The sequence below is a fragment of the Nitrosomonas oligotropha genome (genome assembly GCF_009833085.1).
Classification (GTDB): domain Bacteria; phylum Pseudomonadota; class Gammaproteobacteria; order Burkholderiales; family Nitrosomonadaceae; genus Nitrosomonas; species Nitrosomonas oligotropha.
In genome coordinates, this window is sequence record NZ_QRBZ01000021.1 from 1 (window position 1) to 115343 (window position 115343).

Sequence of the window (115343 nt, forward strand, 5' to 3'; positions counted from 1 at the left end):
CCTTGTCTGTACCGGTAATATCTTGATAAGCTCCTTTAGTAGCAAAACCATAGGGCGCTCCGAGTGATATACCCGCACCAAAGTTAGATTTAAAAAGCAGACCGGCCGCATGGGTGACGGGAACAGTCGCCAATGCAAGCATCAAGAGCACTACACCAGCACTCAACTTGGTCTTGCAACTCGTTCCAGTTTTTTTCATTAATTCCGCTGCGTCATCCGTTGCCAGCTGATTGACAGTTTGTCGTTTTTGATGATTGAAATTCATATTAGGGTTCCTCCTTAACGTTAAAAGGACGGAACTGCGTGGATATGCTTATATCGAAGTTATTTCGTTCGAACTTGTCAAAATCACATATATGATCAAGACGATAGCGTTATCTGGCAGTCCTGCTATCCTGGGGCATTGGCCCGTTAGATCAGTGACTTTGCGTCCCCTGCTTTCACAGGGTTTGCCTTTTTCATACTACGAACCATCTATAAGCAGGAACTGTGCCAGTCAAGAATTTGCCGGTCGACAATTAAAGAAAATACAATTAACAAATAAATTAAACGTATTCTCATCATGGATAAGCAGAAACCAAACAAAGAATAAGTGACGTTTCTTGTCAGCTGGCTACAAGAACTGTCAGCACCGCATCGTAAAAACACAAAAAAGTAGAACGGCCCCGGTTTGCCGTCCAATATTTTGTTGGTGCTGACATAGTCCGGGCGGTTATACTTTCCAGTCATCAAATTGCAAACTATTCAGCGTATAAGCAGGCTGAATTTATTCCCAACGAGAAAGCTGCCTCACCAGCGCAAACCTGTTATGACAGAAACGGACAACGACAACGATCAGGACAATTCACCGACGCCGCTGCAGCAGGTCACGTTTCTGTTACGCAAATACAAGCTGGTGGAAGGACTGGTGAATTTGCAGGATGCGCCGGAAGAATCGCTGGCTGGATCCACGGTGCAGAAACAAAATCTGTCCGAACTGCAAAACTTCCTGGACCAGCTCCATCCCGCTGACATCGCGCTGATTCTCGAAGCATTGCCGCTGGAAGACCGGCTGCTGATCTGGAGCATGGTCAAATCGGACCGGGACGGGGAAGTCCTGCTGGAAACATCCGACGCCGTCCGCGCCACACTGATTACCGACATGCACAATCAGGAATTGGTCGCGGCGACGGAGTATCTCGATGCCGACGAGATCGCCGACCTTGCGCCCGATTTACCGCAGGAAGTCATGGACGATGTTTTTCGCTCGCTCCCCGTGGAAGAGCGCGAGCAACTGCGCGCCGCCATGTCGTACCCGGAGGATTCGGTCGGCGCCTTGATGGATTTCGACGTCATCACGATTCGCGAAGATGTCCGCATGGAGGTCGTGTTGCGCTATTTGCGCATGCTGGATGAAATGCCGGATCACACCGACCAGCTCTTCGTGGTTGACCGGAATGAGCAGTTGAAAGGCGTATTACTGATCAACCGTCTGCTTGTCAGCGATCCTGATACGCTGGTTGCCGATGTCATGACCAACGAAATAATCAAATTGCACCCGGACGATGTCGCGCAACAGGCGGCCAATGCGTTCGAGCGTTACGACCTGGTTTCCGCTTCCGTGGTGGATGAAAACGACAAACTGTTGGGCCGCGTCACCGTCAACACCGTGATCGATTTCATCCGCGACAAAGCCGAGAACGAAGCGCTGAACCTGGCCGGTTTGAGCGAAGAAGAGGATCTTTTCGCACCGGTGTTAAAAAGCGTGCAAAACCGCTGGGTGTGGCTGGCCGTCAATCTGGTCACCGCGTTCATCGCCTCCCGCGTCATCGGCCTATTTGAAGACTCCATCGAAAAATTAGTCGCGCTCGCCGCCTTGATGCCGATTATTGCCGGCATCGGCGGCAACTCCGGCAACCAAACCATCACCATGATCGTGCGCGCGCTGGCGCTTGATCAAATCAACACCAGCAGCGCCTGGAAATTGATCACCAAGGAAGTCGGCGTCAGTATCGTCAACGGCCTGCTGTGGGGAACCATCGTCGGCTTGTTTACCTTCGCCATTTACCAGAACGCCGAACTCGGTCTGGTCATGACCTTGGCGCTGGTGCTGAATCTGCTGCTGGCCGCGCTGCTCGGTGTCCTGATCCCGCTGACCCTGCGCAAATTCGGCCGCGATCCGGCCATCGGTTCCAGCGTGATGATTACGGCTGTTACCGATAGCGGCGGTTTCTTTATTTTTCTGGGACTGGCGACGATTTTTTTGTTGTAAAAGAGAATGGCACATTGGCTGACAGAATTTATGCGATTGCAATAACTCTTAATAAGTTTTAACAACAAGATATCTATTCCTAACTATGATTAAACAACACCTCCTGAGTATTACTGGACAAATCATGTCATATATATCAAGTCGAGCGTATTAATCCGACTCCCACACTTTCTGCGACAACTTCCTATGCATGACTACATGAGGCAGCCACAAATCACTAGTGACATTATATTGACACTAGTGATTTATAGTAATACACTAGTGCTTCATTCTACATAGGAGATCCATATGCCACAGTTTACCGTCGATGAAGATATTGCTGCATTAGTGGAACGGCTTGCAAAGCCGAAGCCCTTTGAGAATCTCTCGTTTAACGCCGCGCTAAGGCGTGTTCTACAAGAGCATATTAAAATAAAGAAAGTAGACGACGAGCTGGATCAGCTGTTGTCGGAATCATTGGCCACAGTAAGGAAAGAACCAAAGAAGACTCCCTCCCCTAGCCCTCAACAGTGGGCGGCAAGCGTGCCTGAGCTTAAAGGAAGAAAAGATTTAAATACATGGAAGGAGGTTTGTGTTCTGCTAAAAATCGATACTGCTGGCGATTCAGCGAGAAGGAAGTTAAAAAACTGGGTTAAGGCAAATCGCCCCAACTGGCCTTCAGTCCCTGAAATCAGCGGTGAATGAATTTGCCCAACCCGGCAACAATCAAGAGGGACTGTACAAAAGCACGCAGCCCCTCACTTTTACCTTATACCAATTTTTCATAGAATACAGATGAAACTCCTAATCTTCCTCGGCACAGTCCGAGGCAGTTCACCCCCTAGCCCTCCACGGCTCGGTTTGAGAGTCGCAAACGCTTGTGTGATGCAGCTTCACCAAGGCGATATTTCAGTGGATCTGATCGATCCGCTGGATTTTGATCTTGGACTCATATTCAAACCACACTTTGCTTATGCACAGGGCAAAGCGCCCGCTCAGCTTCAATCCTTGGCGGAAAAGATTGCAGCCGCGGACGGCTATGTCATGGTGAGTCCGGAATACAATCATTCGCTGAGCCCTGCTTTGACGCATTTGCTCAATCACTTCGGCAGCTCGCTGTTTTCGTACAAACCCAGCGCGATCGTCACTTATTCGGCGGGACAATGGGGCGGTGTCAGGGCGGCGGTGGGAATGCGGTCTTTTCTGTCGGAATTGGGTTGCTTGCCGGTTTCGGCGATGATTCATATCCCGAAGGCGCATGAAGTGCTCGCCGAGGATGGAAGCTTTCTCGCGTCCGTCGACGCGGAGAGATGGACGAACTATTTTGCCCGATCCTTCGCGCAGCTCACTTGGTGGGCATCCGCCGCCAAAAATCAGCGAGATGTTATCGATCCGCTTAAACTGGCGCCTGCTTTTAAAAAAGATCCCTCACAAAGAAATGCTCCCTAAGCTTATGAGTTGCTAAACTGCTCAACCCAAGTCGCATGCTGGATATGGAAAATGTTCAGTAGGGTTCAAATGTTTCATTCCCGGGCAGATGCAGCCCGTATAATACAGCCCAATTAAGATTACCCCTGTCACCATGCCCGCCCCTGAAAGCAACAAGCACCCGCAAACCAAAAACCCCTTGCAAGGCGTTACCCTGGAAGCGCTGCTGACCGAGCTGCATGCGCAGGTTGGCTGGGAGGGGCTGGCTAAAAGGATCGATATCAATTGCTTCAAGCAAGATCCCAGCATCAAGTCCAGTTTGAAATTTCTGCGTAAGACGCCGTGGGCCAGAGAGAAAGTCGAGGCCCTCTACATCCAATTGAAACAAGGTAACCATGAGTGAATTCAGTCTTAAAGGGCACGACACGATTGCATTGAACGATCTGTTGAAAATCACTGGTCTGTGTGGGAGCGGTGGCGAAGCCAAGACCGTGATCGCCAAGGGTAAGGTCAAAGTGGATGGCCAGATCGAGCTGCGCAAAACCTGCAAGATCCGCAGCGGCCAAGTGGTGGAATATGCCCGGGAGCAAATCACCGTAACACGCTGAGCCATCCGGTTCAAAAAAGCCAGCGCGCTGGCAGCACATTCGAGTATCCTACGCGGTTATTCAGCCCAGACCGTAAACCATGACGCAATACCAACTCTTCGCCACCACGCCGAAAGCGATGGAAGGCATACTCGCCAATGAAATCCAAGCGCTCGGCGGGCAAAATGTACAGCAGAAACTCGCCGGAGTGGCTTTTCAAGGCGACCTGGCGATGGCGTACCGCGCCTGCTTATGGCTGCGCACCGCCAGCCGCGTGCTGTTGCTGCTCAGCAGCTTCGAGGTGAAATCGCAGCAGGATCTCTACGATGGCGTGCAACGCATCGACTGGTCAGCGCATCTGAACGCCGACGACAGTCTGGCGGTATCGTTTAACAGCAAGAATAATCCGGCGATCAACAACACGCATTTCGGCGCGCTCAAAGTGAAAGACGCCATCGTCGATCAGCTGCGCGCCAAGTTCGGCAGCCGCCCCAATATTGATACCGAGTACCCGAGCATCCGCGTCAATGTTTATTTGCACAACGACACCGCACAGTTGAGCCTGGATTTATCCGGCGAAAGTTCGCATAAACGCGGTTACCGCGAAGTCAGCATCGCCGCGCCAATCAAGGAAAACCTGGCGGCGGCCATTTTGCTGCGCGCCGGTTGGCCGGACATTGCCGCACAAGGCGGCTCATTGATTGATCCGATGTGCGGCTCCGGCACGCTGCTGGTGGAAGGCGCGCTGATCGCCGGGGATATCGCACCGGGGTTGCAGCGCGATTATTTCGGTTTTCTCGGCTGGAAACAGCACGACACTGCACTTTGGCAAAACGTCTGGGACGATGCGCAGCAGCGCCGTGAGATAGGCTTGGGCAAATTGCCGGTGATTGCCGGTTTCGACCAGGATCGCCGCACCGTCGCCGCCGCATTGCAGCATGTCGAAAACGCCGGACTGGCGGGAAAAATCCACATCGAAAAACGCGACATCGCCGACGCCTCCGCAGCAGAAAGCTGGACGAAAGGGCTGATCGTCTGCAACCCGCCGTATGGCGAACGGCTCGGCGATGAAGAACAAGCCGCCTTGCTCTACCGCCAGTTTGGCGAGGTATTAAAGCAGCGCTTCACCGGTTGGCAAGCGGCGATGATCATCGGTAACCCGGAATTGGGCTTCCGCTTGGGCATCCGCTCGCACAAGCCGATCACATTGTTCAATGGCGCGCTGGAATGCAAGTTATTGCGCTTCACCATCGAGGAAAAAGCTTTCTTCGAACCGAAAGCCAAATCGCAGCAGGAGCGCATCGAACACATCAGCCGCCGCGCGCAATCCGGTCAAGCCGACAGCCAAGCGGAAATGTTCGCCAATCGCCTACGCAAGAACCTGAAAAAACTGACCAAGTGGGCCAAACAAAATCAGATCCATTGCTACCGGCTATACGACGCCGACCTGCCCGAATACGCGGTGGCCGTGGATGTGTACCAAGGCGAGCAGACCTGGGTCAACGTGCAGGAATACGAATCGCCGAAAACAGTCGATCCCGCAAAAGCCAATCTGCGGCTGGCCGGTGTGATGGCGGAGATTCCCAAAGTGCTGGAAATTCCTGCCGATCAGGTGTTTCTAAAAATTCGCCGCAAACAGAAAAGCACCGATCAATACGAGAAACTGAGCGACTCGCGTCACTTTCATGTGGTGGAAGAAAGCGGCTGCAAGTTTTGGGTAAATTTCGAGGACTATCTCGACACCGGCCTGTTTCTCGATCACCGGCCCATGCGTCTGCTGATCCAGCAACAAACCAAGGGCAAGCGCTTCCTGAATTTATTCGCCTACACCGGCAGCGCCACGGTACATGCGGCGATTGGCGGCGCGGTATCGAGTGTTACGGTGGATATGTCGAACACGTATCTGGATTGGGCCAGACGGAATTTCGTCCTCAACGGCATTGACGGCGATCACCGGCTGGTGCGCGCCGATTGCTCGCAATGGCTGGCCGAGCAAGCCGCTGCCAGACAAAAACCGCAATTCGACCTGATTTTTCTCGACCCGCCTACTTTCTCGAACTCCAAGAAAATGGACGAAGCTTTCGACATCCAGAAAGACCACGTGGCGCTGATCCGCAACGCCGCCGCCCTGCTGGCGCCGGGCGGAACCTTGTATTTCTCGACCAACTTCCGCCGTTTCAAAATGGACACGGACGCGCTCAGCGATTGGATCATCGAAGACATCAGTGCAAAGATGATCCCCGAAGATTTCGCCCGCGATGCCAAGATTCATTACTGCTGGAAGATTTCCCGCTGAACGTCCTGTAGTAATACGACACGCATCCTATCCGCACTGGACAACGATCATACTTCTTCGTATGATCATATTGTCTTCACATACGTGTGCGTTAAATTATGACACATCGAACCACCATCACGCTGGATGATGAAATTTTTGCATTTCTAGATCAAGTTGCCGGTGAAAACCGTAGCGCGTACATCAACGCGTTGCTGAAACAAGAACGCTCTAATTTCCTCAGACAGGCGTTAATCAAAGCCAATCAGGAAGAAGCCGCAGATACCGATTATCAGGAAGAATTACAGTCATGGGAAAGCACCTTGTCCGATGGTCTGATCAATGACTGAATTCAAGCAACTGGATATTCACTGGATTGATCTTGAACCGGCAAAGGGCGCGGAAACCAAGAAACTGAGACCGTGCGTGATTCTTCAAGGCGACCTTGTCAATATACAATCCAGAACGTTGATTGTTGCCCCTCTGCTACCGAATCACAAACCCTGGCCTTTCGCAGTGAACCTGGAACCAACCCAAGAAAACGGTTTGGATAAAAACCGCCACATCAACCTCAAGCAATTACGTGCTGTTGATGTTTCCAGGATTGGCAGAAAACAAGGAAAACTGGAAAGTCAGTATATCGATGCTGTTAAAGCGGCCCTAACTATCGTGTTTGATTTGTAGGCCTACCGGGCAAGAACTAGACCACGCACCATCCGATTGTTGCAGTTCTAGAAGATCAATCCAGAGGAATACCCTGGATTGATCTGGATTTTTATTACCTTTTGACTGTAATTTGCGCCGTAATACGTTCTCGAGTTCAGGCTTGCTTGCAGTTATGGCGGCGGTGACGTGCAGTGAACCCCAGCAGCCCTAGTCCAGCCAGCAACATGGCATACGTTTCGGGTTCAGGAACGGCCGTCACAACGATATTATCAAAGTATACGTTGCCTGCAATTGCGTCAGACCCGACAAAATCTTCCAGCATGAGATGCAGCGGCATACCATTCATGGGAGTACCGCCATAAACAAATAGAGCGGTATTGGCATCAATCGTGATCGAATAATTTGTCCACGCCCCGTTATGGGTCAATACCACGCTGAGTCCCGGATAACCGGCCTGAGTACCCGCGATCCAAGTGTGTGATCCTGGTTTGCTATCACTGATACCCACGAATCCGCCTAGATCGGTAGTGGCAGAACCTGGCGTCTCGACACTCAAATAATCGAAACTAACGGTATAAATTTGCGACGGCGCGAAGAAGGAACCGGCGGTAAAAATATCCCCGCCAGAGCCAAGCCCGGTAAATGAAAGCACATCGTTGCCACTCAACGGATTCGCTGGATCGGCAACGACAACACCGGTTCCAATGGGATTCCATTGTCCCAAGCCGGATTCAAAATCTTCACTAAAAAGCGCGGTGCTCGCTTGCACGGAAAAAGACGCAAACACCGCAATCAATGCACCAAAATAACCCGAGTATTTCATAATGGCCTCCATTGTTAAAAAATCTTGATCCTAAAAACCGCAAGCAGCAAGGCATTCACTACACTCGTCCAATCATCGCGCAAAAACGGCGCAGCCGATATCAGTAGAAATACAAGTATAAATCCGGCAGGATATGATATCAGTACACCTGCCGGATTGAGCTCAATAAACCAGAATCAAAACTTCAATTGGCCGTTGCATTCCGCCGATGCACCAGCTGATACAACACCGGCACTACCAGCAACGACAGTAACGACTGCGACAATGTGCTGCCGATCATCACAGTCGCCAGGGTGCGTTGCACTTCGGCGCCGGTAGTGGTGCTCAGCGCCATCGGCAGGAAGCCCAATGATTCCACCCAGGTCGTGATCAAAACCGGGCGCAGCCGCAATAGCGCGCCGGTTCGGATGGCTTCGTCGAGTTTCAGCCCCTGCGCGCGCAAATCGCGAATGAACGACAGCAGCACTAGACCATCCAGCACCGCCACGCCGGACATGGCGATGAATCCCACGCCAGCGGAAATCGAGAGCGGAATATCGCGCAACCACAGCGCGACGATGCCGCCGGTAATCGCCAACGGCACCGCGCTGAACACCAGCAAGCTATCGCGAACACTGCCGAGCATGGTGTACAACAGGAAAAATACCAATCCAAGCGCCAGCGGAATGACAATCTGCAAGCGTTGCGCCGCCATGATCAATTGCTCGAATTGCCCGCCCCAGGATAACCAATATCCCGGTGGAATCTTAACCTGCTTCGCAATATGCTCTTCCGCTTCCAGAACGAAGGAACCGATGTCGCGGCCACGCACGTTGGCGGTGATCACCACGCGGCGTTTACCGTTTTCCCGGCTGATCTGGTTGGGGCCCTTGGCAATGTGCAGATCGGCCACCTCGCCCAGCGCGACATAGGCCAGCAAAGGAGCGGCTGGCGCATTTGGGGTATTTGGCGCGTTCGGCGCACCCGCCGGATTGGGAACAGGAAGCTTGATCGGCAGGCGCTTGAGTGTTTCGATATCGCCGCGGATTTGCTCCGGCAGCCGCACTTGCAGATCGAAACGGCGGTCGCCTTCAAAAATCAAACCGGTCGTTCTGCCGCCGATGGCGATATTGATCGCGTCTTGCACATCGCTGCCATTGAGGCCGTAACGCGCCATCTTGGTGCGGTCCATCTGAATCGACAGCAGCGGTAAGCCGGTAATTTGTTCCACCCGCACATCCGCCGCGCCGGGCACCGCTTTGATGATTTTTTCAATCCGTTCGGCAAGATTGAGCATGACATCGAGATCGTCGCCGAACACTTTCACCGCAACATCCGCACGCACCCCGGATAGCAGTTCGTTGAAGCGCATCTGGATCGGTTGCGTGAATTCGTAATTGTTACCCGGCACTTTGAGCACCGCCGCTTCCATCGCTGCGATCAATTCCTGCTTGGTGCGATACTTACCGGACCATTCGGATTGCGGTTTGATGATGATGAAAATATCCGCAACGCTGGGCGGCATGGGATCGGTAGCAATTTCCGCGGTACCGATTTTGGAGAACACCCGGCTGACTTCGGGAAACTTCTTGATCGTTTCCTCCAGCTCATTTTGCATCTCGATGGCTGTACTGAGGCTGGTGCCTGGAATGCGAATGGCGTGCAGCGCAATATCCTCTTCGTCCAGGCTGGGGATAAACTCACTGCCCATGCGCGTGGTCAGCAGCAGCGACAAAATCACGATGACAGCGGCGATGGTGACCGTCAATCCCTTGTTATCCATCGCGGCATCCAGCGCCGGCGCATAGATTTTCTTCGCCCACAGCACCGCAGCGCCTTCTTTTTCCATCATTTTGCCGGACAAAAACATGGCGACCGCCGCCGGCACAAATGTCACCGACAGAAATACCGCGCCCAGCAGCGCCAGCAACACCGTGTATGCCATCGGATGAAACATCTTGCCTTCCACTCCGGACAACGCAAATACCGGCAGATAAACCACCATGATGATGATCTGCCCGAACAGCAGGGCTTCCCTGACTTCCTTGGACGCATCGAAAACAATCTCGAAACGTTCGTCGGGCGTCAACTCCCGCCCCACTCGCGCTTGTTCCAGCGAAAGTCGGCGTATGCAGTTCTCCACAATGATGACAGCGCCGTCGACAATGATGCCGAAATCAAGCGCGCCCAGACTCAGCAGATTGGCGCTGACATTACTGGCCACCATGCCGCTGATGGTGAACAACATCGACAGCGGAATAATCAGCGCGGTGATCAGCGCGGCGCGCAGGTTACCGAGCGATATGAACAACACCACGATGACCAGCGTAGCGCCTTCCATTAAGTTGTTTGACACCGTGCTGATGGTTTTGTCGACCAGCGTAGTGCGGTTATAAACCGGCGTTGCACTGATACCGTCAGGCAAACCGCGGTTGATCTCGGTCAGTTTTTCCGCCGCCGCCTGCGAAACGGTGCGGCTATTCTCCCCGATCAGCATAAACGCCGTACCCAGCACCACTTCGTGGCCGTTCTGCGTCGCTGCGCCGGTGCGTAATTCCTTGCCGATCAACACATCGGCGACGTTCTTGACGCGTATCGGCACGCCCTGATTACTGCCCAGAATAATCTCGCCGATTTCGACCAGATCGGCCACCTGCCCCGGGACCCTGACCAGATACTGTTCGCCGCTTTTCTCGATGTAACCCGCGCCGATATTGAGATTGTTACGCTCCAGCGCCAGCACCAGATCTTGCAGCGTCAGGCCGAACGAAATCAGTTTCTCCGGATAGGGCGTGACATGGAATTGCTTGACGTAACCCCCGACCGAATTGACCTCCGTCACCCCTTTCACCATACGCATGCGGGGTTTGATGATCCAATCCTGCAATTCGCGCAAATCCATCGAGGTATACGGCGTGCCATCCGGTTTGCGCGCTTCGGGGTCGGCGTCGACAGTCCACATGAAAATTTCGCCCAGACCTGTCGAAATCGGCCCTATGGTCGGAACAATCGCGGCTGGCAACCGGCTTCTGACTTCCTGAATGCGCTGACTGACCAGTTGCCGCACCAGGTAGACATCGGTGCCATCCTTAAAAATCACCGTGACTTGCGATAAGCCGTAACGCGACAGAGAACGGGTATATTCGAGACCGGGCAAACCGGCCATCGCCATCTCGATCGGAAAGGTAATGCGCTGTTCGGCTTCCAGGGGTGAATAACCGGGTGCCGTGGTATTGATTTGCACTTGCACATTGGTGATGTCCGGCACCGCGTCGATCGGCAGCTTCAGGTAGTTGTACATGCCGAATGCGGCCATTGCCAGCACTGCCAATAAAACAAGCCCGCGCTGATATATCGATATTTTCAGAATGCGTTCAAACATGATTTTTCCTTGGGTAGCTTGTTTTAGGGTTGGCTAATGGTCATGCGATGCACCGGCTTTATCGATATCAGCCTTGATGGCGAAGCTGTTGCCCGAAGCATAGCGCTCCCCGGCAGCGAATCCTTTCAATACCTCGACCATTTTGCCGTCGCTGCGGCCCAATTCCAACGGACGAGCTTCGAGATAACCGCCATAGCGGCCGAACACCACCGTCCAGTCGCGGAATGTTTGTATCGCTTGCGCCGAAACTGCAACCGGCACTTCTATTTCATCCGATACCAGCTCGATGTTGACGAACATGCCGGGATGCCAGCGGCCGTCCTTGTTATCCAGAATGACCCGCGCCGTGGCCGTGCGCGTCTGCCCGCCGATCAGCGTGGTGATATACGTGACAGCGCCTTCGCCTTCGACATCGAAGGCGGTGGCTTTGACCAAGGCTTTCTGCCCGACTCTGACGATACTCAGATCTTTCGGGTACACCGTCACAGCCGTCCACACCGTCGACATATCGGCCACGGTAAAGATGGTGATGTCCTCTTTCAATGCCGCGCCCAGAGCCACCGTCCGGGTAATGATGAGCCCGGAAATCGGCGCGCGCACTTCATAACGGGTCAGTTCTTTTGCCGGCAATCCCGATTCAGGCCGCACACCCAGCGCTTTCAGTTTTTCCGCAGCCAGATCAGCAGCGATCTGGGCTTCGTTCAATACCAGTTCCGCCGCCAGATAATCCTGCTTGGCGGATATTTTTTCTTCCCACAATTGTTTTTCCCGCTGATAAACGGTCCGCGCCAGTGACAGCCGTTTCTGAGCGGCCATGAACTGGCTATGAAAATCCGCCAGCATTTGGCTTTCGATAACCGCCAGCACATCGCCTTTTTTCACCATCTGTCCCGGCTCGAAGTTCACCTCGGCTACCACGCCGGGCAAACGCGGCACGACTTGCACGATCCTATCGGGATTAAACACAATTTCGCCCGGCAGCTTGAGTGTTGACTTGATCATGGCCGGACCGGCCGTTTGTATCTCGACACCGATCGTTTTGAGCATCTCATCCGTCATTTCCAAGCGCGCTTCGACTTGACTGGAACCCCAGCGGAATGTCTGGCCGTTGCGCTCGGCGGCAATCGCCAGATCAAATGAATGCGGTTCTTCCACCACCTGATCGCCGAGCAGATAATCGGCTTCCGGTGCAAATTTAATCAGCTGCACCGGCGCCCCAAGCCGTGTCAATGCAATAGACACCTTGGCGGCGGCCGGTGGAAGCGGCTTGCCGTTTTCGTACAGATAAACCCGGAACTGCGGCGGCACGCCTTTTTCAAAGATCGTCAATTCCAGCCCGAAACCATCACCGGCAAACAATTTACCGCCTCTTGGCCCGATATCCGGCTGAGTCTCGCCCGCTATCCGGTTGGCATCGCCAGCCGCTGTCTCCGCTGTGACCGCCGACGGTTTATCCAGCAACAAAATCAATCCCGCCAGTACAACGCCTATGGCAATGACGATCAGAATTGGCATCAATCGCGTTTTATTCATCATGTATCCTTTTTACTTTTTCCGCTGTTAAGGCAAACGTCCGCTGATCTCATGCTTTGGCTTGACACTATCGATAGGCGCCGCGATCAGGCGTTCTATGTCGTTCATCAGGCGCTGATAGTTTGCCAGCGCACGCACATAGAGCAGTTGATTCTGAAACAGCACGCGCTGTGCATCGAGCAGCTCCAGCAAACCGAATTTTCCCAGTTCGTAACCTCTGCGCATTACATTGAAGGCGCTCCGTGCACCGGGCAAAATTTCATCGCGCAGAATATTGATTTCATTCCACACCGCCGACATCATTTCATACGACTGCGCCAGCTCGGTTCTCAGCCGTATGTCGGTCGCCACTTGTTCATCGACGGCTTTATCCACGCGCTGATAAGCTTCCTTGAGATTGCCTTGATTGCGATCGAAGAGCGGCAGTGGAATCATGACGCCCGCGACTGCTGTGGTGCCGCCCAATTGCGCATGATGCACAGCACCGGCACTAAGGGTCAGATTAGGAATACGGCGGGTTTGCTCGACTTCGAGCAACGCTTTGCGATGTTCGATGTTTTTCACGGCGCGCAGCGCCATCGGATTTTCCAGCACACGATCTTGCAGCATTTGAAAATCGGGCGGCGCAATCGATGTTTCCAAAATCCCCAAGGCTTTAGCAAACTGCGGCGTGGCGCTATCCCACAGCAGGGCAAGCCGCTTCCGGGCGGAAATCAAATCCCGTTGCGCCTGCTCGAATTCGATGCGCGCCGTGGACAGTCCAACTTTAGCCCTGGTTTCCTCAATGGGTGGCACCTTGCCAGCCTGCACCCGCAGAACCACGGTATCCACCACATTTTGCGCCAGCTGCCTGGTTTCCTCCGCGAGCTTGAGCCGTTCCTGGCCGGCCAGCACTTCGGTAAACACATTAGCCACCCGGGCTATGATTTCCACACGCCTGGATTCATAGTCCCGCGCAGCCAGTTCCTCATTCAACCGCGCGGCGCCAACCCGGGCGGCGCGTTTGCCGCCCAATTCAATCAATTGCCCAAGGCGGATAGTGGTCAGCTGCTGCACCACTTCCTGCGATACCGAATCCTGTGAATTAATGTCGCCACTCAGCTTTTGTATATTCCCGGGGTTCTCGACATTCACCGACAATTCCGGGTTTCTAAACAGCCCCGCTTGCAGGGTCGCCCCCTCCAGCGCGCGCATTTCCTTGGCAAACGAGGCCAATTCGGGATTACGCAGCAAGGCCAGATTGACCGCGTCACGCAACGTGAGATCGCCCGTTTCCTGCACGGACAACTCTGCTGCTTGACCTTTGGTGCCATTTGGCGCAACACCGAAAGCATCGGCGCCAGCATTGGTCTGGAATGAGAAACCCAGCAAAAAGATGAACCCCGGCAAGATACGCCGCAATCCGGATACCGCCCAATAGCACGGCGCGATCGATAAGCCGCTCAATGTCATAAATCCTCCGCATACACCTCGGCTATGCAAATGTAAAACGGATCATCGAAAAATCAGAATGGATCTGTTTCTTGCATAGCTATGGATTATTACCATCCACAAACAATACTTTTTTAAATCTGGTTTAGAGCAAACGAAGGGCGCGCGGAGGACGCAGGGGTAAATCCGGAATTGTTTCGGGAATCAAGGAAGAAATGAATACCGCCATAACTTCTGTCACAATCACACCGGGAATCGAGGGGAAAGAATGAAAGAAAAACGGTTGGTATTGTCCTGCCGAATGCAGGCACAAATGCGTTGCTGCATCGAGATCAACACCTTCCCACGACACATTATTGCGATGCAGCTCCAAATGCGTTGCAGGATCGGCGGACAAGGATTGACGGACATGATCCAGTTCGTGGGCAAATACTTCGCCTCTGAACGACAAGCTCAATCCATTCGTCAGTATGCTGACAATAAGCATAAAGATGATTGGATAAGCCGAATATTTCCGCATAAAGAATTAATCTATAAAAAATGAAAATTTCATTTAAGTATAATCATTTCACAGAATGATGCTATTTGCAATTTAGAAATCTCTAAAAAAATCAGACTTTAGAAGATCCCAACGTCTTCAGCCATCAGCATATCCACCAGCGCGATCAGCGGCAATCCGACCAGACCATTCGGATCATCCCCGGTCATGCGTTCAATGAGCGCAATCCCCAGTCCCTCCGATTTTGCACTACCGGCGCAGTGATACGGCTGCTCCTTGCATAAATAATTTTCAATTTGCCGGTCGCTCAGCGGCCGGAATTTCACGTGATAGGGAATGACACGCGATTGCAAGCGATCCGCTGCGCTATTCAGCAGGCATAAAGCGGTATAAAAAACAACTTCTTGACCTTGAACCAATTGCAATTGTTTTATCGCATTCTGATGACTCAATGGCTTGCCGAGCGGAGTATTTCCCAATGCCGCGACTTGATCGGAACCGATAATTAAGGCATGCGGATACGTCTTCGCGACAGCGCGCGCTTTTGCCTCGGCCAAACGCACGGCCGTTTCTTCGGGAGATTCACCGGGCAGCGGCGCTTCATCAATATCCGGATGTTCCGTTTCAAACGGGATCTGCAACCGTTGCAATAATTCCTTACGATAAATCGAGCTGGATCCCAGTATAATTTGCGGGGTAATGTTTTGTGTTTTCAAAATTTCCTTCTGTAATTTTTGACACTTAGGTTTAAAAAATATAACATGCGCGCCTTATGTCTGATAGGTTAGTCATAGACTCTCTGGATTTTGCGCATAATGCGGGCAGTCGTCATGGTAAAATCCCGTTGGTTGAGCTTGTGCGCTTACATGATCGCTTATTTGATCAGGAAGGGGAGCTAATCTATCAAATCAGGGGCCAATTCGACAAGAATGAAAGACCGGGGTTATACATTGAAATAACCGGAAAAATCCATCTTCATTGTCAGCGTTGTCTTGATAAATTAGTGCATCATATTGATTTGCGGACATTCCTGATACTGGCGAAAAACGAAACAGAGCTGGATCTGGCCGATGATGACGATACGATTGATGCAATTTTAGCAACCCCTGATTTGGATGTTTTTAATTTAATCGAAGATGAAGTGATTCTCAGCTTATCAATCTCATTGTGTCACGCAGATGACGAATGCAACATATTTAAACTGAAATCAACTGATAACGGCTTAGCCGATAAAACACAACCGGCACACCCTTTTGCAGCATTGGCAGCATTAAAAAAGACAAATTGAGTTCAAGGAGTTATTCACATGGCAGTCCAGCAAAATAAAAAATCCCCATCAAAACGCGGCATGCACCGCTCGCATGATTTCTTGACCAGTCCGCCATTAGCGGTTGAATCAAGCACGGGAGAAATTCATTTGCGCCATCATATTAGCCCTAACGGCTACTATCGCGGCAAAAAAGTGGTTAAAACCAAAAACGATTAAAAACATAATTCCTATTGCTACAGATCGCATCAACTATAGTTTCCTCCAGCCGCAAGAGCACTGAAATTGGATATCACTGTAGCAATAGACTGTATGGGGGGCGATCATGGCCCCCACGTTACCGTTCCATCCGCACTCGAATATTTGCGCCAGGACCCTGAAGCCAATATTATTTTGGTTGGTATCCCTGATGCCATCGAAGCTGAATTACGCGCCGCAAAATCCGATTTTGGTCCCAGAATCCGGCTCCATCCGGCGAGTGAAGTCGTCGGCATGGATGAATCGCCGGCTACAGCCTTGCGTGGTAAAAAAGATTCTTCCATGCGCGTTTCCATCAATCTCGTCAAAACCGGTGAGGCCCAGGCTTGTATCAGCGCCGGCAACACCGGCGCATTGCTGGCCACTTCCCGCTTTGTCTTAAAAACGATCCCAGGCGTTGACCGCCCGGCGCTGGCGGTAATACTGCCGACCAGCACCGGCCACACTTATGTGCTGGACTTGGGCGCTAACGTCGATTGCACGGCGGAACACTTGTTCCAATTTGGCATCATGGGCGCATCCCTGGTATCCTCGGTAGAGAATAAAGCCTTTCCAAGCGTGGGATTGCTCAATATCGGCGAGGAAGAAATCAAAGGCAATGAAATAGTCAAACAGGCGGCCGAGCTACTGCGTAATAGCGGTCTCAATTTTTATGGCAACGTGGAAGGCAACGATATATACAAAGGAACCACGGATGTCGTGGTATGCGATGGCTTTGTCGGCAACATCACACTAAAAACTTCCGAAGGCTTGGCACAAATGCTGGCAGCTTACTTGCGTGAGGAATTCAAACGCAATCTGCTGACGAAACTCGCCGGTGTAATCGCGATGCCGGTCATCAACTCCTTTAAGCGCCGCGTTGACCATCGGCGTTATAACGGCGCCAGTTTCCTGGGTTTACGCGGCATCGTGATTAAAAGCCACGGTTCGGCGGACAAATATGCTTTCGGTTTTGCCATCAAGCGCGCCGCCGACGAAGTGCGCGGCGGCATGCTGCGGCGCATCAGTGAACGGGTAGCCGAGTTCTCCCGTCATTCTCAAACTTCCTCTAAAGAAATAATACGATAATGTATTCAAGAATCACTGGAACAGGCAGTTATTTACCGGAGAAAATTCTCACCAATCTTGATCTGGAACGCATGGTGGATACCAGTGATGAGTGGATCCGCACGCGCACCGGCATCACGCAGCGGCATATTGCCGCAGAAGATCAAGTGGCCAGCGATCTGGCGCTGTATGCATGTCAGAATGCCATGCAAGCTGCCGGTGTGACCGGTCAGGACATCGATCTCATTATCGTCGCCACCACCACACCGGACATGATTTTCCCGAGCACCGCCTGTATTTTGCAAAACAAGCTGGGCATCGAAAACTGCCCGGCTTTTGATGTGCAAGCGGTCTGTAGCGGTTTTGTTTATGCGCTCGCCACCGCCGATATGTTTGTCAGTTCCGGCAAGTGCCGCAATGCACTCGTGGTCGGCAGCGAAATCTATTCCAAAATAATGGATTGGAATGACCGCAACACCTGTGTTTTATTCGGTGACGGCGCGGGCGCTGTGGTGCTTTCGCAAAGCGATCAGCCCGGCATACTATCGACGCATCTGCACGCCAGCGGCAGTCACAGCAACATTCTTTCCGCACCGGGAAGTATCAGCGGCGGTAAAGTACAGGGCACGCCGTACATCAATATGGAAGGCAATGCTGTTTTTAAATTCGCGGTCAAAGTGCTGGAAGAAGTCGTGCAGGAAGCAGTTGCAAAAAACAATCTGCAATCCACCGATATCGACTGGCTGATTCCGCATCAGGCAAATATCCGGATTATTCAATCCACCGCCAAAAAACTTGGATTACCGATGGACAAAGTGGTCGTGGCCGTGGATAAACACGGCAACACCTCCGCCGCTTCCATTCCGCTCGCGCTCGATATGGCTGTGCGTGACGGGCGTATTCAGCGCGATCAATTGGTTTTACTGGAAGGTGTCGGCGGTGGTTTTACATGGGGAGCAGTCTTACTGCGTTGGTGATTTATGAAATGTGCATTTGTATTTCCGGGCCAGGGATCGCAATCCGTCGGCATGATGAATGGATACACCGATTTACCTGTCATTCAGGAAACCTTTCAGGAAGCATCCGATATCCTTAAACAGGATTTTTGGTCTATGGCCGTTAACGGACCGGCGGATGATCTCAATCTGACGATCAATACCCAGCCGCTCATGCTGACCGCAGGTATCGCAGTATATCGCGCCTGGACAAGCCTGGGTGGCGAACAACCGGCATTGATGGCTGGGCATAGCCTGGGTGAATATACCGCGCTGGTCGCCTCCGAAGTGTTGAGTTTTGCCGATGCCTTGACATTGGTGCGTTTTCGCGCGCAAGCCATGCAGCAAGCCGTGCCGGAAGGTGTTGGCGGCATGGCGGCGATTTTGGGATTGGACGATGAAATCATCGAAACCATCTGCCGTGACATTACCCGTCAAAACAGTGAAGAATCCCTGGAACCGGCCAACTTCAATTCACCGGGACAAATTGTCATCGCCGGACATAAGAATGCTATTTTGCAGGGAATCGAACTGGCCAAGTCGAAGGGAGCGAAACGCGCCATCATGCTGCCCATGAGCATCCCGTCGCACTGTTCACTGATGAAACCGGCGGCTGACAGCATGCGGCAGCAGCTAGCCCATGTAACCCTGCAACCGCCGCGCATCCCGGTTCTGCATAATGCCGATGTAAAAACGCATAGCGATGCCGCGGATATCAAAGAAATTCTGATCCGCCAGCTCACCAGCCCGGTACGCTGGGTGGATACCGTCAAAGCATTTGCCGCTAACGGTGTTACCCATATTGTCGAATGCGGCCCGGGAAAAGTATTGGCCGGACTCAACAAACGCATTGATCCAAACCTGCAACAGCTGTCGCTGGCGGATGGTGAAGCCGTCAAACAAGCGATTAACCATTTAAGGACATAGCATTACAATGAACATTCGCAACACATTATCATGGCTCGATTTAAGGAGGTATGGTTTTGGAAAATAAGATAACTTTGATCACGGGCGCCAGCCGGGGCATCGGGCAAGCAATCGCAATCAAACTGGGGCAATCGGGCGCTGTTGTGATTGGAACGGCAACTACGGAAAACGGTGTCAGCACGATTAATCAATATTTGGAAAAATCCGGTATCAAAGGAATGGGGATTGCTTTAAACGTCAACGATGCCGAGCAAATCAATCACGCCCTCCAAACCATACGGGAAAAATTCGGTGAAGTGGAAATACTGGTCAATAACGCCGGTATCACGCGGGACAATTTATTGGTGCGCATGAAAGACGAGGAATGGGACGATATATTGGAAACCGATTTAAAATCAGTATTCCGGTTAAGCCGTGCAGTTCTCCGCGCCATGATGAAAGCCCGTTACGGCCGCATTATCAACATTTCCTCCGTTGTCGGCGCGATGGGCAACTTGGGGCAAGCCAATTATGCCGCCGCAAAAGCGGGGATGTTCGGATTCAGTAAATCATTGGCGCGTGAAGTGGGCAGCCGCAACATTACTGTCAACTGCGTTGCTCCCGGTTTCATCGATACCGACATGACCCGCGCGCTGGCTGATGAATTCCAGCAGAGCTTAATTCAACACGTTCCACTGGGGCGATTAGGCCGTCCGGAAGAAGTCGCTTCAGCGGTCGCTTTTCTGGCATCGTCCGCCGCAGGCTATATCACAGGCACGACACTGCATGTAAATGGCGGCATGTATATGGATTAATATTGATTCCGCTGGATTGCAGCAACCGGTTAATCACAAAACAATCACAAAACATTTCTTATAATACGTACCTAATTAGAAACTTAAAGAGAAAGTTATTTATCCGCAGTTATGTTTTGGTTTTGCTGGCATTCAAAATTTGTTAGAATGGCACGCATTTTTCTTACCTGAAAAGGAAATACCTAGATGGAAAATATTGAGCAGCGTATTAAAAAAATTGTAGCTGAACAACTTGGTGTTAATGAAGCAGAAGTTAAAAACGAATCGTCTTTCGTCAACGACCTGGGAGCGGATTCGCTCGATACGGTTGAGCTGGTCATGGCATTGGAAGAAGAATTCGAATGTGAAATCCCAGATGAGCAAGCTGAAAAAATAAATACCGTCCAGGAAGCGATTGATTACGTCACCGCAAACACCAGCGCAAGTTAGTCGTTTGTTTTTCAAGAACAAGTAAGCGGAGTTATTTTGTCCAAACGCAAGGTAGTCGTTACCGGATTGGGTATTGTGTCGCCGGTAGGCAGCACAGTATCCAGCGCATGGGAGAACATCATCTCAGGAAAATCCGGCATTACCCGGATCACCCGTTTTGATGCATCGAGTTTTGCTTCACAAATTGCAGGTGAAGTAAAAGATTTCGATATCAACCAATATCTTTCTGTAAAAGAAGCCCGCCGCATGGATATTTTTATCCATTACGGCATGGCGGCGGCGATTCAAGCCGTCAAAGACGCGGGTATCGATGATATCTCACATCTTGATGCGGAAAAAATCGGCGTCAATATCGGTTCCGGCATCGGCGGCTTGCCGATGATCGAAAATACCGATACGGCGTACCATGCAGGCGGACCGCGTAAAATTTCCCCGTTCTTTATTCCCAGCACCATTATCAATATGATCGCGGGTAATTTATCCATCATGTATGGCTATAAAGGCCCCAACATCGCGATTGTGACGGCTTGTACCACAGCCACACACAGTATCGGCAACTCGGCCCGTATGATCGAGTATGGCGATGCCGATGTCATGGTGTGCGGCGGCGCGGAATCCTGTGTAACGCCGCTTGCCATCGGTGGATTTGCCGCAGCCAAAGCATTATCCGGAAACAATGACAACCCGGAAACCGCCAGCCGTCCTTGGGATATCGACCGCGATGGTTTTGTTCTGGGCGAAGGCGCCGGTGTTCTGGTACTGGAAGAATTGGAGCACGCCAAGCGGCGCGGCGCAAAAATTTATGCGGAATTGGCCGGTTTTGGCATGAGCGCCGATGCATTCCACATGACCGCTCCTTGCGACGATGGTGAGGGCGCTGCACGCTGTATGACCAATGCCCTCAAGAATGCGGGCATTAATACCACGGAGGTCGATTACATCAATGCGCACGGCACATCCACACCATTGGGTGATATTGCCGAAACCATCGCAGTCAAACGCTGCTTCGGCGAACATAGCAAGAAACTGGCGGTTAGCTCAACGAAATCAATGACCGGGCACTTGCTCGGCGCAGCCGGTGGCGTGGAAGCGGTTTTCTCCGTACTTGCAATCCATCAGCACATTGCACCGCCGACCATCAACCTGGTTAATCAGGATCCGCAGTGCGATCTGGATTTCATCCCCAATACCGCACGGGACATGAATATCAAAGTCGCGCTATCCAATTCCTTCGGGTTTGGAGGAACTAACGGAACGCTCGTTTTCCGTAGCATATAAAATCATCGTCTGTGGCGCATGCACACGCTGAAACGCCTTTTGTTCTATGCGTTTTTCGCAACCATCCTGCTCATCGGATGGTTTTATCTTCATGTGCATTCCAGTATCACCCTGCCGGTTAAGCCGTATGAATTTTCTATCCGGCATGGCAGCAACCTGAAACAAACCGCCCAGCAACTGGCCGATGCCGGTGTCATCCACACCAAATGGTCATTAATCCTGCTGGCGCGTTACCTGAACCTGGAATCCGCGATCAAAGCCGGAGACTATCTGCTGACCGAGAATATCACCCAGATTGCGCTGTTAGACTATCTGACCAAGGGCGACGCCAAGCAGCATGAGATCAGAATCCTTGAAGGCTCAACGTTTGCGCAGCTGCGAAAAACATTGAATGAACATCCGGCTATACAAAATCATACGGCCGGACTCAGTGACCCGGAAATTTTACGCTTGATCGGCGCAACTGAAAGCGCAGCCGAAGGGTTGTTCTTTCCCGATACCTATTTTTTCGTGCGCGACAGCAGCGATATCGAAATCTTGCAGCGCGCTTATCGCACCATGCAAAATCACCTGCAATCCAGCTGGGAGTCGCGCGCCGGATCGTTGCCGCTAGCCTCGCCTTACGAAGCGCTCATTCTGGCTTCCATTATTGAAAAAGAAACCGGCCTGGAGAGTGATCGCGCTGAAATAGCAGGCGTATTCACCAACCGGCTGCGCAAAGGGATGCGGTTACAAACCGATCCGACGATCATCTACGGCATGGGCGAACAGTTTAACGGTAATTTGCGCAAACAGGATCTGCTTGCGGATCAGGAATACAACACATATACTCGCGCAGGTTTGCCGCCCACTCCGATCGCCCTGCCCAGTCTGGCTTCCATTCGTGCGGCAGTGAATCCGGCTAAAACCGATGCGCTGTATTTTGTGGCTAAAGGTAATGGGGAATCACACTTCTCCACCAATCTGGCAGACCATAATAAAGCGGTAAATAAATACCAGAAGCTACAAAAATAAAATCATGCCGCCAATCACAACGTCTCAACGTTAATCTGTGGAACTACATGACTCAATTTTCGATTGTAGTACCCACATTGAATGAAGCCGGGAATATTGATTTACTGTTAACTCGTTTATCCGCACTTAACTTTGCTCCGGATAGTTTTGAAGTTATTTTCGTCGACGACGGCTCTACCGATGGCACACCGGACAAAGTGCGCGCGTGGAGAAATCAGTCCAACGTTCATCTCATTGAGCGGCGCGAGAAACCCGATCTGACTACTGCGATTCTCACCGGCATAGCCACAGCCAAAAGCGATGTCATCGTCGTCATGGATGCCGATCTGAGCCACCCGCCGGAGCACTTACCGGCAATCGTTACACCGGTGCTGAACGGAGATTGCGATGTCGTTATCGGCAGCCGCTACGTAGCAGGCGGCAGTACGGAAAATTGGCCGTTGTACCGGCGGTTATTGTCTCGTGCTGGCGGCTGGATAGCCCGCCCGCTATGCGATGTGAACGACGCCACCTCGGGTTTCTTTGCCTTCCGCCGTGAATTGGCTGCCAGCATTTCCAATCATGCGCGCGGTTACAAAATCCTGCTCGAGTTGCTCATGGCCAACCAGGGGAAACTGCGCGTCTCGGAAGTGCCGATTTGTTTCCGCGACCGCGCGCAGGGCGCTTCCAAATTATCATTGTCGCACCAGCAAGCGTATGTGCAACGCTTGATCACTTTGGCCGGCGGCACAGCCACACTGAATACCGCCGGACGTTTCGCCGCGGTCGGATTATTCGGCGCATTGATCGATGCCGTTGTTTTCCAATGGATGATCAGCCGTGACGCCGGACTTGCACTGGCCCACTTCATCAGTTTCTTCGTCGCCGCAGTCACCAACTACACGTTCAATTCAAAGTGGTCATTCCGCGAACATCACGCGGGTTATCTCAAATGGCATCAATTCGGCCGTTTTCTGACCGTCGGCGCGCTGGCATTATTATTGCGCGGCGGTGTCCTGGCCCTGCTGGTTTATGTGTGGCATATACCGCCCTTACTGGCGATATTTCCGGCCATCGTGGCCACTGCGGCGGTCAATTATCTGGGTTCGGCCTTTTATGTATTCCCCAGCGAAAAAGATCTGCCCTCGTGGGATATACGCTGGCGCACCGCGGCAATCGGCATTGTGCTGTTTGCCATATTGTTACGCCTGGTTTATTTTGGCCTGGCGCAGCTCATACCGGATGAAACGTATTACTGGCAGTATGCGCAACACATGGACCTGAGCTTCTATGATCACCCGCCCATGGTGGCGTGGTTAATCTGGTTCGGCACCGCTGCCGTTGGTAATAATGAATTTGGCGTACGCATCGGCGCGCTGCTGTGCGGCTCGATCACCTTGGGTTATTTGTACGCGCTGGCGCAGAATTTGTACGACAAATCCACTGCGATGCGCACTTTGTTATTGCTGGCCATTCTGCCGCTGGGATTTGGTTCCGGTCTGCTCATGACGCCTGACGCGCCGTTGGTCGCGGCTTGGGCTGCCACGCTGTATTACATGGAACGCGCACTGGTTGCCGGTCAACGCACGGCTTGGCTGGGCATGGGAATCGCTTTCGGCGCCGGATTATTATCCAAATATACAATCGGATTACTCGGTATGGCGGCGCTGGTATTTGTGATCCTAGACCCGGCAGCGCGGCGCTGGATGCAACGTGTCCATCCCTATCTGGCCGCACTGCTGGCGTTATTACTTTTTTCACCGGTCATTATCTGGAACTATGAGAATGACTGGGCATCGTTTGCCTTTCAATCGAACCAGCTGCTGACGGATCGCCATGAATTCGCCGTGCATTTTTTAATTTTTCACATTTTGGTGTTACTAACCCCGATCGGCTTTGCTGCGGCGCTGCTCGCCTTGTTCTCGAATAAACCCTCCGAGGATCGGCCATTCGAGCGCAGGCGTCAGTTATTTGTACAGATCTTCACCGGCGTTCCGCTTTGTATTTTTTTCGCCATCAGCACTTTTGAAACGCCGCGTTTTCATTGGACCGGCCCGATCTGGCTCGCGGTTTTACCCGCCATCGCTTGGATGATCGGCCAAACGGATCAAGTCGGCGCCTTCGCCAGACGGATTCAAGCCAGCTGGCGGTTGACCATCATCAGCTGCATTTTTGTCTATGCTTTCGTGTTGCACTACGTGGTATTGGGAATTCCGGGTGTGCCTTACCATATGTTCACGGAACATTATTTCTGGCGGGAGACAGCCGGTGAAATCAAGCAGATTGCCGCGGAAGTGAAGCATCAGACCGGCCAGGAACCGATCATTGTCGGCATGAGCAAATGGTCCGTTGCCAGCGCGTTATATTTTTATACGCACGGCGACGATCCATTGGATATCCGCTCACGCAACATGTTTGGCGACAGCGGCGCCATGTACGAATATTGGCTGCCGTCGCAGGAAGCGACCGATCGTCCCATCATCCAGGTGGGCATGAAACGCCGCCATTTGGAAAAAACCCGCACGAAAAATGATATTAACCACATGCTGGAACACCCCGGCCCTATCGAATACCGGGTCATCGAACGCTATGGCACGCCGGTGCGGCGTGTTTATTACCGGATTTCCCAGGGATTCAAGGGAGTCAGCTGATCCGGGATACAGCGAAACCGAAAAATCCTTTATTTGCTCTCATAATCGGCAATCTGCCAGGTGTCATCTTTTGCTTTTGCCAGCGTGATGGTCTCCAATGCCAGACCTTTCTCTCCGAAAGTGGTGTAAAACTGCAACACAATATACTCTCCGTCGGGAAATCCCGATAACGACTTGGTCGCACCCGCAGTTGCGATATAGCGCGCGTTCATCGCGCCACGCGGCGCTCTGATCGCAGTGATCGATTTAATCCATGCGCCTTCGGACGTTTTCCCCTTGAACAGCGGCGATGCATTCTCCCAGCTATCTTTATAATCGCCACTGTCCACCAGCTTTAACCATGCTCGCGCGCTGCTTTCAACTTTCTCGAGAATATTATCCTCTTGCGCATACCCGGTGCCGGTACAAAAAAGCAGCAATAACACCATAATGAATCGTTTCATTGTTGAATACCTCGTCAGTAAAGTCTCTTTGCGCATAGCGTCAGTCATGCGGGAAAAACCCGCCCATGATCCAGATCGAAGCGATGCCCAGTAAAATCAATGTCACCTGTTGAATGGTCGCATGAATCTCCGGGCGTTTATGCAAACCGGGAATCAGATCCGACATCGCCACATAAATCATGCTCGCCGAAGCGATCGCCAGTAACGGCTGCACCAGGAAATTCATGTTATGCAACATGAAATAAGCCAGCACACCGCCCACGAGCGTGGCAAAACTGGATAACAGATTCATCAAGAATGCCATGCGGCGGGTATAGCCGGAATTCAGCAGAATAATAAAATCGCCTGCTTCCTGCGGGATTTCATGGGCGATAATCGCAATCGATGTCACGATCCCCAATTGCACATCCACCATGAAGGCAGCCGCAATCAAAATGCCATCGACAAAATTATGGAAAGTATCCCCGACAATCACCATCATACCGCTGCGTCCGTGATCGTGATCGTGGTGACCGGCAGCGGATGAAACCGCAGCTACCGGGGCGTGTGACAGGTCATGCGCCTCGCAATCCTCCAGATGGCAATGACGCCACAGCACCAGCTTCTCCAGGATAAAAAATACCAGAATGCCAAGCAATACGATGAGCGTTATTTGCTTTGGATCGTCCGAAAGTTCAAGCGCTTCGGGTAACGTATTGAGGAAAGCGGCCCCCAGTAAGGCGCCGATGGCATACGATACCAGCATGGAAAGCCACGATACCCGTGCATTGAGCGCCAGTATTGCGGCACACAGTAAACTCAATATCCCGCCCAGCAAGCTGGCGGTAATGATCCAGGTCAGCGTCGACATAAAACCAATGACAAAAGAAAGGCCGGATTATACGCTGTTACAATCTAATAAATTAACAAGTTAAAGAATTTTTACGCCAGCCAGATCAAGGCCGCCATACGCCCCGTCTCACCATCGCGGCGATAGGAAAAAAAACGTGCGGGATCGCTATAAGTGCAAACGCCACCGCCGTAAATTTCCGTAACACCGGCGCTGGCCAGCCGCTGCCGCGCCAGCAGAAAAATATCCGCCAGCCATTTTTTTTCATGCTGACTGTTTCTGGGCGCGAAGGCTTGCGCCGCGTGCGCGTCATGCCGCACGAAAGTGTCATAAACATCCTCGCCGACCTCAAAATGATCCGGGCCGATCGCCGGGCCCAGCCAGGCCATCAGCTTACGCTGATCGACCTGCATCGCAGCAATGGATTGCTCGATGATTCCACCTGCCAGACCACGCCATCCGGCATGCACAATACCCACCGCGGTTCCTGCCGTGTCACAGAGAAACACCGGCAAGCAATCCGCCACCATGACCGCGCACACGGTGCCTGATTTGCAGCTGAGCACGGCATCGCCTTCCGGCGTCGCCGCTTCGGCATGATCGATCCAGATCGGTGAGGTGCCGTGCACTTGTTTCAACCATTTCGGTTCATTCGGCAAATGGCGGCGCAGTAAAGCGCGATTGCGCGTCACATGCGCGATATCATCATTGACATGCGCCCCCAAATTCAGCGAAGCGTAAACGTCATTCTCACCACGGCTGACACCGCCATTGCGGGTTGTAAACAACGCTTTCACATGGGCTGGCGCGGGCCAGTCCGGGATTATCCAATCGTTCATAGAGAGCTACCAGTCATTAACTACCGCACGTGAATTCATACTATCTTTCACCGATAAAAATAAAGCTTATCTCAACCAGCCGATTAGAACGAAGAAAAGACATTTCTGGGTTAAAATACCGGCCATGAAAATCAACGATCCAGCATCAGTGCAAAAAGCATTGATCAGTTTATCCCGAAATTAAATCCTGAAATCGATCACTACAATACAAGCCCGATATAGGTGTTACAGATGAATTATATAAAAAACTTAGTAAATTTTACGCGCGCATTCATTATTTTCCCGGTCATAGCAGCGATATTAACCGTTTCCGCCGCCCAGGCCTCTTCCGACGATGAAGCCGAATTTATCAAGGCGGCATTCTCCGGACAACCGGAAAACCTCAAACAGATACTGGATAAGGGCGTCAACGTCAATTACCAGAATGAAAAGGGATTCAGCGCACTGATCGTAGCCTCGCAATACGGCCACGCCGATAACGTCAACTTGCTGCTGGAAAGGAATGCTGACGTCAATCTGAAAAACGCCGGTGGCGCTACAGCGCTGATCATCGCCGCCAAAAACGGCCATGCCCAAGTCGTCAACACATTACTCGCCAAAGGCGCGCAAGTAAATGTGCAAACCACCGATGGCATCACCGCTTTGATGCTGGCGATCCAGAAAGGCCATGACGCCATTGCCGATACGCTGCTGGAAAAAGGCGCGGATATGCATTTACAAACGCAGGACAAGCTCACCGCTTTGATCATTGCCGCCATGGACGGCAGAGCCGGCATGGTCGACACCTTGCTGGCAAAAGGCGCGAAAATCGATGCGCAAGCCGCCGATAATACCACCGCGCTTTATATGGCGGCCAGAAACGGCCACACCGCGATTGTCAAAACACTGCTGGCGAAGAATGCGCCGGTCGATGTCGTAGCAATCAACGATACCACGCCACTCTACATCGCCGCACAGAACGGACATGGTGAAATTGTCGATGCGCTGCTGGCAAAAGGCGCTAAAACCGATGTGCAGGATAAAAACGGCGCAACACCGCTTACGCTGGCTGCGTTGATCGGTCACGCCGATGTGGTCAAAGCCTTGATCAAGCATGGCGCCAAAGTCGATCATCGAGCCACCAACGGATTCACGCCGCTGATCCTGGCGGCGCAAAACGGCCATACGCCGGTCATTGAGATATTGCTGGAAAATGGCGCGAAAATAGATCTGCAAAACGACGATGGCATAACCGCCTTGATGTGGGCTGCATTACACGACCATGCGGATACCGTGAAAGTGCTGCTGGCCAAAGGCGCTGACCCGAAAATCAAAAGCAAGACCGAAAAAACCGCCGCTGAAATAGCCAAAGATCCTGCCATCGCTGAGCTGCTGCAAGCTGCTGTGAAGTAACTGGTCCACTCCACGCATCGACGCGATGTCAGAACAAAACAACCAGCCGTGCAAAAAATCCCTGGTGTTCGCGCATCGCGGCGCTAACCGGGAAGCGCTGGAAAACACCCGAAGCGCTTTTGATAAAGCGTTAGGGTATGCCATCGACGGCATCGAAACCGACGTGCAGTTGAGCCGGGATAAAGTTGCTGTGCTATGGCACGACCGCTTTCTGAACAAAATTGGCTTGGACGGTAAACGCATCGACGATTTCGATTACCGCGAGCTCAAGGCATTGATCCACCCGGAATCGGATGGCGAAGGCATCGTGACCTTGCAGGATTTTCTGGCCGATTACCGCAGCCGCTGCCGGTTGCTCATTGAAATCAAGAATCGCGACTGGGAAGCGATTTCCCGTCATCAACTGAAAATCCGCCAAACACTCGATCTGATCGGGCAAAACCCGGATCAGCGCATTGTCGTTTCCTCGTTCAATCTGCCCAGTCTGGCGTACGCGCATCAATACAACCCGGCATTTCCGCTGGTATACAATTTTGAAGACGACCAAACCGTCGCCGATGCGCGTGCGCTTTTAAGCACGCATGCATTCCTTCACGGGCTTTGTGTGCCGATTCAAAGTCTGGATCATGAAATGGTCGATCTGTTACGCGAACAGAGTAAATGTGTCGCGGTTTACACCTGTAACAGCGATGCGGAGATCACAACAGCCCTGCAATTGGGCGTGGATATTCTGATCAGCGATGTGCCGCAACAAGCGCTGATGCTGCGCGATCGATGAAACGGGATTTTGCCGCGCTACATCATCAACCCTTCGATCTTTTGGTGTGCGGCGGCGGTATTTACGGTGCATGGACTGCGTATGACGCCGCATTGCGCGGGCTGAAAGTCGCTCTTGTCGAGCAAAACGACTGGGCCAGCGCCACGTCGTCCGCATCGAGTAAATTGATTCACGGCGGTCTGCGCTATCTGGAAACGTACGACTTCAAACTGGTCAGTAAATCGCTGAAAGAGCGCACCCTGCTGCTGCATAACGCACCACACCGCATTTGGCCGCTGCGCTTTGGCGTGCCCGTATACGCGCAGCAGCGTCTAAACCGCCTACAACTAAAATTGGGGTTAACGCTGTACGATTTTCTGGCACATGACCCGGAGCCGTGCATGCAGCACCGCTATTTCAATCCGGAACAATTCACTGCACATTTTCCGGCGCTCACCGATGTTGCACTGAAAGGCGGTTTCACTTACGCCGATGCGCAAACCGACGATGCACGCTTGGTGCTGGAACTCATCGCCGGTGCGCTGGCAGCTGGCGCGCACTGCGTCAATTACTGCCAGCTGATGCGATTATTGGAAACCGATGGTAAAGCGGACGGCGCGATCATCCAAGATCAGCTCACGCAAACTCAGCAAGAAATCCGCGCCAAGCAGATCGTTTTCACCACCGGCCAGTGGCTAGCGCAAGAACCGCCCAGCAGCGACTGGTGCCGTCTGGCCAAAGGTGTGCATCTGCTCATGCCCGCGGTGCTGAACGATGAAGCTTTATTGCTGACAGCGCAGTCCGATGGCCGGGTGTTCTTCATGATTCCCTGGTATGGTTTAACGCTGGTCGGCACCACCGATACCGATTTCACAGGCGATGTGAAAACAGTCCGTGCCGACGACAGCGATATCGATTATCTGCTCGCCGCCGCCAACGGTTATTTGAAAACACCGTGGACTAAAGCCGATATCATCGGCCGTTTTGCCGGTGTGCGGGTTTTCAAGCAACCTGCAAAAACTGCTTCCGCCAGTTCACCCTCTGCGGTCAGCCGCGACTGGGAGCTAAAAACCGACGCTAACGGTGCGCACTATGCCATCGGCGGAAAAATTACCTCATCGCGCCAGGATGCCGCCCGCATCGTCGACACAGTGTGTGCACAACTGCGCATCGCACAACCTTGCGCCACGCAAAGCAACCGTTTCCCTTGGGCGCCGCAAGAGGCTTTTCCGGCATGGTTTAACATGATGCAAAACCGCGCGATACAGTTAGGCATCGATGCGCAAAGCGCCAAATGGCTGCTGCGCCGTCACGGCACGCACACCGCTGCAATCTTTCGCAGCATCGAGGAAGATGCCGGCCTGGCACAACGCATCGTTCCGGCGCTACCGTTCATTGTTGCCGACCTGATGCATTGCGCAACGAACGAAATGATCGTCCATCTCGACGATCTGTTACGCCGCCGCCTGCCGTTACTGATCCTCACCAAACTGACGCAGGATCAGTTACAGCAGATCGCCTCACGCGTGGCGGCACCCTTGCAATGGGATGATGCGCGCCTGCATCAGGAAATTGGGCGCTGCGCACCATGGATCGCACACTGATTTCAGCCGCCGCCGTTGCGCTCGATTTGGGTTCAACCTCGATCAAAGCCGCTTTATTGGACCGGCAGGGAAACCTCCAGCATATCGTCACCCAGCCCGCACCTGTAATCGATAGCCGTGATGGGCGATACGAAAGCAGCGCATCGGATTATGCCCGGATCGCCGCGCAAGTGCTGCAAGACTGCATCGCACAAGCAAACAACAAACCGCCGCTGGGATTGTGCAGCCAGCGTTCATCCTTTCTGCTTTGGGATAAAGCCAGCGGTGAACCGGTGACGCCTTTGATTTCGTGGCAGGATGACCGGGGGAAAAGCTGTTGCGAGCACTTGCATGCATCGGAGGAAACCTTGCACTCGCTGACCGGCTTGCGCTTGACACCCTATTACTTCGCCCCCAAGCTCAGTGTGCTATTGCAGGAAAATCCGCCATGGCGTGAGAAGCTGGTCCAAGGCGAATGGCTGGCAGGCACCTTGGATACTTTCCTGATCTGGCGCTGGACCAACGGTGCGCATTTTGTCACCGACGCTTCGATGGCTGCGCGCACGCTATTGATGGATATCCACCGGCAACAATGGTCTGACACTTTGTGCCATCTGTTTGATATTCCCCGTTCGATTTTGCCGCACCTCAAGCCTTCCACCGGTTTGAACTTGCCGTTGAATACCGGTGTAACTTTGCAAGCCAGCGTTGGCGATCAATCCGCCGCGCTCATCGCCAGCCTGACCGATCGCTCTTCCGAGGCTTTGGTGAATCTCGGCACCGGCGGTTTCGTGATCCGTTCCCTTGCCGCGGAGACATCAGCGTTTGGCGGTTACCTGCACACCTTGGTCTATCAGGATAACCAGCGGGAAACACAGTTTGCCGTGGAAGGCACGCTCAACTCCATCGCCGCCGCGCTCGCGCCTTATCCGGTCAAGGATTGCAACGTCGAAGATCTAGCGCAAAGCGATATTTTCTGTCTGGCGGAGCCGAGCGGTTTAGGCGCGCCGTATTTCCGCAACGACTGGGGTATTCATTTCTCGCAATCCGTATCCGGTCTGACCGCACGGCAAATCGGCGCATTGTTGCTCGAAGCGATTATTTTCCGGGTGGCACGCATTGTGGAAGATTTTCACCGGCACTCGCCATTGACCAGAATCTATCTGTCGGGCGGATTATCCGAATTGCTTTGTCTGCGGCACAGCATCGCGCAGTGTGCTCCCTGCCCGGTTTCGCATTTGCAGCAAAAGGAAGCGAGTCTGCTGGGCGCGGCATTACTCGCGAGCGAACATAAAATCAAACGCCACCGGAACGCTGAAGACATCGCAGTTCTCAATGGCAACAACGCGTTAGTCCAAAAATACCGGCACTGGAAAGTCTGGTTCGATGCGTTATTAAAAACACCTAATCATTAATCTTAAAAAGGTTACCCGCACAAATTATCAATCCTGTAGAATCCGCGTTGCAAATATTCAACCGGTTTATTTTTCTCTATCAGCTAACAAGAATTCATTGCATAACCGCATGATATACAATGCATAACTAACGACATTCGCTGTTAGTTATGGTGATTAACCTCGTAAACATTTAAAAAGGAAATTTTATGGCAACAAATATACCTGGCTATACCTACGGTACCGCTGCTGTTGGAAAATCTCCCGTATCCCTGGATGATTTCGCCAAATTGAAACAAGCATCGCTGTTCGGCGATGACGATGTGCGTTATCTGAAAATGTCGCACGACATATTGAAAGATCAAGTCGAGCAAATTCTCGACGTCTGGTACGGTTTTGTCGGCTCAACCCCTTTCCTGCTGCACTACTTCACCAATGCATCCGACGGTCAGCCTAACATGGACTACCTCGGCGGCGTGCGCAAACGTTTTGGCCAATGGATTCTGGATACCGCCAACGCGGAATACAATCAAGACTGGTTGAACTATCAACACGAAATCGGTCTGCGTCACCATACCACCAAGAAAAACACCACGGACAACGTCAAAGCGGTGCCGATCATTCATGTGCATTACATTTTTGCACTGCTGATCCCGATTACCACCACCCTGCGTCCGTTCCTGGAAAAAGGCGGTCATTCCCGCGATGATGTGGATCGCATGCAAGACGCATGGCGCAAATCCGTGCTGATGCAAGTGATTCTGTGGTCACAACCTTACATCAAAACTGGCGAATTCTAATTTCGCACTGGAGAGCGGTCTCCCGCTCTCCATCCTGAATCCACATATTCACCTACAATCCCAAGCTGGCCATGCATCTGTCGATCGTCATTCCCGCTTTTAACGAAGAACAGCTGATTCTGGACTGTTTGGACTCCATCACAGTATCGGTCAGCGCCAACGCAAAACCCGGTTTTACCCATGAAGTCATTGTCGTGGACAACAATTCCAGCGACAAAACCGCGGAATTGGCCACGCAAGCAGGCGCAAAAGTGGTATTCGAGCCGGTCAATCAAATCGGCCGCGCGCGTAACACCGGTGCTGCGGCAGCTACGGGTGACTGGCTGCTGTTTGTCGATGCCGACAGCTTATTGAATCCCGGCATGGTCACCGATATTCTGCACATGATTGAAAGCGGAAAGTATGTCGGTTGCGGCAGTGTCATGCATATGCCCGGTTTGCCGTGGTGGGGTAATGCCGCGATGCGGCTGTGGACTATGTGCTCGGTCACCTTCCATTGGGCATCGGGCGCGCTGGTCGTTTGCCGTACCGATGCGTTTCGCGACGTGGGCGGCTTTAACCAGGAATTGTTCGCCGCCGATGAAATCGATCTCAGCCAACTGCTCAAGCAATGGGGCCGCAAACGCGGCTTGAAATTCACCATCTTGACCCGCCACCCGCTGGTGACTTCACCGCGCAAGGTAAAACTTTATACCGGCCGGGAAATCGCCGGGCAAATATTCAGCGTCATGTTCAGTCCACGTAAGACGCTGCAGGATAAAAAGAAACTGCCGATTTGGTACGACGGACGGCGCTAATGTAAATTGTAAGACCTGACTTCTCAAGCAGCTCCGTTTTCCATCCCGATACCTCCAAACACGACTCACCTGCCTGCTCTTAAGCTTGCGCTAATTTGCGGCGGCACCGGGCGCCCGAACATATTGGCAGCATCGAGAGCGCTCTCTGGCATCAATGAACGAATTACCTGCCTTATTTGGACCTGAACAACCCATCCTTACATCAAAGCTTGAAATGAAGTCGATCGGTTGATAAACAGCAAGAGCATTTGCATAGCTCCTTCTACGTCAATTGCGCTGGCGCCTAATCACCCGGCTTTTCCTGATCAATACCCATCTTCGTGTGTTGCAAAACCCGGTAGCAACTCAATCAACCGGGATCTCGCATTTAACTCTGGGATTGTGATTTTTCTCACAGCGCAAGACTGCTAGGTTATTTAGACTATAACCACTAGTTCAACAAGACTATAGCCAGTCTTTATTTATTCAACTAGACTACGCCCCAATTTTCAGCACTTGGCTGAAACTTTGTTGCGCTAAATTTTGAGAAAGATTTAGCCATTTTATCCACAGATAGGAGAAAGTAAGTGAAGAACAAGAACAACATTAAGCTGCAGGCAATATCAGCATTACTTATCATGCTGGCAGCGCCCGCATTTGCCAAAGACAGCCATGATCGCGATGACGATCATGATCATCACTCAAACCGCCTGCCTAATATGTTCAGCGCGGAAAATAACCATGGGAGAGATGCGACCTATAGCACAGCAGGTTTTATCGATCTGAATAACCCATTTTTCAAAAGTATCGGAACCAATGGCCGCAGCTGCGTTTCCTGCCATGCACCGAATCAAGGATGGACCATCACTCCGCAAGAAGTGAAGAAACTTTTCAACAAAACAAAAGGCTTGGATCCGCTTTTCCGTCTGGTGGATGGCGCTAACTCTCCCCTCGCGGACGTGACCACGGTTACAAAACGCCGCGCGGCTTACAGCATGCTGCTTGAAAAAGCCAATATCCGTGTGGGAATCGGTATTCCCAGCGGCGCGGAATTTGAATTGATCGAAGCCGACGATCCTTATGGCTTCGCCAGCGAAACCGAATTGTCTTTATTCCGTCGTCCGATGCCAACCACCAACCTGAAGTTTCTTAGCACCGTCATGTGGGATGGCCGCGAAACCACGCTGAAGCCAGGCTCCAGTGATTGTATTTTCGGCACATCGACTTGCTTCTCTCCGGTATCGTTTGACTTGAGCACACAAGCCAATCACGCCACACGCGGCCATGCCGAAGCGCTGCGGGATCTGACCGACGAAGAGCGCGACGCGATCGTAGCATTTGAATCCGGACTATTCACTGCGCAAATCGAAGATAATGACGCCGGTAAACTTACCGAAGAAGATGCACTCGGCGGACCTAGAGCGCTGAAAAAACAAAAGTATCACTTTGGTATTAACGATACATTAGCGGGCGACTACAAAACACGCGAACCATTTAATCCCAATGCGATGTCGCTCTATGACAGCTGGAACCGCTTCAAAACAACCAAATCCACTCATGGCACCAAAAGCGCACGCGCTGCCATTGCACGCGGACAAGCGCTATTCAACAGCAAACCGATCTTGATCAAAGGGGTAAAAGGCATTAATGATGATTTGGCTGTGAGCGTACTGCCAGGCACATGCACAACATGCCATAACACCCCGAATTCGGGCAATCACTCCACACCAATGCCGCTGGATATCGGTATTGCCGACGAATCGCGCCGTACACCGGATATGCCGCTGTACACCCTGAAAAACAAAACGACCGGTGAAATCGTCAAAACGACCGATCCAGGCCGTGCGCTGTTGACCGGCAAATGGAAGGATATTGGCCGCTTCAAAGGACCTATTCTGCGTTCGGTTGCTTCACGCCCACCTTACTTCCACGATGGCTCTGCACCGGATCTGCAATCCGTGGTTGAGTTTTACAACACCCGCTTCAGCATCGGCCTGACCGAAAGAGAAAAAGCCGATCTCGTGGCTTTCCTCGCAGCGCTGTAATGTTGAAAACCACATCCGCCGGTTAGGGGATGGAAACGGGCCAATTTATGCTTGACTGGATAAATTGGCCCTTCATCAATCTTTAATTCCCTTGCGCCGCAACCAGTATTTTTCAAATTCAATCGCTACAAACAAAATCAAACTCACTGCGGCAATACGTCCCCAAGCCGCTGCATCCAGTGCAACGGTGCCGAATAGCTGTTGCATGACGGGTAAATAAGTAAGCAGCAACTGCAATATCAATAACAAGCCCGCCGCCAACACCACATAGCGATTACCCAGCATGCCCTGGCGCGAGCACACGGAAGCGATCAAATAGCGGCAATTGAATAAGTAGACGATTTCACATAGCACCAGCACATTCACCACCACGGTGCGGCCAAGCTCAACACTCGAACCTTGCGCCAGCTCCCAGAAATACAAGGCAAAGCTGCCGCCAATCATCAAGAGCGTGACAAAAACGATACGCCACACCAGGAAGCCCGACAAAACCGGCGCATGCGGATCATGCGGCGGACGTGACATCACGTTCGTTTCGGGCCGCTCAAACGACAGAGAAATCGCCAACGTCACCGTCGTGACCATGTTGATCCATAAAATTTGCAGCGGCGTAATCGGCAACGCCATTCCAAACATGATGGCCAGCAGCACCAATCCGGCCTCACCGCCATTGGTCGGCAACACATACACCATTGTCTTACGGATGTTATCGTAGACTGTGCGGCCTTCTTCCACGGCATGCGCAATCGACGCGAAGTTATCGTCCGTCAACACCATTTCTGCCGCTTCCTTGGCCACTTCAGTACCTTTTTGTCCCATGGCCACACCGATATCGGCGCGCTTTAAGGCTGGCGCATCGTTCACACCATCGCCGGTCATGGCGACAATTTCACCGTTATTCTGTAAAGCATTCACCAGACGCAGCTTGTGCCCCGGATCGGCGCGGGCAAAAATATCCACATCCGCAGCCACCCGCCGCAATTGCGCATCGTCCATTCCGTCCAGCTCAATTCCCGTCACGCTCCGCTGACCATCACCAATGCCCAGGCTTGCGCCAATCGCAGCGGCGGTGATGCGGTGATCGCCGGTAATCATTTTGACGCGTATGCCGGCGGCATGACATTGCTGCACAGCGGCAATCGCTTCCTCGCGTGGCGGATCCATAATGCCAACCAATCCGAGCAAAGTGAATCCGGTTTTCACATCGGACATCGCCAGTGTGTGTTGCTTTACCGGCAGCACACGGCTGGCAATGGCGAGGATACGCTGCCCGTTCTCGCTTGCCTCGCGAATTCTGGCCTGCCAGAATTCGGGTTGAAGCGGGCGGTCTTCCTCTTGGCTGCGCTCCTGACTGCACATCGCCAGCACTCTTTCCGGCGCGCCTTTGACATACACCAGGCTTTGCCCGGTGTGGTCATGATGCAGTGTCGCCATAAAACGGTGCTCCGGCTCAAACGGAATCACGTCAATACGCGGCAGCTGCTCATGTTCCTGCGCAGAATCCAGCCCAGCCTTCATCGCCACGGTAATCAATGCGCCTTCGGTCGGGTCGCCGTGAATTTCCCAAGTATCATCGCCCTGCCGCAGCAGCGCGTCATTACACACCAAACCGGCGCGGCACAGTTCACGCAGACCGGCATGACCGGCGCTGGAAATTTCCGCGCCATCCCGGCTAAAACCGCCCTTTGGCGCATAGCCCGCGCCACTGACTTGCAATTCATCTCTGGCAGTGATTACGCGTTGCACGGTCATTTCATTGCGCGTCAGCGTTCCGGTTTTGTCGGTGCAGATGACTGTCACGGCGCCCAGCGTTTCGACCGCCGGGAGTCTGCGCACAATGGCGTTGCGCCGCGCCATATTCTGTACTCCCAATGCCAGCGTGATTGTCATGATGGCGGGTAATTCTTCCGGAACGGCTGCGATCGCCATGCTGACTGCCGCCATAAAAATTTCGCTGAGCGGATAGTCTTGCCATAACAATCCATACACAAACATACCGGCCGCCAGCAATAACACCACCAGCGTCAGCCAGCGAGCAAAAACCGCCATTTGCCGCAGGAGCGGCGAGGTCAGTTTATCGACTTGCGCGATCATCTGACTGATACGGCCGATTTCGGTCTGCTGGCCGGTGGCGACCACCACGCCCAATCCCTGTCCATAGACCACCAGCGTACCGGAGTAGGCCATGCAGAAGCGATCGCCGATAGCCGTCACGGCTTCAACCGCATTGATGGATTTTTCCACCGCCTGTGATTCTCCGGTCAATGCGGCTTCCTCGATACGCAGGTTTTTACAGTGGAGCAAGCGCAAATCGGCCGGCACCTTGTCGCCCGATTGCAGCAGGACAATATCACCGGGCGCCAGCTGCTCTGCCGGAATCTGTTCCCGTTGACCCGCGCGCATCACAATCGCAGAAAGCGACAGCATGCGCCGGATTGCATTGAGCGCTTTTTCCGCTTTGCCTTCTTGCACGAAACCGATGATGGCATTAATGACCACCACACCCAGAATGACACCGCTATCCACCCAGTGCCCAAGAACGGCAGTCAACACCGATGCAATCAGCAAGATATAAATCAACACATTATGAAACTGCAGTAGAAACCGCACTATGGCGCTCTTTGACTGTGGCGGCTTCAAACGGTTTGCGCCATAGCGCTCAAGCCGCCGCTGTGCTTCCGCTTGCGATAGTCCGTCACTTCCGGCATTCAGCGCATCCAGCGCTTGCTGCGGGGAGTAGGTATGCCATGCGGATGTTCCGCTGGCCTGCGATACGTGTTCATGCGGCATAAGCGTGTACCTTTGATGAAATTTATCCGGTTGCATTGCGTCCATCCCATAGCGCGGAAGCGGCAGGAATAATTTGTATTTCATTATTCAGTCCGGCTACAATGAAAACAATCTTTTTTCACTTAACACAGCAAATGGGGCTTTCTATGAAATACTCTATCATTCTGATAGCACTGACGGGTGTGTTGTTTACCGGCTTGACACAAGCTGCGGGAGGCCGGGTGCCGTTCGCACACCAAGTAATTCCCGTTCAAAATTACAGCCGCGCCACGGAACAAGTCGCCATATCAGGAATGATCAGCGATGGCGGCGTACAAGCACTGTCAGCTACCGGCTTCAAAACGGTTATTGATTTACGCACCAAGAACGAAGGAACTGCCGAAGAAAAAGGATTGGTCGACTCGGTTGGCATCGCCTATTTCAACATTCCAACGACAGTGGCCGGCATCACTAAGGAGCAAGTGGCGCAATTCACCAAAGTGTTTGAATCGGCGCAAACACCGGTACTGATTCATTGCGGATCGGGTAACCGGGCAAGCGCTATGTGGGCCAGCTACCGCATCACCAAAGGCGTCGATCCTGAAGTAGCGATTGAGGAGGCTCGTAAAAGCGGCTTGCGTCCTCCATTGGAAGAAAAACTGCGTGAAATCATGTTGAACTGAGCTTTAATCTGTCAACCGGATCAGCGCAACTTAAAAACATTCACAACGAAACACTCGCAGGAACTACAGCAGGCACTACTGTAGTTCCTGCTTTGTTGCCGGCAATCCGCAGATCGACGGATATATTCCTTGTAACATGCGGATAAAATAAGATAATTCACGGGCATTGCTGAAACCGGTATCAGCATGACCACGCGCTTCTTTTAATCGGTATGTTTCTTACAATACAAACTGAATAACGTTTCCATAATTTTGACGGCATCCTGGCTTGCCAAACTATAGTAAATGTATTTTCCGCGACGCTCCGTCGCAACCAAATTCTCTTCACGCAATACCGTCAACTGCTGCGACAAGGTGGGTTGGTGAATACCCAGCAATTCTTCCAGCTCGCCCACATTCCGGGTTCCCTTGGTCAATTCGCATAATATGAGCAGCCGGTCTTCGTTAGCCAATATTTTCAGTAAAGCGCAAGCCTCCGATGCGGATGTATGCAGCGCTGCGATATCGTTTAAGGCTGAATCTGTTTTCATGATTTATTAATTCTTTACGTTAACTTATGTTAATAAGATTAGGATAATAAAATAATATTTTATTGAGTAATTAAGATTCTAATTCATTTGCATCAAATCAGCCACGATCTTGCGTCATTTGGTAAATCCCCATCCCCAATAGCATCGCAACTAAAAACACCAGAGCATCGCTGTTGCCTGTTCCCATTAATACCAAGGCCGGTCCGGGACAAATGCCTGCAATGCCCCAGCCAATTCCGAACAAAAGGCTTCCTGAAAGCAAGCGGCTATCTATTTTAGCCACGCCAGGTATCTTCATCGGCAAGCCGAGATAGGATTGCTTACGCTTTTTAGCCAGCATGAAAGCGATAGTACCAACGGTCACTGCACCCCCCATCACCCATAACAACGTAGCATCCCAATCGCCAGCCACATCAAGAAATGCCAAAACCAGTGCCGGATTAACCATGCCTGAGGCAATGATCCCAAGACCGAAAATAATTCCAGCAATTAACGCGATAAAACTAACCATTTTGATTCTCCGATAATCAAGTTATCCAGACTAAACCGTTAAAACATGCCGCAGCAAATAAACCGCCGCGAAGCCAGTCAGCATGAACACCACCGTCGCTGCAATGGAACGCGGCGAACGGCGCGATAAGCCGCACACTCCATGACCGCTGGTACATCCGGAACCCAGACGGGTACCATAACCCACTAACAGGCCCGCAAGTGCGAGCATCACATGACTGGTTTCTATTTGTATTGGCGGCATGTCAAAAAAAAGCTTCCAGATGAGCGCCGACACGACAAGTCCAAAAATAAACGCAACACGCCAGCTGATGTCGCCTTTTTTTACCCGGTATAATCCACCCACAATTCCGGATATGCCAGCAATGCGGCCATCAAAAAATAGTAGCAAGGTCACCGCAATTCCTATGACAAAACCACCGGTCAGCGCATGCCATGGTATTAAATCAAAAGTGATAGACATGGTTGATTTCCTCCCGCTCCTGTATTTCGACCACAATACATAAATTAATGACAATATGTAATATTGTATAATTATAGATAAATGCAATATAATATGTAAGATTTTTCCTAATAATATAACAGGAGAACGTAATGAAGCCTACTATTCAAGCATTCTACGATCCGGCAACTTGGACCGTCAGTTATGTTGTTTTTGACGAATCGGGTGGAAATTGCGCCATTATTGATCCAGTTCTGGATTACGACCCCAAATCGGGCAGAACCGGCACGCATTCTGCGGACAAGTTGATTGCATTCATCCGTGAACGGCGGTTATCGGTTGAGTGGATACTGGAGACGCATGCGCATGCAGACCATTTGTCATCCGCTGATTACCTCAAACATCAAGTAGGGGGCAAAACCGGCATTGGCGATCATATTCCCGCCGTACAAAAAACATTCAAAAAAATTTTCAATCTTGGCGATGAGTTTGTTCCCGATGGCCATCATTTCGATCACCTGTTTGCTGATGGCGAGTTATTCTCGGTTGGGAATTTAACGGGTAAAGCCATCTCCGTATCCGGCCACACCCCCGCTGATTTGGCTTATCAATTCGACGATGCCGTGTTTGTCGGCGATACGCTTTTCATGCCGGACATCGGCACGGCGCGTGCGGATTTCCCGGGAGGGGATGCGCATCAGCTGTTTCATTCCATCCGGAAAATACTGGCTCTACCATCAACAACGCGGCTCTTTATGTGCCATGACTACCCTCCCGCTACGCGCACGGCTGTATGGGAGAGCACTGTGGCACAGCAACGCGCGCGCAATATTCATGTTCATGACAATATTGATGAAAATGCCTTTGTCAGCATGCGCAACCGGCGCGACGCAACCCTGGAAATGCCGAATTTACTGCTGCCTTCGATACAGGTGAATATCAGAGCGGGAAAATTGCCGCCGGTCGAGACAAATGGTGTTGCCTACTTTAAGATACCGGTCAACTTGATTTGATGTGATTTACTGTGAGTGATTAAACTCGGCAACTTTATCATCGTTTTATACCTGCACCGTGACAAAATTCCCATAGCGCTGATCAAATTTGATGGCAATAAAACGAGTTCCAACCGAAAGCCCTTTTTTCTCATGACGCTTATGCGTTACTTCAGCCACCGCCTGAAAACTGGGCGCATCAATTTTAATGACGTCATTGGAATCGAGCATCTCAGTCGTCATGAAGCGTATTCCCATTGGTGAAAGATCCTGACATGTGCCCAAGTATGATTGTCCCGGCCAGAATAGATAAAACTTAAATCTTCCACTAATATCGATCCGCCGCATGGCGCGCTGCGATGATTCCGGATTCTCATGCTGCAATAAAAGCAATGGACTCCCGCATTCGAGACAACTTTCACTTTGATATACACCGGGTTGCGGCACATTGGGGGTTTTGCAAAACGAGCAATAACGCGTGATAACTGGCCGGTACTGCTCGACAGCAAATGGTGGTGCGTTGTTTTCCCGGATAGTTAATCCGGGCAGATTACTATTGTGTTGCGCGGTTTTTCTCGCTGCACGAAACAATCCGCCCGCGAATATATCATCATATTGCTGACGCATCCTGGGGTCGGACAAAATTCGATAGGCTTCATCAAGTAGCGCGGTATCTCCGGCAGTACTCTTTTTTAATGCCTGATAGCTAGCTTTGATTGTGGCAATCGGCGCATCGGGCTGGATTTGCAGTATCCGGTAATAATTGCGTTGATTCAATCCGGATGGTTGTTCACTTCTTGCGCTGACCACTTCAATTTCCGCTGTAGAACCCAGCGCACCCTGGCTCAGGACTCGGATATGATAACGTTTCAGCAACTCACGGTCATAGGCAGCGCGCTTAACGGGATCCCGCAAGGTGTTATAAGCAATATTGAGTAAGCTGGCGTTCCAATCCGGACTATTCAGATCAGCCCGAATATTCAGCTTTTGCATCAACACCCGATAGCTCTCTGTTATCACCGCCATCGGCGCATCGGGCTGAACATGAAGAATTCGATAGAAATTACGCCGTTCGATCATTATTGTAGAATCAAAGCGCCCTACTCATCATGATGAGCAGTTCAATTATTTACAAAAACTTTAACTATAAATCTCAATAGCTTGCCGCATATTTGCAGTATACACTTATCTAGTGACGGCACCAATAAAACCACCTCAAATTTTGATGGCTCTCCGGATCCATCTACTTTTCGACATTCCAGTATCAAAAAACTACTCAAATAAAATTTCCAGCGAGGTCTTGCATTTCATCATGAATTACATATAATGAGAATCATTCTCATTATATGTAATTCTAATTAACTATGAACACCACCAACCCATCTCAAACGATCATAAGAAATTCACCCAAACCGGATTTATTAAATTTAAACACATTGATCAACAGCGATGTGCTATTCAAGAATGGCGATGTTGTACTGATACTGCATAAAGGCGAGCAATATTCGCTGCGCCGCACGCGGAATGGCAAGTTAATTCTGAACAAATAGTGGATAAAAGGCACATATCATGTATATTAATGCGTGTAATCTATTGGCACTCTTGCTAGCCGTGAATCATCATGAACCGTAAGGCTGAGTGGATGCATAATCTGGGGTAATGCCGGGGTTTCCTCTGCAAAAATGCTGGATCCAGCAAGTAATCAATACCATACAGAGCGATATCTTCTCACCCCCCGGACACATCAAGAGATACTCATCTTAGGAGCTAAAAATGAAAGGTAACGCAGATATTATTCGCTGGTTGAATCAGCAATTGCAACATGAACTAACTGCCATTAACCAATATTTTCTTCATGCACGCATGTACAAAAACTGGGGATTCAACAGTTTGGGAAAACATGAGTTTGAAGAATCGTGCGAAGAGATGAAACATGCCGATGCACTTATTGAGCGGATCTTGTTACTGGAAGGATTACCCAATTTACAGGATCTCGGTAAGTTAATGATCGGCGAGACCGCTGAAGAGTGCGTCGCATGCGATTTAAAACTTGAGTTAGCTTCGCGAAACACATTGCTCGCCGCGATAGCGGCTTGCGAATCAGTGCAAGATTATGTATCGCGCGAAGTTTTTGAACGGATTTTGGAAGATACCGAAGAACACATTGACTGGTTAGAAACTCAGCTCAATGTCATGCAAAAAATCGGTATCCATAACTGGCTGCAAAGTCAGATGTAGTTTTTCTGCCGCTGAAGTTTACCTCTTCCTTCTTCAGCGGCACATTCAGCCAGCCAGCCTGTCTCCAGGTCAGCCAGCCAATTTTTTATTCGCTGATGATTCTCAGGAGATATCACAATGAAATTTCTAAAGAAACTGGCATTGGCCAATACTTCCGGCACGATTCCTCATGACCATTTCACGACTTCAGAATCCACGGATACTTTCGTATCCTGCTGCCTGCGCAGTTTCACAAAATTGGCGCGTGCGTGGCAGCAAAGACTCGATCACGCCAATCCAAAGATTACCAGTCCCCGCAGGATATCGAATAAGAGCATCCCTGTCGTTGATTGGGCGCCGCTGGTCAAAGCAGCGTATTTGACCGAGACCAATAGAAAGTACATCCAAACGGATCATCAATATAATTCCGACTGCCAATTAGCCGGACGATCTGTTTTATGTGTTGGGGGCCGGATTAAGCTTTATCCGGAATACAACCAATTGGTAAAAAGCTGCGACGGTTGTTTTATGGGGTTCCATGGCGACTCGCACGATCATTTGGAAGATCTGCCAAAACTCCTGAGACAAGCGGATATGATCATTTGTCCGGTTGATTGTGTGAATCATGAAGCTTTCTTCACTGTAAAACATTACTGCAAGTATTCCGGTAAACCATGCATACTGCTTGCGCGCTCCGAAGTTAATACTTTTAAAGCGGGAATCGGAGTTCTGGTTGCAATGGCTGTATCAGGATAGTCACCTTTTTGCTCAGGAAATACTACCAGCAAGGTTGTGTATTCCATTGAATGAGGAATCCATTAGAATGGATATCCCACGACGTACAATCCCACTTCGATAAGGAACCATAACCAATATCCACTAAAGTTTATTTTTTTTAGGTCGTTGAAACAGCTTCATCGCTGTTAATTTATTGACTAAGCCATTAATAAATAAAACTTACCTGGAAAAAAGTTATGAAAATTCTTGTTCATTTCAAGTCTGGATTCAAGCAAACGTTCATTGTTCCCAAATGCATGCTGGCGCTCGAATTCAGAAATATGGCCAAAGATATTGGCGGCAGTATCGAAAGCATTGAATTTTCATTACCCCCCCGCCGACAATCAAATATCTCTATCGCAGAGCGCCGGCTGGGAATAGTCCGCTTACCTGAAAAACGTTAGCACACTTGCATTCTGGCGGGTCAGAATGGAATATCATCATCCATATCATCAAATCCACTCGGCGCCTTGCCTGACGAAGAAGACCGGTTAGAACTTGAGTTATCCTCTTCATGGTCAGGCGCCGGCTCAAAACTACCGCTTCCCGACCGGCTTCCCAGCATTTTCATATCACTGGCAATAATATCCGTGGTATACCGCTCCACGCCGTTCTTGTCCGTCCATTTACGGGTTTCGAGCCTGCCTTCGACATAAACCGGGCGACCTTTCTTTAAATATTCTCCGGCAATCTCAGCAAGTTTCCGGTAAAAAGTGACCCGATGCCACTCCGTTTTCTCTTGCTTTTCGCCATTTTTATCTTTCCAAGTATCCGTCGTTGCCAATGTAATATTGGTCACCGCATCACCATTTGACATGTAACGCGTTTCCGGATCTTTACCCAAATTACCGATGAGTATGACTTTATTGAGCGACGCCATTTATGTTTCCTCCCCAAGCAATTTAATCACTTTCTCTTCATCGAAGCCCTTCATATCAACTTTCAGATACGCCACTCTCTCATTGACCAGCACCAAGGCTTCATATACACCGGGTATCGCCGCGAGCTGACGTGAAAGCGCTTCCGATTGAACAATATCCATCTCGTTCACATGATACATTTTTGAGCGCACTGCCGCCGGCGCCTGCATTGTTGCAGCCAGTATCAACCATACCAGCAACAACGCCCCGCAGAACGCGTACAACGCATCGCTTCCATAGGTGCCAACCAAGTGACCGCCTACCGCAGCCCCGGCAAACGCCCCCAGAAACTGGGTACTGCTGTAAATGCCGATTGCCGTTCCTTTCGCTCCGACTGGTGCGATTTTTGAAATCAACGATGGCAAACTGGCCTCCAGCAAATTGAATGCCGTGAAAAAAACCAATAATGCAGCAGCCGTTCCCCAGATTGAATCCAAAGTAATCGCCAGTAACAGCTGCCCCATCAACAATGTCGCAACAGCCGCGATAAATACCGGTTTTAATTTGGCCTTTTTCTCGGCATAAATAATGGCTGGAACGATCAGAATGATCGACAAAATCAGAACCGGCAAGTATATCTGCCAATGATCATCCGCCGCCATACCTGCCTGGCGTAAGGTCAGCGGCACCACCAGCCACAGCGCCATCAACGCGGCATGTAACGCAAAAATGCCGTAATTCAAACGCAGCAGCTGCGTATTGCGCAATACGCTGGCAAAACTCGCCGGGGATGCTTCCGTGTCGGAATGAAAACGGCTAATCACCGGATCAGGAATGACTTTCTTCACTACAATCATGGCCAGCAGCGCCAATATGCCGGTCATGGCGAAAATCCCCGGCACACCGATCCATTGATTCAGAACCGGCGCGGCAATCAAGGAAATGGCGAACACTGTGCCGATCGTCATACCGATGGTCGCCATCGCTTTAGTACGATGCTCTTCGCGCGTAAGATCCGCCGCCAGCGCCATCACAGCCGCGGAGATGGCGCCGGCGCCTTGAATAATCCGCCCCGCTATTACCCAATAAATATCGGTGGCCATCGCTGCGATCAAGCTACCCACAGCAAACAGAATCAATCCCAGGTAGATGACGGGCTTGCGTCCGATGCGGTCGGAGAGCCAACCGAAAGGGATTTGCAGCACAGCCTGCGTGAGACCATATGCCCCTAGTGCGATGCCGACTAAGGTGTAGTTGTCTCCACCCGGCAAATCCTCAGCGTAAAAAGCAAACACCGGCAAAATGATAAACAAGCCCAGCATGCGCAAGCCATACACACCGGCTAAACCGATGGTCGCACGCAACTCCGCCGGGGACATTTTTTCAGTTGAAGAGGAAGCAGACATGAATCAGGTTGTGATATTCCTAAAAAGTTGGGTATATTAGCAGGTTGACTCTTACATAGATAGTTCATGGAATCCATAAAAATACGGGGTGCGCGTACGCACAATCTGAAAAACATTCATCTCGATCTGCCACGTAACAAACTCGTGGTCATTACCGGTTTATCGGGATCGGGCAAATCTTCGCTCGCATTCGATACGCTCTACGCAGAAGGCCAGCGCCGTTATGTGGAATCGCTTTCGGCGTACGCCAGACAATTTTTACAGCTGATGGAAAAACCCGATGTCGACTTGATCGAAGGACTTTCTCCGGCCATCGCCATCGAGCAAAAAGCGACCTCGCACAATCCGCGTTCGACGGTGGGCACGGTCACGGAAATTCATGATTATCTGCGTTTGCTGTTCGCCCGCGTCGGCGATCCTTACTGTCCCGAGCACAATATCACGCTGACCGCGCAAAGCGTTGCGCAAATGGTCGATCATGTGTTGCAGCTGCCGCCCGATACCCGCCTGATGATCCTTTCTCCGTTGATCGTGGAACGCAAAGGCGAGCAATCCGATTTATTCGATGAGTTACGCGCACAAGGTTTTGTGCGCTTACGGATCGACGGCGAGGTGCATGAAATCGACGCGTTGCCCAAGCTGCAAAAAACCAAGAAACACACGATTGAAGTCGTGATTGATCGCCTGAAAGTTTCTGCGGATGCCAAACAACGGCTCGCGGAATCATTTGAAGTGGCATTACGTCATTCCGAAGGACGCGCGCTGGCGGTTGAGATGGATAGCGGCCATGAACATTTGTTTTCCGCCAAATTCAGTTGCCCGGTATGCAGCTATTCGCTATCCGAATTAGAACCGAGATTGTTTTCATTCAACAACCCGCTGGGCGCTTGCACCAAGTGCGATGGTCTGGGGCAGATCACATTCTTTGATCCGGCGCGGGTGGTTGCTTTTCCGCATCTGTCACTGGCCACCGGAGCGGTCAAAAACTGGGACCGGCGCAATCAATTTTACTTTCAGCTGTTGACCAGTCTGGCGGAACATTATCAATTCGATCTGGAAACGCCCTTTGAGAATCTGGACGAGTCGATTCGCAACATTATCCTGCATGGTTCCGGCAAGGAAAAAATCCATTTCTCCTATTTAACCGACAACGGGCGTAAGCAGCAGGAAACACACCCTTTTGAAGGGATCATTCCGAATCTGACACGGCGCTATAAGGAAACCGAATCACAAACCGTGCGCGAAGAATTGGCGAAATATCTCAATGCACAAGTCTGTCCGGAATGTCAGGGCACGCGCTTATGCCAGGCCGCGCGGCATGTGCATGTTGCCGGACAGGCAATTTATGAAATTAGCGCTTTCCCGCTCAAAAAAGCCAAGCAATTCTTTGATCAAATTGCATTAACGGGTCACAAACAATCGATCGCTGAACGCATCGTCAAGGAAATTTCCAGCCGTCTGCAATTCCTCAATAATGTCGGCTTGGATTACCTGTCGCTGGATCGCTCAGCCGACACGTTATCCGGCGGTGAATCGCAGCGCATTCGTCTGGCCAGCCAGATCGGCTCCGGCTTGACCGGTGTCATGTACGTGCTGGACGAGCCTTCCATCGGATTGCATCAGCGCGATAATGGCCGCCTGCTGGATACACTGAAGAACCTGCGCGACCTCGGCAATAGCGTGATCGTCGTCGAACATGATCAGGATGCCATTCAAATCGCGGATTATGTCGTCGACATGGGACCCGGCGCCGGTGAGCACGGCGGTTTCGTAGTAGCTCAAGGCAGCCCCCAAGCCATTCAGGAGGACAATAACTCTCTGACCGGCAAATACTTATCCGGAAAATTATCGATCCACATCCCGGAAAAACGCCACGTACCGGATCCCGACCGGATACTGCGGATTGAAGGCGCTTCCGGGAATAATCTGAAAAACGTGATGCTGAACCTGCCGGTTGGGCTCTTTATCTGTGTCACCGGTGTTTCAGGATCGGGAAAATCCACGCTGATCAATGAAACGCTGCATCGCGCCGTCGCCCGGCACCTTTACGCCAGCAACGCCGAGCCCGCACCTTATCAGCAGATTGACGGACTGGCTTTTTTCGACAAAGTAATCAACATGGATCAAAGCCCGATCGGGCGCACCCCACGTTCCAATCCGGCCACGTATACCGGTTTATTCACGCCGATCCGGGAATTGTTCGCCGGTGTGCCGCAAGCGCGCGAACGCGGTTATGCGCCCGGACGCTTTTCATTCAATGTCAAAGGCGGACGCTGCGAATCTTGCCAGGGCGATGGCGTCATCAAGGTGGAAATGCATTTTCTGCCGGATATTTATGTCACCTGCGATGTTTGCCATGGCCGCCGCTATAACCGCGAAACGCTGGAGATTCAATACAAAGGCAAAAATATTAACGAAGTGCTGCAAATGACGGTGGAAAACGCGCATGAATTCTTCGCGCCGGTACCGGTGGTTGCCCGCAAACTGCAAACGCTGCTGGAGGTCGGTCTCGGCTATATTACCTTGGGACAATCCGCCACCACGCTATCCGGCGGAGAGGCGCAGCGGGTGAAATTATCGCTCGAACTATCCAAGCGCGATACCGGACGCACGTTGTATATTTTGGACGAACCTACCACCGGTCTGCATTTTCAGGATATTGATCTGCTGCTGAAAGTGTTACACCGGTTGCGCGATCATGGCAATACCGTGGTGGTGATTGAGCACAACCTGGATGTCATCAAAACCGCCGACTGGATTATTGATCTGGGTCCCGAGGGCGGTGACGGCGGCGGATGCATTATCGCGGAAGGCACACCGGAAGACATTGCCGCCAACACAAACAGTTTTACCGGGCATTATCTGCAACCGATGCTGGCAAAATGAATCCGCGCGGTTATCTGCTGGAAAGTTTCGCAGTGGCTGTGAAAGCTGCTGATCCAGCGCATATCGTGCCGCAGCATCTCCCTAGCCCTCCCGCAGGCCGCACACTCGTTGTCGGCGCCGGGAAAGCGGCGGCGGCCATGACGCAGGCGGTTGAAAATGCCTGGCCCGCGGATGCTCAGCTCGACGGTCTGGTAGTCACGCGCTACGGACACACGCTACCCACGCATAAAATTAGAATCATTGAAGCCGGGCACCCCATCCCTGATGATCATGGCGCGCAAGCGGCACAAGAAATCCTCTCGATGGTTCAAGCATTAAGCGCTGATGATTTGTTATTATGCTTGCTCAGTGGTGGCGGTTCCAGCCTGCTTTCCCTGCCCATAGAAGGCATTTCATTGCCAGATCTGAGAGAAATTACGCGGCAATTATTACGTTGCGGCGCGAGCATTCAAGAAATCAACACGGTGCGCAAGCATTTATCGGCTATTCAAGGCGGCAGGCTCGCAACTGTTTGCAAAGCACCTGTATTGGCTTTGATTATTTCGGATGTCACTGGCGATGCCGCAACGCATATTGCTTCCGGTCCCTGCGCACCCGACCCGACTACCTTCACCGATGCGCTTGCGGTACTGGAGCGTTACGATCTCAATGCGCCGCCAGCAGTTAAAGAAGTATTACTGACAGGGAAGGCCGGCGCTGCGAATGAAACGCCTAAGCCCGGTTCCGTTATTTTTGCCCGCGTGGAAAACCGGATCATCGCCAATGCGCATCAGTCACTGGCCGCAGCGGCTGAGTATTTTAAAAATCTCGGTATCACGCCTTTGATTCTGGGTGACACCGTGAGCGGTGAATCTCGTGAAATCGCCAAAAGCTACGCTGCTTTCGCCAAAGAGATCCGTCACTACCCGCAAGGGTTAAAAGCGCCTGTCGTTCTGTTATCGGGCGGCGAAACCACCGTTACAGTCAAAGGCAAAGGCCGCGGCGGACGCAATGCCGAGTTTCTGCTATCGCTATTGATAGAGCTCGCAAGCACAGAAGCAATCTACGCCCTTGCCTGCGATACGGACGGATTGGATGGCAGCGAAAACAATGCCGGTGCATTCATTGCACCGGATTCGCTCCATCGTGCGGAAAGACTCGGTTTGGATGCTGGAGTGTATCTGGCCAATAACGATGCCTATACGTTTTTTCAGCAATTAAACGATTTAGTGATCACAGGCCCAACTTTCACCAATGTAAATGACTACCGCGCCATTCTCATTCTTTGATTGAGCATGTGTAATTCAGAGAACTCTTGTTTCGATTGCGATCCACTTGTATTGATGACAATACCAATCCTTGCTGAAACCATCTTGTGATGACATATTCATAAAATTTCCGGTTTCCCGGCGCCTTATAATTCAGCGCTAATTTCTTACCGCGCTCGGTCAGCAGCACATGCCCCAAGTCCAGGTAATTACCGGCATCCCGCTGGAATCCTATTTTTGTTGGCTTACCGTCATAAAACAACCGCGTATGTTTGCCGTAGCCTTTCTTAATAAAACCATTGTTCTCAAACACAATCAAACCGATCTCTTCAAGTCGCTTAAGTGTTGATCGGGTAATTCCTTGCTTCGTATAAATCTCATTTTCCACATCAAAAATGAGCGGCAGCAAATCACCTTGAATCCATATGAATTGACAAAGCGCTTTAAAAATCAAGCCATCTTCCGCGCTTAAATCCGATGGTTCAGATAAATCATCTTGCAAATGACTTTTTTCTGGATGCACTACTTTGGAAACAACAAATCGAACAAATGTTGTCCATAAATTGCCCATTTTCATATCGGAGTTGGCACTCTGATTTCGCTTTCTTTATTTTTTATCAGCAACCTGGGATTCCGTTGCAGATGGCTCCTGCTTGTCGCCCTCTGTGATTTCTTTTATTTGCTCATCCACTTTATTGGTGGATTTCGAGGGATCTTTCAATTTTCGCGCTTTAATCTCTTTGTTGATTTCGGCCAGAAATCCAATATTGTCTTTAAGTTGCTTGTCACTTCTGTACCAGGAAAAACATGTCACTGCACCCATAATGATCAATATCACGCTCATCACATCGATACCATCAAGGAAGATAAATGCGACCCCGGTCGAAATGGCAAATGCACCCAAAAGCGCTGTCAACAACCACATTTTTGAGCCCGCGCCCGAACTCTTCCTTCGTTTATCCCATGCATCCAGATTGTTGCGCGTAGTAATCAGTTCTTCGTCAGTCCATTTCTTCATACTCATAACTGCAAACTCTCCTTTAAAAATCCTTCAATATTTCCTGGATTACAAATTCGTAACCAGAAAAAGACTAATAAGGATTTATTATATTTCTTTCTGACAATAAAAAAGGCACCAATCGGTGCCTTTTTTATGAGACTAAAACTTTCTTAGAAGTTGTGACGCATACCTATGCTGTAGGTGTTGCTATCTTTGAATACAGCGTTTCTATCATCAACCATTGCACGTTGATAACCGCCGAAGAGGCTAGAACGTTTGCTGAGATGATGTATAGCACCCACGGTAAAGCTGCTCACTTCACGGCGTGATGCACCACCTGCTAAACCATGCGCATTTGTCATACCGCCTTGAGCGATAAAGCTGGTATTGCCCCAGTCATATTGACCGCCTGCAAACCAGATGTTACCGTCACCGCCCCAGTTCATCGCTGAGTTGCATTGTCCACGTGAATCTGGTGAACCTGTTGCTGGGTTACCTAACATACCAGCATTGGTACAAGTCGCTGCACCTACGGCATTGTTAATATTTTCATACTGGCCATTCAACTTAAAGTTTTGGAAGCTCCATGATGCACCACCACGCCAGATATGCTCATTGTTAACCAAAGCGGGATAACCTGCGTTACCTGTTCTTTGACGGGTGCTGAGATTATCACGAGAGTAACCACCAAATACTGCTAAATTATGACCTTGGAATTGAGCTTCGTATTTACCTGCAACTTGGAAGTCCCATTCACCATCTTCACCACCCGAATTTGACTGACTTCCAGCAAAGCTGCCCGATGGAGCGATAACATTTGCAGGATCTAATCTGTTAGAGTCACCTGGCATTAATATACCTGAGAAGCTAAAACCTTCGACTTTTGGTGAATCATAGCGAGCTGCGCTGTTTACGAAACCATTGGCTCCTGAACCCAGACCATTTGCTGATGCTGACATAGTACCGCCGCTACCTGATGCTTGCAGGGTTGTATATGCAAATGGATCAATGGTCATACCACCAGCGAAATCTTTAAATGGTGATTGAACACGACCGAATTTTACTTCACCCCAATTGTCATTGGCCAATCCAACCCAACGCTCACGCGCAATACCCAAAGCGCCGCTGCCTGTACTGAAACCATACTCAACATGAGCTTTTGCTTTTAAGCCGGCGCCCAAATTTTCAGTAACATGCATACCCCATCTGGAACGACCTGTATCGTCACCGATATGAGCCTGGCTACTTTGACCGTCTTTGTTCACTGTTGCGTATTCAGCTTGCACACTACCAAACAGTGTTACGTTTGTTCCTTGTGCTGATGCAACCATCGGAGCTGCAAGTGCACCGGCTACTGCCAACGAAATAAGTTTCTTCTTCATACCGAAGTTCTCCTTTAATGTTAAAACGACTGGGGCCGTCTTATTTTGTCTTACTACATTCCGGTGGAATGCACCCCGCTTGTTCGGACCTCCCCCAATCGGGAGGTTTGATCTGATTGTGCCCCAATACAGAAACATACTGCAAGAAAAACAAACAAATCTTGTACATTAAGCAGCAAATATGTTGTTCTCATACAACATATTTGTTGTTTTTCTGATGATAGATTTTATTTTACATCGCTGAGAAATTCATTCAGAATTTCTTAAACTTACTGATATTGCAGCAATATAAATTAATTGCAGCTTCATTCAATGAGGCATATTTATACTGTTTTTCATGTTTTAAATCAGGGAATTTCAGCTATCATCCGCTACATTCATTACCTCATAACTTAAGTAGGGCACCACCTTTGTAAGGTACGACTTATGCGCAAATCCTCTTTGTTTTTCTTTGCAATACTGAATCTAATCGCCGCTTTTCCAATTAAAGCTGAAACGTGGGTACTCCCGCCCTCCGATATTGATGTTTTTGGCCAAATACGAACCACACAGGCAAGTAGCGCGGAAACACTACTCGATATCGCACGCCAATACGATATTGGTCAAATTGAGATTTTACTGGCCAATCCCAATGTAGATCGATGGTTACCCCAAGATGGCGCGGAGGTTATTCTGCCTAGCCGCTATATTATTCCTCATGGCGACCGCAAGGGATTACTACTTAACTTGCCTGAAATGAGAATTTACTATTTTCCGGAGCCTAAAAAAGGTGAAAAGCCGATGATCATTACACACCCGGTTGGTATCGGCAGAATGGATTGGATAACTCCCTTGGGAACAACAAAAATAGTTGATAAAAAGAAAGACCCCACCTGGATACCGCCAAAATCTCTCCAAATGGACAGAATTGCCAATGGGGAGCAGCCCTATCCCAGCATTGTTCCACCAGGCCCTACGAATCCCCTAGGCCGTCATGCCATGCGTCTGGGCATTAGCAGCGGCAGTTATTTGATACACGGCACGATCAAACCATTCGGTGTCGGCATGCGCGTTTCCGCAGGATGTGTTCGCATGTATCCGGAAGACATTGAAGCGCTCTTTGATAAAGTCCCGGTCGGTACAACAGTACAAATAGTGAATCAACCCATTAAACTTGGCTGGTTACTGGACTCACTGTTCATTGAACTTCACCCGCCACTAGAAGAAGACGAAGGAAAATACACCAACTACAAACACATGGTAGTTACCGCGATCAATGATTTTCTCGCATCAAAAAGCAGTAAAAGAACCATACCCGCAGATTTTGAAATTGATCAAGAAGCATTAAAGCAAGCGATCATGGAAAAAAGCGGGATGCCTGTGTTGATCTCTCGCACTACCACGCAAGCCCAGTTACACACGCAAAACAACCATTAGTCCCATTGATATGGAAGTTGCGTAACGTAAGCGATACACATAAAAAAACCCCTCATTTGAGGGGTTTTTTTATGAATGCAAATCCAAATTTTACTTTGGTATTACTTATGCATTGCTTTCTTGAACATGCGATCTATTTTGGATTCTGTATCTATTGAACGTCTGTTTGCTTCGTCCGCAATACGCAGCGCATCATTTGCTTTGGCGTTAGCTGCATCTGCTGATGCTTTTGCTGCAGCTGCATCTGCTTTAACAGCCGCAATATCAGCATTCACTTTATTTTGCAGTTCTTCTAATTGACCTGTCGTCGCACATCCTGTCAACCCAATAAAAGCGCCTGCAATTGCTGCCAGTGTTAACATGCGAACTGGATGCTGGATTTTTCCTTTCATTCCGATCTCCTCAGTTATTTATTCTATTCAATACGCACAAACATCCACTATTTCTACTATAATGATATTTTAATATCATTAACGCACCGGAATCTTATCCGATTTTTACCGCAAAATAAATGCATTTCATGACAAATTTACCACTCGCCGGATCGATAAAGCCACAAATAGAATCATAAGTAATTAATATAAATGACTATTTTTCCATATTCCGCGATTCAATTAATTAGCAACAAAGCACAAAGACCTGCATAAATAGTCACTCTAACTCTAACGCTAACGAATATTCACCCATACACCCGGTCTGATCCATTTGCCGAGCTGATCGATTTGCTCATTCGTCAGTGCAATGCAACCGTTCGTCCAATTATATTGATAGTGAATCTCTTGATCACCCCTGCCAATCCCATGTATGCCGATATGGCCGCCCAACGGGGTATTCTGAGGCGGTGTCTTACCCATACTTTTTGCTTCCAAGATTGACAACCAAGTATCTTCATCAATCCTGTTTTCCTCCAATGCGCGTTTTGCAGTATCAAGATTCGGATAGTTAAGACCAAAAAAACGATAATAACGGCTCTTTTCATTGACCCAGCCAATCTTGAATCTACCCAGCGGCGTCTTATCGTCTTTTGTCATTTTTGACCACGTAGTGCCGAAACGTCCAATTGCTACATTTTTAAATACCGCTTGAACAGCATCTCCGCGCATCACAGACAAAGTGTGCTCAGTGGTATCCACATCGATCCACACGCCATTATCCGCACGCGCAGAATTGTGCATAACGCACAAGCCAGCTAATCCAATCAACAAAATTATCGAATAATGAATAAAAAAATTTCGCTTGATCACTTTTTGACTATCAATAATGAGGATGATTAATTATGTCATAATTTCATCCTCCGGAAATTCCCATTAAGCGCCCATGTGCCTTGCTATTCCTGCTTGTGTCGAACAATTGACTGCGCAAAATCATGCCATCGTAAATCTCAGCGGCGTGCGCAAAGAAATTTCACTGGCATTGGTTGAAGATATTGCTCCCGGAGATTACGTCATCGTACATGTTGGTTTTGCGCTACAAAAGCTCGATCCGCTGGAAGCGGAGCGCACATTGGCGATGTTCGCCGAAATATCGATGCTCGATAACAATCTTTCATGATGAAGTATATCGATGAATTCCGTGCAGGCGATCTGGCACGGCAGATCGCTGCAAAAATCGCATCGGAAGCCGCCACCGGGCGCGATTACCATTTCATGGAATTTTGCGGCGGTCATACCCATGCCATTTCGCGATTCGGCATCATCGATCTGCTGCCCGGCAATGTGCATATGATTCATGGCCCGGGTTGCCCGGTATGCGTTTTACCTATCGGCCGCGTGGAAAATGCGATTCAATTGGCACAGATACCGGGATTGATACTCTGCAGTTACGGGGATATGCTGCGCATACCCACCGCCAATGGCATGAGTCTGTTGAAAGCGAAGGCACAGGGCGCGGATATCCGCATGGTTTACAGCAGTGCGGATGCCATAAAAATCGCCCAGGAAAATCCGCAACGGCAGGTGGTTTTCTTTGCCATCGGCTTTGAAACCACGACACCGCCCACGGCTATTGCAATTCAGCAAGCGCAGGCATTGGGTTTGAATAACTTCACGGTATTCTGCAATCACGTCCTGACACCTTCCGCCATCTCACATATTTTGCAATCGCCGGAAGTCCGTGAGTTTGGGCTGGTTCCGTTGGACGGCTTCATCGGCCCGGCGCATGTTTCCGTCGTCATCGGCAGCCAGCCGTACGAATATTTTGCCGAGGAATTTCAAAAACCGGTCGTGATAGCCGGTTTTGAACCGCTCGATGTCATGCAGGCCATCTTGATGCTGATACACCAAATCAATGCGGGTTGCGCCAAGGTAGAAAATGAATTCACCCGCGCGGTTTCTCCGGAAGGCAACCGCAAAGCGCAATCGCTTGTCGCCGAAGTGTTTGAGCTACGCCGGACATTCGAGTGGCGCGGTTTGGGGTGGGTGCCTTACAGCGCGCTGAAAATCAAGTCATGCTATGCAAACTTTGACGCGGAACAGCGTTTCCGCATTTCGACAGCATCCATTGCCGATAACAAAGCCTGCGAGTGCGGCGCTATCTTGCGCGGCGTTAAACGGCCGCAGGATTGCAAAATTTTTGGCACCGTCTGCACGCCCGAAAACCCGGTCGGCTCCTGCATGGTATCGTCAGAAGGCGCTTGTGCCGCTCATTACAGCTATGGCCGTTTTCGTGAAAGCAATCGTATTACAGCGCAGGAAAATTAATGTCCGCAGGTAAAGTTAAACCAGGGTATATCCGCGCACTCGACCTGAAGCATGGCTGCATCGAAATGAGTCATGGCAGCGGCGGACGAGCGATGGCGCAATTGATCCAGCAACTGTTCATTACCGCATTTGACAATGAATTCTTGCGGCAAATGAATGATCAGGCTTGCTTCCCGAGTGTCAATGGCCGTATGGTGATGTCTACCGACAGCCATGTCGTTACCCCCTTATTTTTTCCTGGCGGGGATATCGGCAGTTTGGCCGTGCACGGCACCATCAACGACATTGCCATGTCCGGCGCCAAGCCTTGCTACCTGGCTGCCAGTTTTATTCTGGAAGAAGGTTTCCCGTTATCCGACCTGAAACGCATTGTGGATTCCATGGCCAAGGCAGCGCAAGCTGCGCAAGTACCGATTGTCACCGGTGACACCAAAGTAGTGGAAAAAGGCAGCGGCGATGGTGTATTCATCACCACGACAGGCATTGGCATGGTGCCGGAAGGCATTCACATTTCCGGTGACAATGCCCGCCCTGGCGATAAGATATTGGTATCCGGCACACTCGGAGATCATGGCATCGCCATCATGGCGCTGCGTGAAAACCTGTCCTTCCAAACCAGTATCGAATCGGACAGCGCAGCCTTGCATGATCTGGTCGCCGCCATGATCGCAGCCACCCCCGGTATCCATGTATTGCGTGACCCTACGCGCGGCGGCTTAGCCACTGCTTTGAACGAAATAGCACAACAATCGTCGGCCGGGATAATGATCTATGAGAACGAGCTGCCGATCCAGGAGCAAGTCCAAGCCGCTTGTGAGTTCATCGGCCTGGACCCGCTGTACATTGCCAACGAAGGCAAGCTGATTGCGATCTGCGCCGCGCAAGATGCCGAGAAATTATTGCATGCAATGCATGCCCACCCATTGGGCAGGCATGCCCGCATTATTGGCGAAGTCATCGAAGACGCGCATTGCTTCGTGCAAATGCAAACCCGGTTTGGCGGCAAACGCATCGTTGACTGGTTAAGCGGCGAGCAACTGCCCCGCATCTGTTAATCCTCATCAATTGAAAATTCTGTTTCTCACGCACAGCTTCAATTGCCTGACGCAACGTCTGTTTGTCGAGTTAACGCAGTGCGGACATGATATATCCATCGAATTTGATATCAACGACGCAACGAGCTGCGAAGCCGTCGCCCTGTTCCGGCCGGATCTGATTATCGCGCCCTATCTAAAACGCGCCATCCCGGAAACCATCTGGCGCAAACATACCTGTTTTATCGTGCACCCTGGAATCATCGGAGACCGCGGCCCTGCCGCGCTCGATTGGGCGATCATGCTGGATCGGCAGGAATGGGGCGTCACCGTATTGCAAGCCAATGCGGAAATGGATGCGGGCGATATCTGGGCTGCGGAAGTTTTTCCGATGCGGCTGACCCGGAAAAGCAGCCTGTACCGCCACGAGGTTGTTGAAGCGGCAACCCGTGCTGTGCTCACAGCGGTAGCGCGTTTTCAATCCGGTGCTTATCAACCGGTTCCGCTGGATTATTCGCGCGCTGATGTCTATGGCCGCTTGCATTCACCCATCCGGCAAGCTGACCGCCGCATTGATTGGCAACGAGACAACACGCGCACTATTGTGAGAAAAATCCATGCCGCCGATGGATTCCCCGGTGTTCTGGATACGCTGTTGGGTGAATCTTATTATTTGTACGATGCCTGCTGCGAAGAGGATCTGACCGGCATTCCGGGAGCAATCATCGCCAAACGTCACAACGCCATCTGCCGGGCTACCGTGGATGGTGCAGTTTGGATCGGTCATTTGAAACATAAAAAAGACGCTGAGCCCACTTTCAAACTGGCCGCCACGATTGCTTTAAAAGACTATCTTGATGCCGTGCCGGAAATATCTTTCGATCCTTTCACTGCGAGATCTGGCTACACTTACCGCGATATCTGGTTTGAGCAGAAAAATGATGTCGGTTACCTGCATTTTGATTTTTATAACGGCGCCATGGATACCGGACAGTGTGAGCGTTTGCGTAAAGCCTACTTGCAGGCCACGGCAAGCGATATCCGTGTGATTGTATTGATGGGTGGACCCGATTTCTGGAGCAATGGCATCCATCTCAATCACATCGAAAATGCCGACAGCCCCGCCGACGAATCCTGGCGCAACATTAATGCCATGAATGATCTGGTGCAGGCAATTATCACCACAGATCGGCAACTCACGATCGCAGCGTTGCAAGGTAATGCCGGTGCCGGCGGGGTTTTTCTATCGCTGGCTGCCGATTATATTTTTGCGCGCGCCAGTGTCATGCTCAATCCACATTATAAAAGCATGGGAAATCTTTACGGCTCGGAATATTGGACTTATTTGCTGCCGCGCCGGGTCGGCGCATCGTGTGTACACGCATTGACACAGAATCGCTTGCCGGTCAGTGCGCAGAACGCCCGGAATATCGGATTGATCGATGATTGCTTTGCTTTAAACCCGAGAGATTTCAAGAAGGAAGTGGTTCGTATTGCCGAGACGCTTGCTGCAAATCCGGATTTCACTTCATTTTTGCAACACAAAACGCGGCAGCGCCAATTGGATGAAGAGCTAAAACCGCTACAAAACTACCGCACCGAAGAGCTCCGGCGCATGCAACTGAATTTTTACGGCTTTGACCCCAGTTATCATGTGGCACGTTATCATTTCGTGCACAAAATCCCGCATGGCTGGACGCCACGTTATCTTGCGCGGCATCGCCGCCTCTCAGTGCAATCCAGCTCAAAAACCAAAATATGATTTCTTAACGTTGACTCGTCATTGTGTCCGGCTTGTGTGAATCGACCAGATTGGGATCAAATTCCGGCGGCTTTTCCGCAGGTGGAATCACACCGGGACACTGTTTGATGACTGCCCATTGCTGTATCGCATCATATTCACTTTTTAGCTGCGCATATTCGGCTTCTTGTTCTTTAGTGCCGCCAAGTGCAAATAACGCTGCCCAGGAAAGCGATAAATCGGCGCCCAGTATCCATTTATCCTTGGCCGGTGTTTTATCATCCGACTTACCCGTCAATTGACTGACTCTGGTTTGAATTCGCTCAATCTCCGCCAATAATTCGTTGCAATTGTAAGTTTGAAATTGCGCTGGCGAGATATAGGGCGCTTGGTGATTCCCCGATGACGCCACGCAGCCGGATAGTGTAATCGCAACAATAAAAAAAACAGCAGCAATTAATCTCTTCATAACAACCACTTCCCTCGCAAGTTATTACATTGAATCTCACTTGTACACATCCATTTCCATGAATTGTACACCGATATTTGTTCTCGTAAGCTTGCATTATGGAATTGAGTACGGCAACACATGTGTTATCGATTTATGGACAAGATGGACAAAACCAAGAAATCGAGATGGATGAAGAATAATCTGTTTCTTTGATAAATCGAGAGCCAGAAATTTCACAAACTCAGATTACCGGAAGCGTGCTTGGCAATCATTGATCTGATTTATTTGCGCCCATTGCGGGTAACACATACATTGAGCTACTTTAAATGCGAAAAACAAAAAAGCCACAGAGAAAATCTTATCTCTGTGGCTTCTAAAATTTGTTTCTAATTACACTGCGCTACGGCGGCGTGCTGAAAAACCGATCAAACCAAGACCAGCCAGTAACATTGCATAGGTTTCTGGTTCTGGAACGGCCATGATGTATTCATAGCCGAACGATGCTGATTGACCATTAGCAATCTCACCCAGGTTATATGCCAGGTTAATGGAACTGTCTGAGAAACCATAGTTACCAACCGCTTGAGCTGCAGCTAACATTGCAGCAGGATCAACCGGGCTGCAGCAGCTGAATGGATCGACATACGAAGCGATGTTAAATGCCGATGCACTGGTTGTATTAGCCAGGGTTAATGACCATCCATCCAAGCTGGTAGCTCTTACAGCAGCTGCATTTCCCAGTCCCAGAATTTCGTTTGTTGTGCCAAATCCGAAACCGGCTGGAACACCTTGGTCAGGATCGATACCAACACCCCATTGCACGCCGGTTGCATTAGCGCCGGTGTTGTTGGTCAATTGAATTTGAACAGCTACGTGTCCGCTCGTTGGAATACTGACTGTCTCAACCAGACTCCAGCCACCGCCACCGCCACCAAGATTGGTAACAACGGAAATGCTGCCACCCGCGCCAAAAGCGGTCGTTGCTAACGGATTGTTACCAGCTACTTCATCGGCAACAGCTACAGATGCGCCATTGGCATTGAGCGACCAGTTTGATGCGAATGTACCCAGATTAACAAATTCTCTGCCGTTGAAGCTTAAGCCGAGTGCGCCGGCAGGTGAGAAATAACCTGCATCGTCAATCGTTGCGGCAGTGGTGCCGAAACCGCTGATTACGGTTGGCGCAGCTTGTGCTGCTGAAACAAACGAGCCGCATAAAGCGATTGCTACAACTTGTGCCAGGCAATTTTTTCTCAATTCGAATTTCATAATTAACTCCTTAAATTTATCGGTGCAACATAAAATAGTTGTTAGAATCTTCGCTCTTCACAACCAACTAAATCTCAAACTACCCATTAATCAATTAAACTTTGTATTGTTTCAATGCAAAATTTATTTAACGATTACAGCGTGTTCCATTATAGGTTTGAATTTTTTTAAGTACATAGAACATCTTTCCCTTTTTGTTAGTACATGTGTACTGCAATTGTCACAGCGAAATATTCACTATTACGCGCTGTTTTGAATTTGTGCAGAACTCAATTTTGTTTTAGTTAACGCCGTGATAATCTTCGTTATGCAAAGCGACAACCATCCACTTTCGATGATTTATAACTATCACTGCCAATGACCACACTAGAAGAACAAACTACCGCGTCAACCGCTAAAAGTGACACGCAAAACGAACCGATCAAGATTATCAAAACCGGCAACGGCAGCATTACATTACTGGGCACCGCACATGTTTCAAAAGCCAGTGCGGATAAGGTTCAAGAGCTGATCGCCACCGGACAATACGACGCAGTGGCGGTTGAGCTATGCCCAAGCCGGCATAAAGCCATCGTGAATCCGGACGCGATGGCTAAAATGGATTTATTCCAGGTCATCAAAAACGGTCAAGCGAGCATGGTCGCGGCCAGTCTCGCATTAGGCGCTTTTCAGCAGCGCATGGCGGAGCAATTCGGAATAGAACCGGGGGCGGAGATGCGTGTCGCCATCAAGGATGCTCAAGCGGCGCAATTACCGGTGTTGCTCATTGACCGCGAAATCGGCACGACTATGAAACGGATCTATCACAGCGTGCCTTGGTGGAAACGCATCAATATTTTTGCCGGTTTGATCGCCAGCGTTATCAGCCAGGAAAAATTCAGCGCAGCGGAAATCGAAAAATTGAAGGAAGGCGATGTACTAGAAAGTTCTTTCTCGCAATTCGCGGAAGATGAAAAAGATTTATTCCGCCCGCTCATCAGCGAACGGGATGAATACATGGCCGCGCGGCTCATCAAAGAATGCCGGGAAAACAATTACCGGCACATTTTAGCCGTGGTCGGCGCCGGTCATTTGAATGGCATGGCGCAGCAGTTTGCAGAACACCCCATGGACAATCCGGACGAGCGCATTGCGCAACTGGATAACATTCCGCCACCATCGCCGTGGCTCAAGCTCATCCCCTGGCTGATTGTGGTATTCGTTTTGGCCGGTTTCGTTTTCGGCTTTATGCAAAGCCCGGATATCGGCATCAGCATGGTCATGGACTGGGTGCTGATAACCGGTGGATTGTCCGCGGTGGGGACGGCCATTGCTTTTGCGCATCCGCTGTCCATCCTCAGCGCTTTCCTGGCGGCTCCGTTCACTACATTGCATCCTGCCATTGGAGCCGGGATGGTCGTGGCTGCCGTCGAGGCTTATTTGCGCAAGCCCAAGGTCAGCGATTTTAACCGGCTCAGAACCGACACAACCAGCTTAAAAGGCTGGTGGAATAATCAAGTCACACGAATTTTATTGATTTTCATTTTTTCCTCATTGGGCGCCGCGATAGGCACTTATGTCGCCGGATTCCGGATTTTCGAGCAACTGAGCGGCAGTTAAATTAAGAGTATCGCAACCATGTTCGGCTTCTTCGAGCGTTTGATCGACCCGTACCCGCCGGAGCACCCCGCCGAACCGCCGCAGGGCCTATATCAATTCTGCCGCCACTACATTCGCGGCATCGAGCGTTATCTGCTATTACTGGCGCTGCTGACGACGCTTTTAGCCGTCAGCGAAGCAATGCTTTACAGCTTGGTCGGGCAAATGGTCGATTGGCTGGCGGAAAAGAAAACCGGGCATTTCCTCGAAAGCGAATGGCCAACGCTGCTGAGCATGTCGATCTTCATTCTGGTCTGGATTCCATTATTGGTGCTGTCGCACGCTTTAGTAATCAACCAATTGCTGATGGGTAATTTCCCGATGCGGGTGCGCTGGTTATCGCATCGTTACTTGCTCAACCAGAGCTACGCATTCTTTCAGCACGAATTCAGCGGACGGATCGCCGCCAAAGTCATGCAGACCGCCCTGTCGGTGCGCGAAACGGTGCTAAAACTGCTAGATGTCATTTTGTTCGTCATCATTTATCTGGCCACGACCTTACTGTTAGTGATCAACGCCGATCCTTATCTGTGCTTGCCGATAGTCGCTTGGTTGATTTTATACATCGGCATACTGATGTATTTTGTGCCGCGCTTAAAACGCGTTTCCACCTTGCAAGCCGATGCACGCGCATTGATGACCGGGCGCATCGCCGACAGTTACACCAATATTCTGACCCTTAAATTGTTTTCCCAGAGCCAGCGGGAATCGGCCTACGCAAAAGCCGGAATGGAAGAATTCATGGCTACGGTTTATCCGCAAATGCGTTTGGCGACCGGTCTTAACTTCAGCGTCTGGACCATCAATATGCTGATGGTATTCGCCACCGGCGGGCTGGGGCTGGCAATCTGGCTGCAAGGCGGTATCGGTCCCGGTGCGATCGCGATTGTCATGAGCTTGGCGATCCGGATGACCGGGATGTCGCATTGGATCATGTGGGAAGTCAATGCGTTATTTGAAAATATGGGCACCGTGCAAGACGGCATCAACACCATTTCCAAACCGCAGCGTGTTACGGATGCGCCGGATGCCAAGGAACTCAGCGTAACGCAAGGCGCGATTGATTTTAACCGTGTGGTTTTTTCGTATCACCCGGAACAATCCGAATCGCTGCGTATTTTCTCCGGTCTCAGTGTGCATATCGCCGCGGGCGAGAAAGTCGGCATCGTCGGCCGTTCGGGCGCGGGCAAATCGACATTCGTCAATCTGTTACTGCGTTTTTATGATACCCAGCAAGGCAACATCACCATCGACGGGCAGGATATCCGCACCGTCACGCAAGACAGCCTGCGCATCAATATCGCCATGGTGACGCAGGATACTTCGCTGCTGCATCGCTCGGTGCGCGACAATATTCTATTCGGCAAGCCGGACGCCAGCGATGCGCAAATGATCGCAGCCGCCAAACAAGCGCAAGCGCATGAATTCATCCTGGGATTGCGCGACATCAAAGGCCGCACCGGCTACGATGCGCACGTCGGCGAACGCGGCGTGACGCTCTCCGGCGGGCAACGGCAACGCATCGCCATCGCCCGCGTGCTGCTCAAGAACGCGCCCATCCTGGTACTGGACGAAGCCACATCGGCACTGGATTCAGAAGTGGAAGCCGGTATCCAGCAAAGCCTGTATCAATTGATGGAAGGTAAAACCGTCATCGCAATCGCACACCGCCTGTCGACCATCGCGGCAATGGACCGGCTCATCGTTTTCGACAAGGGTCAGATTGTCGAACAAGGCAGTCACGCCAAACTCATCGCCAACAATCAACTCTACGCGCAATTATGGAATCATCAATCGGGAGGATTCCTGGGGTTGCTGGAAAACGAACGCGCATAATACCGGCACAACCGCTTTATAGCGCCAAACTAACGCACGTTTTCCCATTTATTCCAAGTTGTTAGGAAGAAATTTCAGGATTACAATCCTGAATCCCATGATTTTGCGCGCAAAAATTTCTTATCAAACACCCGGCACCTTCACTCATGACCGTGACTTCCAATAAGCAAACAACGCGTGTAACTTGGAAGCATCTGCTGTTTTACCTCTTATTTTCAGGTACGAGCACCGCAGTCACAGCCCAAAATATGCCATTGAAGCAGGATATCTCCGACGCTTCGCTGGCCGAACTGATGAGCACGAAAATATCGACCGTTTCACGCAAGCCACAAACCTTGAGTGACACACCTGCGGCGGTTTTTGTCATTTCCCAGGAGGATATCCGCCGCGCCAGCGCCAATAGCATTCCCGAACTGCTGCGCATGGCGCCCGGCTTATCCGTGGCGCGCATCGATGCGAATAAATGGTCAGTGACCTCGCGCGGATACAGCGGCCGCTTTGCCGACGACCTGCTGGTCATGATCGATGGCCGTACGGTCTACTCGCCATTGTTTGCCGGCACATTCTGGGAAACATTGGATGTTCCGCTGGAAGATATCGAACGCATCGAAGTCATCCGCGGGCCGAGCGGCACCATCTGGGGCGCCAATGCCGCCAATGGCGCCATCCATATCATCACCAAGCACGCCAGAACCACACAGGGCAATTTAATCACCTCGGGCGGCGGTAGCGAGGAGCGAGGATTCACCACACTGCGGCACGGCGGAAAAATCGGCGACAGTTTTTTCTACCGCTTCTTTACCAAAGGATTTACCCGCGATAACAGTTTCAGTCCGAATGGGGCCAACGACAGCTGGCGCATGGGAACAGTCGGTTTCCGCGCAGATTGGGATGTCAACGACAGCAACGCCGTGACTTTTCAAGGTCAGTACTACGGTGGCAAAGCCGGTCAGAATACCGCTTTCGCCAGCCCCGCGGATCCTGAATCTGCCACTATCCGCGCGGAAGACGCCAATCTGGCCGGCGGGCATGCATTGGCGCGCTGGCAACGCACCACTGGCGAGCGTTCCAATACCGCATTGCAAGTGTATTATGACCGCACGCACCGCAATGAATTGTCTTTCCGGGAAACCCGCCAGACCGTCGATGTGGATTTCCAGCATCGTTTTCCGCTTCAGATTCCTTTTATTCCTATCCAGCAGGATATCGTCTGGGGTGGCGGCTATCGCTGGACAACGGATCAACTGGGTGTGGGCTTGCCGATTTCTTTTGATCCCGCAAGACGCCACTTGCAGACTGGCAATGTTTTTGCGCAAACGGATATTCCTCTGGTGGAAGACCGGCTGAAGCTGACCGCAGGGATTAAATTTCTCGATAACACCTACTCGCACGGGAATTTTTTACCCAATGCCCGATTGCTGTGGACACTCGATGCCAAACAGTCCTTCTGGGCTTCCGCCACGCGCTCGATACGCCTGCCATCGCGCTTTGAGCGTGACGGCAATCAATTAATCCGGGATGGCGCGGAATTTATCCGCCTCATCGGCAATCCGCATCTGCTGGCTGAAACGTTGTGGGGATTTGAGACCGGGTACCGGCGTCAGATAACTTCGGATTTATCAGTGGATATCGCCGGTTTCTTCAATGACTACTCAAATTCGACCAGTGAAAAAACCGTATCTCCGGATTCTATTCAAATCACCGATCAGCGCCACACCCATATTTTCGGCTTTGAAATTTACGGACAGTGGAATGCGCTGGAGCGCTTGCGCTTCATGCCCAGTTATAGCCATTTGCAAGTGAGAAACCGGATTCCGCTGGGTCAGGAAGCCGAATCGGGCGCGGATCCCAAACATCAATTCACCCTGCGCACGCAGCTGGATCTGGTCAGAAACGTTGAACTGGATGCTTTTTTCCGTCACATCGATAAATTACCGGGGTTAGGAATTGCCAGTTATCAAGCACTGGATTTGCGGTTGGCGTGGAAACCGAAGTCAAACATGGAACTATCCTTAATCGGACAGAATTTGTTACAGTCACACCATCAGGAGTTCGCACCGGAGTTGATCCCAACAATGCCAGTACAAATTCAGCGCGGCGTTTTTGGCCGGTTCACGTTGCGCTTCTAACAATATCGCACGATGACGGCAACGTTCAAGCTATTCATCCACCGGTTATGCAGGCTATTCGCATGCAGAATACCTTATGCAAAACTCAGCGTACTGCTATGCGGCGCATGTTTGGCTCTGTCATCGAACGCGCACGCAGATGAAGCGGCTGAATATACGCTGAAAGCCGCTTTTTTGTATAACTTCGCGATCTTCACTTCTTGGCCTGACCGCACCACGGATAATTTTAACCTCTGCATTTATGGAAAAGATCCTTTCAGCCAGGATCTCGATTCATTAATGAGGAAAAAGAATATCAATGAGCGCAAAGTAATCATCCATAGAATGAATACGATCGACCAACTCGATCGATGTCAGCTGGTTTTCATCTCCCGCGCCGCGATCGGTGATTTGGCGGGTGTAATCCATAGCATCCAAGACAAACCGGTTCTAACCGTGGCGGACAGTCCCGGGGTAAGTGAACAAGGTGTTGTACTTAACATGAATGTTAAAAATGACAAAATCACGTTTGAAGCTAACTTAAACCGGGCGAGGAAAGCCGGCTTAAACTTAAGCTCTCAATTGCTGCGCCTTGCTACCGAGGTGCATCAGTAATAGCAAGCCCAATTCGTCCACTGCTTCCATTCAGCATAAATCCGTATTATTTATACAGATTTTTATTTTCTTAATGAAAATTTTTATTGAATATTTGGATTAAGATAAGAATAATCTTACTTCTCTTCATTTTGATACTCAATCCACCATGTTTAAATTCCATGATTTGAGAATTAAATCTGTCGATTGTGTTTGCTCTGCCCAAATCCCTTTTTTCTATCAAAAATTCTGATGTAAGAAAACACTTACTTCTTTATTCGGTCTTTGCACCGGTATCCCCAGTTTTCGCATCATCGAATTTGGAACAGATGAGTCTGGAACAACTGATGAACATCAGCGTTGTCGGCGCCGCCAAATATGAACAGAAACAACAGCAGGCCGCCGCTGCTGTCAGCATCATCACGCGCAAGGATATCCGCACCTACGGCTGGCGCACGCTGAACGAGGCGCTGGCAAGCTTGCCCGGCATCCATGCCAGCTACGATTATCAGTATGAATATCTGGGCACGCGCGGTTTTGGCTTGCCGGGGGATTTTAATTCGCGCGTATTGATCACCATCAACGGCAATCGTATCAACGACGCCACCTACGACCAAGGGCCGACAGGGCGGGATTTCCCCCTCGATATTGATCTGATCGAACGGATCGAGTTTATCCCCGGGCCGGGCAGCGCGGTATACGGCCAGAACGCCATGCTTGGCGTGGTCAATATCATTACCCGCAAAGGCTCTGACATAAAAGGCGCCGAGCTGTCGGCCTCGTACCAGACGGCGGAAATGATGCCGCAAGAACGTGTCACCTTGGGCAAACAATTCGACAATGGCGCGGATGCGCTCATTTCCTTTTCCGGTTTACAAGCGCGCGGCGCGGATCGTTTCTTTGAATTCGGCGATTCCGGCATTTCCGGTCTCGCACACCGCATGGATGGAGAGAACGTCAAGCAAATGTTCGCCCGCGCCTCGCATGGCCCGTTGTCGTTCGATTTCATCTATGGTAACCGGCGTAAGGATGATCCAACCGGTATGTTCTTTTCCGATCCGCTGGTGTCAGGCCAATCCCAGCGCGATCAACGCCTCAATACACAGATTCAATATAACGACAATTTTGCCAGCAACACCTTAAACGTACTCGGGCGGGCGTTCCTCGGTCAGTACCGCTATGATAATCCGATGATCTACGGTGGTGACAGAACCCTGTCGACCGGCCCAAGCGACTGGCATGGCGTTGAGCTGCGCTTGCTGTCGACGGCTTTTGCCGATCATAAACTGATGGCGGGTTTTGAGTACCAGAACAACACCAGCATCAAGCAGACTTTCCAGAATTTCAGTTCCCCGGACGAAAATATAGCCATCAAGAGTTCCATGATGCGTTTGGGCGTATATCTGCAAGACGAATGGCGCATCACCGATACCCTGTCCGCCACCGCCGGCTTGCGCTACGACCACAACCAGTGGATCGGCAGCCGTTTGAGTCCACGCGGTGCATTGATCTGGCAGGCCACACCCAAGGCAACTTTCAAAGCGCTCTATGGCCGCGCGCATCGTTCACCCAATTCAAACGAACGCGATTACAACGATGGCGTGGCACAAGTTGCCAATCCGGGACTGCACAGCGAATTCATCGACACCGCCGAACTGGTGGCGGATTATCTGGCGCAACCAACCTTAAACTTGCGCGCCAACGTTTACGCATGGGATATGTACAACCTGATCGATCTCGGCATTGACCCGCTCAGCGGGCTTTCCCAGTACCAGCAAACATCGAAAAAAGTACTGGCCAGGGGCGCGGAACTGTCGCTGGATAAAACCTGGGATTGGGGCGCGCGCTTGCGCGGCAGTTTCGGTATCCAGAATGCCGAACAACAGCACTCCCATTTGCCTAACTCGCCCTATTATCTCGGCAAACTCAATCTTTCCATTCCCATACCGCTAATTACCGGATTGCGGGCCGGATATGAGTTGCAGTACTACGGTAAACGCAAAACCCTTAACGGCACCGATACCGATAGTTATGTGCTCGCCAACCTCAATCTGGTTACCCCTGTTCCTCAGGCAAAAGGGCTGGAAGCTTCGCTCAGTATTTATAACCTGTTTAACGAAAATTATCTGCACCCGGCTGCGGATACCAATTGGCAGAATGCCTTCTGGCAGCCTGGCCGGACAGTTCGCTTCAGATTGGATTATCGCTACTAAGTGCACGCCGATATGGTATTACAACAGTTTTACAAGCCCAGAACACCCGTAGCAATGCGTTGCTATACCGCATTGCTGCTATCCCTGCTTTTCACCCAAGCGATACCTGGCTATGCCGCCAAGGATTTAGAGCAGATGAGCATAGAAGAATTAATGAATATCCGTGTCGTGGGTGCTTCAAAATATGAGCAGAAGCAACAACAAGCGGCTGCCGCTGTCAGTGTGATTACGCGCAAGGATATCCGCACCTACGGCGGGCGCACACTGAATCAGGCATTGGCGAGCTTACCCGGAATTCATACCACGTACGATTATCAATATGAATACCTGGGCACGCGAGGCTTTAGTCAGCCCGGAGACTTCAATTCCCGTGTACTGATTACGATCAATGGCAATCGCATCAATGACGCGACCTACGATCAAGGCCCTACGAGACGGGATTTTCCGCTCGACATCGACTTGATTGAGCGGATTGAATTTATTCCCTGGTCCGGCAGCACGATTTACGGTTTAAATGCCATGCTGGCGTGGTCAATATTATTACCCGCAAGGGCGCCGACGTGAAAGGCGCCGAACTCTCCGCGTCGTATCAGACGGCGGAAATGATGCCGCAGGAACGCGTCACCTTGGGTAAGCAATTCGATAATGGCGCGGATGCATTAATTTCTTTTTCGGGTCTTCAGTCCAGGGGAACAAACCGGTTTTTTGAATTTGGTGATTCCGGCCTATCCGGAGTGGCGCGGCACATGGATGGGGAAAACGTCAAACAGATGTTTGCCCGCGCTTCGTACGGTCCGCTTTCATTCGACTTCATTTACGGCGACCGGAAAAAACAAGATCCAACGGGTGCTTATTTATCGGATCCGCTAGTGACCGGCCAGTTTCAGCGCGATCGCCGTCTCAATGCGCAAATTCAATACAACGATCATTTCGCCAACGATACTTTGAACGTGCTTGGCCGGTTATTTCTCGGTCAATACCGCTATGACAATCCGATGGTCTACGGTGGCGAGAGAACGTTATCCACCGGCCCCAGCGACTGGCACGGCGCCGAATTACGCTTGCTTTCAACAGCAATCGCCAATCATAAGTTAATGTTCGGTGTTGAATATCAAAACAACACCGGCATCAAACAAACTTTTCAGAATTTCGATAATCCCGATCAGAATATCGCGATTCACAATTCTGTGCTGCGGATGGGCGCCTATATTCAAGACGAGTGGCGCATCAACGACACTTTGTCGGTAACCGCAGGACTGCGTTATGACCACAACAAGTGGATCGATAGCGTGTTTAGCCCGCGTGGCGCAGTGATTTGGCAAGCCACGCCCAAAACGACATTTAAGGCGCTGTACGGCCGCTCGCATCGCGCACCCAATTCGTTTGAACGTAACTACAGCGATGGTGCCAACCAAGTGGCCAATCCGGGATTACATAGCGAAATGGCTGACACCACTGAGTTCGTGGCGGATTACCTGCCGCTGCCCAGTATGAATCTGCGTGCAACGCTTTATCAATGGGATATGCACAATATCATCGCATTGGGTGCCGATCCGGTCAGCGGGCTATCGCAGTACCAACAGACCGGAAAAAGAGTCCTGGCCAGAGGCGCTGAGCTATCGCTCGATAAAACATGGGATTTTGGAGCCCGGCTGCGCACCAGCTATGGCATCCAGAATGCCGAACAACACAATTCCCATTTGGTTAATTCGCCTTATCACTTGGGGAAAATTAACGTATCCATCCCGATACCGCTCATTACCGGACTACACGCCGGTTATGAATTGCAGTACTACGGCAAGCGTAAAACGCTCGACGATAGCAATACCGATAGCTACGTCCTCGCCAATCTCAATTTGGTCACAAATGTTCTTCGGGTGAAAGGGCTGGAAGCTTCGCTCAGTATTTATAACGTGTTTAACGAAAATTATCTGCATCCGGCCGCGGATACCAATTGGCAGAATGCCTTCTGGCAGCCTGGCCGCACGGCTCGCTTCAGATTAGATTATCGTTTTTAAGTGCGTGCCGGTATGACTTTCCTGCTCCCCAAATTACGTCAGCTCATCGTTCGCATAGCGAAAGCTTGGATTATGGCGGGCTGTATGCCGGTTAAGCAGGCTGCCAGTGCTTTGGGCTATTTGGGCTATCGCCACAATAGCAATCAATCCAGCTTGCGTCATTGCGCGATTCTTGCGTTATGCTGCTTGTTATTGACTTATTCCCCGGGGACACGCGCTGAACAACCGCCGGAATATCGCTTAAAAGTGGCTTTCCTCTACAATTTTATTGCTTATACTGAGTGGCCGGATCAGCAAAATCTCAATTTAAATTTTTGCATCTATGGTGAAGATCCATTCGGTGAACATTTGCAACACTTACGGGGCAAAAAAACCAATGAACAGGAAATATTGATTCGACATACTCATAACATCGAGGATCTTTCCATGTGCCAGATAGTTTTTATCTCCAGATCCGTCATTCACGACCTTAACGCCATCCTCAATCAATTGAATGGGAAGCCGATATTAACCATCAGTGATAACCCTAATGCCAGCCTGCAAGGTGTTGTAATCAACATGTCTATCAAAGAAGGTAAAGTAACCTTTGAAGCCAATATTGCCAGCGCCAAAAGAAATGGCTTAAAACTCAGCTCTCAATTACTACGTTTCGCCAGTGAGGTATATCAATAATGAAGAATTCACCGTCCACCGCTGTGACATTACGCGCCAAATTGCAACAAATCAGCTTTGCCACCCAGGGCACAGCGATGCTGCTGGTTGCAACACTGGTTATCTTGAGCAGCTTCTTCATCAGTTTTTTCTCGCTGTTGCAAACCAGTCAATCGACGGCAAAATTACTGGCCGAAAACGCGGTGGCAACGTTGATGTTCCAGGACACTAGCACCGCCAAGACGCTGTTACATTCGCTCAACAACACCCCGGAAGTCCAGGCTGCGGCGATCTATAATGAAGAAAAGAAACAATTCGCGCAGTACTCGGTTGAAAACAAATCGCTCCCGGAAACGTTATCCTCACTGAATGAAAGCTATGCATCGGATACGCACTTATTAACCATTACGCAGCCCATTTACTTCAATGATCAGCTTCTGGGCGGCCTTTATCTGGAAATCACTTTATCTCCGCTTTACTGGCAAATTCTTTGGTATGTTGTGATTACCATCGCCGCGGCTATCATCGCTCTATTCATTGCCAACCTGATGCTGCAACGGCTTAACCGCTCCGTGCTGGATCCCCTCAAGAACCTCTCTTCGGTCATGGAACACGTCACCAGCAAGGCGGATTACACCACACGATTGAGACCGGGAGCCATTGCCGAATTGAATAGCTTATCGAAGGGATTCAATAGCATGCTCGAGATGATCCAAGAACGCGATGCCAAGCTGGCAAACCATCTGGATCACCTCGAAGAAGAGGTCACCAAACGCACAGCCGAGCTGGTGCTGGCAAAAGAGTCTGCCGAAGCCGCGAGCAAGGCGAAAAGTGAATTTCTGGCCACGATGAGCCACGAGATCCGCACGCCGATGAACGGCATTCTGGGTATGACCGAGCTGTTGCTGGACACACACCTGGATAAGGATCAACGCCGTTTTGCAGATACCGTCCAGAGCTCGGGCCAGCATCTATTGGGCATCATTAACGACATTCTTGATTTCTCCAAAATCGAGTCGGATCACATGGAATTGGAAATCATCGATTTCGATTTGGTCAAAATGATTGAAGACACATTGGCCATGTTCGCGCAACCGGCTGACAAAAAAGGCCTGGAACTGGCGGCACAGTTTACCCCGCCCAATATCGCCTTCATGGTGCGCGGAGACTCGTTCCGCTTACGTCAGATCATCGCTAATCTGCTCAATAATGCCATCAAATTCACATCCGAAGGCGAAGTGGTCATCCGCACCACGCTGACCCATGAATCGGCGACACGATCAAACATCAGCATATGCGTGGAAGATACCGGGATCGGCATTCCTGCAGAGCATCACGGCAAGATTTTCCAGCATTTTTCTCAAGCCGATGGTTCTACGACGCGTCAATATGGCGGAACCGGACTCGGATTAACGATCTGCAAACGATTATTGGAACTGATGGGCGGAAGCATCCATGTCGAAAGCTTGCCGGGTCAAGGTTCCAAATTCTGGATACATGTGCAGCTGGAAAAATCGCAGCTGGAGTACAGTCATTCTTCCAATATCGCCGATTTAATTGGCATCAAGGCATTGGTTGTCGATGACAATCAGACAAACCGTGAGATTCTTAAAATACAGTTGCAGAACTGGCAAGTTAACGTTGTGTGCGCAAATGGCGCCGAACAAGCGCTCATGTTTATGAACAAGGCGTTGGAAAACAATGAGCCTTTTCATTTGGCCATACTGGACATGCATATGCCCAAAATGAACGGCTTGGAGTTGGCCGATAAAATTTATGCGCACCCCGGCATGCGTAAAACACGCATGATGATGCTCACTTCAACCCATAGTGATGCAAGCCAGCTGGAAAGACAAAGCATCGGGATTCTGCGATGCGTCAACAAGCCAATCCGCCAGAAGGAGTTATTTGAAATTATCCGTGACGTAATGGGCCGCGATCTCGCCAAATCCCCCACGGAGGCTGTTATTGAGCAAGCGCCGCCGGCTCAGCTCACATCGGAAATCAAGGGCAGGATTCTGGTCGCCGAGGACAATCCAGTCAATCAGGAAGTGGCTAAAGCGATGCTGAACAGGCTTGGCATGGAGACGACCATTGCGAACGATGGAAAACAAGCGGTAGAACTGGTTTACAGCAATCCGTACGATATTATTCTGATGGATTGTCAAATGCCGGTGATGGATGGCTTTGCGGCAACCTCGGAAATCCGCAAACAATTCAGCAATATCCCCATCATTGCACTGACGGCAAATGCCACCGAAGATGATCGCACCCATTGCTTAAACGCCGGCATGAACGACTTTCTTTCCAAGCCCTACTCAATCGATCAATTGCAGCAAAAAATCACCGATTGGTTATCTAAAGAAAAAAGTAATTCATTGAATACTGTAAAATTAGAAGCTATTGATATGAAACATGATGCTAACATTATGCCTGCACTCAATCCGACACGGCTGAATCAAATCCGGGAGCTTGATTCATCGGGTGGGGATAGCTTATTGAACAGAATTCTGCAAGCTTTTCTCGAATCCGCTGAAAGCAATATGCGTCAGCTTGAGCAAGCCATTTTGAATTGCGATGCCGATAGCCTGCGCCAAACGGCTCATGCGTTAAAATCCAGTTCGGGCAATATTGGCGCCGAAGACTTATCCGCCATCTTCAAGCAGCTGGAAGCGGATGGACGATCAGGAGAGCTTGCGCATGCCCAAACGTTACAGCAGAACATGCAGCAACAATACCAAAGCGTAATTATCGAGATTAAAAAAATACTCAATCCATCGTGACGACAGAATCTTTCAGAATCCTACTGGCCGATGATGATGCGACGGTCAGATTACTCATGCAGGCTGCTTTAGAAAAAGCAGGCTTCGATGTCACCGTGGCATGCGACGGCGTGGAAGCGGTTCGCCTGTTTGAAGCCGGGCCTGCGGATATGGTCATGCTGGATGTTGAAATGCCGGGTATGGACGGTTATGCGGTTTGTTCGTATTTACGGGAAAAAGTGGGCGACGAATTACCCATCATGATGGTTACCGGAATGGATGATATGCAATCGATCAACCGTTCCTTTGAAGCCGGTGCGACCGATTTCATCGCCAAGCCCATCAACTGGAATTTGATCGCCTATCGCATTTTGTATTTACGGCGCGGCTACCTGAACATGCTCGCGCTCAAAGTCGCCAATGCGCGCAGTACAGCCATTTTCAGCGCCATCCCCGATACCATGTTCATCTTGAACGACAAAGGCAAGATCATCGATATCTGTAGCCATCCGGATAACACACCCTGGTTGACTTCCGGCGCGGAAAGCACATTACGCCAAAACCTGCCGGAACAAATTGTCAGCCTTTATCTGGGCGCGGCCGATCGTGCGCGCAGCCACGGCACGGTCGAGCTTTTCGAGTACCCGCTCAAACTGGCCGATGGCAAAACCAGATACTATGAAAACCGTATTGTGGTTATCGATCCCAAGGAAACACTGTGCCTGGTGCGCGATATCACGGAACGCAAAGATTCCGAAAACAAAATATTTCACCTCGCTTATTTCGATAATCTGACCGGATTGCCCAATCGCCAATCGTTCATGGAACGCTTGGAAGGAGAAATTAAACGCGCCAAATTTACGGGCAACAAATTAGCGGTACTATTTCTCGATTTGGATGGATTCAAAAGTATCAACGACACCATGGGACACAATACCGGCGACACCATTCTACAGTGGGCGGCCGAACGGTTACAGAGCAGCACGCGCCCTTCCGATTTTGTTTCCCGCAACAATGCCGAACAGCCGGAAGTTAAACTCGCCCGCCTCGGCGGTGACGAATTTACGGTTGTCATTCCCAATCTTCCGCGCACCGAAGATGCCTTGATTCTGGCACACCGCATCCGCGAAGCCATGCGCCGCCCTTTTCAGCTTGAAAGCCGCGATGTCGTGTTAACCGCAAGCATCGGAATTGCTTTGTATCCGGACGATGGCACAGACGCGGAAACTTTGCTCAAGCATGCGGATACCGCCATGTATCACGCCAAGAATGAAGGTAGGGATAATTGTCAGTTCTACAACGTCGACTTGACCTTCCAGGCCGAGAGACGCATGCATCTGGAAAATGATTTACGCAATGCATTGCAACAGAACGAATTTTATCTCGTCTACCAGCCGCAGCTGGATGTAGCGGAAGAAAACTTCCAATCAGTGGAAGCGCTGATCCGCTGGCAGCATCCCAAACAAGGACTTATTTCACCGCTCGACTTTATTCCCTTGGCGGAAGAAAACGGCTTGATCATTCCGATCGGTGACTGGGTGCTGCGAACCGCCTGCACCGAAGCCGCACAATGGCATCAACGCGGACGGGTGTTACAGGTCGCGGTCAACCTCTCGCCACTGCAAATTAAAAATCCCGATTTTGTTAAAAATGTGCTCGATATCCTGGCGGAAACCGGTTTCCCGCCCGACAAGCTGGTATTGGAAATTACCGAGGGCGCTTTGATGGAGCATAGCGAGAATACCTTGGCCACACTGCTTGCGTTGCGTGAACATCATATCCAAATCGCCTTGGATGATTTCGGTACCGGTTATTCGTCGATGAATTATTTGAAGCGCTTGCCCATTAATAATATCAAGGTTGATCAGAGCTTTGTGCGCGGCTTGCTGGATAAAAAAGAGAATCTCGCGATTGTCCGGGCGATTATTTCGTTATCGAAGAATCTGGGCTTTTCCGTTACCGCCGAAGGCATCGAATCGCTGAATCAGGCGCAAGTCTTGAAATATTTCGGCTGTGAAACTTTGCAAGGCTACTACTTCAGCAAACCGATCACGATGCAGGAAATGCTCGCGCTGACCGATAAGCAGTGGTGCATTGAGCCACTCAGACCGAATGGAGTCAATCATGAAAGTAGCTGACATCAATCAATTAAATATCAGCACTTCACTGCCCAGCCCCAAAGGCGTCGCGCTCGCCTTGCTGGAAGCCTGCCGGCAAGAGGATGTCACCATCAGTGAAATCACCAAACTGATCCAGACCGATCCGGCGCTCTCAGGCCGTCTGATTCAGCGCGCCAATGCCACCAAGCAAACCGCGCGCGCCGTTTCATCGATCTCGGATGCGGTGTCGCGCGTCGGTTTGACCGCGGTCAAGCAACTGGCCATGGGGTTTTCATTGATCGACCAATACCAGAAAGGCTCCAGCCAGGGATTTGACTATCAGGAGTTCTGGTCGCATTCGTTGTTGATGGCGATTGCCATGCAGGAATTGGGCAAAGTGACCCGGGTAACAGCACCGGATGAACTATTCGCCTGCGGCCTGATGATGCGTATCGGTTGTTTGGCATTGGCTTCAATTTATCCGGACAAGTATTCTGAAATACTGCTGAAACAATCCCCTGACATCACACTGAGTCAATTGGAACAACAGTATCTGCAAACCGATCATAACGAATTGACCGCTGCCATGTTGATCCATTTCGGCTTTCCCACGATCTTTGTCGAATCCATTTACTATCATGAAACCCCGGACGAATCGGGTTTCTCCGAAGGCTCCCGCCCCTACCAGATTGTGCATCTGCTGTATTTGGCCAAACAAATCGCGGATTTCGCTCTAACCGAAGAATCCACACGGAACCAGCATATTTCCGCACTGATACTGCTGGGCGGAAAAATTGGCTTGGATACCGAAACATTCGGCGCTTTTATCGACCAAATCGTACAAGAATGGCACGCATGGGGCGCGATATTGAAGATCCCTGTCATGGATTTTCCTCTGCCATTCCACAAGATGATGAACGCTTCAGCGCCACGCCCGGAGAATGCAACGAATGCCGCTGCGTTGCGTATCTTATTGGTCGAAGATGATCCCACCAGTCTTATTCTCACTAAAGAATTGCTCTCTAATGTACTCGGCCACACCGTGTTCACCACCGGTGACGGTCAGCAAGCATTGGCGCTAGCGATGGAAGTCTTACCGCATATCGTTATCACCGACTGGATGATGCCGGTTATGAACGGGCTTGAATTGACCCGGGCCCTGCGCGCAACCGATTGGGGACAAAATCTATACGTCATCATGCTGACCAGCATCGAAGATGAGGAAGAAGTCATTAAGGCATTCGACGCCGGTGTGGATGATTACATTACCAAGCCGATTAACATCCGTGCTTTCCGGGCCCGGTTGCGAGCAGCCTGGCACTATCGGCAACTACAGGAATCCTGGGAACGCGACCGCGAGCAACTCAAGCGTTTTGCCGCTGAATTGGCGGTTACCAACCGCAAACTGGAGTACTTCGCCTTAACCGACATGCTCACGGAGTTGCCGAACCGGCGCTCCGGCATGGAAGCGCTGGCGGAAACCTGGAGTGTCGCCAACCGGTCCGGGCAGTTAATGGCTGTGATGCTCCTGGATATTGATCATTTCAAAGTCATCAACGATAACTACGGTCATGCCATTGGCGACAAAGTGCTAAAAGAATTATCCGCGGTCATCCGAAAAACCGCGCGCAAAGGCGATACTTTTTGCCGCATGGGCGGTGAAGAGTTTTTGGTCGTATGCCAGCTTGGAAATTCGGATGCCAAGTCGGTCATTCTATTCGCCGAAAGACTGCGCCAGCAAATCAGCCAACAACAAATCAATATCGGTGAAATCAATATCCAGATCACCATTAGTATTGGCGTCGCGCTTAAAGAACCCGGCATGAAAAGTGAAGACCATCTGGTCAATGCCGCTGATAAGGCTCTTTATGCAGCCAAAAACGCAGGGAGAAACCGGGTTTTTCTGGCGTTAAAAAACAAACTCCTGCCTGCGCCATCCATCACCGCTCAACCACCGGCTAAAACCTAACCCGAAGGCTTTTTTCTTAATTTTTGAAAAACAAGCCTGAATTTGCTGTAATCAAGGTTTTGAAGAATTCTCTGACAAAGTATTATGGTCGCTTCTGACAGATATCGTTTTTAGCAAAAACAAATGCCGCACGATCGCACCCGCCGGAAATTGATGACTTTTGGTTTCGATGCTTAATCCGGCAAAACCATTCCATCCGAAGCTATTGATCGTCATCGCCCTCTGCTGGTTGGCGAATTCCGCATCGGCGGAAAACAAATCGATCACCGGGAAGCAACCGGCAAGCAATCCTTTCCTCGATCTGAGCATCGAAGAATTGATGAAAGTCGAAGTAACCTCTGCATCGCGGCATTCGCAAAAACTATCCGAAGTCCCTTCAGCCATTTTTGTCATCACTCAGGACGACATCCGCCGCTCTGGCGCAACCAGTATCCCGGAAGCCTTGCGCATGGCCCCCGGAGTCGAGGTCGCGCGCGTCGGCACGGACAAATGGGCCATTAGCATACGCGGCTTCAACGGACGTTTTGCCGACAAGCTGCAAGTCATGATGGATGGCCGCAGCGTCTACAATCCGCTGTTCGCCGGCGTGCAATGGGAACAGCAAGACACGCTGATGGAAGATATCGAGCGTATCGAAGTCATACGCGGCCCCAATGCAGCCGTGTGGGGCGCCAATGCAGTTAACGGGGTGATCAATATCATCACCAAGAAAGCAGCGGATACGCAAGGCGCATTATTCTCCGGCGGCGGCGGCAGTTTTGAGCGCGGCTTTGCGGGCGCGCGCTACGGCGGAAAAATCAACGATGACACGCACTACCGTTTTTATGTCAAGGGATTCACCCGCGACCACATGAAAACAGTCACCGGGGAAAATGCCAACGATGCCTGGCATCAAGCCAGAGGAGGCTTCCGGCTGGATCATGCGCGCGGCATCGATCTGTTTACCGTGCAAGGTGACATTTTTTACAACGCCTTTGGCGACCGGCTGGACAAATCGCAATTGAGCGCGCCGCTCATCCAGGCAGAAACGGCCAGAGGGCATAACGAAGGCGGCAACATCCGCTTGCGCTGGGACCGGAAGTTCTCGGAAAAATCGGCTATCATGCTGCAAACGTATTATGATCGTGTCGATTACCGCTTATTAACCAGCTCCATTTTCAGCGCCGAAAGTTTTGACATTGATTTGCAACATCGTTTCCCGCTTTTTGACAGGCACGATGTGACGTGGGGAGCGAACTACCGTCTTTATCACAACAAAGTATCCGATACCGAGCTGATTTCCTTCAGTCCGCGTGAGCAAACCAATCATCTCGCCAGCGCCTACATTCGCGATGAGATCACGCTGCTGCCCGAACGCTTGCGGCTCAATCTGGGCTCGCGCTTTGATCACAATGATTTCACCGGTATGGAAATCCAGCCCAACGCACGTTTAATGTGGACACCGGATATCCAAAATTCGATCTGGATGGCTGTTTCCCGTGCAGTACGGACACCTTCCCGGGCGGAAAATGATATCCAGCTCAACACCCGGACACTCGGTGGAATTCCCGGCTTATCAGCGTTGCTTCCGTTTCCGGTTTTGGCGCAACTCAATGGCGCGTCAAACTTCAATGCAGAAAAACTGATCGCCTACGAAATGGGCTACCGGCATCAGTTTTCACCCCAAGCTTCCATTGATATATCCGCTTTTTATAACGATTATAGCCAGTTACGCGATCTATCCGTCGGATTGCCGCTGTTTCACGCAAGCTTCCCGCCCCATTTGATACTGCCGGTCGGGCTGACGAACAAAGCTTCGGGGCATACACATGGCGTGGAAACATCGATTGAATGGAAACCGGATGACAAATGGCGTCTGCAAAGCAGCTACAGTTACCTGAATATGCATATTCACTCCGACTCGCCACTTAGACGAATCGACCCGACGACCGGCAGCGCCGACAAAGTCAGTCCGCAACATCAGGTATCCATCCGCTCGAATTACGATTTATCGGAAAAATTGCAGCTCAATCTTTGGTTGCGTTACGTCAGCAGCGTGGATTTCTACCGCATTCCCGGCTACGTCACTATGGATGCCAAACTGGTGCATCGGCCGCTCAGAAATGTGGAACTATTTGTGGTCGGGCAAAACCTGTTCAGCCAAAATCACAGAGAATTCTCTGCCGATTTTCTCCCTTCATTTCCAGTTTATATACCGCGCGGCGTTTATGCCGGAGCGGAATGGCGGTTTTAGCGATGACCGGACAAACAACTCATCAGCACATCGAAATGCAAGCCGAACCGGCGATCCACAAGCAGGCTCTAATGCTTAAATGGCTGGTGCAACTGACCGTTCTCTGCTTCCTGGGATGTTTTGTAACACGTGCACCGGCAAACGGTAAGCTTGCCCAAGATCAATTTCTGAATTTAAGCATCGAAGAATTGATGAACGTCAAAGTGACCACGGTATCACGGCGCCCGCAAAAACTGACTGAAGTCGCATCGGCTGTGTTTGTGATCACCCAGGACGACATCCGCCGCTCCGGTGCGACGAGTATTCCGGATGCGCTGCGCATGGCGCCCGGCGTCCAAGTAGAACGTATCGACACCAATAAATGGGCGGTCAGTGTGCGCGGTTTCAACGGCCGCTTTGCGAATAAATTGCAAGTCCTGATGGATGGTCGCAGCGTGTATTCCCCCTTATTCTCCGGGACGTTGTGGGAACACCAGGATACGTTGATGGAAGATATCGAACGTATCGAAGTGATCCGCGGACCCGCCGCTGCGGTATGGGGAGCGAATGCGGTGAATGGCGTGATTAATATCATCACCAAGAAAGCTGCGGATACGCAAGGAACACTGCTCAGCGCGGGCGGTGGAAGTTTCGAGCACGCCTTCACCGGTGCGCGTTATGGCGGAAAAATTAACGAAGACACGCCTTTCCGCGTCTATGCCAAAGGCTTCACCCGGGACAACACAACATCGTTAGCCGGAGAAAACAATCGCGACCAATGGCATTCGTCCAGAGGAGGATTCCGGGTAGACCATAGCCGCGGGATTGATCAATTCACTCTGCAAGGCGATGTTTTCTTCAATTCCAATGGCGACAGGATCAATAGAGCGGTACTCGACTTGCCGGTAATCCCGTTGAACGGTTACCGTGGCTATGAGGAAGGGGGCAATATCCGTTTCCGCTGGGACCGGACAATCTCCGATCGTTCTTCCATTATGTTTCAAACGTACTATGACCGTATCCGCCAAAAAATATTGCCGGTTGTTGATTATGACGCTGAAAGCTTCGATCTTGATTTCCAGCATCGTTTTCCCTTGTTCGACCGGCATGACTTAACGTGGGGCGCGAATTACCGGCTTTATCATAATACGTTCTTCGATACCGACATCATTAATTTTAGTCCGCGCACTCGAACCAATCAGCTCTTCAGCGGTTTTATCCGCGACGAAATCGCGCTAATACCGGATTACTTGCGGCTCTTAATCGGTACTCGTGTGGATCACAATGATTTCAGCGGATTGGAAGTACAACCCAACGCACGCTTGATGTGGACGCCCAATGCCGAGAACTCGGTCTGGATGGCGGTTTCGCGCGCAGTTCGCACCCCTTCCCGGGCTGAAAACGACATCCGCATCAATGCGGCGCAAATCCGTGATTTCCCGGGATTATCGATCTTGCCTTTCCCGCTATTGGCGGTAATCCAAGGCTCGCACGGTTTTAATTCGGAAAAACTCATCGCTTATGAATTAGGCTATCGTCATCAATTCTCTCCGCGCGCGTCCGTCGACATTGCCGGATTTGTTAACGATTACAGTCAGCTGCGCGATGCCAGCTTCGGCGCATTGTCGCTCAGCACAGGGATGCCCATTCAATTGTTATTGCCGGTCATGGGCAATAATAAAGCATCCGCATTAACTTACGGATTTGAGATTTCCGCTGATTGGAAGCCGACGGACAAATGGCGCTTGCAAGGCAATTACAGTTTCTTGCACATGGATATCTCCGCGAGTTCATTGACAAAAAGGTTTGACCCCATTACCAGCGGCGCTGATAAAGTCAATCCGCAACATCAATTGTCACTCCGTTCCAACCACGATTTATCGGATAAATTGGAAGCCAATTTCTGGTTGCGCTATATCAGCGATATCTCGTACTACAACATCCCCGGCTATGTCACGATGGACGCCAGAATGGCGTATAAACCGGTCAAAAACCTTGAGCTGTTCGTTGTCGGGCAAAACCTGTTCAGTCAGAATCACCGGGAGTTTGTGGCTGATTTCCTGCCCTCATCGCCAGCCTTTATTCCGCGAGGAATCTATGGCGGGGCGCAGTGGCGCTTCTAAGCAGAAAATGAATATGCCAACATTTAACCAGCTCATCAGACGCTCAGGCGCCATCGTGAAACGATGTGTCCTCGGCTTCGTTCTGGCTCTAGGGTTAGGTTACGGTCTGCCGGGTACGCACTCGATTGCCCAAGCGGGGGGTATCACTGAATATCAGGTCAAAGCGGCTTTTATCTATAACTTTGTCGCATTCACGCAATGGCCGGACACTACCGGACCAACCATTCATCTTTGTGTCTACGGCGAAGACTATTTTGGCAGTGAAATCGATAAACTCCAGAGCAAGCCGGTGGACAAGCGCAATATCAAGATCATGCGCATCAACAATCCGGAAAAATTGGCGGATTGCCAAGTGGTATTTTTCTCCAAATCGGCCGGCAATTCGCTATCAAGCTTATTGAGCAACTTACCGGCGCAACCTATCCTGACCTTGGCCGACAGCCCCAATGCCATAGCGCAAGGGGTGATCATCAACATGAATCTGGTCAATGAAAAAATTGTATTTGAAATTAACCTGGAAATTGCCCGCAAGTCCGGATTGGATATCAGTTCAAAATTATTGCAACTTGCTGTCAAAGTGTATCAATAACCCCCTCACTCGATTGCCGGAACCTTCCCCGAACGGCCACGGTGATTGTCCCTTCATGAAAGCCCCTGCTTTCTGCAAGAAATAGTCCTTTTTTATCAGCCAATTCCTGCCTTAGCGTTGGCCCGTAAAATGCGAAAATTTCATCTGAAAGTTGGCCGGTGAAGCCGTCGCAGTCATTTCAAGCAATTGCGCTGCCACATCCGATCTAACCGGCACTGTTCGAGAGCGTGTTGAAACTTGTTCAGCCCAACCCTGAAAACCGGTTTGCAGTATCCACATCAGCGCAAAGAGACCGTTGTAAATGAAAACATGCCTATGAAAATATTTTGTCCATTTACTCAATTGCATTCCATTCACCGGCAACCCCAAAAGCAGCATGGAAAAACCCTGACGCTTCGGCTTATAAGCTTGTTTCTGCTGGGATACCTTGCGAATCCGGCAATGGCGGAGAACCGATCGATCAATAATCAGTTTCTGAACCTGAGCATTGAAGAATTGATGAACGTCAAGGTAACCACGGTCTCGAGAAATCCGCAACGGCTTACCCAAGTAGCATCCGCAGTTTTTGTCATTACCCAGGACGACATCCGCCGCTCCGGCGCAACGAGTATTCCGGACGCGCTGCGCATGGCGCCCGGTGTGCAAGTCGAACGCGTCGGCACTGACAAATGGGCCATCAGCGTGCGCGGTTTTAACGGTCTTTATGCCAACAAGCTGCAAGTGCTGATGGACGGCCGCAGTGTCTATTCACCGATTTTCTCCGGCGTATTATGGGAACAACAAGATACGCTGATGGAAGATATCGAACGCATCGAAGTGATCCGCGGTCCTGCCGCCACATCGTGGGGATCCAATGCAGTCAACGGCGTCATCAATATTATCACCAAGAAAGCCGCCGATACCCAAGGCGCGCTCGTCACCGCCGGGGGAGGTAGCTTCGAGAACGGTTTTGCAGGCGCCCGCTATGGCGGCATGATCAATGAAGACACGCCTTTCCGTGTCTACGCCAAAGGATTCACCCGCGGCCAGACCCAATCGCTATCCGGCGAAAACGCCAACGATCAATGGCACTCGGCCAGGGGCGGATTCCGTATCGACCATAGTCGAGGCATTGACCAATTTACCTTGCAAAGCGATTTCTTTTCCAATTTTGATGGCGGCACACTGGATAAGAGCGCTTCCAATCTAGCGACCAACCGTTCCGGTGAAATGCGCGGACATAACGAAGGCGGCAATATCCGCTTCCGCTGGGACCGGACGTTCTCCGAGCAATCCGCTTTTATGTTGCAAGCCTATTACGACCGCAGCCGGTCGCAATTATTGCCGATCGGAAAATTCGATGCCGAAAGCTTCGATGTGGATATGCAATACCGCTTTCCTCTGTTCGAGCGGCATAATCTGACCTGGGGCGCCAATTACCGGCTGTATCACAACAAAGTTCCCGATACCAATCTACTCACGCTTTCTCCACGCGATCAAACGAATCATTTGATCGGCACGTTTATCCGCGATGACATCACGCTGATACCGGATCGCTTGTTGTTTACCGTAGGCAGCCGGTTTGAGCATAACGATTTTACCGGTATGGAGATACAACCCAATGCGCGCCTGATGTGGACACCCAATACGGAGAACTCGATCTGGATGGCGGTATCGCGCGCGGTCAGGACGCCTTCCCGCGCCGAGAATGACGCCATCATCAATATCACACCGCAATTACAGAGCGCGATCGGATCGCCTCTTTTGCCGCTTCCTATCACCGCATTATTGAACGGCAGCAGTGGCTTCAATTCCGAGAAACTGATCGCGTACGAACTGGGATACCGTTATCAGTTTTCACCTCAGGCTTCCATCGACATGACAGGCTTTATCAACGATTACAGTCAAATGCGGGATTCAGCCTTAGGCGCTTTATCGCTGAGCAGCGGATCTCCGAGACAGCTTATTCTGCCTTTCACGATCAGCAATCAAGGATCCGCGCTTACCTATGGTTTTGAGACATCGCTCGATTGGAAACCCAAAGATAATTGGCGCTTGCAAAGCAGCTATAGTTTTCTCCATATCGACTTTTCCTCGAAAAATTTCCTGACGAAATCCGATCCTTCCGGTGGCGGCGCAGAGAAAGTATCACCACAACATCAGTTGTCGGTCCGTTCCAACTACGACTTGTCCGAACGGCTGCAATTCAATCTTTGGCTGCGCTACATCAGTAATATCGGGTTTTATCATATCCCGGGCTACGTCACGATGGATGCCAAGCTGGCATACAAGCCATCAGAAAATACCGAGCTTTTCGTCGTTGGACAAAATCTATTCAGTCAAAACCATAGAGAATCGGTATCCGAGTTCACTCCCATTGTTCCCGTGTTCATTCCACGGGGTGTTTACGCTGGCGTGCAGTGGCGCTTCTAATGGGAATGTGAGCATGCGCTTTTTGCATCGACTATTGCGGCTGCCGGATAACCCCTTAAAGCGGAGCATCCGGGCCTGCCTATTCGCTGTATTGCTCGGCTATGGCTTGCCTGCCGCGCACTCGCCAGTCAATGCAGGCAACGTTTTGGAATACCAAGTAAAAGCTGCTTTCATTTACAACTTTATCGCATTCACGCAATGGCCAGTCACTACCGGCCCTACAATCAATCTGTGTGTATACGGGGAAGATTTCTTTGGCAGTGAAATCGACAAATTGCAAAGCAAACCGGTTGACAAGCGGCATATCAAAGTCGTGCGTATTACCGCCCCGGAAAAATTGGCCGATTGCCAGGTCATTTTCTTCTCCAAATCGGTGAGCGGCAGCTTGTCGAGCTTATTGATGAATTTACCCGGTCAACCTATCCTGACCTTGGCCGACAGTCCCAATGCCATATCCCACGGGATAATGATCAATATGAATCTGGTCAATGAAAAAATCATATTCGAGATTAATTTAGGAATTGTCCGCCAATCGGGACTGGATATCAGCTCAAAACTGCTTCAGCTGGCAACCAAAGTGCACCAGTAAGCGCCATCTTACAACTTGCAATGCTCAGAAATGTTCGCTTTTTCCCGGTCAAATCCTTCTTTAGATCGAATACTTGAAATGTACAATATTTCTTATCCTTTCCATTGATGATCAAGAAGAAAGTCCATCACGGATACTTATCCATACCATTCAATTAACCGGAGATTTAACTATGAAACGGCTCATTCTATCGGCTTGCACATTTATTCTGACCGCTCACATTCAGCTTGCTTTCGCCACCCTATCCAGCGACACGGAAAAATTGCTCAATTGGGCTGAAAAGACCTTCCCGCAATTCTTCCCCAGCCCTCAAGCCACACAGAATATCGAACCCTGGCTATTCCGCTATTATCCGGAGACAGGCGTTTATGCCGGTGTCAATAAAAGTGACAATGCTGCTTATGTGCTGGGCGGACCTTGGGGAAACACTCCGGCAGTAATCGATACACTCGCTAACCTGATCACTCAGATCGACAGTTCCGGCGGTAACGGCGGCATCGCGGGTTGTGATACGACCGATGCGCTTTCCGGCGTATCGTACAGTCAAAGCGGCAATGTCGTTACCGTGACAACCAACGGCCAATGCGTCACCGCCCCGGATATCTCTAAAACCAATCTCTGCCAAGTCCCTCAGCAAACAGCGGCAAGCGGTGTTTCCTTGCTCGGGAGCAATACCGTAACCGAATCCCGCATCGAGGGCCTGTCTACCAGCATTCCGGGATTACCCAATCCGTTTCAAGCCATTGTAGATGCCGCAGCCAATGTTAAGCACTGCACGATGAATGCACCGGCTTCTACTGCCAATCTGGTCGTGAATTCCGATCTGTGTCTCGATATTACAGCGCCCATCAGCGAAACCCTGGCAGGTCTGCCAATCACAGGAATTGTAGTTTCTCCACCAGTGAAATATTACACAAAAGGAACTTACACCAGCCAAACGGTCAGTGATTGCTTTGCTACCGACGCCACTACCATCAGCGATGCTTTTACAGGAGAAATCTGGGCGAAACAAGGCGGCAGTTTCGTCAAGATTCAATAACGGGGAGGATTAAGACTGGCGCGAAACCATCCGCGCGCATCATCTCAAAGTTGTGAGTTCGTTGAGTGCAGCTGACAAACGGACAAAACGAGATTCTCCAGGCGACAATTCATTGGCCGCTTGGAGGCTATGGCGTGCTTCTTCAATCAGCTCCGGGGTCGGGCCTTTTTTCTGCATATAGGTAATGATCACATATGCCAGATTGAGTAGCACGCGTATGTTGGCGGGCATCGCGCTATAGGCGTCGCGCATCGCACTCACAGCTTCTTCGTACTGCCCTTTACTGATCAGCAATACCCCACGATTCATAATCAGCATGGCTTCTTGCCGTGAAGTTTCAATCAATCGGCTGCCTTCTTCGCCCATGCCGGCCTGGTCAAATATTTCTGCCACATCGCGCAGTAAAGTAGCGCTTTCAGGATTGTTCTTGATTTCACTTTGCAGTAATTGAATAGCTTTCTCTTTATCGCCGGTCGTCAAGAGCAGACGGGCAATTTCCAAAGCTCCGTCAGAATCCGGATGTATGCTGTCATTGCTGATTGACTGACTCAGTTCATCGGCGATCTGTTTCGCCTTTTCGGCATTTCCACTTTGATGATGAATCATCCCTTCAACCGCCAATGCTTTCGTGCGCACCTCGTCTGCCGCAAAATTCTTATTGAGCTGCCCCAGCACTTTCAATGCTTGTTCGACGTTTTTATTGGCACTGCATGCCTTGGCAAGACCCAGATAGGCATCCGCCGTGCGCAACACGGAATTTTCTCCAAGCGACACACTCTTGCGGAATGCGCGCTCGGCATCTTCCAGCTTACCGAGTTTCATCGCAACCTGACCGAGGTTTTTTTGCCGTGTAACAGAATTCGGCGATAGCTTTACTGTACGTTCAAGAACATTCCCGGCTTCTTCCAGATCACCCATCACTTGCAGCGTATGCGCCAGCAGATCTTGCGCTTCAAGATAAGCCGGATTCGCTTCCGTGGTTTCTTCCAGCAAGTGCTTGGCCGCATCCAAATCATTCTTCTTCAGCAATATCTTGGCCAACGCCGCTTTGGCCCAGGGAAGATCACGTACAGCCAGAATATCTTCCAGTACTTGTTTGGCGCGGTCATACTCACCGCTAACCAGCAACAAATCACACTTGGTGCGCAGCAAGTCAGCTGCATGCGCCTTATCCGAAGCCAAGCGCTGATCGCACAAATGCATGGCTTTAGAATAATCCTGTTGTTTCATGGCTTTGTATATTTCCGCAAACGCCGCTTTTTTGGTCCAAATTTTGGCTAACCGTGAACGCAAGCTCGCTTCCGTGACCGGTTTCAGCAAATAGGCATCAGGCTGATACTCCGCAGTCCCGGTAACCGCTTCCATGGTTTTTTCCGCAGTGATCATGAGCCAAAGGCAAGAAGGCCCGACCAGCGATTGATATTTTGCTTCTTCAAGCACTTGCTGGCCATTCTTTCCGGAGCCCAGAATAAGATCGCAGAGCACAATGTCAAATGGCACTTTTTTCAACCAGGCGATCGCTTCATTGCCATTGGTAGCCATATGTATCTTCTTGACTTCAGCACCGCAACTACTGATCATATCGCGCAGAATACTGCGCATTTCCATGTAATCATCGACGATCAGTACATTTTTCCCTGAGAAATTTAACTCAGTGGCAGGCGTTGAGATGTCTAGCGGATTAATATGCATGATTCAAGAATTAGAATGAATGACTGTTACGGCAGATGGAGTACGAAACAAGCGCCTTGCAGCGAACCGCCGTTTTCCAAGCAAAGATCGCCCTGAGTGCCTTGATTACGATGCATTCCTGCCACCATGGCGGAGAAATAAAGCCCCAGACCTGTACTCCCGCCATGAAAATCGACGCTCTGCATGACATTACCGTTTCCTTCCAATAACTCAGGCGGATAGCCATCACCATCATCTTCAACCCGCAGCACCAATCCACCCTCATGTTCTTCAGCACTGATCAGGATATGATCATGGGTATGGCGCATGGCGTTATTTAGAGCATTACCGATGACACCGCTGATGAGATCTTCGTCAAAATACCAATACAGCCCGGGATCTACCCGGACTTCCAGGTGGATTTGGCGAAATTTCAGCAACTGCGCATATTGCGCAACGGTCGTACGCAGAAAGTCGTCCAGGCAAACGGATTGCGGATCAAAGGGATATATTTTCTGACCCAGCTTATAGAGTGTCAGCAATTGAATCAGACGGTTATTAATGCGTTTCGCTTCATGATTCATCTGCACCAATTCGGCATGCGTGGAAAGCTCGGCCGCTTCAACCGAAGTCAACACCTTATCCAGACCGCAAATGAGCATGCTGACTGAGTTTTTCATGTCATGCACGGAAGAAACCAGAAAATTCGCCATATTGAATACAACCGGGATATTGGTTGTATTCGTCTGCTTCTTATTCGATATCCCTACCATGTGATTCCCCGCATAGCATGCGCTTTCGATTCGTTATCAATGGGGAATCTAACGGCAAATCACTTTAAACCTGTAGTGTTGAAGCTCAATCAGCAAGTTAGGGATAGGTTCCTAGAATCACATGGCGTTTTCTTAAGTTTTGCAATATTTCGATGCCTCCCTGAATCACGGCATCGGGTTGAGGATGATTCAGCTCTGCGGCAACTTGTTGCAGCACCGTCCGTCCCGGCACAGGATCATCGCCGGAAAGCAATTGCAGCAGCCGCGCAGTTACCGGATTGATTTCGATAAAGCGCACGTCAAACTCAGCATCGCGATAAACAATCAAATGGGTTGGCTTGCCATCGGCTTCATTGGGTTGAAAAGCCGGACCGATTTTGTGCACGGGGAAGCGGTAGTTCAATGTCCAGGCTAGCGGCGAAATTACCGGAACGCCGTCGAGCAGGTCGCCGTGTGCATCGATTCTCGTTGCGTCGATTTTTTCATCCAGCAACGACAGCGCTAATTCAACCCACTCATAATGCGCCAGCTCCAGCATAAAGGGCGGATCATCCGGTTGCGATTCGCGTTCATGTTCCAGATACTGCAAAAACTCGCGCGGCATTTCCGGAAATAGCGGCGTATGTGATACATGATGGGCGAAATAGTCGCGGATCATGGCGTGCCAGCGGTCATCCGGCAATATCCGGCGCAACACCGGAAACGTGTTGGCGATAAAATCCTCCACGTTGTTATAAAACAATTCGCGGTAGATTTTCATGCGCCGGTCTTCGATCCCTTCCGGGCAAGGATTCTTCTCCGGATCGCGGATATGCGCGGCAAAAGCATATTGTTGCCGCACAAAACCGGAACGATCAGCCGTGTTGTATGTGCTCACCGGTTTGATCCTGCCATTTGGATTGCAACTCACGAATGACTGCCACTTCTTGCAGCAGATCCGCGAGCGGCGGAAGATTGAAATCGCGCTCCAGCAAGGTCGGGATAACGCCAAAGTGCTGATATGTTTTATCGAGTAGTTGCCAGACCGGATCGATCACATCCGCGCCATGCGTATCCACAATCAGATCCTCGGCTTCCCGGTAGTGTCCGGCAACGTGAATATAACGAATACGCGCCGCGGGCAGTTGGTGCAGAAATGTCTCGGCATCGTAGCGATGATTGACGCTGTTGACATAAATATTATTCACGTCCAGCAGCAAATCGCAATCCGCTTCCTGCAATACCGCAGTGAGAAAATCAATCTCTTCCAGCGTTTTTCCCGGCGCGGCATAGTACGAAACGTTCTCGATGGCGATGCGTTGTTCCAGAATATCCTGTACCCGCCGGATGCGATCCGTCACATAGCGAACGGCTTCTTCGGTGAACGGAATCGGCAGCAGATCATATAAATGCCCATCGTCACTGCAATAGCTCAGATGTTCACTGTAATAGCGGATGCGGTGCTCGCGCAGAAAACGTTTCAGCCGTTGCAGAAAAGCTTCGTCCAGTGGCGACGGTCCGCCGATTGAGAGCGACAGTCCATGACAAATGAACGGAAACCTTTCGGTCAGCTCGCGAAACGTCTTGCCGTAACGCCCGCCGACATTGATCCAATTTTCCGGAGCCACTTCCCAGAAATCGACCGGTGGGGCGGTTTGATCCGCCAGCGAACTGAGCATCGCACGCCGCAGACCCAAACCTGCGCCATGAACAGGATAATGCTGGCTGCTCATGGGTGGTGCGGATTACTTCTTAGAACCGCATTTACCTTCACCGCATTTACCCTCTTGCTCGGCTTTCTTGCCGCCGCATTTACCTTCCATGTTCTGTTTCATTTCTTCTTTTTTAGCGCCACACTTGCCCTCGCCACACTTGCCTTCCATATTTTGCTTGGTTTCCTTGCCGCCGTCTTGCGCCGGTTTGTTCGCGCCGCTGGCATCGGCCAGTTGCATGTAGCCGCCGGATAATTCATTCATCGCAAATGGGTTGGCAACGGTGTCAGCCGACAGATTGCTGGCCGCCAGGCTGGTGACTAATACAGTGCCTATTGCCAGTGAAACGGGTTTCATTGATTTTTTCGACATTGATTATTTTCTCCATAAAAATTGATCGTAACTGCAAACGCCAATGATAACGCCAAATCGGCGCGAAGTCGCCCGTTTCTCTACGCTCAACCTGACCTATCTTACTTTTGTTGCCTGCGCCTCTCTGATAAACTCAGCGCTTCGAAAAATATTATAAAAATATGCCAGTTAACTAAGGAGCTCCGAATGTTTGACAAACCCAACCAGCTTGTTTTTTACATCAATGCCGCAATCTTTGTCTTTGGTGTATTGGTTGCACTGCTGACGAATTTCGTCGTGCATGGACTGATATTCACCGTCAGCGCCGCGCTACTGATTTTCGAACAAATCAGACAAAACAAACACGCATTTTCCATCGCGGATTTAAGAAAAATACTGACGGTGCACGACACTTGCGGGAAAAAAGCGACCTTGACGCAAATACAGATGACCACCGCATGTCATGCCGATAATTCAGAATATTGGTTTAAGAATATCCGTTCGATCGGCAGCATCAGCAATTTCCGCATCAATAACACCGATCCAGCCGAACTGCGCAAAGAAAACGACAGCTACGAAGTTTGCATGAAATTCCCGCCGGAGCTGAAAGTCATCAACGGTTCCGATTTAACCCTGACGTATCAATGTGACGGCGCTTTCACGCAGAACGAAGGCCTCCTCTCCCATGTCGTCGACGATGACACGAAGCGGTTACGCCTGATCGTTCAATTACCCGCGGGACGCGCCATTTCAACCGCCCGTTTTTTCTGCATCCAGGACGGCAAAGAAGAAGCGCTGCTTCCGCCTGTGATCATCGGACAAACCATTGAAGCGGATATCAGAAACCCGATACGGGGAGTGGAGTACTGCCTGCAATGGAATTGGGAAGAAGAAGGCTTGATCAAAAAAGTAAGCTGTCTTTTCTAAACCGCCAGCAAACTGTCATCCTGCCCGTTTGCAGTAACAGGATTGAATCAGCGGAACGATTGCCTGAATTTTCCAACCGGACCGGCTGGATTGAAAAATCCGGTTTGTCCGGTTTCCCACCGCCGCCTTGATAGCACAAACATCGCAAACCATTGAATCTTCTTAAAGCACTCGCTGCGGTCAGCAGCATGACTTTCATCTCGCGTATTCTCGGTTTCTTGCGCGATATCATCATCGCGCGGATTTTTGGCGCGGGCATGGAAACGGATGCCTTCTTTGTCGCATTCCGCATTCCGAACTTGTTGCGGCGGATATTCGGAGAGGGGGCCTTTTCGCAAGCATTCGTTCCGATTCTCGCCGAGTACAAAAAAAATCGCACAGCTGAAGAAACGCGCGACTTCATCGATCACATCACGATGATCCTGACCATCTCGCTGTTCATGGTCACTGTTATCGGTATTATCGCTGCACCGCTGATTATCTACGTCAGCGCACCGGGATTCTCCGCCGATCAGGACAAATTCAATTTGACCGTGGCGCTGCTGCAAATCACATTCCCCTACATATTATTTATTGCGCTGGTCGCTTTGGCGGGAGGCATACTCAACACATTCGGGAAATTTAACATTCCCGCGCTGACCCCCGCATTATTGAATCTGTCCTTTATTGCTTGCGCGCTATGGCTCACCCCTTTGATTGATCCGCCCATTCTGGCGCTGGCTTGGGCGGTTTTTATCGGCGGCATTTTGCAACTGGCTTTCCAGATTCCTTTCCTCTTACGGCTCAAATTAATGCCGCGGATCCGTTTTAAAAATCCGGACACCGGCGCCTGGCGCGTGCTCAAATTGATGGGGCCCGCTATTTTCGGTGTATCGGTGAGTCAAATCAGTCTGCTGATCAACACCATTTTTGCTTCATTGCTGGTAACCGGCAGCGTATCGTGGCTTTATTATGCCGACCGGCTCATGGAATTTCCCGCAGGCCTGCTGGGCGTCGCGCTGGGCACCATTCTGCTGCCATCGCTGGCGCGGCATTACACCAGCAACAGCCGCGAAGAATACTCCCGCCTGCTGGATTGGGGATTACGCATGACCATCCTGCTGACCTTACCGGCAGCGCTTGCGTTTGCATTGCTGGCCACCCCCTTGATCACCACGCTCTTTCATCATGGCGCATTCACCGATCACGATGTCTGGATGACACGCGAAGCTCTGATCGCCTACAGTGTCGGCTTGCTCGGCATCATCCTGGTAAAAGTGCTCGCACCGGCATTCTACGCACGCCAGAACATCAAAACACCGGTAAAAATCGCCATCATCACGTTAACCGCAACGCAACTGATGAACCTCGCCTTCATCGGCACACTCCAGCATGCCGGACTGGCCCTAGCCATCGGCTTGGGCGCATGCCTCAACGCCGGATTGCTGTTTTACCAATTGCGCAAGCAGGAAATCTTCCAACCACAACCCGGCTGGCTCATTTTCTGTGTGAAAATATTGCTGGCATTGGCGGCGATGGGCGTTGTGCTTTGGTTCGCGGCAGGAAGCGATGCCTCGTGGCTGACCGACTCGACACTGACACGCGCCGGGCGCTTAAGCTGGGTGGTAGCAGCTGGCGCAAGCAGCTATTTTGCGGCACTCTGGCTGCTGGGATTCCGCCTGAAAGACTTCACTCAGCGGCAGACGTTGTAATCCTTCCGGCCGCTATAGCCAGCGCAATAGGTGAATGCCAAGCTCTGGACGATTGAGCAATTTTTACTGATAGGACCACTTGACTCAATACTAAAATTTCCCTGCTCATACAAGAATTGTGCCATTCGATCCTTACTTATCAGTTAGCTCTGATAGTGGAATAATCATCATCAGTTACATAAAAATCGGAATTTTCCTACTCCATAAGTGATTGTTAATCGGGCAAATTGATGTTTTAATGCCGATAGTACTCAACTAAGCTCATAATAGGAATGAGTTCATTACACCCAGTTTAAATGAGCCATCTGCATTACCCTTCAATACACAATCAGAAATAACTTATTGATATATTAAATATATGTGCAGATCCTGACGGGAGGATGAGTCATGCTTCGCAACGATTGCAGTCCCAAATATAACAGTCTCCTTAATGCGCTAACACCCGAGGAATACGAGCGCATTTTTCCGTATCTGGAATTTGTCGACATGCCATTGGGCAATGTGCTTTATGAATCAGGCGAGAAATTGCATTACGTATATTTCCCCATTGACTGCATCGTATCGCTACTGTATGTGATGGAGAATGGCTCATCAGCAGAGATCGCTGTGATCGGCTTTGAAGGGGCTATCGGCATCGCTCTCTTCATGGGCGGCCAAACCATGCCGAATCGTGCCGTGGTGCAGAGTGCAGGGTACGCCTACCGGATACGGCCCAATCCATTTATGCAGGAATTTGACCGGCATGGTGCGATGCTTAATCTCATGCTGAAATATACGCAGGCAATCATCACTCAAATGGCGCAAACGGCCGTTTGCAACAGGCATCATTCGGTCGATCAACAGCTTTGCCGCTGGTTGTTGCTTAGCCTGGACCGGCTGCCTACCAACGAGCTGCTCATGACTCAGGAATTGATCGCCAATATGCTGGGCGTGCGCCGTGAAGGCGTCACAGAAGCTGCTGGAATATTGCAACAGGCAGGATTGATTCATTACAGTCGAGGCCATATCACCGTGCTAGACCGGCAAGGTCTGGAGGCTCGGGTCTGCGAATGTTACCAAGTGGTCAGAAGGGAATTCGATCGCCTATTGCCAGCAGCCGAACAGATTGAAGCAGTGGCAGCTCGTATTTCCCTGGCACGTCACCTTGACATTCACACAACCCACAAACGTTCTGCTTCTTAGAAAATCGAGGAACGCTCAGCAGCCTGTCAGGCTGATCATAACACTGCGCCCCATCGATACGGCTCATCCCCAGTGTAGTTGATTGTATTCATCATGCCGTTCGCTCTGATGGGAAAGTAACCCATCAGAGCGAACGCATTAAAATCGCCAGTACGTTCCCATCAGTTTATTACTGCGTGAGCGCTATGCAGTTCTTCATGCGCCACAGCAGAACCTATTCTACTTTTTAAATTAAATACTTTGATACGATTTAACCCAACTGTCCGCCGATATTCACTCAATTACGCTCAATGTTCGGTCACGCACAGAACTGCACGCGCATAAGGAGCATTATCGTGATGCTGGGTCCAATCCTGGGAAATGCCAGAGCTTAGCATCCGATTTAATCATAAGGAGTCTTATCATGATTCAAGTTAAAAAAACCTCAATAATGAGTTTGGTTATCAGCGCCGCTTTTTTATTAACCAGCACTGCCGCCCTTGCCGAATACACTCAGACACAGAATAAAATTGATGACAAGCAGGATTCAGGCAAGCAATCACAATCCAACGCGGATTCTAAAAAGAAAAGCGATGAAGACAAAAGCGGAAAAAGTGCTTCCGATAAAAAAACTGACAGTAAAACCAGCAAACCCGCCGAAGTGGACCAAAAAAACCCGGTGGGAACAGAAAGAAAAGGAAATTATTAATTTTTGAAGTGACTCCCAATAACCGGGCCGGTTTTGGGTATAGCTTCACAAAGATAAACCTCCGGATGACCGATTCGGAAGTCTATTGGATTAAATATTAAAGTATAAGGAGAAAACACATGATTAGCTGGGCAGTTACATTCCTCATCATTGCGATTATTGCAGGTGTTCTGGGTTTTTCAGGCATTGCGGGTACGGCAACCCAAATAGCCTGGATTGCGTTTGTAGTCGGCATTATTATGGCCATCTTTTTCTTTTTGACGGGAAGAGGATCGCCCCCATCCTGAAACTGGCAAATTAATCAACCGGAAAAGATCATTCGTGTGAGGCGATGGATTGGCTTTGCGATGTATGAATATCTGCAACATAGAGTCCTTGGTCAATGTCAGCCCCCCCCTTGACTTTCTCCAGGGTTATGCAGATTTCTCAGCAACGCCAATTCCGGAGTCTGATTTCCCATCTTACCCGGGAAGTTTTAGGGTCATTCATTCAGCGTAACTGTTTTAAGTGCTAGTTCAGTCCAATAGTCATTATGATGTGTCTAACTGGCAAATTGCATACAAATATTAGAGCCAGCCCTGCAATCGATACCAGGCGATGGCATCGCGTGCAGCCTCACGTATCGGACGGGGATGCAATCCGAGTTCCTTTGCGCTGGCGGTAGAATCAAAAAACATATGACGGCGGGTCAAGCGCACCCCGGTTAGGGTGGCCATCGGAATTGTTCCGCTGACATGATCCGCCCACTTTTCACTGAACCATGCCACCAGCAAAGCCAGTGCATAAGGAACTTTCCAGCGCGGCAGGGGCTGTTTCGTTTCTTCGCTCAAAATACTTAACCAGTCAGAAAGCCGGATATTTTCCGCGCCCAGTAGATAGCGAATCCCTGTTCTCCCTTTCTTCATGGCCAGAATCATGCCTGTCGCCACATCTCTCGCATCGATCAGATTGAAATTGCATTCCAGGTAACCCGGCAGCTCACCTCGGCAAAAAGCCAGCGACAAGCGAGTGGGCGGTGTCTGTAAGCGGTCTCCCGGGCCTATGGGCAACGTAGGACTGACCACGATAATGGGAGCGTCTTCTTCCCTGACCAGACGAAAAACTTCTTTCTCTGCGTGAAACTTGCTAAGGCAATAAGGTCCCACCATATCACTTGCCTTGAGGCGAAGTTTCTCAACGAAACGCTCCTCCACATTTTGCGACGACAGGATGCTCTCAGTACTGGTATACAGGATTCGTTTAGCCCCGCTGTCAAGCGCGGCGCGCATAACATGGACAGTGCCAAGATGGTTAATCTTGTCAAATTCCCTGCGGTCACGGCACCAAAGATTAGGATCGGCAGCGAGATGATAGACATATTCACAATCACGCGTGGCCTTGCGGATGGAGGGTTCATCACGAATGTCGGCACTGACCAGCTCAATCCGATCCAGCGGCAGATGACCGACGGAAGCTCCCGGCCGCTCCAATACGCGAACGGACTCATTCGCATCCAGTAATTGTGTCACCAGATGCGAACCCAGGAAGCCAGCGCCGCCTGTCACCAAAATCAAGATAGAACTCCCGCTGGCAACTGCGCGGCCAAATCCCGCAAATGCTGATATTGGGGCTTCAGACCTTCAGAGGTTATCTTTTTCATGCGCGCAAACGTCGCGCGATTCAAAGCACAAGGAAACTCTCCGGCAAGCCGGATAAGATGACCGGTATAGGCGTCGATTTCCGTGCGCGCGTGTTCGGCATGAATATCCGGAGCCATTGAGCAATACGTACCGCGTAACGATGGACGGAAAAACATCGCCAGGAGTGCCGGTAACCAAGGCGTGCGCAGGATCATTGACACCGTATCCGGATGAAACGGCCCGATACGGGCCAGAGGAATTTTAGCCTGTTGCAGAATGGCGTAATTCTCAAGCAGCAACGCAAAGAAGAGCTTCTTCGCCAGCGCGTCGGTTAATAATTCCCCGTTATCCACGCCAGCCATCGCCGCCAGCGGCGAGATGGCGGCGTTGTACATCAGCTTGGTTGCTTTATAAGGCCGGATATCCGGAACAAGTTCGACGGGAAATAATTTGTTTTTGTCCAGCGCCTTTGCCAATGACGTTATTTCAGCCTGCTCACCGGCAGTGGTCAACCGGCGCGCTCCGATATGCAGTTTACCGGAGCGCGTGATTCGGGTTATGGGGCGATCGCGCTCGCATTCCGATACAAAAGAAGCAATGCCTTCGCATGCATGTCCGCGCCGCTCCAATTCCGGATCAAAGCCATTCTGAATCGGTATTAGGAAGGCATCATCCGGTAAACGGGAAAGTATCGCGGGATTATCATACGTTTTAGTACACAGCAGAACAAAGCCCTCATCCGGCGGCACCCAGTCAGCAAAATCCACGATGGGTATCCAACGGGTTCTCAATCCCACCACCGATATACCCTTCTTTCTACCTTCTGCGATTTTACCGGGATGATTGTCAATCAGGATCACGGAATAACCGTCACGGGCCAAAACCCATGCAAGTGCTGTGCCAATACCGCCTATGCCTAAGATATGAATCGGTTTGTTGAGTAATTGAGGCATGATAGATCCGTAAAATTGATCGCGCTAAACAGCCTATGCAGACGCATCCGAATGAATCCACACCAAAGAAACTTAGGCGGATTCAACCACTCACTACAGCTATCGATGTTGATTACTTAGGCCAAGGGTTCATTGTATAAACCCCTATGGATAGCGTATGTTCGGTAACGTACATACGCTATATTTGATTGCACAATAGGCGGGGTTACACCCGCGCGCTACTCAGGGTCGACTATCAATAACAGTCAGTATGGCAGAAGGAAAAACAGCGTGCGCTTCATTCATTTTCAATGAAGCGATTAATTGTGATTACAGATGGAATCCATCCGAATTGCCGCTACGGCAATTCGATTCATCATCAGACGGTGTTGGAGAATTAAGCAAACAGTATCCGGGAAATACAACGATTACCGGTTCAATCCGTTTTTTTTTGTTGCGTGATTTCGGTCAGAGCAACTCGCAACACCGGGGGTTCATCTACTGTCACTTTGCGCAGGCAGTCGAGGTGGCCATCAAACTTCGATCCATCGGCACGTATCATCTCCAGGCGAATTTTCTGCGGCTCAGAATCATCATGCTCCATCATATTCATGAACTGGCGATGCCAATGATCTCTATCGCTATCGGCAACAAATGCCGAGAAGCGATAATTGATCAGTTTTGCGCGCTCAGCAGCCAACACCACGGCGCCAGTCAGATTAATTGTTTTAATCATGCCATCCCGGTTGATGGTGATGTAACTGATCGGAGCAAACTCATAGAAATCCACATAGCGATCGCGCGCTTCTTCCATTTCGGCATGCGCCCTTCGCAATTCCTCATTTTGCGTCTCCAGCTCAACTTTATGAACCAGGAGTTCATGCAACAGCATTTCAGTCGTATTGAGTGCATTCGCGCCACCCGAGAAACTTCCCACCATTTTCTCGGCTTCTTCTCTCAACAACTGGCGCCGCTCAATGCCATTCCATCTTTTATTCATGCATTAACATCCTTTATCCCCTTTCCAGGGTAATGATCATCGATATTTTCAATCATCAGTAGAATCAACGATAATTCACTGGATTTTCCGACAATGCGGCGGGCATTCAAGCATATTTTTTGGTGCCCGATAACAGGAAAATCATGTTCCACTATATATCCCTCAAAGGCCTGATCGCGTGGCAAAATAATCTCCAGCAGTTCCCGCAAGGCTGGGATATTCCATTGACCGTTACCCAAATCGTAAATCTTTCGCTCAATTGTATCAGTAGCGGTTACTTGGAAATACTGAAAAAAAGCACGATTGGCCGAAATAACCTTCAAATACCCATCCATGACTAATAGCGGCTTATCGATAGTATCGACGACGCTCTCCGCCAGATCACGCGTCAATCGCATATCAGTCTCTGCTTTGATGCGCTTACTGATATCGGTGAAAGTCAGCACAACGCCATCTATCACATTATCCAGGGTACGATAGGGTTGAATACGCACGAGATACCAGATTCCGTTATCGGTTTGCACTTCCTGCTCGAACGGTATCAACGTTTCGAGCACCGTATGCGCTTGCATCAGAAGCGCTTCACCGGCGATATTGGATTTAATATCGCTCAAAGGCCGCCCCACGTCGGTAGGTACCAGCCGGTATATAGCGGTCGCATCACGCGTAAATCGTCGAATAATCAACTTTTCGTCGAGGAATACGGTGCCAATATGCGTATTATCGAGCAAATTCTTCATGTCATTCTGCATGCCGGCCAGTTGCTCAATTTTGGCTTGCAGTTCTGAGTTGACGGTGATCAGTTCTTCATTGACCGATTGCAGCTCCTCTTTGGAAGTTTCCAGTTCTTCATTGGTTGACTGCAGCTCCTCATTGGTCGATTGCATTTCCTCATTGGTCGACTTGAGTTCTTCGTTCGAAGCCTGCTGTTCCTCCAAGGTAGCTTGGTAGTTTTCTTTCAGGTAGGCAAGATCACGTTCTAATTCTTCGATGCGCCCCAGCTCTGCCGGTTTGGCGCCCCGCTTGGATCTCGGTTTTACGTTTTTTGGACTGACAGCCTCTTGGAAACTCACCAACAGAAGGCTCTGATTGCTATCATAGCTCGCGAGCGAGCGGACACTCAGATCAACCGTTGCGAAACCGCCATTCGTTTTGATCTGCACCGCCTTGCTCAGGGTTGGCGTGCCTTCATTGGCTGCTGCACGAATGGCCGCACGCAGCTCCAGTTCCAGTCCCTCACGAGCCATTTCAATGACATTCAGGCTGGCCTGTCCTGGCGCCGGACGCAAATATTTGCCGGTCTCGCCATGTACATAAAGAATATCGCCTTTGAGGTCGGTCATGACCGAAGCCGGTGAAAAGCATTGCAGCAGCACGCGGCGGGTGAGTTCAGCAAAATTGATTTCCTTCGGTTTGATCATGATTTCCTCAGGTACTTTTCCAGCCACTCCTGTAGTCCAGGTTAAAACATTCGTCATCACAGTGCGAGCAGAGGCGATCGAATGGATAGCCCGGTAGAATTTCCATTTGCGATTGACTGGAGAGAACAGCTCGGTATGATTGCCAATGCTTTCCGAGGGCGAAAGAAACAGAACGCCGCCAGGCCTGAGCGCGTAATGAAAGGTTGGAATTAATTGGTTCTGTAATTCTGATCTCAGATAAATCAGCAGATTGCGGCAACTGAGCAGATCAAGTTTGGTGAAAGGAGGATCTTTCAGTACATTCTGAATGGCGAATACCACCATTTCGCGGATTTCCTTCTTTATCCGATAGCCCGTATCATCTTTGGCAAAGAAGCGGCGCAATCGTTCCGGGGTAATCTCCTGAGTGATATTGGATGGATAGATGCCGGCACGAGCGATAGCGATAGCCTCATCGTCCAGATCCGTGCTATAGATTTGCACTTTAAATTCGCGATGATTTTCCTCCATCCACTCTTTGAGCAATATCGCGATAGAGTAGGCTTCCTCGCCGGTAGCGCAGCCTGCAACCCACGCGCGAAATGTGGATTGTTCCGATTTGTCTTGGCATAACTTCGGTAAAATCTCTTCCCGCAACACGCTAAACGCATCCGCATCGCGAAAAAAGCTGGTGACATTGATCAGCAATTCTTTGAATAAGGCGGTTACTTCCGCGGGATTTTCTTTGAGAAACCGGGCATACACATCCGTATCCTCAATCGCATGATGCAACATGCGCCGTTCGATTCGGCGGGTGATGGTGCTTTTTTTGTAGAACGTGAAATCGTGACCGGTTTTAGTGCGCAATTGCATCAGGATATGACTCATTCCACTGGCCCTTTTAGGGTCACGGGACCTTTGATCATGATCACTCAATTGCCGGACACCCAATTGCAGCGCTTCAGGCATTTTGTCGACCGGTAGCACATGCGTGGCACAACCCGCCTGAATGGCGCTGGATGGCATACCGTTATATTTGGCAGTGGTTGGTTCCTGCACCAGTGTCACGCCGCCTGCGCCGAGGATGGCGCGTAACCCCCGCGTACCGTCAGATCCTGTGCCGGATAGAATAATTCCGATAGCATTTTCACGCTGATCCTCAGCCAAGGATTGCAGAAAAGTGTCAATGGGCAGGCGCTGTCCACGCGGCTCATCAGGCACGCTCAATTGCAATTTCCGGTGGAAGATCGCCATATCGCGATTAGGTGGAATGACATAAACGTGATTGGGTTCAACCAATATTTCATCTGAAGCCTCGGTCACCGGCATGGCCGTAACACGCTGGAGGATTTCAGTAAGCAGACTGGCATGACTGGGATCGAGATGCTGCACCAGCACAAAAGCCATGCCGCTGTCAGTTGGAAGATAGCGGAAGAATTGTTCCAAGGCTTCCAAACCACCGGCTGAGGCTCCAATGCCCACAATAGAAAAAGCAATCGCTGTATTCTCAGAGGTCATGAAAGCAGCCCTGAATTAGAAGGTGGCAAATAGCCGATCTCGGATGATTGATTTGCTTTCAAAAGAGTTCTTTTATAGGGTTTCCCGAGACGTTCTTCATTATATCCTTCATGTTCCGGATTTGCATACCCGCTCCCATCTTTTCACTATCACCCGGCAAGCACTCAAAGTGCTTGTAATCCCCCCTTGATTGGTTTAACGTCTCGGTTGGTCATCGATTAACCTGCTGAACTCGACGGCAAGGGCGCAACGCTATGTTCAACTTAGGTTCCATGCTCAATCTGGGCTCGACCGAGCCGGTCATCGGACGGGCGCACATAATCGTGTCCTGTTCGGCCGCGGAGCTTTTCCAGTTTATTGGCGTGGGTCTATTCGAGAACTATCCGAAATGGTCTCCGGAAGTGAAAGAATTGGAGAAAATCACACCCGGCCCCGTCCAGCTAGGAACCGAAGGGCGGCAGGTGCGGGTCGATCAGGGACGGCGTTCGGAATCGAAGTTCAAAATTTCCGCCTTTGCGCCGGGGCAGCGCATCACACTGGTTGGCGTATCCGACCCTTTTCGCTGCACTTATGAATTACAGGAAATCAGCCCGGCGCAATCCACCCAATTGACATTTTCTTTTGAGTTGCTGGAAATTCTCGCGATTATGCGTCCTTTTGAAGGATTGGTGCGTGTTGCCATCAAAGACGGCGCGGGCAGGACAGTACAAAACATCAAGCGCTTGGTTGAAGCGAAGCCATCATGAAAATTCCCATTCGTCCGCAACCGTTTTGGCTGATGATCTTCACCGCAATCGCTTAATGTCCAAGGAGAACTGATGACACAACATACCTCTTCCAACATTCAAATACCGCGCGTCGATGATCGTCCGGTATGGGATGTGGTGTTCGCGGTTTATGGTTATCCTGCCTTATTGCTGGCGCACCGGCTCAAAGTCTTTGCTTTGCTGGAGGATAATCCGCGCACTTTGACGGAGATTTGCGATGCGCTCAATCTCAAGCCGCGCCCGGCGGAAGCGATTCTGACCGTCGCGACTGCGCTGGGTTTCTTATCGCTGCAGCAGGAGCGTTATGCTCTCACTGCGGTGGCGGAAGAATACTTACTGCTGAAAAGTCCCAATTACTTCGGTTTTCTCTGGGATCTGATGATCGACAATTATCAGGTATGCTCCTTCACCAGTCTGGAAAAAGCCATTCTGACCGATTCGCCGCAGACTTACGGCGGCGGCGACATTTATCAATCGCACGAGGAACAGATCGAATTGCTGCATCGCTTTACCAGCGGCATGCACAGCATGAGCATGGCTTCTGCGCTGATTTGGCCAGGGATTCTGGATTTTTCCCGGCACCGGGTGATGCTGGACATCGGCGGCAGCTCCGGCGCGCATTCGATCGGCGCGGTCTTGCGATTGCCTGATCTGCAAGCAATTGTTCTGGATTTTCCACAGGTATGCGAAGTGGCCGAAGGGTATATTGTTGAATATAAACTACAAGAGCGTATTAGAACCTGCGGCGCTAACATCTGGAACGATCATTGGCCGTCGGCCGATCTGCATTTCTTTTCCAACATGTACCATGACTGGCCGCCGGAGAAATGCCATTTTCTGACCGCAAAAAGTTTCAGATACTTGGAATCCGGCGGACGCATCGTGATTCATGAAATGCTGTGTAACGACGATAAAACAGGCCCGTTCGCACCGGCTGCCTTCGGCATGATGATGATGGGCTGGACGGAAGGAAAGCAATATTCCGGCTTGGAACTCTCAACCATGCTGAAGGAAATCGGCTTTGAAGATATCAAGGTCCACAAAGCTTCGGGTTATTACAGTATCGTAACCGGACGCAAGCCCTAATTTCCGGTTATTGCACTATCTGTCTGCACAGCGAGATTTTTCGCAAGATTCATCAGTGACTCCGAATCTTCCAGTCCATCGAGAAAGCGCTGAGGAATACCAGCCAGCCCCACCTGAGCGCCAACCAGCGCACCGGTGAGAATCGCACGCGCTTGATTCTGGCCTCCGCCATTGACGGCATGCAGCACAGCAGACTCAAAATCATCCCCGAAACGAGCGGCAAGATAATATACCGCGGGCAGTTGATGATAAATGGCGCACGGCATGCCATAGACAATCGACACTTTCCACGCCGGTTCGATGCGGATGTTCTCATCCACTGCCGCTTGGGCCATATAAGACGGTGTCAGCAAGGCATCCGGTGAGGCAAAACGCCCGGCGCGCGGCGGATCGGGATCGCCCGGACGCGGCGGCTGCAAATCGGTGAAGGTTACGGCATGAAAAGGCAGCTTTCCGGTCTTCACCAGTTGCATCAATTTCCCCGACAACGCCGTATCCAAAGCATGTCCTTGCAGCAGCATGCTCAGCACGGCTGCATAGGCAACCGTCATGGAAATTACCGTATCGTCGATCTGGGTGAGGTGAGTATTGCTTGCTACTGTGGCGGCCAGCTCGGCTGGCTGGAAAGCATAGCGGATAGCGAGCGCCAGCGTGCGCTCGATTGCTTCGGTGGTATCCGCATGCCCGCCCGTTTTTCCCCAGGGCAACTGTTGTTCCACCCGGCAGCGCCAGGCATGACGAATCGATTGACTGGTATAACCGCCCGGCCCGGCCATCGGCGTGCCATCGAGAAATGGAAACAGTTGTTCGTCCATTCTGCGGCAAAAGTCGGCTTCGTCGTATCGGCCGTTTTCAACGAGAGAACGCAACATGTGCGTGAGGATGATGCCTGATTGGGAAAGCTGACCGGCCTTGCGTCCGCTATGGTAGCGCCCCGGTTTGGGGTCGGTATAGGTGGTAATCCAGTCCCCATAATCACGCCGCAGTTCGGCGAGATTGTAATACCAGTGAGGGCCAAGCCCCAAAGCATCGCCGATAAAAGCACCCATAATGGCACCCGTGGCGCGTTCCTGGGTAGTCGTGTGCGGCATGAAACCTCCTTGACCGGTCAAATGCTAGGCGAGCAATAGCTTACACTACTGAAATCACTGGTAAATGCGGCGCTTGCGGTTTGTTACCGGTGCATTTCTTAGCTGTGCAGCCGCAAAAAAGCTTCAAAGCGGCGGTTTATTACAGCGCTATCCCCGAAGACCGGGTTTTATCATTTTTAATCAGCGCATACGCGGAATGATTGTGAATCGATTCAAAATTCTCCGACTCAACCACATAGGCATCGATTCGCTCATCGCGGTTCAACACTTCGGCGATATCCCTGACGATGTCTTCGACAAACTTAGGATTATCGTAGGCTTTTTCGGTCACGTATTTTTCGTCCGGCCGTTTCAGCAAGCCATAGAGCTCGCACGACGCATTCGTCTCGGCAATCCGGATAACATCCTCAATCCACACAAAACTGTTGGTGCGCACGGAAATCGTCACATGCGAGCGCTGGTTATGCGCGCCGTAATCGGATATTTTCTTGGAGCACGGGCAAAGACTGGTGACCGGAATGATGACTTTCATGGTGAACAGGTATTCACCATCTTTAATTTCACCGATAAAAGTCACTTCGTAATCCAACAGACTTTTGACCTGAGAAACCGGAGCGGATTTATTGATGAAATAGGGAAAAGTCATTTCGATATGACCCGAGTCCGTTTCCAGCTTTTGAATCATTTCCCGCAGGATGATCTGGAACGATTCAACGGAAATTTCCCGTTCATGACTGTTGAGGATCTCGACAAAGCGGGACATGTGCGTGCCTTTGAAGTTGTGCGGCAAATTCACGTACATGTTAAATACCGCGATGGTATGTTGCACGCCATCGCTCTTATCCGCCACCACCACGGGATGACGGATGGCTTTAATTCCTACCCGGTCAATCGCAATGCGCCGGGTATCGGGCGTGCTTTGCACATCGGCAATCGGCAAATCTATCTGTTTATTCATGTCTCTCTCCTGTGCGATGAGGAATTCATTCCCGGCAACATCGAATCAATGTGATGGACCGATTGCAGAAACGTTACGCAGGCAAAATTGCTCGCACTGATTTAATAATACCGTCCTTATCCAACCCGCAATCCGCCAGCATTTGCGCATGATCGCCCTGGTCGATAAAAACATCCGGCAAACCCAATTGCAGCACCTTGACATTGATCCGCTGACTGTTGAGCGACTCTGTTACAGCACTTCCAGCGCCGCCTAAAACCGTATTCTCTTCCACAGTCACTAATACATCGTGACTGGCCGCCAAAGAGGCCACCAAATCATCATCCAAGGGCTTGATAAAACGCATATTGACGACGGTCGCATTCAATTCTTCCGCTGCATTCAGACACGGCGTCAGCATACTGCCAAACGCCAGCAGCGCAATCTTCTCCCCCTGTCGGCGGATTTCACCCCGGCCTATGGGCAATGACTGCATGTCCTTTTGAACCTTTACACCCGGTCCGGTTCCCCGTGGATAACGCACCGCTGAAGGCGTATCCAGCTTAAAGGCCGTATACAACATCTGCCGGCATTCATTTTCATCCGCGGGCGCCATGACGGTCATATTCGGAATACAGCGCAGGTACGATAAATCAAAACTGCCCGCATGCGTCGGCCCATCCGCGCCCACCAGACCGGCCCGGTCAATGGCAAACACCACCGGCAGATTCTGGATGGCGACATCGTGAATCAGCTGATCGTAAGCACGCTGCAAAAAGGTCGAATAAATCGCCACCACCGGCTTTAAACCATCGCAGGCCGCGCCCGCGGCGAAGGTGACGGCGTGTTGCTCGGCGATACCGACATCGAAATAACGTTCGGGATATTCCTGTGAAAAACGCACCAATCCGGAGCCTTCGCGCATCGCCGGGGTAACGCCGATCAAGCGGAAATCCTGCGCCGCCATATCGCACAGCCAGTCACCGAATATTTGCGTATAAGCCGGTTTTCCATTCGATTTGGCGACAATGCCTTTTTTTGGATCGAATTTTCCAACACCGTGGTACAGAATCGGATCTTCTTCGGCTACTTTATAACCGGCGCCCTTGCGAGTCACCACATGGAGAAATTGCGGGCCGTCCAGCTGTTTGATATTGTTCAGCGTGGTAATCAAGACATCCAGATCGTGACCGTCAATCGGGCCGATGTAATTAAATCCGAATTCTTCAAACAAAGTACCCGGTGTCACCATGCCTTTGACATGCTCCTCAGCACGTTTAGCCAGCTCCAGCACCGGCGGAACGACTCCCAATACCTTTTCGCCAGCACGCCGTGCCGTAGCGTAGAAACGTCCGGACATCAGCTTGGCCAGATAGTTGTTCAAAGCACCGACCGGCCGCGATATCGACATATCGTTGTCATTCAGGATAACCAGCAAATTCGCGTCCATCACACCGGCATTGTTTAATGCTTCAAACGCCATTCCGGCGCTCATGGCGCCATCGCCGATGATGGCAATCGCGCGCCGGTCGGTATGATTCAAACGCGCGGCAACCGCCATGCCCAGCGCAGCGCTGATCGAAGTGCTGGAGTGCGCGGTACCGAAAGCATCGAATTCACTCTCATCGCGGCGTGGAAATCCGGCAATCCCGCCGTGCATGCGCAGCTTGCTCATACCATCGCGCCGTCCGGTCAGAATCTTGTGCGCGTAAGTCTGATGCCCCACATCCCAAACCAGCTGGTCGTGCGGCGTATTAAAGACGTAGTGCAACGCCACGGTTAATTCGACCGTACCCAGATTGGAGGACAAATGCCCGCCGGTTTTTGCTACCGATTCGACAAGAAAGTCACGGAGTTCCTTGGCAAACTGCGGCAATTTCTTTTGCTCCAGTTCACGTAACTGGGATGGCGAGTTAATGGTATCTAGCAGTGGATACATTCAAGACCTGAAAATAAAAAAGAAAGAAGAAAAACTCAGAATTTACGTTTAATTATAAAATCGGTTACCTGGCGCAATCTTGCCGCGGCTTCACCGAAACCATCCAACGCTTGATCCGCGTCGTGCTGCAACTTTTCCGCCAGCTCGCGCGCCTGACTGATGCCCAGAATACTGACATAAGTCGGTTTATTGTTTTCCGCGTCCTTACCGGCGGTTTTGCCCAAGGTGGCGGTCGTCGCCTCGGCATCCAGCAAGTCGTCGACCACCTGGAACGCCAAGCCGACACACTTGGCAAAATGATCCAGTTTGCTGAGCTGCTCATCACCCAAACGGCTGCTGCAACGCGCGCCCAGCATCACCGCAGCGCGAATCAAAGCGCCGGTTTTATGAATATGCATGAATTCCAGTTCCGGCAGGCTTAGCATTTTACCGACGCTATCCAGATCAAACGCCTGCCCGCCCGCCATGCCGCGCGAACCCGAAGCCAGCGCCAATTGCGCAATCATTTCCAGTTGCGCTTCCGGTGTATCCGCCAAACGCTTTTCCGCCAACAGCTCAAAAGCCAGCGTTTGCAAACTATCGCCCGTCAACAGTGCGGTTGCTTCGTCAAATTCTATGTGACAGGTCGGTTTACCGCGCCGCAACACATCGTCATCCATGCAGGGCAGATCATCATGCACCAACGAATAGGCATGGATCAGCTCCACCGCTGCCGCCGCGACCGTCACGCGTTCGACATCCGCTGCCGCGAGTTCACCCGCCGCAAAGGACAACAGTGGACGGACTCGCTTGCCGCCCCCCAGCACGGAATAACGCATGGCCTTATGCAATCGCACCGGAACACAATCGCTTGCGGGCAATCGCGCATCCAGAAACGTTTCAATCCGTGCCTGACAACCGCTTGCCCAACTCTGAAAATCAACGCTCATCGCTATCGGATCTAGTGAAATTTTTTAACATACCGGCTTCCAGCACGCGCACCTGCTGTTGCGCGCCTTGCAGCTTACTTTGACAATATTGCAACAACTCCGCTCCCCGCTGATAGGCTGCCAGAGAAGCTTCCAATGACATTTGCCCCGCTTCCATGGCCGTCACGATTTTCTCCAATTCAGCCGACGCCGCTTCAAAGCTCTCCGGTTGCGGTGGCGCAGCCTGTTTAGATGATTTGGTCATAAGACGTTCAAGCCAGCAAGAAACTCATATGCAGAATAATAAGTGGTTCTATTACAAAAAAACAGACAAAAATAACGCAATTAGCAGTATCAGGTCAATTCAAATTTAGAAATGACGCTCATCATACCTTCTTGAAGCCGGGAACAGGCACTCAAGAAGCCGCTCAGATCACCGGTTACCTGCGATTGCAATCATTTCAGGAAAATTGACCGCGGTTTCCCGATGACTTGTTTGCAATGTCAGCCGCGCACGGTAATCATATTGATCCATGCATATTACTATGGCAAGATACGAGCCTTGGATGGCATCATCGAAACCGGTAAGCGTATGTGATGAAATAATAATGATTGCTTGCCTATTTTGATCGCCACACCCGCTTATTTCAGCAATATTCTTGGTAGCGGTTCGCAGTATAAGAACCCATTCTATTTTTTCTAACGCACATTAATTGAGAATATCGTGAACGAAAGCCTTGATCAAATCGCCTCATATTTTGAAACCGTTCCGCTATGGCCCTTTGTCTTATTCGGGTTACTCGGGGTAGTAGCCATTATGGTGGATATCGTTAACCGCAAGCGCCGTGCTATGGCCATCGAAAATTTCCGCTATACCATCGAAATTGAATTGGCCGATATGTATCCGCAGCATAAACGCTGGCCACCCAACATCAACCATTACCTGACATCCCGCTTGCCGGAGATGTATCAGAATTTTGAAGTGCTGCGTGTTTTCATACGACAGGATCATTTACTCAAATACAACACGGATTGGAATAACTTCCGCGACTTTTGCCGCACGATCACCGATGAAAAAATTGCCGCAGCGGAGCAGAATGCTACCGGCCAGTCCGCCAGCAACGAACCCGATCCCAAAGCCGTTTTTCATCAACTGATAACAAACTTACTGAAGCATACTGAAAAGTAGCAATTCCCGGCCACGCCGGTCAGAACAGCAAATCAGCATGAATTTATAATTCTTTTTCACCGCACTATCATCAAAACGACATCGTTCACCTGCCATGACTCAACACGATAAGCCGGTCAATCCCAGGGTAACGGTGCGCCCGGTCATGTCTTACCGTGATATGGGTAAGTTTATCGAAGTGCCGTGGCATGTTTATGCGAACGATCCGATGTGGGTACCGCCGCTACGTTTGGAGCGGTGCTTCCATTTCTCCCGCTTCAATCCCTATTTCAAGCATGGCGAATGGCAAGCCTGGGTTGCATTTCAAAACGGCCAGCCGGTTGGGCGCATCAGCGCGCAAATCGATTCGTTGCATCAGGAACGTTATGGCGCAGACAGCGGACACTTCGGTCTGCTGGAATGTATCGACGATGCGGAAGTATTCGCTACGCTGCTGCTGCACGCGGAAGCCTGGCTCGCTTCACGGGAAATCCGCCGGGTCAGCGGCCCGTTTAACCTGTCGATCAACCAGGAATGCGGCATTCTGGTCGATGGATTCGATACCCCGCCGGTGGTCATGATGCCGCATTCGCCGCGTTGGTACAGCCGTCTACTCGAATCACAAGGATATCTTCCGCAGAAGGATTTATTGGCTTACAAGGTCAAAGTCGATTTTGAAATACCGCGCGTCATGCAAGCAGTGATTAACCGGTGCTCGCCGCAAATCAAATTGCGCACATTGCAACGCGATCGATTCGATCAGGAAATGGAAACGCTGCGCGACATCTTTAACGATGCCTGGTCGGAAAACTGGGGGTTTATCCCGTTTACGCAGGAAGAATTCGCCGAACTCGGCAGCAGCTTGCGGCTGTTATTGCCCGACGAGTATATTCAAATCGCCGAGGTCAACGGCGAACCGGCGGCATTCATGGTCGGGTTGCCCAATCTCAACGAAGTGCTGATCGAACTCAACGGCAGCTTGTTTCCATTCGGCTGGCTGAAATTAATCAATAAAGTCCGCAACCACGAAATCCACACGGGACGCATTCCGCTGATGGGGGTGCGAAAAAAATATCACCATTCACCGATCGGCTTGGCGCTGGCCTGCCTGGTCATCGATGCACCCCGTCAAGCAGGCATGAAACGTGGCATTAAGGAAGTGGAAATGTCCTGGATACTGGAAGATAACATGGCAATGCGCGGCATCCTCGACAGCATTGGCAGCGAACAATACAAACGCTACCGCATTTATGGAAAAACACTATGAGCGCTGAAGAAGCCCGCCCGGCGGCGCAGCAATTCGCCGCGGTGGTTCTGGCTGCCGACCGCACCAGCAAGGATCCCATTACGCAGCATACTGGTGCGGCCTGCAAGGCTTTCGCACCGGTGGGCGGTGTACCGATGATTATTCGCGTTTTGGATACATTGAAGGCCTGCGATCTGATCTCCACGGTGATCCTGTGCGGGCCTCCCGAATCGCTGCACGATCGTTGCCCGGAATTAAAGCAACGCATCGCTTCCGGACAAGTTATCTGGCTGCCGAATCTGGATTCCCCGAGCCGCAGCGCCGATCGCGGCCTCAACCACATACCGCTCGACACGCCGGTATTATTGACCACGGCCGATCATGCCTTACTCACACCCGGCATCGTGCGCAGCTTTTTACAGAATGCCCTGACCCTGCAGTGTGACGCCGCTGTAGGCGCTGTCAGCGGACAAGCCATCGCCAGCGCATTTCCCGGTAGCAAACGCACCATTATCCGCTTACGCGACGGCGGGTTCCGCGGCTGCAATCTGTATGCGTTCAACCCGCAAGGGCGGGCGCTGGTCGGATTCTGGCGGCAAGCAGAAGATTTGCGCAAACGTCCGTGGCGGTTGATCGGACAGGTGTTGGGATTCAAAGCGGTATTGCGGTATGTATTTGGACTGCTCACATCGCAACGGGCTTTAGCCGCCGTATCGGAAAAATCCGGGGTCAACATCCAACTGGTCATACTGGACGATCCCCGCGCCGGTATCGATGTCGACAAAGTTGCGGATTTAATGCTGGCGGAAGCAATTCTCAGCCGGGAAGCCGGTTCCGAAAGCAGCACCGATCGGTCTTGAGCAACCTTCACCAGCATTCCCGATGATATTCGCCTTATTGTCAGTCAATCACTGATCAAACCGGTATATGAAATTAATTGAACGGTATATCGCGCGCGAAATATCACTGCCTTTCACGGTAGTCATCCTCATTCTGGTCGGTCTGTTCGCCAGTTTCATCAGCGCCCGGCTGTTAGCCGGAGCCGTAACGGAAACCCTGGGCGTTTCCGCGCTGCTCAAACTGGTGTTCCTAAAAACGCTGATCGCGCTGGAAGTGTTAATCCCCATTGCCCTCTATATCTCGGTCATCATCGGTCTCGGCAGGCTCAGCAAAGATCAGGAACTCAACATCATCCGCACCATGGGGGTCAGCGGCACACGCATTGTGCTCACGGTATTGACGGTAGCGATACCGGTCGGCCTCAT

104 protein-coding genes, 1 pseudogene and 1 riboswitch (1 of these 106 running past the window's edge) are annotated in these 115343 nt (G+C 50.7%); of the genes and pseudogenes, 66 read left to right on the forward strand and 39 right to left on the reverse strand.

Going from position 1 to position 115343, the window contains the following annotated elements; all coding sequences use genetic code 11:
• The coding region (locus tag ABD07_RS06605) for a hypothetical protein (protein ID WP_160817643.1) at positions 1-265 on the reverse strand (265 nt) is incomplete at its 3' end.
• Positions 266-377: 112 nt separating this feature from the next.
• A riboswitch (cyclic di-GMP riboswitch) is annotated at positions 378-464 on the reverse strand.
• A 344-nt stretch (positions 465-808) separates the two neighbouring features.
• Here ABD07_RS06605 and mgtE point away from each other — a divergent pair.
• The 8 genes from mgtE to ABD07_RS06645 all read left to right on the forward strand — a co-directional run bounded on the left by mgtE (position 809) and on the right by ABD07_RS06645 (position 7204).
• On the forward strand, positions 809-2251 hold the full coding sequence (gene mgtE, locus ABD07_RS06610) for a magnesium transporter (RefSeq protein WP_160817644.1): 1443 nt from the start codon (positions 809-811) through the stop codon (positions 2249-2251).
• 288 nt (positions 2252-2539) lie between these two features.
• The gene (locus tag ABD07_RS06615; protein ID WP_160817645.1) at positions 2540-2935 is read left to right on the forward strand and encodes a hypothetical protein; all 396 of its coding nucleotides are present in this window, start codon (positions 2540-2542) and stop codon (positions 2933-2935) included.
• 90 nt (positions 2936-3025) lie between these two features.
• Entirely contained in the window at positions 3026-3679 is a 654-nt protein-coding gene (locus ABD07_RS06620) for an NADPH-dependent FMN reductase (protein ID WP_160817646.1), read from the forward strand.
• A gap of 133 nt (positions 3680-3812) precedes the next feature.
• Positions 3813-4061 carry a VF530 family protein gene (locus ABD07_RS06625; RefSeq protein ID WP_160817647.1) on the forward strand — a complete coding sequence of 83 codons (249 nt, stop codon included), beginning with the start codon at positions 3813-3815 and terminating at the stop codon, positions 4059-4061.
• Positions 4054-4266 carry an RNA-binding S4 domain-containing protein gene (locus ABD07_RS06630; RefSeq protein WP_160817648.1) on the forward strand — a complete coding sequence of 71 codons (213 nt, stop codon included), beginning with the start codon at positions 4054-4056 and terminating at the stop codon, positions 4264-4266. The genes ABD07_RS06625 and ABD07_RS06630 overlap by 8 nt, the downstream gene beginning before the upstream one ends.
• A gap of 79 nt (positions 4267-4345) precedes the next feature.
• Positions 4346-6541, forward strand: coding sequence for a bifunctional 23S rRNA (guanine(2069)-N(7))-methyltransferase RlmK/23S rRNA (guanine(2445)-N(2))-methyltransferase RlmL (gene rlmKL / locus ABD07_RS06635; protein ID WP_160817649.1), 2196 nt, complete (start codon positions 4346-4348; stop codon positions 6539-6541).
• Between the two features lie 98 nt (positions 6542-6639).
• Complete coding sequence (mazE, locus tag ABD07_RS06640) at positions 6640-6870, forward strand: type II toxin-antitoxin system MazE family antitoxin (RefSeq protein WP_160817650.1); 231 nt, start codon at positions 6640-6642, stop codon at positions 6868-6870.
• Positions 6863-7204 (forward strand): type II toxin-antitoxin system PemK/MazF family toxin, encoded by a 342-nt coding sequence (locus tag ABD07_RS06645; protein ID WP_160817651.1) that lies wholly within the window; start codon positions 6863-6865, stop codon positions 7202-7204. Before mazE ends, ABD07_RS06645 begins: the two co-directional genes overlap by 8 nt.
• Before the next feature lie 136 nt (positions 7205-7340).
• Here ABD07_RS06645 and ABD07_RS14960 read toward each other — a convergent pair whose 3' ends face one another.
• The 7 genes and pseudogenes from ABD07_RS14960 to ABD07_RS06675 form a co-directional block, all read right to left on the reverse strand.
• Positions 7341-8009, reverse strand: a complete 669-nt coding sequence (locus ABD07_RS14960; protein WP_240142449.1) for an FxDxF family PEP-CTERM protein — start codon at positions 8007-8009, stop codon at positions 7341-7343.
• A 184-nt stretch (positions 8010-8193) separates the two neighbouring features.
• Entirely contained in the window at positions 8194-11370 is a 3177-nt protein-coding gene (locus ABD07_RS06655) for an efflux RND transporter permease subunit (RefSeq protein WP_160817652.1), read from the reverse strand.
• Between the two features lie 33 nt (positions 11371-11403).
• Positions 11404-12903, reverse strand: coding sequence for an efflux RND transporter periplasmic adaptor subunit (locus ABD07_RS06660; protein WP_160817710.1), 1500 nt, complete (start codon positions 12901-12903; stop codon positions 11404-11406).
• 27 nt (positions 12904-12930) lie between these two features.
• A complete protein-coding gene (locus ABD07_RS06665; RefSeq protein ID WP_476703648.1) occupies positions 12931-14304 on the reverse strand; it encodes a TolC family protein in 1374 nt (457 codons plus the stop codon).
• Positions 14282-14368, reverse strand: a pseudogene (locus ABD07_RS15375) (hypothetical protein); the annotation flags it as partial. The pseudogene ABD07_RS15375 and the gene ABD07_RS06665, both read right to left, overlap by 23 nt.
• Before the next feature lie 111 nt (positions 14369-14479).
• Positions 14480-14821 (reverse strand): hypothetical protein, encoded by a 342-nt coding sequence (locus ABD07_RS06670; protein WP_240142450.1) that lies wholly within the window; start codon positions 14819-14821, stop codon positions 14480-14482.
• Between the two features lie 131 nt (positions 14822-14952).
• Entirely contained in the window at positions 14953-15549 is a 597-nt protein-coding gene (locus ABD07_RS06675) for a Maf family protein (protein WP_164502779.1), read from the reverse strand.
• Between the two features lie 56 nt (positions 15550-15605).
• Between ABD07_RS06675 and ABD07_RS06680 the strand changes: the two genes are divergently transcribed.
• The 10 genes from ABD07_RS06680 (at position 15606) to ABD07_RS06725 (ending at position 25472) form a co-directional block, all read left to right on the forward strand.
• The gene (locus ABD07_RS06680; RefSeq protein ID WP_160817654.1) at positions 15606-16121 is read left to right on the forward strand and encodes a YceD family protein; all 516 of its coding nucleotides are present in this window, start codon (positions 15606-15608) and stop codon (positions 16119-16121) included.
• Between the two features lie 18 nt (positions 16122-16139).
• Complete coding sequence (gene rpmF / locus ABD07_RS06685; protein WP_090316306.1) at positions 16140-16319, forward strand: 50S ribosomal protein L32; 180 nt, start codon at positions 16140-16142, stop codon at positions 16317-16319.
• A gap of 66 nt (positions 16320-16385) precedes the next feature.
• On the forward strand, positions 16386-17426 hold the full coding sequence (gene plsX, locus ABD07_RS06690) for a phosphate acyltransferase PlsX (RefSeq protein WP_108699001.1): 1041 nt from the start codon (positions 16386-16388) through the stop codon (positions 17424-17426).
• Positions 17426-18382 carry a beta-ketoacyl-ACP synthase III gene (locus ABD07_RS06695; RefSeq protein WP_108699002.1) on the forward strand — a complete coding sequence of 319 codons (957 nt, stop codon included), beginning with the start codon at positions 17426-17428 and terminating at the stop codon, positions 18380-18382. The genes plsX and ABD07_RS06695 overlap by 1 nt, the downstream gene beginning before the upstream one ends.
• Positions 18383-18385: 3 nt before the next feature.
• Positions 18386-19327 (forward strand): ACP S-malonyltransferase, encoded by a 942-nt coding sequence (gene fabD / locus ABD07_RS06700; protein ID WP_160817655.1) that lies wholly within the window; start codon positions 18386-18388, stop codon positions 19325-19327.
• 50 nt (positions 19328-19377) lie between these two features.
• Positions 19378-20121 carry a 3-oxoacyl-ACP reductase FabG gene (fabG, locus tag ABD07_RS06705; RefSeq protein WP_160817656.1) on the forward strand — a complete coding sequence of 248 codons (744 nt, stop codon included), beginning with the start codon at positions 19378-19380 and terminating at the stop codon, positions 20119-20121.
• Between the two features lie 186 nt (positions 20122-20307).
• Complete coding sequence (gene acpP, locus ABD07_RS06710; RefSeq protein ID WP_090316324.1) at positions 20308-20550, forward strand: acyl carrier protein; 243 nt, start codon at positions 20308-20310, stop codon at positions 20548-20550.
• Between the two features lie 36 nt (positions 20551-20586).
• Positions 20587-21828 carry a beta-ketoacyl-ACP synthase II gene (gene fabF / locus ABD07_RS06715; RefSeq protein ID WP_108699005.1) on the forward strand — a complete coding sequence of 414 codons (1242 nt, stop codon included), beginning with the start codon at positions 20587-20589 and terminating at the stop codon, positions 21826-21828.
• An 18-nt stretch (positions 21829-21846) separates the two neighbouring features.
• Entirely contained in the window at positions 21847-22842 is a 996-nt protein-coding gene (gene mltG / locus ABD07_RS06720) for an endolytic transglycosylase MltG (protein ID WP_108699006.1), read from the forward strand.
• A gap of 47 nt (positions 22843-22889) precedes the next feature.
• Positions 22890-25472: a glycosyltransferase family 39 protein gene (locus ABD07_RS06725; protein WP_160817657.1), complete on the forward strand. Its 2583-nt coding sequence runs from the start codon at positions 22890-22892 to the stop codon at positions 25470-25472.
• A 29-nt stretch (positions 25473-25501) separates the two neighbouring features.
• On the opposite strand, the gene ABD07_RS06730 is transcribed toward ABD07_RS06725, so the two are convergent.
• The 3 genes from ABD07_RS06730 to pgeF form a co-directional block, all read right to left on the reverse strand.
• Complete coding sequence (locus ABD07_RS06730; RefSeq protein ID WP_108699008.1) at positions 25502-25915, reverse strand: DUF4019 domain-containing protein; 414 nt, start codon at positions 25913-25915, stop codon at positions 25502-25504.
• Between the two features lie 40 nt (positions 25916-25955).
• A complete protein-coding gene (locus tag ABD07_RS06735) occupies positions 25956-26765 on the reverse strand; it encodes a ZIP family metal transporter (RefSeq protein WP_160817658.1) in 810 nt (269 codons plus the stop codon).
• Between the two features lie 71 nt (positions 26766-26836).
• Positions 26837-27583 (reverse strand): peptidoglycan editing factor PgeF, encoded by a 747-nt coding sequence (gene pgeF / locus ABD07_RS06740; RefSeq protein WP_160817659.1) that lies wholly within the window; start codon positions 27581-27583, stop codon positions 26837-26839.
• 231 nt (positions 27584-27814) lie between these two features.
• On the opposite strand from pgeF, the gene ABD07_RS06745 reads away from it, so the two are divergent.
• The 7 genes from ABD07_RS06745 (at position 27815) to ABD07_RS06775 (ending at position 36330) form a co-directional block, all read left to right on the forward strand.
• Complete coding sequence (locus tag ABD07_RS06745; RefSeq protein WP_160817660.1) at positions 27815-28975, forward strand: ankyrin repeat domain-containing protein; 1161 nt, start codon at positions 27815-27817, stop codon at positions 28973-28975.
• 25 nt (positions 28976-29000) lie between these two features.
• Positions 29001-29753: a glycerophosphodiester phosphodiesterase gene (locus ABD07_RS06750; RefSeq protein WP_160817661.1), complete on the forward strand. Its 753-nt coding sequence runs from the start codon at positions 29001-29003 to the stop codon at positions 29751-29753.
• Complete coding sequence (locus ABD07_RS06755; RefSeq protein ID WP_160817662.1) at positions 29750-31336, forward strand: glycerol-3-phosphate dehydrogenase/oxidase; 1587 nt, start codon at positions 29750-29752, stop codon at positions 31334-31336. Before ABD07_RS06750 ends, ABD07_RS06755 begins: the two co-directional genes overlap by 4 nt.
• Positions 31321-32730: an FGGY family carbohydrate kinase gene (locus ABD07_RS06760; protein WP_160817663.1), complete on the forward strand. Its 1410-nt coding sequence runs from the start codon at positions 31321-31323 to the stop codon at positions 32728-32730. Before ABD07_RS06755 ends, ABD07_RS06760 begins: the two co-directional genes overlap by 16 nt.
• Before the next feature lie 188 nt (positions 32731-32918).
• On the forward strand, positions 32919-33509 hold the full coding sequence (locus ABD07_RS06765; RefSeq protein ID WP_160817664.1) for a protoglobin domain-containing protein: 591 nt from the start codon (positions 32919-32921) through the stop codon (positions 33507-33509).
• 71 nt (positions 33510-33580) lie between these two features.
• On the forward strand, positions 33581-34306 hold the full coding sequence (locus tag ABD07_RS06770; protein ID WP_160817665.1) for a glycosyltransferase: 726 nt from the start codon (positions 33581-33583) through the stop codon (positions 34304-34306).
• Between the two features lie 566 nt (positions 34307-34872).
• A complete protein-coding gene (locus tag ABD07_RS06775) occupies positions 34873-36330 on the forward strand; it encodes a hypothetical protein (protein ID WP_338040551.1) in 1458 nt (485 codons plus the stop codon).
• Positions 36331-36405: 75 nt separating this feature from the next.
• Here ABD07_RS06775 and ABD07_RS06780 read toward each other — a convergent pair whose 3' ends face one another.
• On the reverse strand, positions 36406-39120 hold the full coding sequence (locus ABD07_RS06780) for a cation-transporting P-type ATPase (RefSeq protein WP_160817713.1): 2715 nt from the start codon (positions 39118-39120) through the stop codon (positions 36406-36408).
• A 146-nt stretch (positions 39121-39266) separates the two neighbouring features.
• Here ABD07_RS06780 and ABD07_RS06785 point away from each other — a divergent pair, with 146 nt between their 5' ends.
• Positions 39267-39782 (forward strand): protein tyrosine phosphatase family protein, encoded by a 516-nt coding sequence (locus tag ABD07_RS06785; RefSeq protein ID WP_160817666.1) that lies wholly within the window; start codon positions 39267-39269, stop codon positions 39780-39782.
• 203 nt (positions 39783-39985) lie between these two features.
• Here the strand turns inward: ABD07_RS06785 and ABD07_RS06790 are convergent, their stop codons facing one another.
• The 3 genes from ABD07_RS06790 to ABD07_RS06800 form a co-directional block, all read right to left on the reverse strand.
• The gene (locus ABD07_RS06790; protein ID WP_108699019.1) at positions 39986-40312 is read right to left on the reverse strand and encodes an ArsR/SmtB family transcription factor; all 327 of its coding nucleotides are present in this window, start codon (positions 40310-40312) and stop codon (positions 39986-39988) included.
• 97 nt (positions 40313-40409) lie between these two features.
• Positions 40410-40823 (reverse strand): DUF6691 family protein, encoded by a 414-nt coding sequence (locus ABD07_RS06795; RefSeq protein WP_160817667.1) that lies wholly within the window; start codon positions 40821-40823, stop codon positions 40410-40412.
• A 30-nt stretch (positions 40824-40853) separates the two neighbouring features.
• Positions 40854-41339, reverse strand: coding sequence for a YeeE/YedE family protein (locus ABD07_RS06800; protein WP_420813507.1), 486 nt, complete (start codon positions 41337-41339; stop codon positions 40854-40856).
• A gap of 77 nt (positions 41340-41416) precedes the next feature.
• On the opposite strand from ABD07_RS06800, the gene ABD07_RS06805 reads away from it, so the two are divergent.
• Positions 41417-42277 (forward strand): MBL fold metallo-hydrolase, encoded by an 861-nt coding sequence (locus tag ABD07_RS06805; protein WP_160817668.1) that lies wholly within the window; start codon positions 41417-41419, stop codon positions 42275-42277.
• A gap of 45 nt (positions 42278-42322) precedes the next feature.
• Here the strand turns inward: ABD07_RS06805 and ABD07_RS06810 are convergent, their stop codons facing one another.
• Positions 42323-43336: a J domain-containing protein gene (locus tag ABD07_RS06810; protein WP_160817669.1), complete on the reverse strand. Its 1014-nt coding sequence runs from the start codon at positions 43334-43336 to the stop codon at positions 42323-42325.
• 284 nt (positions 43337-43620) lie between these two features.
• Between ABD07_RS06810 and hemP the strand changes: the two genes are divergently transcribed.
• The 4 genes from hemP to ABD07_RS06830 all read left to right on the forward strand — a co-directional run bounded on the left by hemP (position 43621) and on the right by ABD07_RS06830 (position 45654).
• Complete coding sequence (gene hemP / locus ABD07_RS06815; protein ID WP_108699024.1) at positions 43621-43806, forward strand: hemin uptake protein HemP; 186 nt, start codon at positions 43621-43623, stop codon at positions 43804-43806.
• A 223-nt stretch (positions 43807-44029) separates the two neighbouring features.
• Positions 44030-44494 carry a bacterioferritin gene (gene bfr, locus ABD07_RS06820; protein WP_160817670.1) on the forward strand — a complete coding sequence of 155 codons (465 nt, stop codon included), beginning with the start codon at positions 44030-44032 and terminating at the stop codon, positions 44492-44494.
• A 117-nt stretch (positions 44495-44611) separates the two neighbouring features.
• Positions 44612-45229, forward strand: a complete 618-nt coding sequence (locus ABD07_RS06825; RefSeq protein ID WP_160817671.1) for a DUF2325 domain-containing protein — start codon at positions 44612-44614, stop codon at positions 45227-45229.
• Positions 45230-45447: 218 nt separating this feature from the next.
• Entirely contained in the window at positions 45448-45654 is a 207-nt protein-coding gene (locus ABD07_RS06830; RefSeq protein WP_108699027.1) for a hypothetical protein, read from the forward strand.
• Positions 45655-45674: 20 nt separating this feature from the next.
• Here the strand turns inward: ABD07_RS06830 and ssb are convergent, their stop codons facing one another.
• A complete protein-coding gene (gene ssb / locus ABD07_RS06835; RefSeq protein WP_108699028.1) occupies positions 45675-46130 on the reverse strand; it encodes a single-stranded DNA-binding protein in 456 nt (151 codons plus the stop codon).
• The gene (locus ABD07_RS06840; protein ID WP_240142452.1) at positions 46131-47516 is read right to left on the reverse strand and encodes an MFS transporter; all 1386 of its coding nucleotides are present in this window, start codon (positions 47514-47516) and stop codon (positions 46131-46133) included. It abuts the gene before it with no gap.
• 66 nt (positions 47517-47582) lie between these two features.
• Here ABD07_RS06840 and uvrA point away from each other — a divergent pair, with 66 nt between their 5' ends.
• Positions 47583-50402 carry an excinuclease ABC subunit UvrA gene (gene uvrA, locus ABD07_RS06845; RefSeq protein WP_160817672.1) on the forward strand — a complete coding sequence of 940 codons (2820 nt, stop codon included), beginning with the start codon at positions 47583-47585 and terminating at the stop codon, positions 50400-50402.
• Complete coding sequence (locus ABD07_RS06850) at positions 50399-51670, forward strand: glycerate kinase type-2 family protein (RefSeq protein WP_160817673.1); 1272 nt, start codon at positions 50399-50401, stop codon at positions 51668-51670. Before uvrA ends, ABD07_RS06850 begins: the two co-directional genes overlap by 4 nt.
• Here ABD07_RS06850 and ABD07_RS06855 read toward each other — a convergent pair.
• From ABD07_RS06855 to ABD07_RS06865, 3 genes are all read right to left on the reverse strand, one after another.
• Positions 51660-52220, reverse strand: coding sequence for a DUF2806 domain-containing protein (locus ABD07_RS06855; protein ID WP_240142453.1), 561 nt, complete (start codon positions 52218-52220; stop codon positions 51660-51662). The two genes, ABD07_RS06850 and ABD07_RS06855, sit on opposite strands and share 11 nt — an antisense overlap.
• A gap of 36 nt (positions 52221-52256) precedes the next feature.
• A complete protein-coding gene (locus ABD07_RS06860; protein ID WP_240142454.1) occupies positions 52257-52667 on the reverse strand; it encodes a hypothetical protein in 411 nt (136 codons plus the stop codon).
• A gap of 152 nt (positions 52668-52819) precedes the next feature.
• Positions 52820-54031, reverse strand: a complete 1212-nt coding sequence (locus tag ABD07_RS06865) for a porin (RefSeq protein WP_108699034.1) — start codon at positions 54029-54031, stop codon at positions 52820-52822.
• 441 nt (positions 54032-54472) lie between these two features.
• Between ABD07_RS06865 and ABD07_RS06870 the strand changes: the two genes are divergently transcribed.
• A complete protein-coding gene (locus ABD07_RS06870) occupies positions 54473-55447 on the forward strand; it encodes a L,D-transpeptidase family protein (RefSeq protein ID WP_240142455.1) in 975 nt (324 codons plus the stop codon).
• 101 nt (positions 55448-55548) lie between these two features.
• Here ABD07_RS06870 and ABD07_RS06875 read toward each other — a convergent pair whose 3' ends face one another.
• The gene (locus ABD07_RS06875; RefSeq protein WP_108699036.1) at positions 55549-55839 is read right to left on the reverse strand and encodes an Lpp/OprI family alanine-zipper lipoprotein; all 291 of its coding nucleotides are present in this window, start codon (positions 55837-55839) and stop codon (positions 55549-55551) included.
• Positions 55840-56115: 276 nt separating this feature from the next.
• The gene (locus ABD07_RS06880) at positions 56116-56691 is read right to left on the reverse strand and encodes a L,D-transpeptidase family protein (RefSeq protein ID WP_338040553.1); all 576 of its coding nucleotides are present in this window, start codon (positions 56689-56691) and stop codon (positions 56116-56118) included.
• 73 nt (positions 56692-56764) lie between these two features.
• Between ABD07_RS06880 and ABD07_RS06885 the strand changes: the two genes are divergently transcribed.
• Genes ABD07_RS06885 through ABD07_RS06900 form a run of 4 tightly spaced genes read left to right on the forward strand, consistent with a single transcriptional unit; the run spans position 56765 to position 60942 of the window.
• Positions 56765-56998 (forward strand): HypC/HybG/HupF family hydrogenase formation chaperone, encoded by a 234-nt coding sequence (locus ABD07_RS06885; RefSeq protein WP_160817675.1) that lies wholly within the window; start codon positions 56765-56767, stop codon positions 56996-56998.
• Positions 56998-58146, forward strand: a complete 1149-nt coding sequence (gene hypD / locus ABD07_RS06890) for a hydrogenase formation protein HypD (protein ID WP_160817717.1) — start codon at positions 56998-57000, stop codon at positions 58144-58146. The genes ABD07_RS06885 and hypD overlap by 1 nt, the downstream gene beginning before the upstream one ends.
• Positions 58146-59201 (forward strand): hydrogenase expression/formation protein HypE, encoded by a 1056-nt coding sequence (hypE, locus tag ABD07_RS06895; RefSeq protein ID WP_160817676.1) that lies wholly within the window; start codon positions 58146-58148, stop codon positions 59199-59201. The genes hypD and hypE overlap by 1 nt, the downstream gene beginning before the upstream one ends.
• Before the next feature lie 10 nt (positions 59202-59211).
• Positions 59212-60942, forward strand: a complete 1731-nt coding sequence (locus tag ABD07_RS06900; RefSeq protein WP_160817677.1) for a hydrogenase maturation protein — start codon at positions 59212-59214, stop codon at positions 60940-60942.
• Positions 60943-60946: 4 nt separating this feature from the next.
• Here ABD07_RS06900 and ABD07_RS06905 read toward each other — a convergent pair whose 3' ends face one another.
• Together ABD07_RS06905 and ABD07_RS14965 are read right to left on the reverse strand one after the other, a co-directional pair.
• Positions 60947-61390 carry a hypothetical protein gene (locus tag ABD07_RS06905; RefSeq protein ID WP_160817678.1) on the reverse strand — a complete coding sequence of 148 codons (444 nt, stop codon included), beginning with the start codon at positions 61388-61390 and terminating at the stop codon, positions 60947-60949.
• 372 nt (positions 61391-61762) lie between these two features.
• Positions 61763-62641 carry a PEP-CTERM sorting domain-containing protein gene (locus ABD07_RS14965; protein ID WP_240142456.1) on the reverse strand — a complete coding sequence of 293 codons (879 nt, stop codon included), beginning with the start codon at positions 62639-62641 and terminating at the stop codon, positions 61763-61765.
• A 357-nt stretch (positions 62642-62998) separates the two neighbouring features.
• Here ABD07_RS14965 and ABD07_RS06915 point away from each other — a divergent pair, with 357 nt between their 5' ends.
• From ABD07_RS06915 to ABD07_RS06990, 17 genes are all read left to right on the forward strand, one after another.
• Entirely contained in the window at positions 62999-64240 is a 1242-nt protein-coding gene (locus tag ABD07_RS06915) for a TraB/GumN family protein (protein WP_160817679.1), read from the forward strand.
• 18 nt (positions 64241-64258) lie between these two features.
• On the forward strand, positions 64259-66115 hold the full coding sequence (locus tag ABD07_RS06920) for an ABC transporter ATP-binding protein (protein WP_160817680.1): 1857 nt from the start codon (positions 64259-64261) through the stop codon (positions 66113-66115).
• A gap of 248 nt (positions 66116-66363) precedes the next feature.
• Positions 66364-68244 carry a TonB-dependent receptor plug domain-containing protein gene (locus ABD07_RS06925; protein ID WP_160817681.1) on the forward strand — a complete coding sequence of 627 codons (1881 nt, stop codon included), beginning with the start codon at positions 66364-66366 and terminating at the stop codon, positions 68242-68244.
• A 111-nt stretch (positions 68245-68355) separates the two neighbouring features.
• Positions 68356-68838: a YfiR family protein gene (locus ABD07_RS06930; RefSeq protein ID WP_240142457.1), complete on the forward strand. Its 483-nt coding sequence runs from the start codon at positions 68356-68358 to the stop codon at positions 68836-68838.
• Positions 68839-69164: 326 nt separating this feature from the next.
• Positions 69165-71030 (forward strand): TonB-dependent receptor plug domain-containing protein, encoded by a 1866-nt coding sequence (locus tag ABD07_RS06935; RefSeq protein WP_240142458.1) that lies wholly within the window; start codon positions 69165-69167, stop codon positions 71028-71030.
• Between the two features lie 12 nt (positions 71031-71042).
• A complete protein-coding gene (locus tag ABD07_RS14970; RefSeq protein ID WP_240142459.1) occupies positions 71043-71594 on the forward strand; it encodes a TonB-dependent receptor plug domain-containing protein in 552 nt (183 codons plus the stop codon).
• Positions 71558-73048 (forward strand): TonB-dependent receptor plug domain-containing protein, encoded by a 1491-nt coding sequence (locus tag ABD07_RS14975; RefSeq protein ID WP_338040555.1) that lies wholly within the window; start codon positions 71558-71560, stop codon positions 73046-73048. The genes ABD07_RS14970 and ABD07_RS14975 overlap by 37 nt, the downstream gene beginning before the upstream one ends.
• On the forward strand, positions 73049-73720 hold the full coding sequence (locus tag ABD07_RS06945) for a YfiR family protein (protein WP_338040556.1): 672 nt from the start codon (positions 73049-73051) through the stop codon (positions 73718-73720). It abuts the gene before it with no gap.
• Positions 73720-76482, forward strand: a complete 2763-nt coding sequence (locus tag ABD07_RS06950) for a response regulator (protein WP_160817683.1) — start codon at positions 73720-73722, stop codon at positions 76480-76482. The genes ABD07_RS06945 and ABD07_RS06950 overlap by 1 nt, the downstream gene beginning before the upstream one ends.
• Positions 76479-78599 (forward strand): EAL domain-containing protein, encoded by a 2121-nt coding sequence (locus ABD07_RS06955; RefSeq protein WP_160817684.1) that lies wholly within the window; start codon positions 76479-76481, stop codon positions 78597-78599. The genes ABD07_RS06950 and ABD07_RS06955 overlap by 4 nt, the downstream gene beginning before the upstream one ends.
• A complete protein-coding gene (locus ABD07_RS06960) occupies positions 78586-80529 on the forward strand; it encodes a GGDEF domain-containing response regulator (RefSeq protein WP_160817685.1) in 1944 nt (647 codons plus the stop codon). Before ABD07_RS06955 ends, ABD07_RS06960 begins: the two co-directional genes overlap by 14 nt.
• A 169-nt stretch (positions 80530-80698) precedes the next feature.
• On the forward strand, positions 80699-82762 hold the full coding sequence (locus ABD07_RS06965; RefSeq protein ID WP_160817720.1) for a TonB-dependent receptor plug domain-containing protein: 2064 nt from the start codon (positions 80699-80701) through the stop codon (positions 82760-82762).
• On the forward strand, positions 82750-84864 hold the full coding sequence (locus tag ABD07_RS06970; RefSeq protein WP_240142460.1) for a TOL_0244 family TonB-dependent receptor: 2115 nt from the start codon (positions 82750-82752) through the stop codon (positions 84862-84864). Before ABD07_RS06965 ends, ABD07_RS06970 begins: the two co-directional genes overlap by 13 nt.
• A 13-nt stretch (positions 84865-84877) precedes the next feature.
• The gene (locus ABD07_RS06975; protein ID WP_160817686.1) at positions 84878-85453 is read left to right on the forward strand and encodes a YfiR family protein; all 576 of its coding nucleotides are present in this window, start codon (positions 84878-84880) and stop codon (positions 85451-85453) included.
• Between the two features lie 315 nt (positions 85454-85768).
• Positions 85769-87865 (forward strand): TonB-dependent receptor plug domain-containing protein, encoded by a 2097-nt coding sequence (locus tag ABD07_RS06980; protein WP_240142461.1) that lies wholly within the window; start codon positions 85769-85771, stop codon positions 87863-87865.
• Positions 87866-87878: 13 nt separating this feature from the next.
• Positions 87879-88454 (forward strand): YfiR family protein, encoded by a 576-nt coding sequence (locus ABD07_RS06985; protein ID WP_160817688.1) that lies wholly within the window; start codon positions 87879-87881, stop codon positions 88452-88454.
• Between the two features lie 172 nt (positions 88455-88626).
• Positions 88627-89493: a hypothetical protein gene (locus ABD07_RS06990; RefSeq protein WP_160817689.1), complete on the forward strand. Its 867-nt coding sequence runs from the start codon at positions 88627-88629 to the stop codon at positions 89491-89493.
• A gap of 39 nt (positions 89494-89532) precedes the next feature.
• Here the strand turns inward: ABD07_RS06990 and ABD07_RS06995 are convergent, their stop codons facing one another.
• The 5 genes from ABD07_RS06995 to ABD07_RS07015 form a co-directional block, all read right to left on the reverse strand.
• Positions 89533-91185 (reverse strand): tetratricopeptide repeat protein, encoded by a 1653-nt coding sequence (locus ABD07_RS06995; RefSeq protein WP_160817690.1) that lies wholly within the window; start codon positions 91183-91185, stop codon positions 89533-89535.
• A 26-nt stretch (positions 91186-91211) separates the two neighbouring features.
• Complete coding sequence (locus ABD07_RS07000; RefSeq protein WP_160817691.1) at positions 91212-91937, reverse strand: sensor histidine kinase; 726 nt, start codon at positions 91935-91937, stop codon at positions 91212-91214.
• A gap of 97 nt (positions 91938-92034) precedes the next feature.
• On the reverse strand, positions 92035-92814 hold the full coding sequence (locus ABD07_RS07005) for an HvfC family RiPP maturation protein (protein ID WP_160817692.1): 780 nt from the start codon (positions 92812-92814) through the stop codon (positions 92035-92037).
• Positions 92792-93649 (reverse strand): HvfB family MNIO-type RiPP peptide maturase, encoded by an 858-nt coding sequence (locus tag ABD07_RS07010; RefSeq protein WP_160817693.1) that lies wholly within the window; start codon positions 93647-93649, stop codon positions 92792-92794. Before ABD07_RS07010 ends, ABD07_RS07005 begins: the two co-directional genes overlap by 23 nt.
• A gap of 12 nt (positions 93650-93661) precedes the next feature.
• Complete coding sequence (locus ABD07_RS07015; RefSeq protein WP_160817694.1) at positions 93662-94000, reverse strand: HvfA family oxazolone/thioamide-modified RiPP metallophore; 339 nt, start codon at positions 93998-94000, stop codon at positions 93662-93664.
• Positions 94001-94186: 186 nt separating this feature from the next.
• On the opposite strand from ABD07_RS07015, the gene ABD07_RS07020 reads away from it, so the two are divergent.
• From ABD07_RS07020 to ABD07_RS07040, 5 genes are all read left to right on the forward strand, one after another.
• Positions 94187-94906: a hypothetical protein gene (locus ABD07_RS07020; protein WP_160817695.1), complete on the forward strand. Its 720-nt coding sequence runs from the start codon at positions 94187-94189 to the stop codon at positions 94904-94906.
• Between the two features lie 152 nt (positions 94907-95058).
• Positions 95059-96597 carry a murein biosynthesis integral membrane protein MurJ gene (murJ, locus tag ABD07_RS07025; protein WP_160817696.1) on the forward strand — a complete coding sequence of 513 codons (1539 nt, stop codon included), beginning with the start codon at positions 95059-95061 and terminating at the stop codon, positions 96595-96597.
• Between the two features lie 387 nt (positions 96598-96984).
• Positions 96985-97779: a Crp/Fnr family transcriptional regulator gene (locus ABD07_RS07030; RefSeq protein ID WP_160817697.1), complete on the forward strand. Its 795-nt coding sequence runs from the start codon at positions 96985-96987 to the stop codon at positions 97777-97779.
• 403 nt (positions 97780-98182) lie between these two features.
• The gene (locus ABD07_RS07035; RefSeq protein WP_160817698.1) at positions 98183-98467 is read left to right on the forward strand and encodes a hypothetical protein; all 285 of its coding nucleotides are present in this window, start codon (positions 98183-98185) and stop codon (positions 98465-98467) included.
• Positions 98468-98586: 119 nt separating this feature from the next.
• A complete protein-coding gene (locus ABD07_RS07040; protein WP_132424123.1) occupies positions 98587-98754 on the forward strand; it encodes a DUF1328 domain-containing protein in 168 nt (55 codons plus the stop codon).
• A 279-nt stretch (positions 98755-99033) separates the two neighbouring features.
• On the opposite strand, the gene ABD07_RS07045 is transcribed toward ABD07_RS07040, so the two are convergent.
• From ABD07_RS07045 to ABD07_RS07060, 4 genes are all read right to left on the reverse strand, one after another.
• Positions 99034-100011, reverse strand: coding sequence for an NAD-dependent epimerase/dehydratase family protein (locus ABD07_RS07045; RefSeq protein WP_338040559.1), 978 nt, complete (start codon positions 100009-100011; stop codon positions 99034-99036).
• Positions 100012-100016: 5 nt separating this feature from the next.
• Positions 100017-101039, reverse strand: coding sequence for a ketopantoate reductase family protein (locus tag ABD07_RS07050; protein WP_160817700.1), 1023 nt, complete (start codon positions 101037-101039; stop codon positions 100017-100019).
• Positions 101040-101454: 415 nt separating this feature from the next.
• Positions 101455-102018: a hypothetical protein gene (locus tag ABD07_RS07055; protein ID WP_205010668.1), complete on the reverse strand. Its 564-nt coding sequence runs from the start codon at positions 102016-102018 to the stop codon at positions 101455-101457.
• Positions 102015-104936 carry a chemotaxis protein CheB gene (locus tag ABD07_RS07060; protein WP_160817701.1) on the reverse strand — a complete coding sequence of 974 codons (2922 nt, stop codon included), beginning with the start codon at positions 104934-104936 and terminating at the stop codon, positions 102015-102017. Before ABD07_RS07060 ends, ABD07_RS07055 begins: the two co-directional genes overlap by 4 nt.
• A gap of 254 nt (positions 104937-105190) precedes the next feature.
• Between ABD07_RS07060 and ABD07_RS07065 the strand changes: the two genes are divergently transcribed.
• Entirely contained in the window at positions 105191-105682 is a 492-nt protein-coding gene (locus ABD07_RS07065; RefSeq protein WP_160817702.1) for an SRPBCC family protein, read from the forward strand.
• A 72-nt stretch (positions 105683-105754) separates the two neighbouring features.
• Positions 105755-106789: a methyltransferase gene (locus tag ABD07_RS07070; RefSeq protein ID WP_160817703.1), complete on the forward strand. Its 1035-nt coding sequence runs from the start codon at positions 105755-105757 to the stop codon at positions 106787-106789.
• On the opposite strand, the gene ABD07_RS07075 is transcribed toward ABD07_RS07070, so the two are convergent.
• From ABD07_RS07075 to ABD07_RS07095, 5 genes are all read right to left on the reverse strand, one after another.
• Complete coding sequence (locus tag ABD07_RS07075; RefSeq protein WP_160817704.1) at positions 106786-107880, reverse strand: ADP-ribosylglycohydrolase family protein; 1095 nt, start codon at positions 107878-107880, stop codon at positions 106786-106788. The two genes, ABD07_RS07070 and ABD07_RS07075, sit on opposite strands and share 4 nt — an antisense overlap.
• A gap of 139 nt (positions 107881-108019) precedes the next feature.
• Complete coding sequence (folE2, locus tag ABD07_RS07080) at positions 108020-108838, reverse strand: GTP cyclohydrolase FolE2 (protein ID WP_108699326.1); 819 nt, start codon at positions 108836-108838, stop codon at positions 108020-108022.
• A gap of 73 nt (positions 108839-108911) precedes the next feature.
• The gene (gene dxs / locus ABD07_RS07085; protein ID WP_160817705.1) at positions 108912-110756 is read right to left on the reverse strand and encodes a 1-deoxy-D-xylulose-5-phosphate synthase; all 1845 of its coding nucleotides are present in this window, start codon (positions 110754-110756) and stop codon (positions 108912-108914) included.
• 35 nt (positions 110757-110791) lie between these two features.
• The gene (locus ABD07_RS07090; RefSeq protein WP_108699324.1) at positions 110792-111685 is read right to left on the reverse strand and encodes a polyprenyl synthetase family protein; all 894 of its coding nucleotides are present in this window, start codon (positions 111683-111685) and stop codon (positions 110792-110794) included.
• Positions 111675-111929 (reverse strand): exodeoxyribonuclease VII small subunit, encoded by a 255-nt coding sequence (locus ABD07_RS07095; protein WP_108699323.1) that lies wholly within the window; start codon positions 111927-111929, stop codon positions 111675-111677. The genes ABD07_RS07090 and ABD07_RS07095 overlap by 11 nt, the downstream gene beginning before the upstream one ends.
• A gap of 459 nt (positions 111930-112388) precedes the next feature.
• Here ABD07_RS07095 and ABD07_RS07100 point away from each other — a divergent pair, with 459 nt between their 5' ends.
• The 4 genes from ABD07_RS07100 to lptF all read left to right on the forward strand — a co-directional run.
• Complete coding sequence (locus ABD07_RS07100) at positions 112389-112853, forward strand: hypothetical protein (protein WP_240142462.1); 465 nt, start codon at positions 112389-112391, stop codon at positions 112851-112853.
• 94 nt (positions 112854-112947) lie between these two features.
• Complete coding sequence (locus tag ABD07_RS07105; RefSeq protein WP_160817706.1) at positions 112948-114099, forward strand: N-acetyltransferase; 1152 nt, start codon at positions 112948-112950, stop codon at positions 114097-114099.
• Positions 114096-114938 (forward strand): nucleotidyltransferase family protein, encoded by an 843-nt coding sequence (locus ABD07_RS07110; RefSeq protein WP_160817707.1) that lies wholly within the window; start codon positions 114096-114098, stop codon positions 114936-114938. Before ABD07_RS07105 ends, ABD07_RS07110 begins: the two co-directional genes overlap by 4 nt.
• Before the next feature lie 67 nt (positions 114939-115005).
• A protein-coding gene (gene lptF, locus ABD07_RS07115; RefSeq protein ID WP_160817708.1) for an LPS export ABC transporter permease LptF crosses the window boundary here: on the forward strand, positions 115006-115343 show its beginning. Its footprint extends 745 nt past the window's final position; only the first 338 of its 1083 coding nucleotides appear in the window; the start codon lies at positions 115006-115008; its stop codon lies beyond the right edge, outside the window.

Excerpts from the sequence above, each read along its gene's own strand:
- mgtE (WP_160817644.1), top strand. The coding sequence starts at position 809 with ATGACAGAAACGGACAACGACAACGATCAGGACAATTCACCGACGCCG.
- ABD07_RS06615 (WP_160817645.1), top strand. The coding sequence starts at position 2,540 with ATGCCACAGTTTACCGTCGATGAAGATATTGCTGCATTAGTGGAACGG.
- ABD07_RS06620 (WP_160817646.1), top strand. The coding sequence starts at position 3,026 with ATGAAACTCCTAATCTTCCTCGGCACAGTCCGAGGCAGTTCACCCCCT.
- ABD07_RS06625 (WP_160817647.1), top strand. The coding sequence starts at position 3,813 with ATGCCCGCCCCTGAAAGCAACAAGCACCCGCAAACCAAAAACCCCTTG.
- ABD07_RS06630 (WP_160817648.1), top strand. The coding sequence starts at position 4,054 with ATGAGTGAATTCAGTCTTAAAGGGCACGACACGATTGCATTGAACGAT.
- rlmKL (WP_160817649.1), top strand. The coding sequence starts at position 4,346 with ATGACGCAATACCAACTCTTCGCCACCACGCCGAAAGCGATGGAAGGC.
- mazE (WP_160817650.1), top strand. The coding sequence starts at position 6,640 with ATGACACATCGAACCACCATCACGCTGGATGATGAAATTTTTGCATTT.
- ABD07_RS06645 (WP_160817651.1), top strand. The coding sequence starts at position 6,863 with ATGACTGAATTCAAGCAACTGGATATTCACTGGATTGATCTTGAACCG.
- ABD07_RS14960 (WP_240142449.1), bottom strand. The coding sequence starts at position 8,009 with ATGAAATACTCGGGTTATTTTGGTGCATTGATTGCGGTGTTTGCGTCT.
- ABD07_RS06655 (WP_160817652.1), bottom strand. The coding sequence starts at position 11,370 with ATGTTTGAACGCATTCTGAAAATATCGATATATCAGCGCGGGCTTGTT.
- ABD07_RS06660 (WP_160817710.1), bottom strand. The coding sequence starts at position 12,903 with ATGAATAAAACGCGATTGATGCCAATTCTGATCGTCATTGCCATAGGC.
- ABD07_RS06670 (WP_240142450.1), bottom strand. The coding sequence starts at position 14,821 with ATGCTTATTGTCAGCATACTGACGAATGGATTGAGCTTGTCGTTCAGA.
- ABD07_RS06680 (WP_160817654.1), top strand. The coding sequence starts at position 15,606 with ATGTCTGATAGGTTAGTCATAGACTCTCTGGATTTTGCGCATAATGCG.
- rpmF (WP_090316306.1), top strand. The coding sequence starts at position 16,140 with ATGGCAGTCCAGCAAAATAAAAAATCCCCATCAAAACGCGGCATGCAC.
- ABD07_RS06695 (WP_108699002.1), top strand. The coding sequence starts at position 17,426 with ATGTATTCAAGAATCACTGGAACAGGCAGTTATTTACCGGAGAAAATT.
- fabD (WP_160817655.1), top strand. The coding sequence starts at position 18,386 with ATGAAATGTGCATTTGTATTTCCGGGCCAGGGATCGCAATCCGTCGGC.
- fabG (WP_160817656.1), top strand. The coding sequence starts at position 19,378 with ATGGTTTTGGAAAATAAGATAACTTTGATCACGGGCGCCAGCCGGGGC.
- acpP (WP_090316324.1), top strand. The coding sequence starts at position 20,308 with ATGGAAAATATTGAGCAGCGTATTAAAAAAATTGTAGCTGAACAACTT.
- mltG (WP_108699006.1), top strand. The coding sequence starts at position 21,847 with ATGCACACGCTGAAACGCCTTTTGTTCTATGCGTTTTTCGCAACCATC.
- ABD07_RS06725 (WP_160817657.1), top strand. The coding sequence starts at position 22,890 with ATGACTCAATTTTCGATTGTAGTACCCACATTGAATGAAGCCGGGAAT.
- ABD07_RS06730 (WP_108699008.1), bottom strand. The coding sequence starts at position 25,915 with ATGAAACGATTCATTATGGTGTTATTGCTGCTTTTTTGTACCGGCACC.
- ABD07_RS06735 (WP_160817658.1), bottom strand. The coding sequence starts at position 26,765 with ATGTCGACGCTGACCTGGATCATTACCGCCAGCTTGCTGGGCGGGATA.
- pgeF (WP_160817659.1), bottom strand. The coding sequence starts at position 27,583 with ATGAACGATTGGATAATCCCGGACTGGCCCGCGCCAGCCCATGTGAAA.
- ABD07_RS06745 (WP_160817660.1), top strand. The coding sequence starts at position 27,815 with ATGAATTATATAAAAAACTTAGTAAATTTTACGCGCGCATTCATTATT.
- ABD07_RS06750 (WP_160817661.1), top strand. The coding sequence starts at position 29,001 with ATGTCAGAACAAAACAACCAGCCGTGCAAAAAATCCCTGGTGTTCGCG.
- ABD07_RS06755 (WP_160817662.1), top strand. The coding sequence starts at position 29,750 with ATGAAACGGGATTTTGCCGCGCTACATCATCAACCCTTCGATCTTTTG.
- ABD07_RS06760 (WP_160817663.1), top strand. The coding sequence starts at position 31,321 with ATGGATCGCACACTGATTTCAGCCGCCGCCGTTGCGCTCGATTTGGGT.
- ABD07_RS06765 (WP_160817664.1), top strand. The coding sequence starts at position 32,919 with ATGGCAACAAATATACCTGGCTATACCTACGGTACCGCTGCTGTTGGA.
- ABD07_RS06770 (WP_160817665.1), top strand. The coding sequence starts at position 33,581 with ATGCATCTGTCGATCGTCATTCCCGCTTTTAACGAAGAACAGCTGATT.
- ABD07_RS06780 (WP_160817713.1), bottom strand. The coding sequence starts at position 39,120 with ATGCCGCATGAACACGTATCGCAGGCCAGCGGAACATCCGCATGGCAT.
- ABD07_RS06785 (WP_160817666.1), top strand. The coding sequence starts at position 39,267 with ATGAAATACTCTATCATTCTGATAGCACTGACGGGTGTGTTGTTTACC.
- ABD07_RS06790 (WP_108699019.1), bottom strand. The coding sequence starts at position 40,312 with ATGAAAACAGATTCAGCCTTAAACGATATCGCAGCGCTGCATACATCC.
- ABD07_RS06795 (WP_160817667.1), bottom strand. The coding sequence starts at position 40,823 with ATGGTTAGTTTTATCGCGTTAATTGCTGGAATTATTTTCGGTCTTGGG.
- ABD07_RS06805 (WP_160817668.1), top strand. The coding sequence starts at position 41,417 with ATGAAGCCTACTATTCAAGCATTCTACGATCCGGCAACTTGGACCGTC.
- ABD07_RS06810 (WP_160817669.1), bottom strand. The coding sequence starts at position 43,336 with ATGATCGAACGGCGTAATTTCTATCGAATTCTTCATGTTCAGCCCGAT.
- hemP (WP_108699024.1), top strand. The coding sequence starts at position 43,621 with ATGAACACCACCAACCCATCTCAAACGATCATAAGAAATTCACCCAAA.
- bfr (WP_160817670.1), top strand. The coding sequence starts at position 44,030 with ATGAAAGGTAACGCAGATATTATTCGCTGGTTGAATCAGCAATTGCAA.
- ABD07_RS06825 (WP_160817671.1), top strand. The coding sequence starts at position 44,612 with ATGAAATTTCTAAAGAAACTGGCATTGGCCAATACTTCCGGCACGATT.
- ABD07_RS06830 (WP_108699027.1), top strand. The coding sequence starts at position 45,448 with ATGAAAATTCTTGTTCATTTCAAGTCTGGATTCAAGCAAACGTTCATT.
- ssb (WP_108699028.1), bottom strand. The coding sequence starts at position 46,130 with ATGGCGTCGCTCAATAAAGTCATACTCATCGGTAATTTGGGTAAAGAT.
- ABD07_RS06840 (WP_240142452.1), bottom strand. The coding sequence starts at position 47,516 with ATGTCTGCTTCCTCTTCAACTGAAAAAATGTCCCCGGCGGAGTTGCGT.
- uvrA (WP_160817672.1), top strand. The coding sequence starts at position 47,583 with ATGGAATCCATAAAAATACGGGGTGCGCGTACGCACAATCTGAAAAAC.
- ABD07_RS06850 (WP_160817673.1), top strand. The coding sequence starts at position 50,399 with ATGAATCCGCGCGGTTATCTGCTGGAAAGTTTCGCAGTGGCTGTGAAA.
- ABD07_RS06855 (WP_240142453.1), bottom strand. The coding sequence starts at position 52,220 with ATGGGCAATTTATGGACAACATTTGTTCGATTTGTTGTTTCCAAAGTA.
- ABD07_RS06860 (WP_240142454.1), bottom strand. The coding sequence starts at position 52,667 with ATGAAGAAATGGACTGACGAAGAACTGATTACTACGCGCAACAATCTG.
- ABD07_RS06865 (WP_108699034.1), bottom strand. The coding sequence starts at position 54,031 with ATGAAGAAGAAACTTATTTCGTTGGCAGTAGCCGGTGCACTTGCAGCT.
- ABD07_RS06875 (WP_108699036.1), bottom strand. The coding sequence starts at position 55,839 with ATGAAAGGAAAAATCCAGCATCCAGTTCGCATGTTAACACTGGCAGCA.
- ABD07_RS06885 (WP_160817675.1), top strand. The coding sequence starts at position 56,765 with ATGTGCCTTGCTATTCCTGCTTGTGTCGAACAATTGACTGCGCAAAAT.
- hypD (WP_160817717.1), top strand. The coding sequence starts at position 56,998 with ATGAAGTATATCGATGAATTCCGTGCAGGCGATCTGGCACGGCAGATC.
- hypE (WP_160817676.1), top strand. The coding sequence starts at position 58,146 with ATGTCCGCAGGTAAAGTTAAACCAGGGTATATCCGCGCACTCGACCTG.
- ABD07_RS06905 (WP_160817678.1), bottom strand. The coding sequence starts at position 61,390 with ATGAAGAGATTAATTGCTGCTGTTTTTTTTATTGTTGCGATTACACTA.
- ABD07_RS14965 (WP_240142456.1), bottom strand. The coding sequence starts at position 62,641 with ATGAAATTCGAATTGAGAAAAAATTGCCTGGCACAAGTTGTAGCAATC.
- ABD07_RS06915 (WP_160817679.1), top strand. The coding sequence starts at position 62,999 with ATGACCACACTAGAAGAACAAACTACCGCGTCAACCGCTAAAAGTGAC.
- ABD07_RS06920 (WP_160817680.1), top strand. The coding sequence starts at position 64,259 with ATGTTCGGCTTCTTCGAGCGTTTGATCGACCCGTACCCGCCGGAGCAC.
- ABD07_RS06925 (WP_160817681.1), top strand. The coding sequence starts at position 66,364 with ATGCCATTGAAGCAGGATATCTCCGACGCTTCGCTGGCCGAACTGATG.
- ABD07_RS06935 (WP_240142458.1), top strand. The coding sequence starts at position 69,165 with ATGAACATCAGCGTTGTCGGCGCCGCCAAATATGAACAGAAACAACAG.
- ABD07_RS14970 (WP_240142459.1), top strand. The coding sequence starts at position 71,043 with ATGGTATTACAACAGTTTTACAAGCCCAGAACACCCGTAGCAATGCGT.
- ABD07_RS06950 (WP_160817683.1), top strand. The coding sequence starts at position 73,720 with ATGAAGAATTCACCGTCCACCGCTGTGACATTACGCGCCAAATTGCAA.
- ABD07_RS06960 (WP_160817685.1), top strand. The coding sequence starts at position 78,586 with ATGAAAGTAGCTGACATCAATCAATTAAATATCAGCACTTCACTGCCC.
- ABD07_RS06965 (WP_160817720.1), top strand. The coding sequence starts at position 80,699 with ATGCTTAATCCGGCAAAACCATTCCATCCGAAGCTATTGATCGTCATC.
- ABD07_RS06970 (WP_240142460.1), top strand. The coding sequence starts at position 82,750 with ATGGCGGTTTTAGCGATGACCGGACAAACAACTCATCAGCACATCGAA.
- ABD07_RS06975 (WP_160817686.1), top strand. The coding sequence starts at position 84,878 with ATGCCAACATTTAACCAGCTCATCAGACGCTCAGGCGCCATCGTGAAA.
- ABD07_RS06980 (WP_240142461.1), top strand. The coding sequence starts at position 85,769 with ATGAAAATATTTTGTCCATTTACTCAATTGCATTCCATTCACCGGCAA.
- ABD07_RS06985 (WP_160817688.1), top strand. The coding sequence starts at position 87,879 with ATGCGCTTTTTGCATCGACTATTGCGGCTGCCGGATAACCCCTTAAAG.
- ABD07_RS06990 (WP_160817689.1), top strand. The coding sequence starts at position 88,627 with ATGAAACGGCTCATTCTATCGGCTTGCACATTTATTCTGACCGCTCAC.
- ABD07_RS06995 (WP_160817690.1), bottom strand. The coding sequence starts at position 91,185 with ATGCATATTAATCCGCTAGACATCTCAACGCCTGCCACTGAGTTAAAT.
- ABD07_RS07000 (WP_160817691.1), bottom strand. The coding sequence starts at position 91,937 with ATGGTAGGGATATCGAATAAGAAGCAGACGAATACAACCAATATCCCG.
- ABD07_RS07010 (WP_160817693.1), bottom strand. The coding sequence starts at position 93,649 with ATGAGCAGCCAGCATTATCCTGTTCATGGCGCAGGTTTGGGTCTGCGG.
- ABD07_RS07015 (WP_160817694.1), bottom strand. The coding sequence starts at position 94,000 with ATGTCGAAAAAATCAATGAAACCCGTTTCACTGGCAATAGGCACTGTA.
- ABD07_RS07020 (WP_160817695.1), top strand. The coding sequence starts at position 94,187 with ATGTTTGACAAACCCAACCAGCTTGTTTTTTACATCAATGCCGCAATC.
- ABD07_RS07030 (WP_160817697.1), top strand. The coding sequence starts at position 96,985 with ATGCTTCGCAACGATTGCAGTCCCAAATATAACAGTCTCCTTAATGCG.
- ABD07_RS07035 (WP_160817698.1), top strand. The coding sequence starts at position 98,183 with ATGATTCAAGTTAAAAAAACCTCAATAATGAGTTTGGTTATCAGCGCC.
- ABD07_RS07040 (WP_132424123.1), top strand. The coding sequence starts at position 98,587 with ATGATTAGCTGGGCAGTTACATTCCTCATCATTGCGATTATTGCAGGT.
- ABD07_RS07050 (WP_160817700.1), bottom strand. The coding sequence starts at position 101,039 with ATGCCTCAATTACTCAACAAACCGATTCATATCTTAGGCATAGGCGGT.
- ABD07_RS07055 (WP_205010668.1), bottom strand. The coding sequence starts at position 102,018 with ATGAATAAAAGATGGAATGGCATTGAGCGGCGCCAGTTGTTGAGAGAA.
- ABD07_RS07060 (WP_160817701.1), bottom strand. The coding sequence starts at position 104,936 with ATGACCTCTGAGAATACAGCGATTGCTTTTTCTATTGTGGGCATTGGA.
- ABD07_RS07065 (WP_160817702.1), top strand. The coding sequence starts at position 105,191 with ATGTTCAACTTAGGTTCCATGCTCAATCTGGGCTCGACCGAGCCGGTC.
- ABD07_RS07070 (WP_160817703.1), top strand. The coding sequence starts at position 105,755 with ATGACACAACATACCTCTTCCAACATTCAAATACCGCGCGTCGATGAT.
- ABD07_RS07075 (WP_160817704.1), bottom strand. The coding sequence starts at position 107,880 with ATGCCGCACACGACTACCCAGGAACGCGCCACGGGTGCCATTATGGGT.
- folE2 (WP_108699326.1), bottom strand. The coding sequence starts at position 108,838 with ATGAATAAACAGATAGATTTGCCGATTGCCGATGTGCAAAGCACGCCC.
- dxs (WP_160817705.1), bottom strand. The coding sequence starts at position 110,756 with ATGTATCCACTGCTAGATACCATTAACTCGCCATCCCAGTTACGTGAA.
- ABD07_RS07090 (WP_108699324.1), bottom strand. The coding sequence starts at position 111,685 with ATGAGCGTTGATTTTCAGAGTTGGGCAAGCGGTTGTCAGGCACGGATT.
- ABD07_RS07095 (WP_108699323.1), bottom strand. The coding sequence starts at position 111,929 with ATGACCAAATCATCTAAACAGGCTGCGCCACCGCAACCGGAGAGCTTT.
- ABD07_RS07105 (WP_160817706.1), top strand. The coding sequence starts at position 112,948 with ATGACTCAACACGATAAGCCGGTCAATCCCAGGGTAACGGTGCGCCCG.
- ABD07_RS07110 (WP_160817707.1), top strand. The coding sequence starts at position 114,096 with ATGAGCGCTGAAGAAGCCCGCCCGGCGGCGCAGCAATTCGCCGCGGTG.